Below are 113,620 nucleotides of genomic sequence, written 5' to 3'. Positions count from 1 at the left end.
CGGCAGCGAAGGCACCCAACTGCACGGCAAGCCGCTGCAGCTGGTGGTGAGCACCGGCGGTAACGCGCAGGCTTATACGGCGCAAGGGTATAACCGTTATCCGGTGCAGGATCTGCTGCTGCCGTTCCACGCCATGGCCAACCTGACCGGCATGGATTATCTGCCGCCGCATCTGGTGCAGGGCGTGAGCGACATGAGCGATGAGCAGTTGGCGCAAGAGGCCGCCGGCGTGGCGGCGCTGCTGGGGAAATGGTAGGGCGCAGCGTTCGCCGCGCCCTGCGGGGTCAGTCTTCGAGCAGCCACCACACCGCTTCGAACGGCCGCAGCGTCAGCGCCTGCGGCTGGTCCGCCGAATCGGCGTAGTTGCTCATCAGCGGGCGCCATTGCGCGGAAGCTTCCACGCCTTCCGCCGCCCAGGCCAGCGGTTCGCGGCTCAGGTTGGCCGCCACCAGCAGGCGCTGGCCGTTCCAGCTGCGCTGATAGCACCACAGCGCCGGGTGTTCCGGCGCCAGATCCTGATAGTCGCCGTGGGTCAGCAGCGGATACTGCTTGCGCAGGGTGATCAGCTGGCGATAGGCGTAAAACACCGAGTCGAGATCGGCCAGCGCCGCGTCGGCGTTGATCTGCGGGTAGTTCTCGGCGCAGCCGATCCACGGCGTGCCGGTGGTGAAACCGGCGTGCGGTGCGGCGCTCCACTGCATCGGCGTGCGGCCGTTGTCGCGCGATTTGTCGGCCAGGATCGCCAGCAGCTCGGCGTCGCCGCGGCCCTGGGCGCGCAGTTCGGCGTACATGTTCAGGCTTTCCACGTCGCGATACTGCTCGATGGCGCGGAAGCCGGGGTTGGTCATGCCGAGTTCTTCGCCCTGATAGATATAAGGCGTGCCCTGCATGCCGTGCAGCACCATCGCCAGCATTTTGGCGGCCGGCACCCGCAGTGCGCCTTCATCGCCGAAGCGCGACACGATGCGTGGCTGATCGTGGTTACACCAGAACAGCGCGTTCCAGGCGCGGTTATGCATCCCTTGTTGCCAGTGGCGGAAGATCTGCTTCAGTTCCACGTAATCCGGCGCCGCCCGCGTCCATTTTTCACCGCCGGCGTAGTCCACCTTCAGGTGATGGAAGTTGAAGGTCATCGACAGCTCTTCGCCGCTCTGCGCCGCGTAGCGCTGGCAATGCTCAAGCGTGGTGGAGGACATCTCGCCCACCGTCATCAGGCCGCGCGGCTGAAACACGTCGCGGCTCATCTCCTGCAGGAACTCGTGGATGCGCGGGCCGTCGGTGTAGAAGCGGCGGCCGTCGCCCTGGCTGTCGGATGGGAAGTCCTGCTGTTTGGACACCAGGTTGATCACGTCGAGACGCAGCCCGTCGACGCCTTTGTCCGCCCAGAACTGACACACTTTCTTCAGCTCTTCGCGCACCGGCGGGTGCTCCCAGTTGAGATCCGCCTGCTCGGCGGCGAACAGGTGCAGGTAGTACTGGCCGCTGTCGGCGTGCCACAGCCAGGCGTTGCCGCCGAACTTGGAGCGCCAGTTGTTCGGCGGCGTTTCACCCTCGCCGTCGCGCCAGACGTAGAACTGACGATACGGGCTGTGGCGATCCTGCGCGGCCTTGAACCACGGGTGCTCGGTCGAGGTGTGGTTGAACACCATGTCCATCACGATGCGGATGCCGCGCTGGTGGGCGGCGGCGACCAACTGCTCGAAGTCTGCCATCGTGCCGTAAGCCGGATCGATGGCGCAGTAGTCCGCCACGTCATAGCCGTTATCCACCTGCGGCGACACGTAGACCGGCGTCAGCCAGATCGCGTCCACGCCCAGCTCCTGCAGATAGTCCAGCCGCCGGGTCACGCCGGCCAAATCGCCGTAGCCGTTGCCGGTGCTGTCCTGAAAACTCTTCGGATAAATTTGGTAGATGACGCCGTTCTGCCACCAGGGGGTTGGGTTGCTCATAGATCAATACCTTTGAATCGTGACCACGGGCCTGCGCAAGCAGGCCCCTACATTCATCTTGCGTCAATTAAACCGGCAGCTCGCCGCGGGCGGCCTTGCGTTTGTAGACCATGATGGTCAGCACCAGCGGGATGACGATCGCCACCAGAATCGCCAGCGAGTAAATCAGCCAGAACTGCGGCTTGATAGACAGGATGCCCGGCAGGCCACCGACGCCGATGCCGTTGGCCATCACGCCGTCCAGCCCGCAGATAAGGCCGGCGATCGCGGAGCCGATCATCGCGCACAGCATCGGGAAGCGGTATTTGAGGTTGATGCCGTACATCGCCGGTTCGGTCACGCCGAGGTAGGCGGAGATCGCCGCCGGCACCGAAATTTCACGCTCGTTGGCCTTGCGGCTGATGATGATGATGCCGAGCACCGCCGAGGCCTGCGCGATGTTGGACAGCGCAATCAGCGGCCACACCGGGGTGCCGCCCATGCTCTGGATCATCTGCATGTCGATAGCCAGCGTGGTCTGGTGCACGCCGGTGATCACCAGCGGCGCATACAGGAAGCCGAACAGCGCGGCGCCCACTGGCGCGAAACTGCCGGTCATCACCGATTTCACCGCCCAGGCGACGCCGTCGCCGATCATGCGGCCGAACGGCCCGATCAGCGCGTGCGCCAGGAACACCGCCAGCAGCAGCGAGACCACCGGCACTACCACCAGATAGAGATAGTCGGGAACGATCTTTTTCAGCCGGGTTTCGATCCAGCCCAGCGCCATGCCCGCCAGGATCGACGGGATCACCTGCGCCTGATAGCCCACTTTCTGGATCACGAACCAGCCGAAGTTCCACACTTCCGGCGTTTGCTGGCCGAGCAGGTAGGAGTTCATCAGCTGCGGCGACACCAGGGTGACGCCCAGCACGATGCCGAGTACCGGGGTACCGCCCATCTTTTTCACCGTCGACCAGCAGATGGCCACCGGCAGGAACATGAAAATCGCTTCACCGAGCAGCCACAGGAAGTCGTAAACGGTTTTCCACGCCGGGTGCATCTGCGCCAGCGTTTGGCCGCCGGACATCGGGATGTCGCCGATCACGTTGCGGAAGCCGAGGATCAGACCGCCGCTGATCAGCGCCGGCAGCAGCGGGAAGAAGATCTCGGCGAAGTGGGAGATGGTGCGCTCGGTCCAGGTCATGTTCTGGCGTGCGGCCACCTTGGCCTGTTCCTTGTCGGCCTCGTTGACGCCGGTGCTGGCGATCAGCGCCTGATAGTAGTCGCCGACGTCGGTGCCGATCACCACCTGGAACTGCCCGGCGTTGGTGAAGCAACCCTTGACCATCGGCAGCTCTTCGATCTCTTTCGGTTTCGCCTTGTTGGGATCGTTGAGGACGAAACGCAGCCGGGTAATGCAATGGCTGACGGTGGCGATGTTCTCGCGGCCGCCGACCAAAACAATCAGGCGATCAATATCCTGCTGTTTTACTTTGCTCATTATGGGATACCTGCAGAGGTGTTGACTGAGTAATGATCAAAGCTTAGCCACTCGGCATTTTGAATGAAATGGGAACGTTCCCGGTTTGGGGCGAGGATCACAAAATGACGAAAAATGGTCAACTTCCGATCAGGAAAGTTTGCTGGGCACCACCAGGCGGCGGATCCCCTGTTCGCCGCTGAGCTGCGCCAGCAGCTGCTGCGCGGCCAGCAGGCCGGCGCTGCCGTAGCCGAACTCCACCGACAGGGTGTCGGGGAACAGGAAGCTGAGCAGCGGGGTGTTGCCGATGGCGCATACCTGGATGGCGCGCGTCGGCTGTTGTTGCAGGTATTTGATCGCCCCCAGGGCGATGCTGTCGGAGGCGCAAATCAGCGCGCTGGTGTGCGCGTCAATCACTTCGGCGGCGTGCTGGAAACCGCTCTGGTAGCTCAGTTCGCCCAGCGTAGCGCGCGGCGTGAGCGTGAGGCGTTCACAGGCGTCGAGATAGGCCTGATAGCGGCGCTGGCCGGTGGTGGCGTCGCTGAGCTGCACCCCCAGATAGCCGATATGCCGATGTCCTTGCTGATACAGGCGATCCATCAACAGGTTCACCGCGCCGGCGTCGTCGTAGCAGACGGACGAGAAGCCGTCGTATTCGCGCACCATCACCACCATTTTTTCCTGCCACGGCTTGAGCATCGCCGCGGTCAGGCCGGTGAAGCCGAACAGGATCACGCCGTCGACGTTGCGCTGATGCAGTACGTGCAGATGCTCCTGCACCAGGCGGGTTTCGAACTGGCTCTCCATCACGATCGGATCGAAGCCTTGCTGATACAGCAGCGGCAGCATGGTGCGCACCGCCTGGTTTTCCGACGGCGAGTCGAGACGGGAAACGATGATGCCCACCACTTTGTCGCTTTGGCCGCGCATGGCGCGCGCCGACTTGGAGGGCGTAAACCCTTGCTGACGGATCACCGCTTCCACCCGTTCACGGGTTTGCGGGCTCACGCTGCCTTCATTGTTCAGCACGCGTGAGACGGTGGATTTGCCTACGCCGCTCAGGCGCGCGATGTCCTTGATGGTCAGCCGGTTTTGCATGGTTTACTTTTCGTTGAGGTGGACAGGCGTAACATAAAGGCCTGTAAAACAATGCCCGTCAGCATAGCTCATTTTCCGACGCGGATCTTGATGCAAAACGGGATTGTGACATTGCGATGAACGGCCGCTCCTGCCGCTCTGTTTTTCCCTTTACAGGAGGTTATTCCCCATATGGACCCCGACCCGACTGCTTTAGACACTCACTCGGTTCTCCGGTAAAACCTCTCCGCCTGGCGCTGCTGTTTTACCGGTGAAGTACATCACGGTAACCGGTAGCGCGCGCTTCGTCGTTCGCTCCTGCTGCTGAAAAAAAGAATAAGGATCTGCGTTGGCAGAGGCTTTTTGGCGCACCCGCCATTCGCCCGGCCGATGACGATCCCCGTTTACCCGCTGCCGTGAGGCACCGGGCGACGAGGTGCGAACCATGAAACTGAAAAAACTCCCCCGTCAGCTGCTGGGCCTGTTCGCCCGCGGCCTCCCGCGCCGTTTGGTGCGCCGCGACAGCCTGCTGGACAGCGTCGGCGGCGCTGCGCGCGACATGCCGGCCGGCCTGGCGCAGCAGCGGCTGGAATGCGCCGCCGCAGAGACGATGCAGCTGTTTGAGCGTTTTCACAGCCACCCGGAAGGCATCACCGCCCATGAGGCGGAACAGGTGCGCCAGCGCTGCGGTGAGAACGTCATCGACGATCAGCAGAAAGAGGCCTGGTGGCAACACCTCTGGCACTGCTACCGCAACCCGTTCAACCTGCTGCTGACCGCGCTCGGCATGATCTCTTACGCCACCGAGGATCTCACCGGCGCCTTGGTGATCGCGCTGATGGTGCTGATCTCCACGCTGCTGAACTTCATCCAGGAGGCGCGATCCAATCGGGCGGCCGACGCGCTGAAGGCCATGGTGAGCAACACCGCCACGGTGATCCGCAGCGATGCGCTCACCGGCAAGAGTGAGCACGTGGAGCTGCCGATCGCGCAGCTGGTGCCGGGCGATATCATCAAACTGGCGGCCGGCGACATGATCCCGGCGGATCTGCGCGTGCTGTCGGCCAAGGATCTGTTCATCAGCCAGGCGGCGCTGACCGGCGAATCGCTGCCGGTGGAAAAATCCGCCGCGCCGCAGTTGCCGGCGGCCGATCCGCTCGACTGCCAGAACCTGTGCTTCATGGGCACCAACGTGGTCAGCGGCACCGCGCTGGCGATGGTGATCGGCACCGGCGGCGGCACCTATTTCGGCCAGCTGGCGCAGCGCGTCACCAGCCAGGATGAGCAGCCGAACGCCTTCCAGAGCGGCATCAGCAAGGTCAGCTGGCTGCTGATCCGTTTTATGCTGGTGATGACGCCGATCGTGCTGCTGATCAACGGCTACACCAAGGGCGACTGGTGGGAGGCGGCGCTGTTCGCGCTGTCGGTGGCGGTCGGGCTGACGCCGGAGATGCTGCCGATGATCGTCACCTCGACGCTGGCCAAAGGGGCGGTGAAGCTGTCGCGCCAGAAGGTGATCGTCAAACGGCTGGACGCCATCCAGAACTTCGGCGCGATGGACATTCTGTGCACCGACAAGACCGGCACCCTGACCCAGGACAAGATCGTGCTGGAGCGCCATACCGACGTGTTCGGCGCCAGCAGCGAGCGGGTGCTGCGCTACGCCTGGCTGAACAGCTTCTACCAGACCGGGCTGAAAAACCTGCTCGACGTGGCGGTGCTGAGCTGCGCGGAGCAAAATCAGCAGCCGCAGGCGCTGCAAAACTACCGCAAGGTGGATGAGATCCCGTTCGACTTCGTGCGCCGCCGCATGTCGGTGGTGGTGGCCAAAGACAACGAGTATCACGAGCTGGTGTGCAAGGGCGCGCTGGAAGAGATGCTGGCGATTTGCAGCCACGTGCGCCACGAAGACGAGGTGATCCCACTCAGCGAGGCGCTGCTGGCGAGGATCCGCCGCATCACCGACGATCTCAACCAGCAGGGGCTGCGGGTGGTGGCGGTGGCCAACAAGATCCTGCCGGCGCAAACCCATGAATACGGCGTGGCGGACGAGTCGGATCTGATCCTCGAAGGCTACGTCGCCTTCCTCGATCCGCCGAAGGAAAGCACCGCGCCGGCGCTGTCGGCGCTGAAACAGAACGGCGTCACGGTGAAGATCCTCACCGGCGACAACGAGCTGGTGGCCGCCAAAGTGTGCCGGGACGTCGGGCTCGAGGCCGATCATCTGCTGCGCGGCAGCGAGATCGAGCAGATGGACGACGAGCAGCTGGCGCAGGCGGCGGCGCGCACCACGGTGTTCGCCAAGCTGACGCCGCTGCACAAGGAGCGGATCGTCAAACTGCTGCGCCGCCAGGGGCACGTGGTGGGCTTTATGGGCGACGGCATCAATGACGCGCCGGCGCTGCGCGCGGCCGATATCGGCATCTCCGTCGATTCGGCGGTGGACATCGCCAAGGAAGCGGCGGACATCATCCTGCTGGAAAAAAGCCTGATGGTGCTGGAGCAGGGGGTGATCGAAGGGCGCCGCACCTTCGCCAACATGCTGAAATACATCAAGATGACCGCCAGCTCCAACTTCGGCAACGTGTTCAGCGTGCTGATCGCCAGCGCCTTCCTGCCGTTTCTGCCGATGTTGCCGCTGCACCTGTTGATTCAGAACCTGATGTACGACATCTCGCAGATCGCCATCCCGTTCGATAACGTCGACGACGATCAGATAACCCAGCCGCAGCGCTGGAACTCCGCCGATCTGGGGCGGTTTATGGTGTTCTTTGGGCCGATCAGTTCTATCTTCGACGTGCTGACCTTCAGCCTGATGTGGTGGGTATTCAAGGCCAACACGCCGGAAATGCAGACGCTGTTCCAGTCCGGCTGGTTCGTGGAAGGGCTGCTGTCGCAAACGCTGATCGTGCACATGATCCGCACGCGCAAAATTCCGTTTATCCAGAGCCGCCCGTCCTGGCCGCTGTGCATCATGACGCTGGCGGTGATCGCCACCGGCATCGGCCTGGTGTTCTCGCCGCTGGCTGGCTTCCTGCAGCTGCAGGCGCTGCCGCTCGGTTACTTCCCGTGGCTGGTGCTGATCCTCGCCGGTTACATGGTGCTGACCCAGTGCGTGAAAGGCTGGTTCGTGCGCCGCTACGGCTGGCAATAACCCGTTCGCCCCCTCCGGCCGGGAGGGGGCAACTGTGATCCCGTCCGCTTTTTCACCGCAACGGTTGGACATCTGTTCTGTGCTAAGTCTTTATCTACAGCGTTGGCTGTTTTCCCCTGCGCCTTTCAAACCAACGCGTTGTTGTTTATCGCCTAGCGGTGGTTTGAAATTCATTGGGGATATTTTGTTTTTTTCCTCTGAGGAATTTCCGATGCACAGACCTTTCCGTTATACGCTACTGGCTTCATCGTTATGGTTTTCTTGCGGCGCGCTGGCGCAGCCGGCGGGTGATTTGCCGCTGATGCCCTGGCCGCAGCAGGTGGAAGTGACGCAACCGGCGGGCAAACTGATTTTGGATCACCGGCTGTCGTTAAGCCTCCAGGGCGATGATTTGGGCGACGCGCTGCCGCGCTGGCGCCAGCGCATCGAGTTGCAGACCGGCTGGACGCTGGCGCCGAGGGAAGAAGCAAACGGCGCGGCGATCAAGGTGGTGATCAAGGATCGGGTGGCGGCGCAGCCGCTGCCGGGCAGCGATGAGAGTTACCGGCTGGCGGTCACGCCGCAGGGCGCCACGCTGACCGCCAACACCCGCTTTGGCGCGCTGCGCGGCATGGAGACCCTGCTGCAACTGCTGCAGACCGATGGGCAAAACACTTTCCTGCCATTGGTGGATATTCGCGACGTGCCGCGTTTTCCGTGGCGCGGCGTGCTGCTGGATTCGGCGCGCCATTTCCTGCCGCTGCCGGACATTTTGCGCCAACTCGACGGCATGGCGGCGGCCAAGCTCAACGTATTCCACTGGCACCTGACCGACGATCAGGGCTGGCGCTTCGCCTCCGAGCATTACCCCAAATTGCAGCAGCAGGCCAGCGACGGCCAGTTCTACACCCGTGAGCAAATGCAGCAGGTGGTGGCTTACGCCACGGCGCGCGGCATTCGCGTGGTGCCGGAGATCGACATGCCGGGGCATGCCTCCAGCATCGCGGTGGCCTATCCCGACCTGATGAGCGCGCCGGGGCCGTATCGCATGGAGCGCGAGTGGGGCGTGCATAAGCCGACGCTCGATCCGACCCGCGACGAGGTGTATCAGTTTGTCGATACGATCGTCGGCGAGCTGGCGGCGATCTTCCCCGATCCTTATCTGCACATCGGCGGCGACGAAGTGGACGCCAGCCAGTGGCGGGCGTCGCCGTCGATTCAGGCGTTTATGCAGCAGAACGGGCTGGCGGATACCCATGCGCTGCAGGCCTACTTCAACCAGAAGCTGGAAAAGGTTCTCGAGAAGCACCAGCGGCAGATGGTCGGCTGGGACGAGATCTATCATCCGTCGCTGCCGCGTTCGATCGTCATTCAGTCCTGGCAGGGGCAAGACTCGCTGGGCGCCAGCGCGCAGGATGGCTATCAGGGCATTCTCTCCACCGGTTTCTATCTCGATCAGCCGCAAAGCACCGCCTATCACTACCGCAATGAAATTCTGCCGCAGCCGCTGGGGATCGAAACGGCGGTGCAACCCGGCGAGCAGGCGCAAAGCTGGCGTTTCAGCATGCCGCGCCTGAAGGGCAGCGCGGTGGAGGGCCGTTTCACGTTGATCGAGGGCAAGCAGGGCTGGCGCGGCTTTATCGATTTCAACGGCAAATCGCGCCGCGCGGTGCACGATATCGTCTGGCGCACGCCGCAGCAGGTGACGTTCCGCGTCGATACCTGGATGGGCGACACGCGGCCGGTGTTTACGCTGCAACAGGACAAGCTCAGCGGCTATACGTTGGTCGGCAACGTGCGTTACCCCACCCAGGGCGAGAAACTGGCGGCGGCGCCGGCGGGCAAGATGCCGGTGGTGCCGGATGAGAAGGGGCAGGCCAAGATCCTCGGCGGGGAAGCGGCGCTGTGGGCGGAAAACGTGCGCGCGCCGCTGATCGATCTCAAGCTGTGGCCGCGCGCCTTTGCGGTGGCGGAGCGGCTGTGGTCGGCGCAGGACGTCACCGATGAGAACAACATGTACCGGCGGCTGGCGGCGATCGACGCCTGGTCGGTGGTGTCGGTCGGCCTGCAGCAGCACGCGGAAACGGCGCGCGAATTCACCCGGCTGAGCAACAGCGTGCAGATCATGCCGCTGCAGATCCTGGCCGAGGCGGTGGAGCCGGCGCAGTATTACACCCGCCAGCACCTGAAGTTCCAGGCCGGCAACTATCATCAGTTCGAACCGCTGAACCGCTTTGCCGATGCGCTGCCGCCGGAGAGCGAGGCGGTGCGCGCCATGCATGCGCAGGTCGCGGCTCTGCTGAAGGATAAGCGCGATAAGGCGACGGCGCAGGCGCTGCGCGAACGGCTGCAGCGCTGGCAGGCGAACGGCGCGGCGTTGCAGACGGCGATCGCGGGCAACCGCACGCTGCGGGAGCTGGCGCCGGTGGCGCAGGACGTCGATGCCCTGGCCGCATTGGGGTTAACGCTGCTGGAGCGCTATCAGCAGGATAAACCGCTGAGCCGAGCAGAGGCAGAACAAGCGCAGCGCCGGCTGGATGCGGCGGCGCAGACGCGCGACGAAGTGGTGATTGCGGCGGTGTACCCGCTGGAGGCGTTGCTGCGGGGGTTACAAACGGCTCCGTAAGGAGAGGTGGCGAATAAACTGCGGGGCGTATTCCATATCTCGACATTGCGATGTGGTTGAAAGAGCAGAAACGACGGGCTGGTTGTAAAATCCAGCCCGATTTGTTCATTCAATACGGTTTACGCATTCAAAGGATTGATAATGCCGCAGGTTTTTAATGTCCGATTGATTGGAGAACGCGCACTGGCTGCAACCAATGACCTCTTTGCTGAGGCCGGGTATGGCGTCCGGGTGCAAATGATGAAGGCTGAAGATTTTGAGTGGTGCGTTGCGTTGGCTCGCCAACAACCTGAAGAGCGCCGTATTCCCTGGGCGTTGAATGGCGCCGCGTTGGACGATCCTGACGGTTTTACGTTTAGTTTTAAGATACAGGGCATCGATGACCGGCCGGCAGGCGCCTGTATCTGCCGATTTTGTCCGGCGGCTGGCGAGCAACTGGCGATGTTAAATATTGAGATGCTGCAAAACTTTCGGATTAGAGACTCGAGCCTTGATGGCAATACGCTGCGTTTTGCGCTCTATGTCGCCGTGCTCTTTATGGTGGATACGGCATGCGCAGGTTTGCGTTTAATATCGCCGATTAATACGGAGTTGGCTGATTATTATATAAATTATCATCAATTTGTTGACCTCACCGGGGGGCTCAAACAGATACTTTATCGAGATGCTGAGGCGCTTTTCCTGTGGTTCCAGGAAGGTTTTTTGCCGCCGGCCTCATAATTGAAGGTGGATGAAATTTGCGCAATAATGACGAAATGCCGGTGGGGTCACAGGAGGTTCGCATGGTGATAAAGTCAACAAAACGTCAGGTAACACAACCTGCCTCTTATGAGCTGAAGGTGTATAAATTCGGCATGGAAGGTGTAGATGCAGTGAACACCTATACATCTGAACAGATTGACCGCATAACGCCTCGCGGCAAACCGATTACGGCTTCGCGAGAAGAGGTTATCGCCGTTTTAAAACAGGCGGTAAAACAGGTTAACGCTTCATCCTCTCCAGCAGCGGAAACTCTGGGTTGTGTCCGTCGGCGCCCAGCATTCAAGTAATGTAAAAACGGCCAGTCTGCACTGGCCGTGATGCGCGTGACCGTCGATTAACGACGCACGGCGATGGCTTCGATTTCGATCTTCACGTCTTTCGGCAGACGCGCCACTTCCACGCAGGAACGGGCCGGGAACGGCGCGCTGTGCTCGGTGAAGAAGGCTTCGTACGCGGCGTTGACGGTGGCGAAGTCGTTCAGGTCTTTCACGAACACGGTGGTTTTCACGATGTCGGCAACGATCAGGCCGGCGGCTTCGACGATCGCTTTGACGTTTTCCAGTGACTGGCGCGCCTGAGCGGCGACGTCGTCGGCGACGGCGCCGGTTTTCGGATCAACCGGGATCTGGCCGGAAGTGATGATCATGCTGCCCAGATCAACGCCCTGCACGTAAGGACCAATGGCTGCCGGGGCGAGTTCAGTGCTGATGTTACGTGACATGTTTTCTCCTGATAAACCCGTTGTCTTTCACGCCGCCGCGCGGTCGGCCGCAGCGTAAAATTCGGTGGGTAGCAACGTGGGTAGAGTGATTTTCAGAGGACCCATTATAGGGCGTCACCGGGAGAATAACAGCGCCATCTCCCGGCGCCCATGCCGGGATTAGTCCGCCTGCAGCACCACCTGATGCTCGAACTCTTTTTCGCAGTAGCGGCACTTCAGGTGTACTTCACCGTCGCGCGATTTGACGCTGAAGCTCGACGCCACCGGCTCGCTGCGGCTGATGCAGTTGCCGTTCGGGCAGGTCAGCACGCCGTCGATGTGGTCCGGCAGGCTGAGGGTCAGCTTGCGCACCACTTCATAGTTGTCGATGCGGTTTACCGTGGCCTTCGGCGCGTACATCGCCAACTGGTTGGCCTGCTGCTCGGTCAGGAAGGTGTTCTCGATCTTGATCAGATCCTTGCGGCCCAGCTCGTTGGAGGGCAGGTTCAGGCCGATGGTGATGCGCTGGTCGGTGGCGGTCAGCTTGAACAGCGTCAGCAGTTTGAAACCAATCTGCGCCGGAATGTGGTCGATCACCGTGCCGCATTTGATCGCTTCAACCTGCAGTTTATTGTCGTGAGTCATGGCGGTTCCCCCTTAAAGAGCCAAATCTGCGTTGAGCACCAGCGCCAGCAGCGCCTGACGGGCGAAGATGCCGTTGCCCGCCTGCTGGAAGTAGTAAGCGTGCGGCGTTTTATCCACGTCGGTGGCGATCTCGTCGATGCGCGGCAGCGGGTGCAGCACCTTGAGGTTGGCGCGCGCGCCGGCCAGATCCGCGGCGCGCAGCACGAACTGCGCCTTCACGTTGGCGTACTCGGACGGATCGAGGCGCTCTTTCTGCACCCGGGTCATGTAGAGAATATCCAGCTCCGGCACCACTTCTTCAATGCTGCCGTGCAGGCTGTACTCGATGCCTTTCTCTTCCAGCATTTTCAGGATGTAGGCCGGCATCGCCAGCGCGTCCGGGGCGATGAAGTAGAAGCGGTTGCCTTCGAATTTGGCCAGCGCCTGGGTGAGCGAGTGCACGGTGCGGCCGTACTTCAGGTCGCCGACCATGGCGATGCTGAGGTTGTTCAGGCGGCCCTGGGTTTCCTGGATGGTGAACAGATCCAGCAGGGTCTGGGTCGGGTGCTGGTTGGCGCCGTCGCCGGCGTTGAGCACCGGCACGTTGCCGGAGAACTCCGAGGCCATGCGCGCCGCGCCTTCCTGCGGATGGCGCATCACGATGGCGTCCACGTAGGTGCTGATCACCGAGATGGTGTCGGCCAGGGTTTCGCCTTTTTTGCCGAGCGAGGTGTTGCTGCCGTCGGCGAAACCGACCACCGAGGCGCCGAGGCGGTGCATCGAGGTTTCGAACGACAGGCGGGTACGGGTCGAGGCTTCAAAGAAGCAGCTGGCGATCACCTTGTGTTTCAACAGTTCCGGCTGCGGGTTGGCTTTCAGACCGGCGGCGGTGCGCAGCACCAGCTCCAGATCCTCGCGGCTGAGATCGTTAATAGAGATGATGTGTTTGTGATACAGCGGGTTGGCCATTTTTCACTCCTCCTCGACGCGTGCCCGTGGCGCGGGACTTTTTAAGGCAAAAAAAAGCCCCTCAATGAGGGGCTTGAAACGATCGGTTTAGCAACAGGAGAAACAACGGCAGCTGGCCGCCGATAGGCAGTCGGTTTTGTCGATTGCGGCTAACAAAACAAACGTCGTTTTTCATGCTTTCTCCTGGCAAATTGTGGCGCATTATACTCGCGCTTTTCGCCACTGCAAGCGTTAAAACGCCGTTTTTTGCCGCCCCGCAATCGATTGGCCGGCGATGGCCGCCTGCGGGCTATTTGCTGACGCGATCGTAGTAGACCATGTCGGCGTTCAGCCCCTGCTGGTAGCCTTTGACGTTGTCGCGCAGCACCACTTCGGTTTTGGCCTGATCGATAAACACGTACGGCGAACTGCGCTGCAGCTCCTGCTGCATGGCGGTGTACAGCGCGCGGCGCTTGGCCGGATCGGCTTCGGCCAGTGCCGCCAGCGTCTGCTTATTCAACTGCGGGATCTGCCAGCCGTTCAGCCCGGCCACCGTGCTGCTCTTGCCGTCGTTGTAGGCAAAGGCGCTGGCGTTGGAGTGGGCGTCGAAGTAATCCGGGATCCACAGGCGGATCGCCGCCTGATGCTGCCTGGCGCGCACGCGGGAGTAAACCTGGCTGCCCGCGGCCGGCAGCAGCTCGACCTTCACGCCGGCAGCGGCGAAGCTACCCTGCAGCGCCTGCGCGATGGTGATGAACGGCGGTTTGTTCTCTACGTCCAGCGTAAAGGCGGCGTGGGTGATGCCCGCCTTGGCCAGAATGGCTTTCGCCTTGGCCGGATCGTAGCGGAACGGGTTGGTCTCCAGCGCGCCCGGCAGCCCGACCGGCAGGAAGCTCTGATGCACGAAGTATTGGCCCTTCAGCAGATCCTGGGTGATGCCCTGATAATCCACCAGGTAGCGCGCCGCTTCCCAGAAGGCCGGGTTGTTCAGCAGCGGATTGGCGCCGTTGCCGGTGTTGAACACCAGGTAGTTTTGTTCGGCGGACGGGATCTCCAGCACCTTAACCCCCGGCTGGTTCTTCAGCGTGTCGGTCTGGTCGGCGCCCAGTTCGCGGGCGATATCGGCGTCGCCCTGCTGGACCAGCAGGCGGCGGGTGGCCGGATCCGGCACGTTCTTGATGATGATGTTTTTCAGCTGCGGCTTGTCGCCCGGCGTCGTGGGGTTGGCGTCCAGCACGATCGCCTGATGCGGCTGATAGACGCGCATCTTGAACGGGCCGCTGCCGGCGGAGTGCATTTTCAGCCAGGCGTTGCCGAAGTCGCCGTCTTTGACGTTGGCCAGCGCCGCCTTGCTGTCGACGATCGAGGCGATCGGCGTCGAGAGGATATTCAGCGCCACCGCCGGGCTGACGTCCGCCGTCCAGCGCAGCTGCACGGTATGGTCGTCGATCTTCTTCAACTGCGCGTCGATGTTGTCCGGCTGCCAGCCGAGCACGTTGAGGATGAACGCCGGCGACTTGTTCATTTTCACCGCGCGGCTGTAGGAGAAGATCACGTCGTCGGCGGTCAGCGGGTTGCCGGAGGCGAACGCCGCCTGCGGCCGCAGTTTTACCGTCAGCGTTTTGGCCGCCGCATCGCTCTGCCAGCTTTCTGCCAGCACCGGTGCCACCTTGGCCGGATCGTCGCGATCCGCCTGCACCAAGCGCTGGTACAGGCTGGGCACCGTCTGGATGCTGGAGAGTTCGTTGGCTTCCGCCGGATCGAGGCTGACGATGTCATCCAGCGATTGCACCACCACCAGCGTATTCGGCGGCGTGGCGGCTAACGCGGCGGCGGGCAGGGCGGCGAGCAGGAACAGCGGCAAGAGTTTGGTTTTCATCGGTGTGTATCCCCTGAAGGCGCCGCAAGGCGGCGCTGAGAACGGTTTGTTATCGTTGGTTTTTACGGCGCGGGCGCCGTCGGCCTGTCACGGTAGAACCTTTGTCCGCGGCGGGCAAAGGCCAATGCGCTATTTGATATTCCAGGAATATATTAGCCGCCCTGGCCGGGGGCGCCAGGGCGGAGGGAGAGGCGTGTCAGAGCGTTGCGCTCAGCGTGGCGACCAGCACCGCCTTGATGGTATGCAACCGGTTTTCCGCCTGATCGAACACCACGCTGTGCGCCGACTCGAACACCTCGTCGGTCACTTCCATACCGCCGTGCAGATCGTACTGCTGCGCCATCTGCTTGCCGAGCGTGGTTTGATCGTCGTGGAACGCCGGCAGGCAGTGCAGGAACTTCACGTTCGGGTTGCCGGTCAGTTTCAGCATCGCCATGTTGACCTGATACGGCCGCAGCAGCGCGATACGCTCCTGCCAGGTCTCTTTCGGTTCGCCCATCGACACCCACACGTCGGTGTAGAGGAAATCGGCGTCTTGCACCCCTTCGGCGATGTCTTCGGTCAGGGTGAGTTTCGCGCCGGTTTGCTGCGCCAGCGCCTGGCATTCGGCCACCAGCTCCGGCTGTGGCCAACAGGCCTTCGGCGCCACCAGCCGCAGATCCATGCCCGCCAGCGCGGCGGCTTCCAGCAGCGTGTTGCCCATGTTGTTGCGCGCGTCGCCGACGTACGCCAGTTTCACTTCACTCAGCGCCTTGCCCGGCAGGTGTTCCTGCACGGTGAGCAGATCCGCCAGCAATTGGGTGGGGTGGAACTCGTCGGTCAGGCCGTTCCATACCGGCACGCCGGCGTATTCCGCCAGGGTTTCCACCAGCGCCTGGCCGTAGCCGCGATACTGAATACCGTCGTACAGGCGGCCCAGCACCCGGGCGGTGTCTTTCATCGACTCTTTATGGCCGATCTGGCTGCCGCTCGGGCCGAGGTACGTGACCTGCGCGCCCTGATCGAATGCGGCAACTTCGAAAGAGCATCGCGTGCGGGTTGAGTCTTTTTCGAAGATGAGCGCAATGTTTTTGCCCTGCAGCCGGCGCTGTTCCTGCCCCTGCTTCTTGGCCTGCTTCAGATCGGCCGAAAGCTGCAGCAGCGCCTGCAGCTCGGCGGGGGTGAAATCCATTAACCTCAGAAAGTGACGTTGGTAGAACGTATTGCCGGTGCTCATAGTCCGATTCCCTGATTGCTCAATTGAATTAAAATTCACTTTATATGTATGAATATTCAATTTCAACCCCGGCGAGGAAATCTTTCATGTTTATCGTGGAAGCAATGTCGGCGGTGTGTGAAAATAGAAGGAATGAAGGCCATTTGACTTGAGGATATAGGCATGGCAAACCGCGAATTGCTGGAAGAACAACGTGAAGAGACCCGCCTGATCATCGAAGAGCTGCTGGAAGACGGCAGCGATCCGGACGCGCTCTACACCATCGAGCACCATCTGTCCGCCGAGAAATTTGAGGTTCTGGAGCAGGCCGCCGTTGAAGCCTTCAAGCTGGGCTACGAAGTGACCGACGCCGAAGAGCTGGAAGTGGAAGACGGTTCGATGGTGATGTGCTGCGACGTGATCAGCGAAGTCGGCCTGAACGCCGAGCTGATCGACGCTCAGGTCGAGCAGCTGGTGGCGCTGGCGGAGCGCTGCGGCGTCAACTACGACGGCTGGGGCACCTACTTCGAAGATCCGAACGGTGAAGACGGTGAGGATGACGAAGACGGCGACTACATCGACGAAGACGACGACGGCAAACGCCACTAATTAACCCCGCTTATTCACATGGGCCGGCTCTCGCCGGCCCCTGATAAACGCTATGACATACCAATCCCTGTTAGCCCCGATTTTAAGCTTCCTGCACTGTGAAACTCCCGACGCCTGGATCGACGCCGCGCGCCGTCCGGAAAACCTGCAGCTGTTGCTGACCGACCACCTGGTGTGTGAGCTGAAAGCCGCACAGACCGGCATGTGGTTGATCCGCCGCTACGTGGCGGACAAAGAGAGCGGCGACGCGCTGTTGGCGCTGCTGCGGCCCTACGAGGCGTTTCTGCACGAAGCGCAGGGCGCGCCCGACACATTGTTCCGCCAGGGCCAGTTCACCCGCAAGATCCTGCCGAAAAACGGCTCGGCCTACGGCCAGGATCTGGCGGATCGCATGGTGCTGTTGATCAAGGAAGAGCTGCATCACTTCTCGCAGGTGCTGGAGATCATGCAGGCGCGCGGGATCCCGTATCGCAAGATCACCGCCAGCCGCTACGCCAAGGGCATGATCCGCGAGATCCGCACCCACGATCCGGCGACGCTGATCGACAAACTGATCTGCGGCGCCTACATCGAAGCGCGATCCTGCGAACGCTTCGCCAAACTGGCGCCGCACCTGGACGATGAGCTGAACCGCTTTTACGTCTCGCTGCTGCGATCCGAAGCGCGTCACTATCAGGACTACCTGACATTGGCCGAGCAGATCGCCGGCGACGACATCAGCGAACGGGTGGCGCATTTCGGCCGCCTCGAAGCTGAACTGATCCTGTCGCCGGACAGCGAGCTGCGTTTCCACAGCGGCGTGCCCGCCGCCGCCTGACGTTGAGGCGCGTCCTTACTGCGGCGCGCCCAGCAACAAATCCACCGCCTTTTCCGCCAGCATGATGGTCGGCGCATTGGTGTTGCCGCTGGTGAGCTGCGGCATCACCGAGCAGTCGATCACCCGCAACTGTTCAAAACCGTGCACCCGCAGCTGCGGATCGGTCACCGCGTCCTGCGGCGACGGCCCCATGCGGCAACTGCCCACCGGGTGATACACCGTCTTGCAGAAGTTGCGTACAAAGGCTTCCAGCTGTGCGTCGTCGCGCGTCCACTCCGGCTGCGGCATCAGCAGATCTTTGATCAGCGGTTTCAGCGCCGCGGTTTGCAGGAAGCCCAGGCCGAACTTCACCGCGCGCACGCTACCGGCCAGATCGTCCGGGTGGCCGAGGTAGTTAGCGTGCAGCTTGACCGGATCGCGCGGGTTGCTGCTGCGCAGCAGCACTTCGCCGCGCGCCTTCGGTTGCAGATAGCCGACCTTGAGCGTGAAGCCGTGAATGTTCGGCAGCGGCTCGCCGGGCACGTCGTCCCAGCTGTCCAGCAGCGGCAGAAAGTGGATCTGCACGTCCGGCCGGCCGTCGCCCTGGCTGTCGGTGAAGGCGGCGCCTTCCAGCACGTTGGATGAGAGCACCCCGCTGCGAAACGCCAGCCACTGCGCGCCGTGGCTCAGCGCCTGCAGGCCGCGATCGGCGCCGAACAGGCTGATCGGCTCGCGGGTGCTGACGTTGATCGACATGTGCAGATGGTCGTGGAAGTTTTTGCCCACCGGCAGATCCGCCCGCACCTCGATGCCCAGCTGCTGCAGGTGGGCGCGCGGGCCGATGCCGGACAGCATCAGCAGCTTCGGCGAACCGACCGCGCCGGCGCTGACGATCACTTCTTTGGTGGCCCGCGCGGTCACTTCGGCGCCGCCGTTCTGGCTGTAGACCACGCCGGTGGCGACGTTGCCCTCGAAGGTCAGCCGGTGCGCCAGGGCGTTCAGTTTCACCACCAGCCGCCGTTCGTCGCGCACCGCCTTCAGGTAGGTGCGGGCGGTGCTGGCGCGCTCGCCGTTGCGGGTGGTGGTTTGGTAGAAACCGACGCCGTGCTGGCTGTCGCCGTTGAAGTCGTTGCGATAGGGCAGGTTCAGTTCCTGGCCAGCGCGGATAAACGCCATGCTCAGCGGATGGCGATAGCGGTTTTCGCTGACCGGCAGCAGCCCGTCGGCGCCGTGGTAGTCGTCGGACAGGCTTTCGTTGGCCTCGGCGCGTTTGAAGTAGGGCAGCACCTCCCGGTAGCTCCAGCCGGCGCAGCCATAGCGCTCGGCCCAGTCGTCGTAATCTTGCGGCTGGCCGCGCAGGTAGATCATGCCGTTGACCGAACTGCTGCCGCCCAGCACCTTGCCCTGCGCGATTTGCATGCGGCGGTTGTTGGCGTGCGGTTCCGGTTCCGTTTCGTAGGGCCAGCTCTTTTTGGCGATGATCTTGGCCACGCCGGCCGGCATTTTGATAAACAGGTTATTGTCGTCGCCGCCGGCTTCCAGCAGCAGCACCCGCGCCTGGGTGCGGCGGATCAGCTGCGCCGCCAGCACGCAGCCGGCGGAACCGGCGCCGACGATAATGTAATCAAAGGTGTTTTCCGACATGACAGCTCTCCGTGCGCGATTGGGATACTGGCAGAGTAGCGCGGGGGAGCAAGCGGTCAATTTACGATCGTTAATTTATTAACGAACTTCACATTAAATTTACATCGCGGTTTTTAACGTCAGTTTATCTGCTTGAAAAACGGCGTTATAGCGAGTTTTACTGATTGATTGTGATGTTAATAAAAAAGGCGCAGCAAGCTGCGCCCTGATGAAGAGGCGGGACGATTACAGCGTTTTCAGCATGGTGACTTCGCAATCGACGTGGCCGGTGGCGCCCATCGCGTGGTCGATGTGTTCAAAGCCCAGGTGTTCGTACAGCGCAACGGCCTGCGTCAGGCTGGCGGTGGTCTCGAGGTAACAACAGCGGAAGCCGTGCCGGCGGGCGAAATCCAGCGCCTGCAGCGCCAGGCGTTTCGCCAATCCCTTGCCGCGCAGCACCGGCAGGAAATACATCTTCTGCAATTCGCAAATATCGTCTGCGCCGCCCTGCAGCGGCGCGATGCCGCCGCCGCCGGCGACCTGGCCGTCCACCTCGATCACCCAGTAAGCGCTGCGCGGCAGGCTGTAGAGCTGATACAGGGCATCCAGATTGGGATCGGAGACGGTATAGCCTTTATCCGCCGTCAGGCCGTGCTCGGCGGAGACTTCGCGAATGACGTGAGCAATGGCGGCATTGTCTTCCGCCGTAATGGGGCGCACCAGCAGGCGCGCCGGGGTTGCTGTTGTCATGTTTACACTCGCCATTGAAAGAGACCACGTTCGTTTTTCGTTTTTATCGCAGCACGAAACGCGCCGGGGATTATTTCCCGGCGGCGTCCCTGCAGCAGTAATATCTTGTAATAACATCTAACCCGGCCCGGATGCAACGGCGATAAAAAAAACAGCGGGGAAGACCCCGCTGTTTTTCAGGCGTTGGCGTGAGCCGGTGGATTACAGCGCGGCGATGGTCGCCTGCTGTTCCTGCAGCTTCACTTTGCCTTCTTTGCAGGCCGCCAGGCGATCGCGTTCTTTGGCGACCACCGCTTCCGGCGCGCGCGCCACGAAGCCTTCGTTCGCCAGCTTGCCTTCGATCGAAGCGATTTCCGCATCCAGTTTGCCCATCTCTTTGGCCAGACGCGCGATCTCGGCGTCCTTGTCGATGAAACCGGCCATCGGGATCAGCAGCTCGGCGCCGTCCACCAGCTTGGTGACGGAGACCGGGCCTTTCTCTCCGGCCGGCAACAGCGCGATGGATTCCAGGCGCGCCAGACGGGCGATAAAGCTTTGGTTCTCCTGCACGCGGCGCTGGGCGTCGGCGCTGCAGTTGCGCAGCAGCACGTCGAGCGCTTTGCTTGGCGCGATGTTCATCTCGGCGCGGATGTTGCGCACGGCGATGATGGTTTGCTTGATCCACTCCAGATCGTTCAGCGCCTGCTCGTCTTCCAGCGCGGCGTCGTAGGCCGGGAACGGCTGCAGCATGATGGTGTCTGCAGTCGTGCCGGTCAGCGGCTTCACGCGCTGCCAGATGGTTTCGGTGATGAATGGGATGATCGGGTGCGCCAGGCGCAGCAGCGCTTCCAGCACGGTGATCAGCGTGTGGCGGGTGCCGCGCTGTTCCGCTTCGCTGCCGTTGCTCACCACCGGCTTGGTCAGCTCCAGATACCAGTCGCAGAACTGGTTCCAGGTGAATTCGTACAGGATGTTGGCCGCCAGATCGAAGCGGTAGGTGTCCAGCGCTTCGCGGTAGGCTTTCACCGTGCGGTTGAATTCGGCCAGGATCCAGCGATCCGCCAGCGACAGCACTTTCTCGCCGCCGTTAAAGCCGCAGTCGTGCGCTTCGGTGTTCATCAGCACGAAGCGGCTGGCGTTCCACAGCTTGTTACAGAAGTTGCGGTAGCCTTCCAGGCGCTTCATGTCCCAGTTGATGTCGCGGCCGGTCGAGGCCAGCGCCGCCAGGGTGAAGCGCAGGGCGTCGGTGCCGTGCGGCTCGATGCCGTTCGGGAACTGTTTCTCGGTGCGCTTGCGGATTTTCTCCGCCAGCTGCGGCTGCATCATGTTGCCGGTGCGTTTTTCCAGCAGATCTTCTAGCGAGATGCCGTCGACCATGTCCAGCGGATCGATCACGTTGCCTTTCGACTTGGACATCTTCTGGCCTTCGTCGTCGCGGATAAGGCCAGTCATGTAGACGGTCTTGAACGGCACCTGCGGCTTGCCGTTTTCATCCTTGATGAAGTGCATGGTCAGCATGATCATGCGCGCGATCCAGAAGAAGATGATGTCGAAGCCGCTGACCATCACGCTGGTCGGGTGGAAGGTTTTCAGCGCCTCGGTCTGCTCCGGCCAGCCCAGGGTAGAGAAGGTCCACAGGCCGGACGAGAACCAGGTGTCCAGCACGTCTTCGTCCTGGGTCAGCACCACGTCGGCGCCCAGGTTGTTCTCGCTGCGCACTTCTTCTTCGCTGCGGCCCACGTAGACTTTGCCGTTCACGTCGTACCAGGCCGGGATGCGGTGGCCCCACCACAGCTGACGCGAGATGCACCAGTCCTGGATGTCGCGCATCCAGCTGAAGTACATGTTTTCGTACTGCTTCGGCACGAACTGGATGTCGCCCTGTTCGACCGCTTCCACCGCCACTTTGGCCAGCGGCGCGGTGCGCACGTACCATTGGTCGGTCAGCATCGGCTCGATCACCACGCCGCCGCGGTCGCCGTAAGGCACCGTCAGGTCGTGCGGTTTGATCTCGTCCAGCAGGCCCAGATTATCGAAGGCAGCAACCACCGCTTTTCGCGCCGCGAAGCGCTCCAGGCCGCGGAACTCGGCCGGGATCTCGTTGCAGTAGTCGGTGCAGACTTCGCCCAGGGTGTTGAACACTTCCGCTTCCTGACGGATGTCGCCGTCGAAGGTCAGAATGTTGATCATCGGCAGGCCGTGGCGTTTGCCGACTTCGTAGTCGTTGAAATCGTGCGCCGGGGTGATCTTCACGCAGCCGGTGCCTTTTTCCATATCGGCGTGTTCGTCGCCGACGATGCGGATGCGGCGGCCGACCAGCGGCAGAATGATCTCTTTGCCGATCAGGTCTTTATAGCGCGGATCTTCCGGGTTGACCGCCACGCCGGTATCGCCCAGCACGGTTTCCGGACGGGTGGTGGCGACCACCAGGTAGTCTTTGCCCTCGGCGGTTTTCGCGCCGTCGGCCAGCGGGTAGCGCAGGTGCCACATGGAGCCTTTGGATTCGCGGTTTTCCACTTCCAGATCGGAGATGGCGGTGCGCAGCTTCGGATCCCAGTTCACCAGGCGCTTGCCGCGGTAGATCAGGTCTTCTTTGTGCAGACGGACAAACACTTCGCGCACCGCGTTCGACAGGCCTTCGTCCATGGTGAAGCGCTCGCGCTCCCAGTCCACGGAGTTGCCCAGACGGCGCATCTGGCGGGTGATGGTGCCGCCGGATTCCGCCTTCCACTGCCAGATTTTGTCGATGAACGCGTCACGGCCGTAGTCGTGGCGGGTTTTGCCTTCTTCCGCGGCGATCTTGCGCTCCACCACCATCTGGGTGGCGATGCCGGCGTGGTCGGTGCCCGCCTGCCACAGGGTGTTTTTACCCTGCATGCGCTGATAGCGAATCATGGTGTCCATGATGGTCTGCTGGAACGCGTGGCCCATGTGCAGGCTGCCGGTGACGTTCGGCGGCGGGATCATGATGCAGAAGCTTTCCTGGCTGGTGTCGCCGTTCGGCTTGAAGTAACCCTGACTCTCCCAGTGATCGTACAGCTTCTGTTCGATCTGTTTTGGGTCGTATGCGGTGTCGAGCTGACTGTTTGTCTTTTCCATTCTTTATCGTATTCAGTGAGTTGGCGGCGTAGCCGTGGTCAAATGGAAGCCGACGCTGCGATAGGCCTTGTAACGGTCGCGCGCCAACTGTTTCAGAGTGTCTTCGTAAGGAACGAAGTCTACCACTTCATGGAAAGCGGTAGCAAAATCGGCAAACTGCGGTAGCAGGGCGATCAGCAGATCGCGCGGGGCATTGCCGCGCTTGCCGGGCCAGCACAGTTCCACCGGCGCGCCGTAGTGCGGCCCTTCGCCGGCCAGGTTGTGCGGCACGAATTCATGCGGCTCGCGCTGCCACAGCGCTTCGTCCAGCCGCTGGGCCTGCTCCTGGCTCTCGCAGGCGATCAGCACCCGCTTGCCGGCGCGGAAGCCGTTGGCGGCAACGGCGCAGGCCACGGCCTCATGGGCGCTGAGCGCGCCTGACGGTTCCGCGTTGTCGAGCAAATAAAACGTCGCCTGTTTCATTAAGGATCCACCGCTGCCGATAAAAAAATGTAGGGGCACAGCATGCTGTGCCCCTTGGGATTATACCTGAATTACCGCTCAGATTTAATCGTCGCCGTTCAGGCCTGCGCGGTTCAATAGGAACTGCGACAGCAGCGCCACCGGGCGGCCGGTCGCGCCCTTGGCTTTACCGGAGCGCCAGGCGGTGCCGGCGATATCCAGGTGCGCCCAGGTGTACTTGCGGGTGAAGCGCGACAGGAAGCAGGCGGCGGTGATGGCGCCGCCAGGGCGGCCACCGATGTTCGCCATGTCGGCGAAGTTGGAGTCCAGCTGCTCGTAGTACTCGTCGGCCATCGGCAAACGCCAGGCGCGGTCGCCGGCCTGCTCGGAAGCGCCCAGCAGCTCGTGCGCCAGCGGGTTGTGGTTCGACATCAGGCCGGTGATGTGGTGGCCCAGGGCGATCACGCAGGCGCCGGTCAGGGTGGCGATGTCGATCACCAGCTCCGGCTCGAAGCGCTCGACGTAGGTCAGGGTATCGCACAGCACCAGACGGCCTTCGGCGTCGGTGTTGAGCACCTCGACGGTCTGGCCGGACATGGTGGTCAGCACGTCGCCCGGACGATACGCCCGGCCGCCCGGCATGTTTTCACAGCCGGCCAGCACGCCGATCACGTTCAGCGGCAGGTTCAGCTCCGCCACCACGCGCATCACGCCGTACACGGTCGCCGCGCCGCACATGTCGTATTTCATCTCGTCCATGCCGTCGGCCGGTTTGATCGAGATGCCGCCGGAGTCGAAGGTCAGCCCTTTGCCTACCAGCACGATCGGCTTAGCGTCCGGATTTGGGTTGCCCTTATATTCCATCACCGACATCAATGATTCGTTCTGCGAACCGGCGCCAACCGCCAGATAGGCGTTCATGCCCAGCTCTTTCATCTGCTGTTCGCCGATGACGCGGGTGGTGATGTTAGTGCTGAAGGCGTCCGCCAGTTGGCGGGCCTGCGAGGCCAGGTAGCCGGCGTTACAGATGTTCGGCGGCATGTTGCCGAGATCTTTGGCCGCCTTGATGCCGGAAGCCACCGCCAGGCCATGCTGGATGGCGCGCTCGCCGCTGGTGAGCTCACGGCGGGTCGGCACGTTGAACACCATTTTGCGCAGCGGACGACGCGGCTCCACCTTGTTGCTTTTCAGCTGATCGAAGGTGTAGAGCGTCTCTTTGGCGGTTTCCACCGCCTGACGCACTTTCCAGTACGTGTTGCGGCCTTTCACGTGCAGCTCGGTCAGGAAGCAGACCGCTTCCATCGAGCCGGTGTCGTTGAGGGTATTGATGGTTTTCTGGATCACCTGCTTGTATTGGCGCTCATCGAGCTCGCGCTCTTTGCCGCAGCCGATCAGCAGGATGCGCTCGGAGAGAATGTTGGGCACATGGTGCAGTAGCAGCGTCTGCCCGACCTTGCCTTCCAGTTCGCCACGGCGCAGCAATGCGCTGATATAACCATCACTGATTTTGTCGAGTTGTTCTGCGATAGGGGACAGGCGGCGCGGTTCGAAAACGCCGACTACAATACAGGCACTGCGCTGTTTTTCCGGGCTACCGCTTTTTACACTGAACTCCATGCACTCTCCTGAATCTTAAAGACAAAGGCGGACGCTACGGCTAGAATAACCGACTCCGTAACGATCTCCTGCCATTTGAGTTAACGGATTATGTTAACCTGAACGGCATAAATTGCTCTGTTTTGGCGACTATAAGCAAGTTCCTATAGGACACCCAAACGGCTTGATGTTGTAATACTATTTTAGCTGTGAAGGTTGCCATATGATGAGAATAAATGGCGGATTAACGATGAAATTATCGATTTTCCTGCAAAAAGACAAGTTTTCACAGGCGTAATAAGCGTGATCATCATAAGATATCTGGTACGGGAAACGCTCAAGAGCCAAATCGCCATCCTGTTCATCCTGCTTCTGATCTTCTTTTGTCAGAATTTGGTCAGGGTGTTGGGCGACGCGGTGGACGGCAATATCCCGACAAACTTAGTACTCTCTCTGCTCGCGTTGGGCGTGCCGAAAATGGCGCAGCTCATCCTGCCTTTGAGCCTGTTTCTCGGCTTGCTGATGACGCTTGGGCGGTTGTATACCGAGAGCGAAATCACCGTCATGCACGCCTGCGGGCTGGGTAAACGCACCCTGATTATCGCCGCCATGATCCTGGCGCTGCTCACCTCTGCGATCGCGGCGGTGAACGTATTTTGGGCCGGCCCCTGGGCCTCGCGCTATCAGGACGTGGTGGTGAACGAAGCCAAGGCCAACCCGAGCATCGCCGGGCTGGCGGAAGGGCAGTTCAAACCCTCGCAGGACGGCAACGCGGTGCTGTTTATCGGCAACGTGAAGGGCAGCACCTTCAACGACGTGTTCCTGGCGCAGCTGCGGCCGAACGGCAACCAACGCCCGTCGGTGGTGGTGGCCGAGCACGGCAACATCGTGCAGCAGAAAGACGGCTCGCAGGTGGTGACGCTCGACAAGGGCACCCGCTTTGAAGGCACCGCGCTGCTGCGCGACTTCCGCATTACCGACTTCACCGACTACAAGGCGGTGATTGGCCACCGCACCGTGGCGGCGGATAACACCGAATCCGAACAGATGTCGATGCAGACGCTGTGGGAATCCGACGATCCGGACGCGCGCGCCGAATTCCACTGGCGCCTGACGCTGGTGGTGTCGGTGGCGCTGATGGCGCTGCTGGTGGTGCCGCTCAGCGTGGTGAACCCGCGCCAGGGCCGCGTGCTGAGCATGCTGCCGGCCATCCTGCTGTACCTGATCTTCTTCCTGCTGCAGACCTCGCTGCGCTCCAACGCCGGCAAGGGCAAGCTGGATCCGATGCTGTGGCTGTGGCTGGTTAACGGCGTTTACTTCGCGCTGGCGCTGGCGCTGAACCTGTGGGATACCGTGCCGATGCGCAAGCTGCGCGCACGCCTGAGAGGAGCGGCCTGATGTTTGGCGTATTAGACCGTTATATCGGTAAAACGATTTTCAACACCATCATCATGACGCTGTTCATGCTGGTGTCGCTGTCAGGCATTATCAAGTTCGTCGATCAGCTGCGCAAGGTCGGCCAGGGCGAATACACCGCGCTGAGCGCCGGCATGTACACCCTGCTGAGCGTGCCGAAAGACATCGAGACTTTCTTCCCGATGGCGGCGCTGCTCGGTGCGCTGCTCGGCCTGGGCCAACTGGCGACGCGCAGCGAACTGGTGGTGATGCAGGCTTCCGGCTTCACCCGCCTGCAGATCGCCGGCTCGGTGATGAAAACCGCCATTCCGCTGGTGCTGCTGACCATGGCGATCGGCGAGTGGGTGGCGCCGCAGGGCGAGCAGATGGCGCGCAACTACCGCGCCCAGCAGATGTACGGCGGCTCGCTGCTCTCCACCAAGAGCGGGCTGTGGGCGAAGGACGGCAACGACTTCATCTACATCGAGCGCGTCTCCGGCGATAAAGAACTCTCCGGCGTCAACATCTACCACTTCAACGATCAGCGTCGCCTGGAGACGGTGCGCTATGCCGCCACCGCCAGCTTCGAGAACGGCCTGTGGCAGCTTTCGCAGGTGGACACCTCGGATCTGACCAACCCGAAACAGGTGACCGGCACCCAGACGCTGACCGGCGAATGGAAAACCAACCTGACCCCGGACAAGCTGGGCGTGGTGGCGCTGGATTCGGATTCGCTCTCCATCAGCGGGCTGCACAACTACGTGAAGTACCTGAAGCAGAGCGGCCAGGAATCGAACAAATACCAGCTCAACATGTGGCGAAAAATCTTCTCGCCGCTGTCGGTGGCGGTGATGATGCTGATGGCGCTGTCGTTCATCTTCGGCCCGCTGCGCAGCGTGCCGATGGGCATCCGCGTGGTGACCGGCATCAGCTTCGGCTTCCTGTTCTACGTGCTGGATCAGATCTTCGGCCCGCTGAGCATGGTTTACAGCATGCCGCCGGTACTGGGGGCGCTGCTGCCGAGCATGCTGTTCCTGCTGATCAGCGTGTATATGCTGCTCAAACGCAAGTAGCGGAGCGAGCGGTATGGGAAAAGGCGTGGCCGCGGGGCCGCGCCTTTTTTGTGGGTGCTGTATGCCCCCGGTGAACCACTCCCCCGACCTGTCGCTTTTCGTCGTGCTATAGTCAACCCTGCGGCATGCGGATAGAGGGAGCGGGCAGTCAATGGAAGACGAATACAATCTCAGCAATATCATCGGCAAGCGCCTGGAAGCGGCGTTGGGGGAGTTGGGCGAGCTCCTGTGGGCGTATGTGGTGTTATCCAAAAAAGACATTTCCTGTATTTTTGGCGTCACCAACTACCCGACTGAATGGGTCAACAAGTATCAAGAGCAGGGGTTGCAGTACATTGATCCGGTGGTGATTACCGCCCGCAACCGCCTGACCCCCTTTGCCTGGGACGAGCAAATCATGGCCGACTCAGGGCTGCATTTTCCCGAACTGTTCGAGCAGGCCCGCGAGTTTGGCGTGACGCACGGCTATACCTTCGTATTGCACGATTACAACAACAATCTCGTCACGCTTTCCTTTGCCTTCAGCGCAGAACAGAAAGCGGAAATCATCCCGGCGCTCATCGAACGTAAAGGTGAAATCTCGGTATTGCTGGCCTCAATCCATGAGTCGTATTTGGCGCTGGCCCCGCCGTCAGATAAAAACGCCGCAGCGCTGGAAGGCAACGCCCGCTTTACCGACAGGGAAAACGAAATCCTCTATTGGGCCAGCGTGGGTAAAACCTACCAGGAAACGGCGATGATCCTGGGCATAAAGACCGGCACCATCAAGTACCATATGTCCAACGTCGTCAAAAAGTTGGGGGTAACGAATGCCCGACATGCCGTGCGCCTGGGGATGGAGCTGCGGCTGATTAAACCAGTGGATGGATAGGCTGCTCGCTCACGGCGGCTTTCGAACCGGGAAATGACGGGCGTTAATCGGTATTGAGTGGGCAGCGTGGCGGCTCACGAGAGGGAAGTAATACAGCACCGGCCCCGATTTCTACGATGTGAAATAATAACCTGCATGAACTGATAAAGGTCTAGTAAGGGACTGTACTTTAGTCTAACTAGTTTCTCACCCCTTAAGGCGATACACTTTCCCGGTAATGTTTTGATAAAAAATATAAAAAAAAACCTGACCGCGTAGGTCAGGCTGCCAATATTGGCCAACACCAGGGAAAATTTTCTTACATCATCTTAAAGCTATTAACTCTGCAGAGGCAAGTGTTCTCTGCTGGTTTTTACGCCTTGAGTTGCTATTTTGTTACGTATGTACGCTATTTTCTGGTGATTTTAGATAACCCCCCATCTAACCGAAATAGCGTCTCTCCCCTGAAGGCAGCATTCCGCTTCTTTATTTCCCCATCTGATATTCATTAATGAAAAAATAGTGTTCTCGGAATGTTGCGCAACCTCATTCTTTATTCGCTGACACATTGGCGTGCAATTATTTGCAGCATTGCCATTACGGTTGGGGATTATTTTGTTTTTGCCAGGCGCAGGGTGAGACAGTGGCGATGGGGAGGCGGGTTGCGACCTGCTGCGTGGCGGGTTCCTGAACGTATCTCGCTAACGCGGTGAGCGGTTCTGGCTCGTGGGAGTGAATGACGTTCGGCACAGGAGCTATCATTGTGCTGTGCAACGATGCTAGAACCTGGAATCGGATGGTATTGCGTGAGTGTGGCGCCTTATCCTGGATGCTCGTTGCAATGCAGTATGCTCATCATCAACGTGGTTGGGAGGGCGCACAGCGAGAGGATGGGGCGGGCAAACGCGCGTGGCGGCGGTTTTTTCGACACTTAACTCATTGAACAACGGATAAGTGTTGCGTGCTGGTCGCGGGAAGGTATAATTCACCCGTTTTCCGCATACTACTTCAGTGCCGAAGTGGCGAAATCGGTAGACGCAGTTGATTCAAAATCAACCGTAGAGATACGTGCCGGTTCGAGTCCGGCCTTCGGCACCATCGGAACATCAATAGACGTCAACGGACGTCTTTTTTTGTGCCTGAAATCCAGTATCCGCAAGGCTTTCCTCGCTTTTTCACTCTACCTAAGTCAACCTGATTCAATCTACATCAACTTACTGATGCGGGTACAACTGCGGGTATATCCCGGTTCGATAATGTTTGTACCCACACAGAACCCTTGAAAGGATACTCATCATGGCTCTGAGTGATGTGAAGGTTCGTTCGGCTAAGTCTGAAGCAAAAGCCTATAAACTGACTGACGGCGACGGTATGGTTTTGCTGGTTCACCCTAACGGTTCCAAATATTGGCGGCTTCGCTATCGCTTCGGCGGCAAAGAGAAAATGCTGGCGCTGGGGAAATACCCTGAAGTGTCATTGGCAGATGCCAGAGCTCGCAGGGATGAGGCCCGTAAGCTATTAGCGAATGGCGTCGATCCCAGTGAGAACAAGAAAGCTGTTAAGGTAGAACAAGAGCAAGAAGCGATAACGTTTGAAGTGGTCGCCAGAGACTGGCACGCCAGCAATCAAAAGTGGTCTGAGTCGCACAGTGCTCGTGTATTGAAAAGCCTGGAAGATAATCTCTTTTCAGCCATAGGTAAGCGGAACATTGCTGAATTGAAGACACGGGATCTGCTTGTCCCCATCAAGCCGTCGAGTCATCCGGGCGGCTCGAAGTTGCCGCCCGTTTACAGCAGCGTACTACCGCGATTATGCGCTTTGCCGTTCAGAGTGGTTTAATCGACTACAATCCTGCGCAAGAGATTGCCGGTGCGGTTGCTACTGCGAAAAGACAGCATCGTGCGGCTCTGGAGCTTAACCGTATACCTGAATTACTTCACCGCATTGATCACTATTCTGGTAGGCCGTTAACTCGACTGGCGGTTGAACTCACATTGTTAGTTTTCATCCGTTCAAGCGAGCTGCGTTTTGCCCGCTGGACAGAAGTGGATTTTGAAACGGCCATGTGGACGATTCCCGGTGAACGTGAACCGCTGGAGGGTGTGAAGCATTCTCAGCGTGGTTCAAAGATGCGAACTCCTCATCTTGTGCCTTTGTCGCGGCAAGCTCTCGCTATCTTGGAAAAGATTAAAAGCATGAATGGGAACCGAGAGCTGATTTTCGTGGGCGATCACGATCCGCGTAAGCCGATGAGTGAGAACACGGTGAACAAGGCGCTGAGAGTTATGGGTTATGACACAAAAACGGAAGTCTGTGGACATGGCTTCAGGACCATGGCGTGTAGTTCTTTGATTGAAGGTCAAGGGATGCAGTAGAGCGTCAGATGAGTCACCAGAAACGTAACTCTGTGCGTGCGGCCTACATTCACAAGGCAGAGCATCTGGGGGAGAGAAGGTTGATGCTGCAGTGGTGGGCTGATTATCTGGATGCTAATCGGGAGAAAGGGGTTAGTCCGTTTGATTTTGCTAAAAAATAATTGAAATGTGCTGAGATACTTTTATGTAAAATCTCAGTGCATCTTCTTTAACTGTTTGATTATTATTAACTATAACATATTTTCTTTCATGTGAAGATGTTCTGCTTATGCAAATGTGATGAAGGTTACAGATGTTTACTATCGACTTCTTTAGTCTTAGTGCTGTGAATAATAGCGAATATATCCAAACTTGGATTTTTTAGGAGTAAACAATTAAATGGAAATAATGAGTTTTGAGGAAGTAATTGCTTATTTACATAAGAAATCTCGGCCATACTCTCTACTTATGGGGAATGGTTTTAGTATGGCATATGATAATGAAATATTCTCATATAATGCCCTGTATAATTTTTTAACATCAAGGGATGATCAATTAATAAATAAACTTTTTGATGTGATAAAAACTAAAAATTTTGAATTAGTAATGCAGCAATTAGATACGACATTGGCCTTGTTAAAGGCTTTTGGCTCGGATGATAAATTACAGGCTGATATTATTTTAGCAAATAAAAAGTTGAAAGACGGTTTGCTAAGCTCGATACATCAACTTCATCCAGAGCATGTGTATAAAATTCCAGAGAAAAAGATAATTGCTTGTGCTGAATTCTTAAATTTATTTATTAAAAGCGGTGGGCATGTTTTTTCTACGAATTATGATATGTTACTATATTGGACTCTTATGCGGAATCATGTTGAAAATGCTATCGATGGCTTTGGTCGAGAGATAGAAAATCTTGATGAAGTGCTCCGTGGAGAAACTCCAGAATACTCTGACCTTGTGTGGGGGCCCAATGTAGAGAATCAAAATGTTCATTATTTACATGGTGCTTTGCATATTTTTGACTCAGGGGTTGACATTGAAAAGGAACAGTATGATCAAAGTAATTTTTTATTAGAAAAAATTAAAAAAAGACTCGATAGAGGAAGTTATCCAATCTTTGTAACAGCCGGAAATGGAGATGAGAAACTTAGCCATATTAGGCATAATAGATATTTATCACATTGCTTTGATAAGTTATCATCATTAGATGGCTCTTTGATTACTTTTGGTTTTAATTTTGGTGAGTATGATGAACATATCATTGAAGCGATCAACAAAGCCACCCACGCTCAAAATAAAATACCTCCAAAACTATGGAGTGTTTATATTGGGGTTTATTCTGACAGTGACGCGGAACATATTCGTTCAATACAATCAAAATTCCACGCGAAAGTGAAAATTTTTGATGCAAAAACAGTTAATGTTTGGGGCATTTAATTTAAATACCGTAACGATTTTCTTATGGCATGAATTAAGTTGAGGTTTATTAACCTCAACTCTTCTTCAATTCTAATGTTTTCGCTGACCTCAGCAACAAATACGGCATTATATCTTGGGAAGTTCCAATTTACTCACCGATCATTCGTTGCATGCTTTGCGTCCAGGATGCTTTGAATGCCGAGTCTCCTGCGAACAGCTTATAAAGCTCCAGCTCATCCTTACGTCGTTGCAACATAATCTCTTTGAGCATCTTTTCAAAAGCCAAGCTTCTGTTATGTGGATCAGGATTATTTTTATACTTAGTCTCAAAATCAGGGTGATTACGAATACTCTCGGCAATGTTTATAAACTTCACTTTCTGCTCTTCAGGCGTAGCACTCCACCCCTGGAACCACCTCTCATTGAAGCTGCGAATTATTTCGTCTAATGGATCTTTTTCCTTTTCACTGCTATGTGCTCCACGTGGATTTGGGTTTTGAGGATCAAGCTCGGCTTCCTCATCGCTCAACTTGATTGTATGATTGAGCTTCACACGCTGCAGCCCATAGGAACTCAAATCAACAGAATCTAAAAGCTCGTCAATGGCATCTGCATCAGGGTCTTCAACTTTCAGCTTAGGTATGAGGAATTTCAAGAACCAGAACAATTTCTCCCAAGTCACCATCTCATAAGGCATGATAGAGGCCATTTGCCCATAGATTTTCACGAATTGTTTGGCTTTAATTTTGAAATCAACTTTAGCTTCAGGTTCGAGTTCTAACTCATAGTCAAAACGAGCTGCTGCAACATCGATAATCGGGCTAAGAGTTTGGGCATCCTCATTATTAAAATAACGAATTACAAACTCTTCAACTTCATGCCACTCATAAACCCCCACATCATCCATTTCATCTTTTAACTCATGCAGCACGTTGATATCGGTGGCTTGCGACAAAGATGTGGCTGTATAAAACGGATCAAATGCTAACTGAATGTCTTCGACAGAATTGAAGAAATCCAGTACAAACAAATCTTCTGTTTTCTTTCCAAACTTGGGTGCACTACGGTTGAGTCGCGACAATGCTTGCACACACAAGACGCTCGCTAGCTTTTTATCCACATACATCGCGCAAAGCTTTGGCTGGTCGAATCCAGTGAGATATTTGTTGGCGACAACTAAAAGTCGATATTCATCAGTATCAAACATATCTTTAGTATCAGTTTCGGCAAAGCCATTGATATCGGCTTCAGTGTACTCAATTCCATCAACTTCTTTCGTACCCGAGAATGCGATCAGAATTTTAAATGGGTTGCTTTGTTCTTCAAGTATACGTTTGATGGCTTTGTAGTAACGAATGGCAGTCTCAATGTTTTGAGTTACGACCATCCCTTTCCCTTTGCCTTTGAGCTTTTTCGCATTTACCACGTGAGGCACAAAATGCTCCAACATGATCTCTGCCTTCGTATCAATAGTCTGCTGACTGCGCTCAACATAGGCTCTAAGTTTTTTCTGGGCTTTTTTAGTATCGAACTCTGGGTTGTCAGCTATCGATTTTTCAATCTCATAATAGCTCTTGTAAGTCGTATAATTGGCAAGCACGTCCAGAATAAAACCTTCTTCTATAGCTTGTTTCATCGAGTAAAGATGGAAGGGTTTAAACGTACCATCTTCCTGGCGCTCTCCAAATTTTTCTAGCGTGCTGTTTTTCGGCGTTGCCGTAAACGCCAGATACGATGCATTACCTCGCATTTTACGCGACTTCATTGCCTGAAGAATTTTATCCTGAGCATCTTCAGCCTCTTCAACTCCAGCCTTACCCATTGCTCGGTTCATGTTGTCATGTGCTGAACCTGACTGAGAACTGTGTGCCTCATCGATGATCACGGCGAAACGCTTATCACTCAGATCGGCAATACCATCAATGATAAACGGGAATTTTTGAATCGTCGTAATTATGATTTTCTTGCCGTTTTCAAGTGCTTGCTTAAGCTCAGATGATTTGTGCGCAGGGGCAATAATATTTTTTACCTCTGAAAACTCTTTAATATTATCCCGCAATTGCTTATCCAACAGACGTCTGTCAGTCACGACAATCACAGAGTCGAATAAAGGTTGCTCCAGGCTTTTACCACCTGCCGCAGCTTCGCTAGTAGGATAGGTCTCAATAAGCTGGTAGGCCGCCCAGGTAATTGAATTAGACTTACCAGAACCAGCCGAGTGTTGAATTAAATATGTCTGACCAACGCCATGAGTAGCAGCATGAACGACCAATTTTCTGACAACATCTAACTGGTGGTATCGAGGGAAAAATAAGGTTCGCTTCGGTAATGGCTCTTTGATTGTGCCATCCAGACGTACGAAGTGTTGAATGATGTTGGCAAGGCTTTCTTTGGTGAATATTTCTTGCCATAGATACGCCGTTTTGTGGCCAGTTGGGTTAGGGGGATTACCTTGGCCAAGATTGTGTCCTTTATTGAATGGCAAGAAAAATGTATTGTTGCCCGCCAACTTCGTCGTCATATAAACTTCGTCTGTGTCCACTGCCATATGCACCAAACAACGGCCAAAGGTCAGTAATGGCTGGGTAGCATCACGATCGTCACGATATTGCTTTTGCCCATGGTAGCGAGCTGTTTGTCCCGTCCAGGCATTCTTTATTTCTAGAGTGATTAAGGGTACGCCGTTGATGAACAATACCATATCAATTTCTTGTAAAGGATTTGCTAACGAGTAACGTAGTTGCCTAGTACAACTAAAAACGTTACCAGCAAAGTTTCGCTTTACCTTCTCACTACTGCTCGCCAGTGGTGCTGGGTAGAGCAAAATGAAATGGGCATCATCTACACTCAGGCCTTTCTTGAGTACGTGCAAAATACCGTGCTTTTTGATGAGCCGATCAAACCGTTCCAATAACTTGCGTTGCCAATCTGCTGGATTATTTTTTTGTAATTTAGTCAGTTCAGCTTCCTGTGTCTTTTCTAGAAATTGCCAGAAAAAACGCTCATCAATGGCATATTGCATATTAAAGTCACTAGAAGCACCAATGACATACCCTGCACCGGAGTACTGGGGGCTTAGGCCACCTTTGAGCTCCTCAGTACTGATACCTACCAAACATCTTTCAATGGTTGACTCTAATGCTTGTTCATTGGTTTGACTAACCATGGTTATAAGATCCCTTATTCAAAACATCTCTATCGAGTGCCAATATATCTAAATGTTCACGGGCATCACCAAAACCATCTTTCTTTAGTGCCATCTGCAATTATTTGCTTAGTGTTTCAGGTCTGCCGCCGTCCGTTTCCTAAGATTTTTGCGTGCGCTAGAGCTCCGAAAGCCACGTTCGTTGAACTTCTTGGCCTTGACCGAGCTGGTTTGATAATTCACCGTGAACATATTGCAGTGTCCTATTGTTCAACCATCTCTAGTGTAATTTTTAATTTGCCTGTCACAGCACTGTTGATCAGCGTGGTTTTGTACTCTTTGAGTTTCTCAATTTGTGCCAACAACAACTCGATACCCTCATCAGAAGATGTCATAAATGAGCTGACGTAATTCGCAATCTCACGCTGCTCACGGATTGGAGGAATAAACAAATCTACTTGTGAAAAATTATCGAAATTCAAATCCTGCCCATCTCGAATAAAGCTCGCGGTTTGTTGCAAGGCAGCAATGTAGGAGGGGAGTTTTAATAGATACCCATAAAATCCAGGGTCAATTTCCTCTAATGCTTTAAGAACAACATAGGATGATCGAATACAGCCTTGCGACCAGGCTCGCTCTAAGCCGCCTTGGAAGCTTCTCATGCTAATTACAAAATCATCCTTTTCGACATGCTTTCTTTTATCCAAATGGAGTTGAATTTTAACGACTCGCTTACCTGTTAATGCTTCGTACTGCTCTTGTGGGATTACACCATAAGCCTGTGTTGCTGAAAGCTGAACATCATCTTTCCATGCCCGTTCTTTCCTTTGTGCAAATAGAAACTTACTTCTACGGATTTCCCAATGCTCTGGGATCTTACCGATCCAATCGACACCGGAGTCCTTTAGCTTGATGTTTGGATCAATCCCTTGCGTGACTGCCTTTTGAATGATGATTTGCTTACGCTCTTTCAGCAGATTGATTTCCTGCTCTTTTATCGCAATCGCTTGGTCAATTTGTGTTGTTTTTTTGTCAAGAAAATTGGAGATTAATACTTGTTCCTCGAAAGTAGGTAGAAATATTAAGGCTCTCTTTAATTGTGGCCAGTACAGATTGCGCTGGATTGTTCCCACCCCTTTAGAGTTAATTAAGTAATTGGCTACCATTGAACCATCTCTAAACAAGTAGTTAGCGTATTGAGGATATAAATCCTTCGATAACTCCAATACTAAATAGGCTGGGCTAACAATACCTCGTAACGATGATACTCCGACTGAACCTCTCCATGCTTGTTGGTTATTTAATACAAAGTCACTTGGTTCTACTAATTGATATTTACTGAGATCAGTGCTTGTCGCATTTGTTCTCTTGGCGTCGACGTCATCAAAGCGAATAACTCCCTTATCCAAGTAAACTGATAATAATTGCTCATGTGGCTGATTTACAATGGATTTTAATTTTGATATAGAACATAATGGTACCTTGTTCCAATGAGAAGGAACAAAACCAAGCCACTCAATTCTTGAATTTCGATATGCCTTGTATTTAGGCATTGAAGCTAAGTTGCCCATCATTTATCCCTCTGTACTTCTGCTACTTTCGTGCCCAAAATCTGCGCAATCAACCCGTCTGCTTTTTGTTCCAAATTAATGATATCTCTTGCTACTACGTCCAAGCTTCGTAGCGGTTTATGACGATAGAAATACTTGTTAAAGCTGATTTCATAACCAATTTTCACGGAGTCTAGGTTAATCCAGGCTTCATCGACATGCGGTTTTATTTCGTCGAGAAAGTACTGATAAATGCTTTGATTCAATGGAATAGACTCATTGTCCCGGAGATCAGAGTTTGTTTCGTAAGTAATGTATTCACCTTTTTTTTCGGTTGGGTAGTAGCCAAAATCAGATAAATCGTCCACTCCGCATTCATAGCAAGCAAGCATGTTATCTAATTTATCACCACTTAACTTAACGACTTTTTTAACCACTTTTTTTGCCGATTCGTCATACCAACTAACGGCATTCAAGATGGCATTTTTCTCAGATGCAGATAACCTCACACCACTCACTTTAAGTGATTTATCAACAAGGCTCGTAAACTCATTAAAATCATCAAATTCATTATCGCCAATGTCAGACATCAATTTTTGAGCGGTTTCCAGAACGGTTCTAAGTGCCAACCAATTCTTGACATCAAGTAGTTTGGTTCTGGCTTTTGCATTTAAGCTGATTTCGTTCTCTTCACACCAGGCGAAGATTTCCTTCTCAATGGATTTCAGAAAACTCTTTTTCTGATCACTGCCGAAACCTGTGTTTTTATAAACATCATCACCATATTCGGCATATAAGTGCGTCATGACGTCGCTAAACTGCTTATCAAAACGCAATGCTGCAATAGCGTCCTGAGTAAAGCGTGCTTTACGTCGGTCTGGACGTTCAATTGTGACTTTATAGTAACCAAAGTCGTTGTTGCTAAATACCTTGCTAGCAATACCAATAGGGTCATTGTTTATGTCTAACTGCCTTTCAACATCCACGCAGGAAAGGTAGGTATTGGTGATCTCAGTGATATGTTCAGGTGCAAATTCGCAGTTTTTATTGCCTAAATTTTTGCGCAGTTTGCGATAGAGCAAACTGGCATCAATCAACTGCACTTTGCCTTTTCGAGAAGTGGGCTTATTGTTGTTGAGAATCCAAATGTAGGTAGTAATACCTGTGTTATAGAACAGGTTATTAGGTAATTGTACGATAGCATCCAGCATATCGTTTTCGATAATAAACCGACGGATATTACTCTCACCAGAACTCGCATCCCCTGTAAATAAGGATGAGCCGTTATGAACAGATGCGATCCTGCTACCGAGCGGACTGATGCTGGGGTCTTTCATCTTGTTGACCATTTCCATTAAGAACAGTAACTGGCCATCACTCGAGCGTGGCGTGGCATCAACCACTTCTACGTTGCCCCAATAATCTTTCAGGCTTACTTTAAAGCGAGGATCAATTACATCATTACCATCTTTGATGTATTTTTGCTCTGATGCCCAACTCTTCCCGTAAGGTGGATTAGACAACATAAAGTCAAACCGAGAGGACGCAAATGCGTCCGTAGATAATGTAGAGCCTACTTTGATGTTTTCAGGGTTATTACCCTTAATCATCATGTCTGATTTGCAGATCGCGTAGGTTTCGTCGTTAATCTCTTTGCCGTATAGATAGATGTCCCGGCTGTCATCAGGATATTTCTCTTCAATGAAACTCTGAGATTCAGTCAACATGCCGCCGCTTCCACAAGCTGGGTCGTAAACCGTCATAGTGAGTGGAAGTTGGCCCTTCACCGGGTCAAAAACCAAATGCGTCATCAACTCGATCACTTCTCTGGGGGTAAAGTGTTCACCGGCTTCTTCGTTATTTTCTTCATTGAACTTGCGGATTAGCTCTTCGAACACATAGCCCATACCCAAGTTGGTGAGTGGCGGCATCTTGTAGCCATCGGGATCTTCAACGACTACTGGCGTTAAATTGATGTAAGGAGAGACAAATTTTTCAACCACATCCAGCAGAACTTGCTTCGAGGCCATGTGGCGAATTTGTGACTTAAGTTTAAAGCATTCAATGATTTCTTTAACGTTATCGCTAAAGCCGAGTAAGTACTCTTCAAAGTTTGCCAGGAGTATTTGCTGGTTGTTCGTTGCGGCGTTAAACAGTGACTTCAATGTCCATTTTGACGTGTTATAAAACACATAGCCACTGGCTGACTTTAAGGGCTCATCATCTAGCTCTGTAGCTTGCATCTCTTCTTTTTGGAACTTAACTTCCGCTAACACAGCTTCCTTGGTTGGCTCTAACAAAGTATCCAAACGTCGCAAAACCACCATAGGTAAAATCACATCGCGGTACTTACCGCGAACGTACACATCGCGTAAGCAATCGTCGGCAATGTTCCAAATAAAAGAGATAAGCTTGTTGTGTACACTATGATCCATTTTTCTTCCTAATCACTGCTCATTTTTACATCTGAATGAAGAACTAAACTTGGCCTGCATGACTGTTGGTAAGTTCACACAAAGGTACAAGCAGCCAAAGATAGTTTCGAATCGTCCCAGTTTAACCAAGTACGCTCCTGAGTCCAGCCCTAAGCTAGTATGGAAAGATGGTGTTAACGAACAGCTTAAGATTCATGCATGTACAACATGGCAGATGGCTTGGACTGACCCCACGATAGCTATTTAAAATTGACCTCTTTCAACTCCAACTTCACCATCAGCTCCTTGTTCACCTCTTTCCCATCCACTCCGCTATGAATCCGTCGATGGCAAGTTGGGCAGATGGCACCTACCCACTGCGGGTGATCGGGGCCTTCGTCGGCTAGGCGTTTAGTGTGATGGGGTTCGAGGTAGGGATCACCATTTCTTTTCTTGAACGGTGCAGGCTGATCGCAGGCTTCGCAGATGCCATTGGCGCGCTTGAGCACGTATTTTTTTACGTCTTCGCTACGTTTGAACCAGGATTTTTTGCTGTCACTCTGTTGGCGCTGGCCTGATATCTCTGAAGACTTTATAGCCTTTGCGCGCAACTGTTCTAAACTCTCCTCCTTCTGGCCTACTTCTGATGAGATAATCTCATGAGCAGAATCTTGGGCAGAAGATACACGGAATAGATTGAAAATTATCCCTTGCCTCATGTTTTCTTGAGTATCTTTACATTCAGCGTAGTTCCATGAATCACACTCAAATAGCCCAGCAAATTTCACGCCCGTACGTTTTTTGTTATATTCAAATAAAAGTATATCCTTACCATTCTCTTTATGGTCGCGGATATCTTTATTGCCTTTGGTAAACTGCATGTTACCTTTCTGGCCTTCTCCCGTGTAGGAGAAGTGGTCGTTGTTAGACCATCCATCTTTGTACCCATGAGTTTCGCCAGTCTCGCCGGTGAAAATGAAGATCACGGGGAATTCTTTAGGTGTCGATATTCCGCCCTGTTCTTGCCCTCCATAGAGGTCGTGGAGGTGTTTACGTTTATAAACTTCGTCTTTTTCCAGTATCTCAAAAGGATGCGGTGTTTCGGCGATCTCAAAACCGAGATCTTTGAGAAACTGGATGGCTTTTTCCGTTCCGCTATCGGCGTTGATTCCCTTAAACGGATAACCATTCTGCTCACTGTATGCTCTAGCGGCAATGCCTCGGATATCGTACTTCTCGCCATTATAAAGAAGGGTGTATTTTTTAAATCGCTTTATTTTATGTTGTTTTAAGAATTCATCTCGGCCAAGCTTTTTATATTCTTCGATGGCTTTTAAAACGGATTCTTTTGAAGATAACGCCTCTTTTGAAGATAACGCCTCTATTGAAGTTGCCAAAACCACTCCCTCACATTACCGAGTTGGCTCTGAGCAATGTGCTTGCTAACGAGAGCAGTATGCATCAATACCCAGCAGTTAACTCATCGATTTACCGAATGCGTTAACTATGCCAGGTAGGGGAGGAAATGCCTACCTTGATGAATGATTTTGTTGTGATATGTCAGTCAGATCTATTGGAAATCGTGGGTGGGAAGGGCGACGAGTGCAGGCATCGCCCTGATTGTCATTTACGTTAGCCGCAGGCTTCCATCTCCCGCAGTGCCCGCCCATAAAGATTACACAACGCAGGAACCAGATGCGCCGTGGCGTTGAGGTAGCGATTCATCTGCTCCCAGCCTTCGGCATCCAACTGTGGGTGCTTTTGCAGTAAATGGCCGAACAGCATCAGGCCGTGGCACAGCCCTTCCGCCTGTTCGGCAGAGAGGGCTGCCAGGTCTAAGAGTTCTGAAGGGTTAAAAGCGCTGAGATCGAGGTGGTTAAACAGTTGGCGATAAAGGGTGAGGGTACTTGTGGTGTTTTCAGTGATGGCGACATTTTCCATGTGTCTTTATCCTTAGTGTGTAGTATGCGTACTACCACATGAGACGCTAAACCCATGGTGGTAGCCCAAGCGGAGTTAGCGTTACCGGACACTAAGGAAACCGGCGCTTCTTGCGAAGCCCCCACTTGGGCCACCATAATTCTGGATGTTTAAAGCCCCAACATTATATACATAATGCTGCCTTGTGTAAGTGTTCGGAACGCTAACTCCGGCTGCGGATTTTGCCGCAGCGGGAAAACTATAGCGTTATCAGTAAAAGGAAAAAATAAGCTGTATGGAATTACAGGCCATTTCATCTCTAATATGGAATATGAATCGCAGTTAATGAGTTGTAAGATTCAACTATTTATTCTATGAATGCTCATCTTCTTTATATTCTCTTTTTCTCAATATCTTTATTTGAATTTTATTTTGATGGCTTAAGTTAATATATTCACAAGATGAATTTATCATGAGGTTTTCCGTTATTTTATAAATAAGTAAATATAATCTAGACTGGCTGAGAAGTAGTCGCTAAGATTTCGATTTCAAATGGTCATAGGGAATTTGACTCATGCTTACGAAAGAACAGAAAGGCCAACAAGTGAAAGAGGGAGCATTACGACTTATGACGTTGGGTGAAATAGCCATGGCTCGACGTGTTTTCGGTAAGTCGATCGTCTACAACCGTGTATGGATTCATTGCGATAGTTACTTACTCTTTGGTTTACAAGGTAAGCATGTTGGTATGTCGCCCAACGGCGAGATATATTTCCGAGAGGAGGAATGCCTGGCTGATTTCTCTAAGGTAAATAATTACGCAAAACAACATTTCTTTATTCATGAGCTTGCCCATGTTTGGCAGCATCAGCATGGGCAGTGGGTCCGCCTCAGAGGTGCCTTTAGTTGGGCAGCTAATTACACTTATAAGTTAGACGCTAATAAGACGCTCACAAAGTACTCTTTGGAACAACAAGCCTGTATCGTTGCCGATTATTGGTTGTTAATACAATATGGCTATGATGCTTGGGCATATGGTATTGGGCGTTTTGTGAATTACACGGGTCCCCAAAACAATAGAATTCGTTTACAGTACGAGCAGGTTTTAGCCGAGTTTTTACGTCAGAGGTAGTCATGAAACGGATCTTCCCCCTCGCATTCCCCTTCCTGCTCGCAGGCTGTCCGTCGATAGGCGATCGTATCCCCGTAGACTATCCCGCTACCGCCAGCCTGCGTGAGGGCAAAGTATGCATCACCGTTCAGCCGCAGGGAGACGAAAAGCTCGCGGGTATCTCGATTTACCGATTGGATGAGGCGCAGAGTCGCACGTTCAAATTCTTCGAGCCGCTGCGGGATATCGCCCCCAATCAGTGCGTCCCTGAAGAGGGCTACGTATTTACGCCGGGGCAGCAATACCATTTCTCCGCGAAGCTGGTCTCCCTCAATAAACAGCAGGCGGGCGAGTTTCTCTCTGCGCGTGAATTCGTCGCCGAATTCGTTGTGCAGCAGGAAGGCGATCAACTTAGGTTGGAAGCCCTCCGCACCCCACGCTAACCCCACCGCCCAAACCTACCCCAAATCCCCCCCATTGCTGGCGATCACCTTTTTATACCACCAGAACGATTTCTTGCGGGTGCGGGCGAGGGTGCCGTTGCCCTGGTCGTCGCGGTCGACGTAGACAAAGCCGTAGCGCTTGCTCATTTCGCCGGTCGAGGCGGCCACCAGGTCGATGCAGCCCCAGGTGGTGTAACCCAGCACCGGCACGCCGTCGGCGATGGCGTCGGCCATGGCGCGGATGTGTTCGCGCAGGTAGCTGATGCGGTAGTCGTCCTCAATCTCGCCTGCTGCATTGAACTCGTCGTGCGCGCCCAGGCCGTTTTCCACCAGGAACAGCGGCTTTTGGTAGCGGTCGTACATCATGTTCATGGTGATGCGCAGCCCCAGCGGGTCGATGCCCCAGCCCCAGTCGCTGCGCGGCAGGTGCGGGTTCGCCAGCGATTTCACCACGTTGGCGGCGCTGCTGTTGTTGTCGTTCATGTCGGCGGAGGCGCAGCGCGAGGCGTAGTAGCTGAAGGAGACGAAGTCGACGGTGTGCTTCAGGATGTCGGCGTCTTCCGGTTCCATGACGATGCTGACGCCTTTCTCGCGGAAGACGCGGGCGGCGTAGGAGGGGTAAGCGCCGCGCGCCTGCACGTCGATAAAGAACAGGTTCTCGCGGTCTTTCTCCAGCGCGGCCCACACGTCTTCCGGCTTGCTGGACCACGGGTAGAAGTTGCCGCCGGCCAGCATGCAGCCCACCTGGTTGGCGGGGTTCACTTCGTGGGCGATGCGCGTCGCCAGCGCGCTGGCCACCAGTTCGTGGTGCGCGGCCTGGTATTTCACCTGTTCGGGGTTTTCGCCCGCTTCAAACACCAGCCCCGCGCCGGAGAACGGGCTGTGCAGCAGGATGTTGATCTCGTTGAAAGTCAGCCAGTATTTCACCAGCCCGTCGAAGGCTTCGAAGCAGGTGCGGGCGTAGCGGGTGAAGAACTCCACCATCCTGCGGCTGCGCCAGGAGCCGTATTCGGTCACCAGATGCATCGGCACGTCGAAATGGCACAGGGTCACCAGCGGCTCGATGCCGTATTGGCGGCACTCTTCGAACAGGCTGCGGTAGAAGGCGATGCCTTCGGCGTTGGGCGTCAGCTCGTCGCCGTTGGGGTAGATGCGGCTCCAGGCGATGGAGGTGCGGAACACGGTAAAGCCCATCTCCGCCATCAGCGCGATGTCGTCGCGGTAGCGGTGGTAGAAATCGATGGCGTCGTGGCTGGGGTAAAACTCGTCGTCGCGCAGGCTAAAGCGCTTCTCCAGCCCGAGTTTGACCGCCATGCGGTTGGCGCCGTGCGGGATCATATCGACGGTGGTCAGCCCTTTGCCGCCCTCGCGATAGCCGCCTTCCGCCTGGTTGGCGGCTAAAGCGCCGCCCCATAAAAATCCTTTAGGGAATGTTGAATCGGACATGCAATCCTCTGGTGTCTCAATGCGTTGCGCCGGCGGCGTTCGCCGCCGGTGCGGTTTGGCCGGGCGCGGCGGCGTTTTCCGGCAGATCCTCGAAGCCCAGCATCAGCGTGAGCGCGAACGACAGCACCACCGAGAGCGCCATCACCGCCACCACCCACACGATGCTCATCGGGTTGGCCGGATCGAAGAACTGCACGCTGGTGAACAGCCCGGGCGAGGCCATCGAATGGCTGGCCAACCCGCCGATGCCGGCGACCGCGCCGCAGACAAAGCCGCTGATCAGGCTGGCGACCAGCGGCCGTTTCAGGCGCACCGCCACGCCGTACAGCGCCGGTTCGGAAATCCCTGCCACGATGGCGGAGGCGGCGGCGGCCAGCGCGGTCTGGCGCAGCTCGCGGTTCTTGGTTTTCAGCGCCACCGCCAGCGAAGCGCCGCCCAGCGACAGGTTGGCGCCGATCTCCGAAGGCATCACCATGCCCTCTTTGCCGGTCTCGGCGATGGTCTGGATGATGGTCGGGGTGAACACCCGATGCATGCCGGTGATCACCAGCAGCGGCCAAATCGCTCCCATGATGGCCACGGAAAGCCAGCCCAGGTAGCCGTGCACGGTGTAGACCAGCGCCGAAATGCCGCTGCCGATCCAGATGCCGAGCGGGCCGATAAGCAGAATGGCGATCGGCGCGGCGATCAGCACGATCAGCATCGGCTTGAGGAAGTTCTTGGTCACCGCCGGGGTGATGCGATCCACCCCGCGTTCGATGTGCGACAGGATCCAGGTCATCACCAGCGCCGGGATCACCGTGTAGGTGTATTTCACCGCCGTCACCGGGATGAAGGCGAATTCCACCGCCTGGCCCTGCGCCGCCTTGGCCATCAGATCGATAAAGTTGGGATGCACCAGCACCCCGGCAATGGCGATCGCCAATGACATGTTGGTTTTGAACTTCAGCGCCGCCGAGGCGGCGACCATCACCGGCAGGAAGAAGAACGCGCCGTCGCCGATCACGTTGAGGATGACGAGGGTCGAGGAGCCTTTCTCGAATACCCCGGCCATATCCAGGATCATCGCCAGCAGCTTCACCATCGAGCCGCCGATGATGGCGGGGATCAGGGGCGACATGGTGCCCACCAGCGCGTCGAGAATGCCAGCGCCGATGCCCTTCAGGGTGAGCTTGCGTTTCACCGGGGCGGCGGGGGCCGCCGCGCCCGGCATGCCGAGCGCCAGCACCGCCTGATAGGCCTTGGCCACCTCGTTGCCGATGATCACCTGGCACTGCTCGCCGCTGTGCACCACGCCCAGCACGCCGTCGATGGCCTTCAGCGCCGGCGTGTCGATCCGCGCTTTGTCTTTCACCACGAATCTCAGGCGGGTCATGCAGTGGGTCACGGCCTCGATATTGCCCGCGCCGCCCAGGGCGGCCACGATGGTGTGCGAGATCTCTGCGTAGTTCTTCGGCATGGCGTGTCGTCTCTCAGATAGCAATTCGGATAGCCCAAAGGCGAATATTTACTGCCTGGGCGATCCGTCGTTCCATCCGTATGAAACGCCCATAAGAAACCGGTTTCACAAAATCATGTATTGGCTTTTTGTGGTTGGCAAGAACTAGGATTTTTGGCGTTTCGTTTTCGTGATCTGGATCGTTAGAGGTAAGTGCGCACCGGCGCGCAGGGGCGCGAAAGCGTTCCAAACGCCGGGCGTCTTGGGTAGACTGCGCTGAACCCATGGATTTTGGCGGCGCACAGATGGCAACGATACTCGAGGTGGCGAAAAAGGCCGGCGTTTCAAAGGCGACGGTGTCGCGCGTTTTGTCCGGCAGCGGCTATGTCAGCGAGGAGAAACGCGCGTTGGTGGATAAAGCCATCGCGGAAACCGGCTATCGGCCCAACCTGCTGGCGCGCAGCCTGGCGACCAACACCACCCAAACCCTCGGCCTGGTGGTCACCAACACCCTCTACAGCGGCAACTATTTCAGCGAACTGATGGCGCAGTCGGCGCGCATCATGGAGGCGAACGGCCGCCAACTGATCCTGGCGGACGGCAAGCACACCGCCGAAGAGGAGCGGGCCGCCATTCAGTTTTTGCTGGATCTGCGCTGCGACGGGGTGATCATCTATCCGCGTTTTCTGTCGATCGCGGAAATGGACGAGATCGTCTCCCAACACCGCCAGCCGATTCTGGTGATCAACCGGCGGCTGCGGCTGAACGACAGCTACTGCATCTTCAGCGATCAGCACGCCGCCGGCGCGGCGGCGGTGGCGCACCTGATCGCGCGCGGCCATCGAGACATCGCCTTTATCACCGGCTCGCTCGATTCCCCCACCGGGCTGGAGCGGCTTTCCGGCTATAAGTCCGCGCTGGCGCAGCAGGGCATTGCGGTTAACGAGGCGTTGATCGTCGAAGGAAAATGGAACGCGCAAAGCGGCGTGGCGGCGGTCGATGCGCTGCTGGCCGGCGGGCAGCCGTTCAGCGCCATCGTCGCCGGCAACGACGAAATGGCCATCGGCGCGATGAAGCGGCTGGCGGAGCGCGGCGTGGCGGTGCCGGAGGCGGTATCGGTCATCGGCTTCGACGACATCCCGCTGGCGCCCTATACCGTGCCGTCGCTGTCGAGCATGAAGATGCCGGTCACCGAGATGATCCAGGAGACCATCAACCGATTGCTGTCGATGCTGGACGGCGGCGAGCTCAGCAAGCGCCCCAGCTTCCCGGCCAGCCTGATCGAGCGCGAGTCGGTGGCGGCGGGGCCATATTGGGGAAAGGCATAAGCGCGTACCCGTCTTTTTCAGGCGCTACAACGCTTGAATCCGCCTCTTCGACAAAGCAAAAATCCCCAGCGCGCTGCACAATGCCAGGGCGCTGGCGGCTGCCGTGGATAGCGCGAACTCGCGTGTGTAGGGCAGCAGCAGGCCAACCGCAGAGATGCTGCCCAACAGCAGGCTAAAGAACAGCGCTTTTTTACGATAGGGCGCCTTTAGGTTGAGATAGGCGGCGACGGCGCAGACGATAAGCGTGCCACCGACGACGACCAACAGCGGCAGGATGATGAGCGCCCCGGCGAGGAGATTGGACAGCTCAACGTCCTCCACGCCGGCGTAAGAGACAATAAGAAACATGATGCCGATGGCTAACACCGTGCTCAGTTTGATGACGATATAGGCGCTCGCGCACAGGTTAAGCGCCTTTAATCCTACTATCATCACGTTGTTTGCCATCGTTCATCCTTGAGTTTGCTGGATATAGGCCGTGTTGGCCTGGGGAATGGTTTATCTTACCCCAACCCCCCAATCCGCTCCCGAATCTCCTCCTCCGGCAGATCCACCCCGATAAACACCAGCGTGCTCTTGCGCTCTTCCTCAGGCAGCCATTCCCGATCCCAGTCGGCGTTATACAGCCGCTGCACCCCCTGGAACAGCAGGCGGCGCGGCTCGTCTTCGATAGACAGAATGCCTTTGTAGCGCAGCAGGTTGTCGGCGTATTCCAGCAGCAGGCCTTCCATCACGTCGGAGATTTGCATCAGCGGCAGCGGGCGTTCCAGCGTCACGACAATTGAGCGGATGTCGCTCTGCGGCTGCGGGATGCGGCGGAACAGCGGGGTGGCTGGCGTCAGGTTCAGCTTGTCGTTCAGCGTGAAGCCTTCGATGTCGAACAGCACGTTCAGATCGATATCGCCGTGCGTCACCTTGTAGACCGGCGCGCGGGCGTTCATCCGCTGCAGCCGCTGGATCAGCGCCTCGCAGTCCGGCGCCACGTCGGTTTTGGTCAACAGGATGCGGTCGGCGTAGCCCACCTGCGCCTGGGCGATGCTGAACTGGCTCAGCTGCTGCTCGGCGTGCGCCGCGTCCACCAGGGTGATGATGCCGTCCAGCAGGAAGCGCTCGCACAGGATCTCGTGCGAGAAAAAGGTCTGGGTAATCGGGCCGGGATCGGCCATGCCGGTGCATTCGATGATCAGCCGATCGAACGCCAGCTGGCCGCTGTCGACGCCGTCAAGCAAATCCAGCAGCGCGTCCGCCAGTTCGTTGGACTTGCTGCAGCAGATGCAGCCGTTGCTCAACGTGGTGATGCGACTGGCGCGATCGCCAATCAGCGCGTCGTCGATCGGCACTTCGCCGAACTCGTTCTCGATGACCGCGATCTTATAGCCGTGTTCGGCGTTCAGGATGTGGCGCAGCAGGGTGGTTTTGCCGGCGCCCAAAAAGCCGGTCAGGATGGTGACTGCGATGGGTTTCATACGGATCCTTGTGACTGCGGGTTAACAGCAGCGCATGCCGCCTTTGCCGTCGCCGCCGTAGCGCGCTTGCTGGCGCTCGCGGAAAAATTCTTTATAGGTCATCACCGGCTTGTCCGGGTGGTTGTCTTTCATGTGCTGGACGTAGGTATCGTAGTCAGGCACGCCCACCAACATGCGCGCCGCCTGCCCGAGATACTTCCCCGCCTGGCCGAGATTTCCGAACATAAACCTTCTCCAACTTTACCCTGCATCACTACAGCGCTTGCTTAAGCCTGATATTAGGGGAAGCCGGGGGATGGGGTTCCCGCAGGGATGCCCCACCTCCGGGTCGCCCCGGGTATCTCGATTGCATCGCGCCGCACGCCTGGCATCTTGCGATACGCAGGCCGTGCGGCTTTGGGTACTACTTAACGTTTATTATGCAGGGTATCCGTTAAATCACATCAATGCTGGGTCGAAACTTTGACCTCCCCCTCAGTTACGCCGTCGGCGGGCGCGGCCTGCGGCACCGGCACGTAAGGCGTTTCCTGATCGGTGCGTTTCGGGTTCTTGTGCGCCGCCATCGCGGTTTTCACCCCGTAGAAGATGATGCTGTACACCACCAGCAGGAACAGAATGCTCAGCCCGGCGTTGGTGTAGTTGTTCACCACGATGTGGTTCATGTTGGCGATCTGCTGGGCGCTCAGCTCGGCGCCGCCCTCGGCGATTTTGCGTTTGTATTCGCCGGCCAGGAAGAAGAAGCCTTCCAGCTGCGGGTTATCGCTGAACAGCTTCAGGCCCAGCGCGTAGGTGGTGCAGATTAGCAGCCACACCGCCGGCAGCACGGTCACCCAGATGTATTGGGTGCGCTTCATCTTAATCAGCACCACGGTGCCCAGCACCAGCGCCACGGCGGCCAGCATCTGGTTGGATATGCCGAATAGCGGCCACAGGCTCTTCACGCCGCCGAGCGGATCCACCACGCCCTGATACAGCAGGTAGCCCCACAGCCCGACGCAGCCGGCGGTGCCGATGATGCCGGCCACCAGCGAGTCGGTTTTCTTCAGGAACGGCACGAAGTTGCCCAGCAGATCCTGCAGCATAAAGCGGCCGGAACGGGTGCCGGCGTCCAGCGCGGTCAGGATGAACAGCGCCTCGAACAGAATGCCGAAGTGATACCAGAAGCCCATGTTGGCGCCCGGAATGATCTGGTGGAACACGTGGGCGATGCCCACCGCCAGCGTTGGCGCGCCGCCGGCGCGGTTCAGCACCGAAGGTTCGCCGATGTCGGTGGCGGTCTGCAGGATCTGTTCCGGGCTGATGACGAAGCCCCAGGAGCTGACCGCCGCCGCCGCGTGCACGGTCACGTCCTTCAGCGAAGCCATGATCATCGGCGCGTCTTCGGTGCCCAGGCGGTGCAGATCCGGCATGGTGATGCCCAGCGCCGCCGGCGGGGTGTTCATGGCGAAGTACAGGCCCGGCTCGATGATGGAAGCCGCCACCAGCGCCATGATGGCGACGAAGGACTCCATCAGCATCGCGCCGTAGCCGATAAAGCGCGCGTCGGTCTCATTGGCCAGCAGCTTCGGCGTGGTGCCGGAAGCGATCAGCGCGTGGAAGCCGGAGACCGCGCCGCAGGCGATGGTGATGAACAGGAACGGGAACAAGGTGCCTTTCCACACCGGGCCGGTGCCGTCGACGAACTGGGTCACCGCCGGCATTTTCAGCTCGGGGTTGAGGATCACGATGCCGATCGCCAGCCCGACGATCACCCCGATTTTCAGGAAGGTGGCCAGGTAGTCGCGCGGCGCCAGGATCAGCCACACCGGCAGCAGAGCGGAGACGAACGCGTAGCCGATCAGCGTGAAGGTGATGGTGGTGTCTTTAAAGGTCAGCGCCGGGCCCCAGTACGGGTCGTGCGCCACCACGCCGCCGAACCAGATGGCGGCCACCAGCAGCACGATGCCGATGATTGACACTTCACCCACGCGGCCGGGGCGCAGGTAGCGCATGTAGATGCCCATAAACAGCGCGATCGGCACGGTGGAGCAGACGGTGAACACGCCCCACGGGCTTTCCGCCAGCGCTTTCACCACGATCAGCGCCAGCACCGCCAGGATGATGATCATGATCAGGAAGCAGCCGAACAGCGCGATGGTGCCCGGTATCGGCCCCATCTCTTTTTTGATGATCTCACCGAGCGAGGCGCCGTTGCGGCGCGAGGAGATGAACAGCACCATAAAGTCCTGCACCGCCCCCGCCAGCACTACGCCGCCCAGCAGCCAGAGCGTGCCGGGCAGGTAGCCGACCTGCGCGGCCAGCACCGGCCCCACCAGCGGCCCGGCGCCGGCGATGGCGGCGAAGTGGTGGCCGAACAGCACGTTCTTGTTGGTCGGCACGTAGTTGAGGCCGTCGTTGTTGACCACCGCCGGGGTGGCACGGCCGGCGTCCAGCTTCATCACCCTGGTGGCGATGTACAGGCTGTAGTAGCGGTAGGCCACCAGATACACCGCCACCGAAGCGACGACGATCCACAGCGCGCTGATGTGTTCGCCGCGGCGCAGCGCCACCACGCCGAGGCAGGCTGCGCCGAGTATCCCCAGCAGCATCCACGGAATGTGCTTTAAAATCCCCTCTCGTTTCATGAGGTATCCTTAATTCCAGTCTGCAAAATATGAATGAACTCATCCGCTTGTAAGAGATGTCAGAGTGGCGCGGTGAGCCGTAGCGTCTTTCCCGAGGTAAGGCGGGTTTAGGAACAGCTCATCATCGCCGGGGGTTAGGGGGGAAGACAGGCGTATTTCGGTCAGCGGTCAGATCCGCCGGGTGAACGGTTGGATTGGCGGGGTGAGCGGTTTGTTGCATAACCAACAGCCGCCCGTCAGCCGCTGTTGCCAATGCAGCACCCGCCCGCACCCGTCGGCTTTAAACGCCCGGTTTTTCAGCCAGATGCCTTAACGTGGCGATTGGCACGCATCCTGCTATCGGTTTTATAACCAAAACAAGGTTTTCAATATTTGGAAATCAATAATGGTTATATGCGCGCCGCATAACGGCGCCGACGGTCAGAGGGAGAGAAGCATGTCAGCAGCAAACCACTCGCAGCAGCCGATTCAGTTCGCCTACTGGGTGCCGAACGTTTCCGGCGGCCTGGTGATCAGCAATATCCCGCAGCGCACCGGTTGGGACATCGGTTATAACCGCAAGCTGGCGCAGATCGCCGAGCGCGCCGGTTTCGACTACGCGCTTACCCAGATCCGCTTCACCGCCGGTTACGGCGCGGAGAACCAGCACGAGTCGGTGTCGTTCTCACAGGCCCTGCTGGACGCCACCGAAAAGCTGAAAGTGATCGCCGCACTGCTGCCGGGGCCGTGGAACCCCACGCTGGCGGCCAAACAGATCGCCACCATCAGCCATCTTTCCAACGCGCGCATCGCGGTGAACATTGTCAGCGGCTGGTTCCGCGGCGAGTTCAAGGCCATCGGCGAGCCGTGGCTGGATCATGAGGAGCGCTACCTGCGCTCGGAAGAGTTTATCCGCTGCCTGCGCGGCATCTGGACTGAGCCCAGTTTCACCTTCGCCGGCGATTTCTACCGTTTCCGCGACTACTCGCTGAAGCCGAAGCCGCTGGCGCCGTTGCCGGAAATTTTCCAGGGCGGCAGCTCACGCGCGGCGCGCGACATGGCGGCGCGGGTCTCGGACTGGTATTTCACCAACGGCAACAGCGTGGAGGGCATTCGCCGGCAGGTGGAGGACATCCAGAGCAAGGCGCAGGCCAATCACCATCGGGTGAAGGTGGGGGTGAACGGTTTTGTCATCGCCCGCGAGAGCGAACAGGCGGCGCAGGCGGTGCTGCAGGAGATCATCGATCACGCCAACCCGGAGGCGGTGCAGGGCTTCGGGCACGAGGTGAAGAACGCCGGGGCGGCCTCGCCCGAGGGCGAGGGCAACTGGGCCAAGTCCACCTTCGAAGACTTGGTGCAGTATAACGACGGCTTTAAAACCAACCTGATCGGCACGCCGCAGCAGATCGCCGAGCGCATCATCGCGTTGAAAGACGCCGGGGTGGATCTGCTGTTGCTGGCGTTTCTGCACTTCCAGGAAGAGGTGGAGTACTTCGGCCGTGAAGTGATCCCGCTGGTGCGCGAACTGGAGCGCCAGCGGGCGGCGGCCTGAGCGTTCAACCCGTTTGCAGGGTTTGCAGCAGGTGGATAAAGGCGGCGCTGAGCGGCGGCGTGGCCGGCTCATGGCGGGTAAAGACATAAAAGCGCGCGCTGATGTCGATCCCCTGCGTCGGGATTTTCTGCAGGTGCAGCTGCGGGGCGTAGTGCGCGACGACCCGATCGCTCAGCAGCGCGATATAGCCCTGCTGCCTGACCAGGCACCAGGTCGCCAGAAAGGAGTCGGTCTCGACGATCTGGCCGTGCGGCGTGTAACGCTCGGCGATCTCGCGGATGGCGGCGTGCCCCACCGAGCAGGAGCGCGGCACCACCCATTTGGCTTCGGCCGGCGGCTGCCCGGCGGCGGTCAGGTCGCCCCCTTGATAGAGCGAGAAGCGCTCGCTCTTCAGCGCCTGCATGGCCAGATCGGCGCCGCCCGCCGCGCCGTTCAGGCTGCTGACCGCCAAATCCAGCTCGCAGTTTCTCAGCCGGGCGAGCAGGCCTTCCGGGCCGTCTTCCACCACCGTCACCCGGGTATGCGGGTAGCGGCGGTTGAAGCCTTCGAGCACCTGGGGCAGGTAGCACAGCAGCGGATCGACGCTCATTCCCACCCGCAGGCGCTTCTCGCCGCCGGCGCTCATGCCGCGCAGCTCGTCAAACGCGCTGAGCAACTGATTGGTGGCGGCGTCTATCCGCCGGTAAAACAGCTCGCCGACCGCCGTCAGGCGCACGCCGCGGTTGCTGCGCTCCAGCAACCGCGCGCCGATGGACATTTCCAGCTCTTTGAGCACCCGGCTGAGCGTGGGTTGCGAGACGGCCAGTTTTTTCGCGGCATCGTGCAAACTTCCGCAGTGAACGATGTCTTTGAACATCGTCAGATGAGCCAGTTTTGGCATGGTTTTCATGGTGGATCTCCCTGGAAGTGAAAGGCATTAGCCGGAGCCGGCGATGCGGCTGTAATAGGCCTGTTTCATCATGCTGTCGTTCAGCAGTTTATTGATGGTCTGGTCGAGCACCGGCGTGGTGACGGAGGCCGGCATCAGCGTGGCGGTGATCTCCACGTCGTCGTCGCCAAAGGGTTCGATATCCAGATGCGAGATAAAGCAGTTTTCTCCTTGCAGCACCTGTTTGAATTTGGCCAGCGCTTCACGCTGCTCATGCTCGAAGGCAATGACGCAAATCTGGTAGGTGGATTCGCCGTTAACGTCATTGAAGGGCTGTTTGTTGACCATATTGACCAGAGGGCGCAGCAGGGTGTTGGCGGCGAGCACGAACAGCGTGGCGGCCAGCGCATCGCCGTACAGGCCGCAGCCGGCGCAGGCGCCGACCGCCGCGGAGCCCCAGAGCGTGGCGGCGGTGTTCAGGCCGCGGATGTTCATCCCTTCTTTCATGATGGCCCCGGCGCCGAGAAAGCCGACGCCGGAGACCACGTAGGAGATGACGCGCACCGCGCCGCCGCTGCCGTCGATGGTCATGGCCAGGTGGACGAAGATCGCCGCGCTGGTGGCCACCAGCGTATTGGTACGCAGCCCGGCGGTGCGCTGGCGGAATTGTCTTTCATAGCCGATGGCGGCGCCCAGGACGGACGCGGTCAGCAGCGTCAGCAGTGTATGAATGAAATGCATGATAATAACTCGATGTATTATCCGCTTATCATGAGCCACCCGTGGCGGGGTGACTCTTGATAAACAGGTAGTTAAGTTGGCGGGATCCGTCCCGCCAGGCCAGGGCGGCGCTCAGTGCGCGGCGGCGATCTGCCGGCTGAGCGTCTCGCTGATTTTGTCCGTCAGCGGCTGCATCCCCTCGCGGGTGCGCGTCTCGCGGCGCTGCGCGATGTGATAGCAGCCGTCGAGGGTGCCGGCGCCCAGCAGGAGGATGCGATCAGACATCATCACCGCTTCCTCTACGCTGTGGGTCACCAGCACGATGGAGCGGGTTTTGATCTGGCGCGTGCTCCAGATGCGCAGCAGATCGCTGCGCAGGTGTTCGCCGGTATAGACGTCCAGCGCGGAAAACGGCTCATCCAGCAACAGCAGCATCGGTTCTACCGCCAGCGCGCGCGCAAAGCCGACCCGCTGGCGCATGCCGCCGGAAAGCTCGCGCGGGTAGGCGTCGCGGTAGGGCGCGAGCCCGACCAGATTGAGCATTTTCTGCGTCTGGGTTTCGACCACCTGCGGCGGCAGATCCTGCGCCTGCAGCCCGAAGGCGATATTTTGGTAGACGTTCAGCCACGGGAAAATGGCGAAGGTCTGGAACACCATGTTGATCTGCGGATTCGGCCCCGAGACTTTTTTATCCCCCAGCATCACGGTGCCCAGATCCGGCGCGATCAGGCCGGAAAGTATGCGCAGCAGGGTGGACTTGCCCGAGCCGGACTGCCCCAAAATGCTGACGACCTCGTTGTCGTAAAGGCGCACGTTGATTTCATTCAGCACCAGGCGTTTTTCTTTACCGGTAGGCTGAACGCTTTTGCTGACGTTATTAACCGTCAGTAGCGTGGTTTTTTTTACCATCATGATGTTTCTCCACTCAATTAAAAATATGAGCATGGAAAAATGGCCGATAGTTATCGCCGCGCAGGGGTAAAATAAATGCGAGCGCAAATAAGCCTGAGCGTTATCGGACTGTTAATAAGCGTATGCTGGAAGGATTAGCCTGTCAGGCGCGCCGGAGCGGCGTGCGCGGAGGCCATGCGCTGAAGGGGTAAAGCGAAGGGATGTGGTAACTGACGCATATCCTGACACTTTCAGGATGCAATGGGATGACTATTGCTCCTGTGACCTCAGCGATTCCAACAATAAAATAAACAACCAACTGTCGCCGTCCATATCATTTCCCCGTTATTTTTCGTGTGGCCATAATACGCGTGATATTGCCTGTGATTCAATGTGGTTAGGCGGAATTATCGCGGCAAAATGTAATTTAATATGAATGCGGGAAAGTTTTTCTTTATTTATTAAACGGGGCGTCAACGAAAATCATGAGAATGAATATAGGCGCTATTTTATAGAAATATAAACCTGAATTAAACGAGAGAATAACAGGGCGGGCGCGAGACAAATAATGAACCGGCCGCAGCGCGCTGCGGCCGGTATCGGGTCAGAACTGATACATGATGCCGGTTTCGACAATGTCGTCGGCGCCGGCGCCGACGGCGTTCTGCCGTTGCAGCAGGTTGAGCTTGTACTCCACGTAGGTCGACATATTGGCGTTGAAGCTGTAGTTCAGCGCCAGATCCAGGTATTTGACCAGATCGGCGTCGCCAATGCCGGGCAGGTTACGGCCGCGCGTTTGCAGGTAGGCCACCGAGGGCGTGACGCCGGAATCGAAGTGATACTGCGCGACCGCCTCGACGGCGTCCGCGCGGGGGGCGAAGCCGGCGTAGCGATCGCCGTCGACATAGGTCATGTTTTCGGTGCGCGCATAGCTGGCCGCCAGGTAGAGGTTGTCCAGATCGTATTTCAGCCCCAGCGTCCAGGCCCGGGCGCGATCGCCGTCGGCCAGGCCGAAGCGCTGCTGCGCCAGGGTGCGCGCAGAGTTGGCGTAGGCGGCGCCAAAGTTTAGCCCCGCGCCGGTGTCGTAGGTGGCGGAAAAGGCGTAGCCATCGCCGTTTTGCGTCTGAATATCCTTCGCCCGCAGAGCGTCGTCCCCCCGATTCTTCCCCTGATATTGCAGGCCGAGATCCAGACCGTCCAACAGCCCGCCCAGGCTGCGGTTGTGGTAGGTCAGCAGGCCGTTGGCGCGGCCGGTCATAAAGTTGTCGGCCGCTTCGTAGCTGTCGTTGCCGAATTCGGGCAGCACGTCCGTCCAGCCGGCCACGTCATACAGCAGACCGTAGTTGCGGCCGTAGTCCAGGCTGCCCCAGCGGCCGAACGTCAGCCCGGCGAAGCCCAGCCGGGTATAGCTATTGCCCGGCCCGGCGCTTTCCGGCTGATCGAGCCCCGCCTGATATTCCCATTGGCCATACCCTGTCAGCCCGTCGGCGATCTGCGTCTCGCCTTTGAAACCGAAACGGGTGTAGGAGCGATCGCCGTTATTGTCGGCATCGCTGCTGAAGTAATGCACCCCGTTCAGTTGGCCGTAGAGATCCAGTTTATTGCCGTCTTTGTTGACGATTTCTGCCCCGGCGGCGGCTGCCGGTATCAGGATGACCAGCGCCATCAGTAAGCTTTTATGTTTCATTTCACGACCCTGAGTTAACGAAAATGCGGCCTTATCCGGCCGGTTGCGCCTGCGCGATTTTTTTGTACAGGCAGCTGCGGATCCGATCGGTGAGGTGCCGCAGGCTGTCCCGGTTGCGCGCCGCGCGGGGAATATTGATGCTGAATTCGTCATCGATCCGTTTGCTGGTCGCGTCCAGGATCAGCACCCGATCGGACATCAGCACCGCCTCTTCGACGTCGTGCGTTACCATCACCATGGCGCGCGTGCGCAGCCGGTTGTCTCCCCACAGCGCCAGCAGATCGCTGCGCAGTTTTTGCGCGGTAAAGATATCGAGGGCGGAGAAGGGCTCGTCCAGCAGCAAGACATCGGGCTCTACCGCCAACGCCCGGGCGAAGCCCACCCGTTGGCGCATGCCGCCCGACAGCTCGCGCGGCCAGGCGTGCTCATAGCCGCTCAGCCCCACCAGGCGCAGCAGCGCCTCCAGCCGTTCGGCGATCGTCTGCGGCGGCAGCTTTTGCGCCAGCAGGCCGAAGGCGATGTTGTCGTACACCGTCAGCCAGGGGTAGAGCGCGTAGGATTGAAACACCATGCCGGCGTTGGCGCTCGGGCCGCAGACCGGTTTGCCCGCCAGGGTGAGCGTGCCGCTGTCCGGCGGGATCAGCCCGGCCAGCATGCGCAGCAGCGTGGACTTGCCCGAACCGGATTGCCCCAGAATGGTGACGAACTCGCCGGCGTGCACGGTCAGCGACACGTCGCGCAGCACGGGGGTGGGGCGCTTGTTTTCGCCGATAAACGTTTTGTTCAACCGACGGGCGCTGATAATCACGTCTTGAGTCAGCATGTTGTTCCCCCTTGATCAGTCATATTTGAATTTGGTTTCCGCGATGCGATACAGCGGTTGCCAGACGAAGATGATGCACAGCGCCACCAGCGCGCACATCGCGGCGCAGCCCAGTGCGGACTCCGGGTTCTTGCCGGCGTCGGTGACGACGGAAATGAACGCGCCCAGCCCGGTGGCGCTGAGGGTGGTGCTGCCCCACTGGATCACTTCGGCGGCGATGGCGCTGTTCCAGGCGCCGCCGGCGGCGGAGATGATGCCAGTCACGATGTAGGGGAAGATCGCCGGCAGCATGTAGTAGCGCCACCAGCGGAAACGGCGCAGCCCGAAGGTTTCGCTGACTTCGGTGATCTGCGTCGGAATGGCGGAAACGCCGGCGATCACGTTGAACAACACGTACCACTGGGTGCCCAGCATGATCATCGGAATGGCCCACCAGCCGAGATCCTGATGATAAATGGCGATGAAGGCGGCGATCAGCGGGTAGAAAATGTTGGGCGGAATGGCCGCCAGGATCTGGATGATCGGCTGGAAGATCTTCACCAGGCGCGGATTCAGGCCGATCCACACCCCCAGCGGCGTGAAGATCGCCACGCTGAGCAGCATGGCCGCGGCCACGCGCGCGGTGGTGAGCAGCATCCACTCCGGCAGCATGGCGAAGTACTGTTTGGGGAAGTATTCCCACAGCCGGTAACCGAACCAGACGCAGGCCAGCACCACGCCGAGATACCACAGGCTGCGCCACAGCCAATTGCCTTTGGCGGCGAGGCGAAACAGGCGGTGCAGGCCGAGGGCGTACCACAGCCGCGGCAGCTTGAACAGCCACAGATCAGCCAGCGCGCGCAGCGTGCGGCCGAGCGCCGCGCCGACGTGCGAAAAGGCCAGACTGTTGTAGAACCACGGATTGCCGAGCGCCCGATTGGCGGTAACGTCTTCGTATTTGAAGCGGGCGGTGTAACGCACCAGCGGGCGGAAAACCAGCTGATCGAGCAGCACGATGTTGGCGGCCAGCGCGACGATCGCATACAGGATCGCCGGCACGTTCTGCTGCGCCAGCGCTTCGGCGATATAGGAGCCGACGCCGGGCAGTTCGACCGAGCGATCGCCGACCGGAATGGCTTCGGAGGCCACCAGGGCGAACCAGGCGGCGGATTGCGACACCATGGCGTTCCACAGCAGGCCCGGCACCGAATAGATGAATTCCAGCCGCCAGAAGCGTTGCCACGGGTTGTAATTGAAGCTGCGGGCGGCTTCGTCCAGCTCCTTGGGCACGATGCGCAGCGTCTGATACAGCGTCAGCATCATGTTCCAGGCCTGGCCGGTAAACACCGCGAAGATGGCGGTGCACTCCAGCCCCATCACGCTGTGCGGGTAGAGGTTGAGAAAGTACACGGTCGTGAAGGTCAGGAACCCCACCAGCGGCACCGACTCCATAAAGTTGACGAAGGGCAGGATCACCCGGCGCAGCGGCGCATAGCGCGCGGCCAGCACGGCGAACACCACAGAAAACAGCAGCGACCAGGCCATGCCGAGGAGAAAGCGCATGCTGGTTCTGAGCGAATAATAAAGCAGGTTCCAGGCATCGAGACTAATGGCAGAGACATTTTGTTCATTGAAGTCGCCGTGCATGTCGCCCCACGCGCGAATAAAAAAGGCAATGAAGAAAACGCCGATGGCGATAACGATAAAGTCATTTAAATAAGACTTTCTGAAAACAGATGTACCCCGGTTATTTTGCATAACGCAATACCTTATTTTTCCCATAAGAAATCCGTCGGCGCTCGGGTAATAGGCCCGGCGACATCAGATAAATACCGCCACAGCGGTTGAGACAAACGTTATTTTCGCAGCGAGGCGATGGGTGGGCAGGCAGAGCGGGAAAGGCCGTCAGAAGGGGAGCGGTTGCCGCATTCCGTGTCTTTCAGAATGCAACGTGGATGGCATTACTGAAAGGTGCCCAATAGCATTAGCGTAAAACTAAAACTTTCATCGCCCATAGGGCCCTCCTCGGTTTAAATATGGCACGGAGAGGGTAATGTGTTTTGCTAATAAAAAGCAATTGGCGGCGCGCGGTTTTTACGGTTGATATGTAACAGGATGAATATTCATTTTTTAATCGCTATATTCAGAAAATAAAATAACCTATTTTGATGGCGGTAAATGCGGTGAAAATAAATCGCGGCGAAATAAAACGGCGCGCCTGAATACCGCGCGCCGTAACATTAATAAACCTGCCTGCCGTTGATGCCGGCGGGGAAAATGCCGGTGGCGAAGAGATGCCCGTTGGCCTGGATCTGGTCGTCGGGCAGCATCTCCAGCGGAAACTCGGCCGCCAGGCAGTTGAGAAAGGCGTTGCGATCGTCGGTGGTGGTAAAGCCGATCAGATCGTAGAACAGCAGCGAAGCGATCAGCTGGCGATGTTCCGGGATGCGCCGCAGCAGCGCCGCCGACGGGAACGGCAGATGGAAAAAGAACGCGCAGTCGTTCAGCAGCCCCTGTTCCTTCAGCGCCTGGGCGCAGGGCAGCAGTTGGTAATCGTCGATGCAGACGATGTCGCCCGGGCACAGGTGTTCGCAGGCGATATCGGCGAAACGGCGATTCAGCTGCCGGTAGGCGCGGTAGTTTTCCGGCGTGAAGTGCGCCTTCTCCGGCTGGTTGTGGAACACCGGCCACAGGCCGTCGTGGTAGTAGCCCTGATAGTGGCGGCGGAACTCTTCGATCGACAGCGGGAAGGTCACCTGATCGTAACCGGCGTCTTGACGGCAGTGGATCGGGCGCTGCGCGAAATTCTGCACGTCGCCGTTCCAGCCGAGCCACAGCCCCGGTTTGGCATCGGCCGCCAGCGTCCGGCCGGCGCAGGCCAGATCCTTACCATCGCACTGCTTGTTGGAAATCAGCACTAAACGAGACATGGGGGTCTCCTTATCAGTGAAGGGCGCGCGGGGCGTGCGCCGCGCAGTCGGCGCGCCAGGGCGCTTGCAGCGCGGGCAGCGTGACGCGCAGGCCGCGCAACGCCGGATGCGCCAGGCAGCAGCGCGTCAGCCAGCTTCCCAGCCCGACGCCGCGGTATTCGGCGCTGACGAACAGTTCGCTCACCGAGGCGAAGGTGGCGTAATCGGTCACCATGCGGGCGAAGCCGAGCTGGTGGCGTTTGCGATACAGGCCAAAGCACAGGCCGTGGCGCGCCAGGCGCTCCGCCGCCGCTCGATCCTGCAGGCTGAGAAAACGCTGGATCGCGTCGATATCCAACAACTGCCGATCGGTGCTGATATGAAAAACGCCTTTGCGCCAGCAGAGCAGCGGCTGTGCGGGCGCCCGTTGCGGTTGCATATTCATGATTATCCTTAGGTTAACGAATCAGTGGGCGGTTACAGCATCCAGCCGAGTTCGGCGGCGGTGACCTGTTCCTCGAAGCGGCGCAGTTCGGCGCTTTTGCAGGTGTGCCACAGGGTGCAGAACGCCGGGCCGAGCAGTTCGCGCAGCGGATCGCTGTGGCGGAACAGCGCCAGCGCCTCCTGCTGGCCGAGCGGCAAGGGCGCGGCGTTGTCGCTCTCGCAGCCGTTGGCGGCGGGCGGCAGCGGCAGCGGGTGTTCCAGCCCGTGCAGCAGGCCGCCGAGCATCACCGCCAGCGCCAGATAGGGGTTGGCATCGGCGCCGGCCAGGCGGTATTCGATGCGCTGGTTGGCGCTGTCGGCGCAGGGCAGGCGCAGCGCCACCGTGCGATTGTTGTGGCCCCAGGAGGCGCGCAGCGGCACGTGCATGCCGGGTCGGAAGCGGCGAAAGGCGTTGATGTTGGGCGCCAGGATCGCCATCGACGCCGGCATCAGCGCCAGCATGCCCGCCATCGCCTGCTGCATGTTGTCGCTCAGTTCGCCCGGCGCGCCGGTCAGCAGGTTCTCGCCGTGCTCGTTCTGCAGGCTGATGTGAAAATGCAGCCCGCTGCCGGCGGCATGGGCGCAGGGCTTGGCCATAAAGCAGGCGTGCTGGTGATGTTGCTCGGCAATCTGCCGCGTCAGGCGCTTCAGCGCCATGATCTGGTCGCAGGCTTCCAGCACGCGCCGGCTGTGATGCAGGTTCAGCTCGTACTGGCCGGAAGCGGCTTCGGCCACCACGCCGGTCAGCGGCAGGCTTTGCAGCCGCGAGTGCCGTTCGATGTCGCTCAGCAGCGCATGGTGGCGCTCGGGCGCATCCACCGCGAAGCTCTGCGTCGGGCAGGCTTCCGCCTCGGCGGGGCGCTGCGGATCCTGCAGGTAGAACTCCAGTTCGGCCGCCACCACCGGGAAGCAGTTGCGCTCGTGCAGGCGCTTCAGCACCCGTTGCAGCACCACACGCGGCTCCAGCTCGCAGGCGTCGCCGTCGGCGTTTTGCATCGTCAGCAGCAGCTGGGCGTGGCGTTCGGGATCGCGCGCGCAGGGGCGCAGCGTGCCGGGCACCGGCAGGCACAGCCGATCCGGCTCGCCCGCCCGTTGCCCCAGCCCGCTTTCTTCAATCACCCGGCCGTGCAGATCCAGGGCGTAGATCGACAGCGGGAAGTAGCAGCCTTTTTCCAGGCCAAAGGCTTCGGCGATCGGCAGGCGCTTGCCGCGCAGCTGGCCGTTCAGATCGTGCAGATAAATATCCAGCTGTTCGGTATCCGGATAGCGCTGCAGGTAGTGTTCCAGCTCTTTGCGAAAGGTGCGCGTCGGCGATGCGGGCAGCTCCGCCAGCAGAGGATTGAACCCGATAATATTAGAATGCATGGCGCGCTCCAGAACGAAGACCGGTCACGGCCAGAGGCAGGGATAAACGCATGAGACAACTCTCTTGTGAGGCCATAGCGGCGATGTGGAAAGGGTATCTGCGGCGGCAAAAACTGTCTGTAAAAACGCCGTAACGTTAACGGGGCGCGGAATAAAAATGCCGTAAAGAGCGCGGCGGGTTGGCCGGGCGGCACGGTCTATACTGGCGAGACGGGCCGTAGAAGGAGAGATAACAATGAAGAGAATAGGGCTGCTTATCGCCGCGCTGGCCGCGTTCCACGCCACCGCGTCTTCCCCACAGGCGTGGGCCGAGAGCGAACGGGCGATGCGCGCCGCCTGCCTGAAAGCCAGCGGGCTAAAAAACGCCAGGGTGGAAGGGGAGATTATTCACTACGGTGATGACGTCGGCTATTCGGCGCTGTTTATCGGTGGGCGCTACCCGCAGCCGTTTATGAAAAACCAGCCGGGCAGGGAGCTGTGCTTATATCAGCGCGCCACGCAGAAGGTGGCGGTGCAGGCGGTGGAGGGGGATTAGACCGACTTCAGGAGATAGCTCAGGAGACACATGATGATTAAGAGTGCTCCTTGTAGCATTAATAGTCTGAAATCATTACGGATCCAACTTTGTAGCCTTGGTGATGAAGCAGTTCGAACGAAGTCGTAGGTTTTGGGGCTTAACCAAACGTTGCGAGTCAGTTTTAATTTCCGGTTGTTCAAAATCCAACGAAACCACTGGGCTTTTAGTGAAACACCGATGAAGTTAAGGTTGTCCGCTATCACGACAAAAAGTGGAACAGGGTGTTTACTCACCACATAGTGTTGATAAAAGAGATCAAACTCTTTTTTATGAAGTCGATAGTAAATAAATTGGATAATAGCGATAAGAAGGCAAAGAAAGAATAGTAATACCACTAAGAGTTTTATCTCTTTTATGAAAGGCTCAATATAATTGATCATTTTTATACGTTGATTTTGATGAGATAAATAAAAATACAGCCCACGGTGGTAATAATGGCCTCTACGAGCAAAAGTATAAAATCCATCGCCAGCCACTTCTGTAGCTCAGGAGAGGCGGTTTTTTGCACGAAATCGTAGGTTTTCGCATCGAGCCAAACTTGATCCTTTATTTTTATTTTTTTCCTTTTCAGAATCCAAAGAAACCACTGTGCTTTCAATGAGGTTCCAAGCATGCCGAGGCTATCGGCAAAGGCGACGTAGGGCGGAATAAAATGTCCGCTGCCGGCGTAACGTTGATAGAAAGCGTCAAACTCTTTTTTATGGCGACGGTAACCAATGAACTGGATGAAGGCGCTTAAAACCAGCAATATCAAACACGATATGACGATAAATTTCATCATTCACCTACCACTAACGTCGTCAAATAATCGGAACCCATGCCACCCAGTGTGGATCCTGCTGCGCCTCCTATAGCGGCTCCAGCGATACCACAAACGATCACACCTGTTCCTGCTGTTGCTGCACCTAACACAATTGAACAGGCTGCAATCGCAAGACCTGCACCTGCATTCCCTACCCAAATCCCCGCCACAGTACTTGCCGCAAAATGACTGTACCCCTTCACCGCGATCTTGGCGCACTCCTGTTCGCGGCCGGTGGTGCAGGCGTTGTAGACGTCGTTGGTGGTATTCAGCCCGCTCAATCCGATGCCGATCCAGCCGCCGGCTTTCATAAACTTGGCCGCACGGCTGGCGCTGTCGACGTAGTTCGAATAGCCCTTGATGGCGCCGACGCCGGCGGTACTCCATTCATGCACCAGCGATTTACTGGAGAGCCCCAGCGCGTGTTTGATTTGCGCATACTCTTTCATATTGAGTTGAGCACGAGTAAGGCGATTCAGTAACGGTTTTAATGTACCGAACAGCCGCGCTCGTTCCACCTGAAACTGAGTGCCAATCAAAGCGCCACTCGTGCGGAACTGATTTTGGTAGGTTGTTTCAATTTCGACCAGGATATTTTTGATCTGACTGAAGTAGCGTTCTCCGGCATCCGAAGCCAGCCCGACGACCGTTTCCCCATAGCTGGTGAAGGCGGCGATAGCGGCGTAATTGCGGTGCAAGAAGGCAGAGAAATCGCTGTCACCGGCTTTCACCGCTTTGCTGGTGCGGCTCTTGGCCTGCATTAGGGCGGCGATCTGCGTAGATTGATGATGATTGCGCGGATCGGCGACGATCAGCATTTGCCCCGGTTGAACCAGCGGCGTATCGGCATTGAGCTGCATAAAAAAGCGTGCCGCTTCGGATGGCTTGCCACCGAACAGGTAGTTAGCGTGGAAGGCGAGCGGGCCGGTTTGTTGGGCGATGCAATAGCCCGGTGCGATGTTGCTGGACTTCTGTTCCATGTCGAAAAGCCTCCTTATTTTTAGGAAACTTAACATTTTCTATAGGGTGGTAACAGGTTCTGGCTCACGCTCTCGATCGGAGAATCATCTGAAAATACAACGATGGGTAGCTTAATGATTGCTACGTAATAGTGTCTTTCCATTATGCTCGATGCTCAAAGTAAAGGTTCTCATGTATTTACGCCTTTCCGTGTCGTTATTCATCGAGACACCAAGCAAGACGGAGTATTCTCCCGCAGCCCAGTTTACCTGCGGATAAGTGACGCATTGCCCTGGTTTCAGTTCAGGCAACGGAGTGACTTCTGGTGAGGTCCAGACGATAAGCCATTGCCGTTGTTCCTGTCGTGAGACGATCACTCCCCGGTTTTGCAGGCTGTCGCCGCTGCGAACACTGTTGATAGGCACTGCAAAGCAAGGTTGGTTGTCTTTTAGCGAGACATCCAACGGACGGTACCAGGGTTGAGTGGATTGACAGCCGTTCAGTAGCAGTGCGCACAGTAACGAGAGATAAAGTCTTATCATGACAAGGTGTTCCGGTTCTTTGGATTGTTCAGGAAAGCTCGCAATACCCATTCATAGCGTTTTTTGATGTCTGGCCCAATAATGCCGCTGTAGTTGGTGATTACTTGAAAGCCATTGCGTCCGAATTTAGTTAGGTAGAAATAGTCTGCAATGATACTTGCTTGTGCCTCCATTCCATAATCGGATAGAAGATGATAATTGGGCAAGGAATACTGATAGGAAACCGCCCAACTAGCCAACCCGCGCAGGCGTACGTTCATGCCTAATTGATATTGCCAGACATGCGCCATTTCATGGATAAACCAATGCTGATCGTAGGCGTTTGCCGTGGCAAAGTCTTCTTTGAAGTGTTTGGGCATAAAATAGAGCGTGCCATTTGGTGTTACGGCCGTATCTTCATGCTGTAAGCCGAAGGGGAAATAGCTGCCGTTATGGACGCGAACGCGCGAGTAATCGACAGCATCTTTGTAGAGCAGTCTGGCCAATGTGATTTCACCGGCCGTAAGTTTTCTGGCGTTTCCTTGAGTTGTGGCCATGGTCTTAATCCGTTAAAACATGAAAAAATACCATAACGAAAGTTCAGACATGATTAACCCACTTTGTCACAATCTTTTGCGTTCGCTCAAAAGACTGAAAGGCAAAGGAGTATTTGGTGTAATTGATTGATATGGAGAATGATTCTATTATTTTGATATTCATTCATAAATAGAAAACCGGGTTGCGTGCTTTATTACCTCGCCAAACCCGTATGTTTTCTTCTCTGGCCGATACTGATGCCGCTGTTCCCGTATCTCGTCGCATCCCCTGTTCAAGCCGCAAGGCAATAACCACCTTCTTTTTCGAGCTGCCGGGCGGCAAGCACGTCGGGTTTACGGTTTAAGCGCAGGCTGCCCGCCACTCCCCGCCATCTCCCGTTCGATCACCGTCGCCAGCGCCTGCGCGGCGGAAGAGAGTTGGTGCTGCGCCAGGCGGATCAGGCCCACGCGCCGTTCGATAATCGGGCCGATCAGCGGCACGCAGACCGCCCCCAGCTCATCCATCTGTTGCTCGCACAGCGCCGGCACCGCGCTGGCGCCGAGGCCGTTGGCCACCATGCGCCCGACCGTCACCAACTGGTGGCTCTCAAACGCCACCTCCAGCGTTCGCCCGCTGCGGGCCAGTTCCTGCTCCAGCAGCAGCCGCACCGCCGATGGCCGCTGGAGGGTGATGAAATCCAGCGTCAGCAGCTCCTTCCAGCTCACCTGCGCCTTGCGCGCCAGCGCCGAATCCTTCGGCACCACAGCCAGAAAGCGATCGCGGCACAGCGGGGTGAAGTGCAGGGTGTCGCTCGGCTCCGGCTCGAAGGCGATGCCCATCTCCACCCGGCCTTCGCGGATCATTTCAAACACCTGTTCGTTGATGACGTCGTGCACCGCCACGTTGATGCCGGCATAGCGATCGCGAAACGCCTTGAGGATCGGCGGCAGCGGGTTGCCGGCGAACGACGGCATGGCGGCGATCGCCACCTTGCCCATCTGCAGGGTGAAGCGCTGACGCATCGCCTCTTCCGCGTTATCCCAATCCGCCAGCAGCTGGCGCGCCATCGGGAAGAAGGTTTCTCCTTCCGGCGTCAGCGTCACCCGGCGGGTGGTGCGCAGCAACAGCGGCCCGCCCAGCGCGTCTTCCAGCCCACGGATCGCCAGGCTGAGCGCCGGCTGAGAAATATTCAGCCGCTCGCTGGCCTGGGCGAAATTCAGAGTGTGAGCTACCGCTAAAAACGCGCGTAACTGTTTGATGCTCATTTTCATTTTGGTTGGCGTTAACTCTTTGTTAATTTTCGGTTAACGGTTGATTAATAAAAATTCTAAATGAATGCGGCATAAAAACAAAATTAACAAATCATTTTTGTGACCTGAAGATGCCCTCACGCAAGCCAGGGCATTTCGCCCTGCGCCGCAACATGCAGGGGCAACGATATGGCAGGGCTCGACAAACGCGTCGGCAGCTACCAGGAAGCGCTGGCAGGCCTGACGGACAACATGACGGTGCTGGCGGGCGGCTTTGGCCTGTGCGGCATCCCGGAGAATCTGATCGAAGAGATCCGCCGGCGTGGCGTGCGCGGGTTGACGGTGGTTTCCAACAACTGCGGCGTCGACGGGTTCGGCCTCGGGCGGCTGCTGGAAACCCATCAGATCCGCAAGGTGGTGGGATCTTACGTCGGCGAAAACGCGCTGTTCGAACAGCAGGCGCTCAGCGGCGAGCTGGAGGTGGATCTCACGCCGCAGGGCACGCTGGCGGAGAAGATCCGCGCCGGCGGCGCCGGCATCCCGGCATTCTTCACTGCCACCGGTTACGGCACGCCGATCGCCGAAGGCAAAGAGGTGCGCGAGTTCAACGGCCGCCCCTACATCATGGAAACCGCCATCACCGGCGATTTCGCCATCGTGAAAGGCTGGAAGGCCGATCACTTCGGCAACGTCATCTACCGCCACACCGCGCAGAACTTCAATCCGCTGATGGCGACCGCCGGGCGCATCACGGTGGTGGAAGTGGAAGAGATCGTCGCGCCGGGCGAGCTGGATCCGGCGGCGATCCACACCCCCGGCATCTATGTCGATCGGCTGATCCAGGGCACATTCGAAAAGCGTATCGAACAACGCACCCTGCGGGCATAAGGAGAATTCGCATGCTTACCCGTGAACAAATGGCGCAGCGCGTGGCGCAAGAGCTGAGGGACGGTTACTACGTCAATCTGGGCATCGGCATCCCGACGTTGGTGGCCAACTACGTGCCGGCGGGCATGGACGTGATGCTGCAGTCGGAAAACGGCCTGCTGGGGATGGGCGAGTTCCCGACCGAGCAACAGCTGGACGCCGACATGATCAACGCCGGCAAGCAGACGGTCACCGCGCGCCTCGGCGCGTCGATCTTCGATTCGGCGCAGTCGTTCGCCATGATCCGCGGCGGCCATGTCGATCTGACCGTGCTGGGGGCGTTTGAAGTGGACGTCGAGGGCAACATCGCCTCGTGGATGATCCCCGGCAAGATGGTCAAGGGCATGGGCGGCGCGATGGATCTGGTGGCGGGGGCGGAGAACATCATCGTGGTGATGACCCACGCAGCGAAGGGCGGCGAGTCCAAGCTGCTGCCGCGCTGCACGCTGCCGCTGACCGGCGCCAACTGCATCCGCAAGGTATTGACCGATCTGGCCTATCTGGAAATTGAAGACGGCGCCTTCGTGCTGCGCGAACGCGCGCCGGGCGTCAGCGTGGCGGAGATTATCGCCAAAACCGCCGGCCGGCTGATCGTGCCGGAGCAAGTGCCGGAAATGCGTTTCTGAAACGGGAGGTGAATGTGCAACAACGTGAAGTGGTGATCGTGGCGGCGACGCGCACGCCGGTCGGCAGTTTTCACGGCGCGCTGGCGCCGCTGACGGCGGTGGAACTGGGCACGGCGGCGGTGCAGGGGCTGCTGGCGCAAAGCGGCGTGGCGCCGCAGCAGATCGATGAAGTGATCCTCGGCCAGGTGCTGACCGCCGGCTGCGGGCAGAATCCGGCGCGCCAGACCGCGCTGAACGCCGGGCTGCCGTTTACGACGCCGGCGCTGACCATCAACAAAGTGTGCGGCTCCGGGTTGAAGGCGGTGCATCTGGCGGTGCAGGCGATCCGCAGCGGTGACGCCGACGCGGTGATCGCCGGCGGCCAGGAGAGCATGAGCCGGTCGCCTTACCTGATGGCCGGCGCGCGCGCCGGTCTGCGCCTCGGTCACGCGCAGATGGTGGACAGCGTGATCCACGATGGCCTGTGGGACGCGTTCAACGACTATCACATGGGCATCACCGCCGAGAACCTGGCGGAGAAATACGCCATCAGCAGAGAAGAACAAGACAGGTTCGCGCTGCGTTCGCAGCAGAAGGCGCTGGCGGCGCAGCAGGCCGGGCGTTTCGCGCAGGAGATCACGCCGGTGACGGTGCCGCAGCCGAAGGGCGAAGCGCTTCGGGTAGAGCGCGACGAACAGCCGCGCGACACCAGCCTGGAGGCGCTGGCGCGGCTGCGCCCGGCGTTTCGCAAAGAGGGCACGGTGACCGCCGGCAACGCCTCGTCGCTCAACGACGGCGCCGCCGTGGTGCTGCTGATGAGCGCGGAAAAAGCCGCCGCGCTGCGTTTGCCGGTGCTGGCGCGCATCGCCGGTTACGCCTCGTCGGGCGTCGATCCGGCGATCATGGGCATCGCCCCGGCGCCGGCCGCGCGCCGCTGCCTGGAAAAAGCCGGTTGGCGGCTGGAGGAGGTCGATCTGATCGAAGCCAACGAAGCCTTCGCCGCGCAGGCGCTGGCGGTGGGCAAAGAACTGGGCTGGGAGGCGGAGCGGGTGAACGTCAACGGCGGAGCGATCGCGCTGGGGCATCCGATCGGCGCGTCCGGCTGCCGCATTTTGGTGTCGCTGCTGTACGAAATGCAGCGCCGCGAGGTGAACAAGGGGCTGGCGATGCTGTGCATCGGCGGCGGGCAGGGCGTGGCGCTGGCGGTAGAGCGCCCGTAAACAACCGAGGAAGGCACGATGCAGTCATCTGACTATGCGGTACTGGGCGCCGGGCTGATGGGGGTGGGCATCGCCACCCACTTTATTCGCCACGGCCATGAGGTGCTGCTGTATGAACCGGATCCGCAGCGCCGGGCGGAAGCGCCGGCAGTGGCGAGCGGTATTCTGGCCGAGCTGAGCGACGTCGGGCAGTTTGATCGCGGCGAACGCGAAGCGGCGCTGGCGCGGCTGCGCGTGACCGGCGATCTGAACGCGGTAGCGCGCGCCCGGCTGCTTATCGAGGCGATCCCGGAACGGCTCGAGCTGAAGCACGCGCTGTATGAGCAGTTGGAAGGGCTGATCGCTGACGACGCGGTGATTGCCAGCAACACCAGCGGCTTGCCGCCGGACGAGCTGGCGGCGCGCATGACCCATCCGCAGCGGCTGCTGATCGCCCACTTTTGGCACCCGCCGCACCTGATCCCGCTGGTGGAGATCGTGCCCGGCAGCGCCACCGAGCCGCGCCATCTGGCGGCGGTGCAGGCGCTGCTGGGCGAGATGGCGCTGGAGGCGGTGCTGCTGGAACGCGCCGCGCCGGGGTTTGTCGGCAATCGGCTGCAGTTTGCGGTGCTGCGTGAGGCGCTGCACATCGTCCACAGCGGCATCGCCAGCGCTGAGGTGGTGGATCAGGTGATGCGCGCCTCGCTGGGGCGGCGCTACGCCATGGTCGGCCCGCTGGAGGCCGCCGACATGACCGGGCTCCCGACGGTGGCGGACATCGCCCGCCACCTGTTCCCGGAACTGGCGACCGGTGAAGAGATGATGGCGCTGGTGGAACAGCGGCTGCAGCGCGGCGATACCGGCCAGCGCAGCGGCCGGGGATTTTATCTTTGGGATGAAGCGCGCAGGGAACGCATTCAACGGCGACGGGCGCATCAGCTGCGCTTTGCGCTGAAACCGTAATTTCGCACGCCGTACCTGACAATAACAACGATAGCGAGGTGCCTGATGAGCGTTTTGATTGCCCTGGCAGCACTGGGATTACTGATGCTGGCCGCCTACCGCGGCTACAGCGTGATTTTGTTCGCCCCGATCGCCGCGCTGGGTGCGGTGCTGTTGACCGACCCCGGCGCGGTGGCGCCGACCTTCACCGGGCTGTTTATGGAGAAGATGGTCGGCTTCGTGAAGCTCTACTTCCCGGTGTTCCTGCTGGGGGCGGTATTCGGCAAGCTGATCGAGCTGTCCGGCTTCTCCCGTTCGATCGTCGCGGCGGCGATCCGCATTCTCGGCCGACGCCACGCCATTCCGGTGATCGTGCTGGTGTGCGCGCTGCTGACCTACGGCGGGGTGTCGCTGTTCGTGGTGGCGTTCGCGGTTTATCCGTTCGCCGCCGAGCTGTTCCGCCAGAGCGGCATCCCCAAGCGGTTGATCCCGGCCACCGTGGCGCTCGGCGCCTTTTCCTTCACCATGGACGCCTTGCCCGGCACGCCGCAGATCCAAAACATCATCCCGACCAGCTTCTTCGGCACCAACGCCTGGGCCGCGCCCTGGCTGGGGCTGATCGGCTCGCTGTTCATCATCGCGGTCGGTTTGCTGTATCTTGAACGCCAGCGGCGCAGGGCGCAGCTGAAGGGGGAGGGGTACGGCATCGATCTGCTGAACGAGCCGGAAACCCCGGACGACATCAACCTGCCGAACCCGCTGATCGCCATCCTGCCGCTGATTTTGGTCGGGGTATTCAACCTTGGCTTCACCCATTGGATCCCGCAGTGGTACGGCACCAGCCACGAGCTGACGCTGCCGGGGCTGGCCAAGCCCATCACCACCGATGTGGCGAAGATCACCGCCATTTGGGCGGTGGAAGCGGCGCTGGTGTCGGGTATTCTGCTGGTGGTGGCGTTCGGCTTTCGCAATATTCGCGGCCGCTTGGCGGAAGGCAGCAAGACGGCGGTCGGCGGCGCAATTCTGGCGGCGATGAACACCGCCTCCGAATACGGCTTCGGCGCGGTGATCGCCGCCCTGCCGGGCTTTTTGGTGCTGTCGCAGGCGCTGTCGGCGATCCCCAATCCGCTGCTGAACGAAGCGATCAGCGTCACCCTGCTGGCCGGCATCACCGGTTCGGCCTCCGGCGGCATGAGCATCGCGCTGGCGGCGATGGCCGATAACTTCGTGGCCGCCGCCCATGCGGCACACATTCCGCTGGAAGTGCTGCACCGGGTGGCCTCGATGGCCAGCGGCGGCATGGACACCTTGCCGCACAACGGCGCGGTGATCACCCTGCTGGCGATCACCGGCCTTAGCCACCGGCAGGCCTATGGCGGCATCTTCGCCATCACCCTGATCAAAAGCGCCGCGGTGCTGTTTGTGATTGGCGTGTTCTACCTGACCGGCATTGTTTAAAGGAGCGATACCATGAGTGTACAAGGCAAAACCGCGCTGGTGACCGGCTCGACCAGCGGCATCGGCCTCGGGATAGCGTCCGTGCTGGCCGCCGCCGGCGTGCGTGTGATCCTCAACGGCTTTGGCGATGTGGAAGCGGCGAAGGCGCAGGTTGCCCGGCTGGGCACCGCGCCGGGGTATCACGGCGCCGATCTCGGCGATGCGGCCCAGATAGCGGACATGATGCACTATGCCGAGCGTGAGTTCGGCGGCGCGGACATTCTGGTGAACAACGCCGGCATTCAGCACGTGGCGCCGCTGGATCAGTTCCCGGTGGAGAAATGGAACGCGATCCTCGCCATCAACCTGTCGGCGGTGTTCCACACCTGCCGATTGGCGCTGCCGGGTATGCGCGAGCGCAACTGGGGGCGCATCATCAACGTGGCGTCGGTGCACGGGCTGGTGGCGTCGAAAGACAAGTCGGCCTATGTGGCGGCCAAGCACGGCGTGGTGGGGCTGACCAAGACGCTGGCGCTGGAAACCGCCCGCACGCCCGTCACCTGCAACGCCATCTGCCCCGGCTGGGTGCTGACGCCGCTGGTGCAGCAGCAGATCGACAAACGCATCGCCGCCGGCATCGATCCGCAGCAGGCGCGCGATGAGCTGTTGGCTGAGAAGCAGCCGTCGCAAGCGTTCGTCACGCCAGAGCAGCTCGGCGAGTTGGCGCTGTTCCTGTGCAGCGATGCGGCGGCGCAGGTGCGCGGCGCCGCCTGGAACATGGACGGCGGTTGGCTGGCGCAGTAGTAAATTCTCTCCCGGGGCGCGCAACGCGCTCCGGCGTTATTTCCCGCCTTTAGTTAATTCCCCTGCGTGACGGTTTACCCGTGGAAATAATATTTATTTGTTATTTGCTATTTTTATTCCCGGATAATCACACTGGGTTATTTTGGATAAAAGATGCGGATTGGTTTATTTCGTGCTGCGGTTATTACATTATTTTTCTCTGCGTTACAGATGAACACGTTTATGCTGAAAATAAAGCCAACCTGGAATAATGGCAGATTATGACGTGAATTTTTATATCTTGCGTGCGCTGTTTACATCGGGTAATTATTTCCGCGTGGCTTAAGACCACCGTGTTTATAACAATAATTTTTCGGGCAGGGGTAATAATGAGAAAAAACACAACGCCAATATTCATTGGCGGCGTCTTGCTGTCGGCGTTATCCGCCGGCGCACAGGCCGAGATCACCATTCTGGATAAAAACCCGCAGAGCAATGTATTGCTGGCGCCGCTCAGTTTAAAAGTAGGCGGCAGCATTCGCCCCGAGTGGATCTTCAATAATGGCCCGGAGCCAGGGTATGACAAAAACGGTCACGACGGCGGCACGCGTTTTCGCTTCAGCGGCGACTATGCGCTGACGCAGAACACCTCGATCATCGGCTATTACGAGTGGGGCGTCGATCTGGCGCACGCGCTCAGCTGGGACGGGCACTACAATGAGGACGGCAAACGCGACTATCAGCGCCAGCTGTACGCCGGTTTCAAGGACGATCGTTACGGCACCCTGACCTATGGCCACCAGTACGGCATCTATTATTCGGTGGTCGGCATCAAAAGCGACGTCTGGGATAACGACGGCCACGCGGGCGGCACCGGCATCGGTATTTCCGGCGATTATGACGGCGGCAATAAACCGAAAAACAGCATCAAATACACCAATGATTTCGGGCCGGTAACGCTGTACGCCAACTATTTATTGCCGGAAGACGATCTGCACACCGCGGATAACCTGATTTACCGCCGCAAGGGCGGTGGCGGGCTGGGCTTCGATTATAAGGTGACGAAGGATTTCACCTTCAGCGCCGCCTACAGTTATACCGACGCGAAGATCAAAGATAATCTGTACAACGAAAAGGATTATCACCAGCAGCTGTCCGGCACCGCGTTGACCTGGCAGCCGAACAACTGGTACATCGTCGGCACCGCCAGCTATTACAAAGACTATGTGCCGAGCACCCGCCAGCGCACGCTGTCGCACTTCTTCGCCGGCGACGGCTACGGGCTGGAAGGCTTCGTCGGTTACACCTTCAATATCGACAAGCCGTTCCTCAAATCCGTTCAGCCTTACGTCGCGGCGGACTCGCTGCGGCTGAAAGGAGACGAGGCGTATCACGCCAACCACGTCTACCTCGGCGCGGGCACCACCATCGGTTACGGTCTGTCGGTGTATGTGGAGCGCACGCTGGCCAACAGCAGCGACAACGAGCCGGATTCCACCTGGATAACGGTGTTCTACGACTTCTGATCCGCCTCTTGCCAGGCCGGCGCGGGTGCCGGCCGTTCACATGCTGATCGCGCCGCCCAGGGGTTGCCCTGAGGCGTTGCGTTCCGCCAGGTAGCGCGCCGGCGGTTTGCCCACCGCCTTTCTGAACATGGTGACGAAGCCGCTGGCGCTCTCGTAACCCAGATCCAGCGCCACCGTCTGTACGCTCTCGCCCTGCGTCAAGCGCTGCAGCGCCAGCATCACGTGCAGCTGACGCCGCCAGTGGCCGAAGCTCATGCCCATCTGCTGTTGCAGCGTGCGGCTGAGGGAGCGCTCGCTCATGCCGATGCGCTGCGCCCACTGGCCGAGGGTGGATTTGTCCGCCGGGCAGCTCAGCATGCCTTCGGTCAACTGCCGTATGCGCGCGTCGTCGGATACCGGCAGATGCAGATTCTCGATCGGTGCGGCCACCAGCTGATCCAGCAACACCGCCGTCAGGCGCCCTTCGGCGCCCTGTTCGTCGTAGAGCGGTTCGAAGGTGGTGGCCTGCAGCAGCAGTTCGCGCAGCAGCGGCGAGACCGACAGCGTGCAGCAGTTCTGCGGCAGACCGGCGGCGGCATGTTGATCGACGAACAGGCAGTAGGCCTCGGTGGAGCCGGCGCCCTGAGCGTTGTGCAACACGTTGCCCGGCATCCACAGCGCGCACTGCGGCGGCACCAGCCACAGCCCGTTTTCCACTTCGCAGCGGATCATGCCGCGTACCGTGTAGATCAGCTGCGCCTTCTGATGGCGGTGCGGCTCGACTTCCCAGTCCTGCTCGAGGGTCGAACCTTGCAGGGCAAACAGCGGGCGCGGCACCTGATCGATATCCAGACAGTGGCGGGGGATCTGTACTTTCATGAGAACAATTCTCAATTTGGCGGAATTGAAAAGTATTATGTCCTGATTGCGCAATGTGGTCTAGCGCCGGTGCCGATAAAGTAAGCGCCAGTCCTAAACCCTTTCGCGAGGAAACTGATTATGTCACTCGATACCGCCGATTTTCCGCTGGTGTGGATGCGCCGAAACGGGCGCGATACCCAGGCCGAGCTGGCTGAATTCAGCGCGCTGCTGGCGCGCGCCGAGCCTTTCGTCCTGATGACCGATCGCAGCGTCGGCGATGAAGGTGAAGAGCACGATCGCGACGCCCGCACTCAGGTGGCGCTGTGGAAGCGCGATAACCGCGCGGCGCTGAAGCGGTGGGCGAAAGGCATGATCATGCTGGAACCGGACGACGCCAAACGCGCGGCGGCGGAAGCATTCGCCGAATACGGCGCCAAATTCTGGGGCTATCCGATACTGGTGGCCGCCGATGAAGCCGCAGGCCGGATGTTGGCGCTGACGTTACTGTTAAAATAAGGGGAATACCATGCACCAGCAACAGGTGATTGAGCAGCTGCTGGCCTGGATCGAGCAGAGCCTGGATCAGCCGCTGACGCTGGACGACATCGCCGCCAGGTCCGGCTATTCCAAGTGGCATTTGCAGCGGATGTTCAAGCAGCACACCGGCCATATCCTCGGCACGTACGCCCGCCGCAGAAGGTTGACCGCCGCCGCGCGCGAACTGCGCCTGACCGGCACCAGCGTGGCCTGTATCGCCGATACGTACCAGTTCGATTCGCAGCAGACCTTCACCCGCTGCTTCCGCAAGCAGTTTGGTCTGCCGCCGGCCAGCTATCGTCGCAGCCAGGATTGGTCGAGCTACGGTCTGCAGCCGCCGCTGCGGCTGACCGAAGCGCCGCTGCCGCAGGCCGACATCGTGACGCTGCCCGCCATGCAGCTGGTGGGCAACACGCAACGCCGCAGCTTTACGCTGGGGCAGTTGGCGGCTTCCAAATGCGAGCTGCGTCGCCATGCCTGGCGGCAACTGCTGCGGCCGCAGACGCTGCCCGAGGTGATGTATGGCCTTACCAGCCTGGAGATCGACCGGCAGCGTCGGGGCTGCCCGCGCATGGCGTATACCGCCGCTTTGCCGGACGAAGGGGCGGTGGGGGAACGGGTGACCATCGAACAGGGGGAATACGCCCGTTTCACCTATCAGGGGCAGGCGGAAGGGTTACAAAACTTTATTGTCCGGCTGTATGACACCGCCATGCCGCAGATGAACGCCATCCGCCGGCCAGGGCAGGATATCGAGCGGTTCTACCCGGCGCAGGAGGGCAGTTGCCCGCTTGGCGGCGCGGCGATCCGCTGTGAATATCTGATCCCCATTCGGCGGGCGGAGGCGCTGGCCGCCGCCAGTTAGGCGGCGGTTCTCGCAGAAAATCGCCTTCGTGGCGCGTCAGGTTACAAAAAATTGCGATATTACATCGGTAATGGTTCACACTTTGATTGATGTGCACATATAATGCGCATCCGGTCAAATCCCCCCTGGTTTTTCAGGCCGCAGCGCCGTTGGCTGCCGGCTGAAATTCAACGGGGCAAAGTGGCCGTAGAAACCAATACCCATAATCGCCAGTGGCCTTGACCAACACGAAGATGAAAATGAGCATTCGCGCGTTATTAACCCTGTTTACGGCACTGGTTGCATTCAGCCAGGCTGCCTTCGCCGTCGTCTACCCGCTGCCGCCAAAAGACAGCCGTTTGGTGGGCGAAAATATCCAAATCACCGTACCGGAAGACAGCAAACTGCCGCTGGAGAGCTTCGCCGCCCAGTATCAGATGGGGCTGAGCAACATGCTGGAGGCCAACCCGGGCGTGGATCCGTTCCTGCCGAAGGCCGGCAGCACCCTGACCATCCCGCAACAGCTGATCCTGCCGGACGCGCCGCGTGAAGGCATCATCATCAACAGCGCCGAAATGCGTCTGTACTACTACCCGAAAGGTTCCAACACCGTCGTGGTGTTGCCGATCGGTATCGGCCAGCTGGGTAAAGACACCCCGCTGAACTGGACCACCACCGTGCAGCGCAAGAAAGACGGCCCAACCTGGACGCCGACCGCCAAAATGCGCGCCGAATACGCGGCAGACGGCGAGATCCTGCCTGCGGTGTTCCCGGCCGGCCCGGATAACCCGATGGGGCTGTATGCGCTGTATGTTGGCCGCCTGTATGCCATTCACGGCACCAACGCCAACTTCGGCATCGGCCTGCGCGTGAGCCACGGCTGCGTACGTCTGCGCGCCGACGACATCAAGTACCTGTTCCAGAACGTGCCGGTCGGCACCCGCGTGCAGTTCATCAACGAACCGATGAAGGCCACCGTCGAACCGGACGGCTCGCGCTACGTGGAAGTGCACAACCCGCTGTCGGCCAACGAAGAGCAGCTGCAATCCAAGGATCCGGTGCCGCTGACCATTTCCGCGCCGGTCGGCAAAGTGCTGATGGACGCCGGCGTCAACCAGAGCGAAGTGGATGCGGCGATCAAGGCTCGTTCCGGTATGCCGGTGAAAGTGAACTGATCGCCTCGGGCTTCAGTGACAATACCAAGAAGACGCCTGCGGGCGTCTTTTTTTATGAGCCGAAGTGCTGTCAGGATATTTGCGCCGGGCGCGTCTCCGGGATTAACGGTTTTTTTATTCCCCGCGCGTCAAAAATAAAATAGCCGCCGCGCCGGCGGCCATTTTATTTCTATTACAGGCTGCCGCCGACCGAGGTCGAGGTGGAGCCGATCGTCTCGCGGAAATGTTTCGCGTAGTCGGCCACTTCCTGCTGCGTATGCGTCAGGCCATAAAGACCCAGCCCCACACCGCCTGCAACGCCGCCGATGAGGGTGCCAACCAATTGGCCGACCGCACCGGCAATAAAGCCGCCTGCGCCTGCGGATTTGCCTGCAATCAGCGCGCCGGTCATGGCGCCGTCCAACAGCCCATCCCAGGCCGCGTTCAGATCGCCACCGCTAACGTACTGTTCTTCATATTGACTAAGTACTTTCATATACAATCCTTATAAATAAAAGGGTGACTTAGTGGGTTTAATTAAATTCTAAAATAACGCTGTAGCGCTATTTCACTTTAAAAATATAACAGCTGATATTTGATTGGCAATATTCTATTCAATGAAGGGTATTATTTGGTTAAATATAGGTGCATTCATTTTTGGCGAGTGTTTTAAAGAGGGGGATTGGGAATGTTCTTGGGAAAAATAGCAGATATCGCTGGAAGGTGAGAGGCAAAGCCGCCGCCGCTTGGCGCAGCTTGTCACTATTTTCACATTTATTGTCTCGTCATCCGCACGGCGTTAGGCCCACATTGCAATTATTCCGATAAAAACTATCGCTAATTAATGGGTTATATAGCCCTTGCCGTCGTTAGCCATTGAAAAAATTCTCGCAAAAAATCCGCACTGTGAAAATAAGATCACACAAGCGTAACAAAAGGTAAACAAACCCCTCCTATATTGGCTGCTTCGCTTTTGTGAGGGAGTGTCATGCGTAACTGGAACGAACCGAAAAAGAACAAAGCGCACATCGAACTGATCCCGATGATCGACGTGATGATGTTTTTATTGGTGTTTTTCGTCTTGATCAGCCTGAACGTCATTCCGGCGCTCGGGTTGAAAACGCAGCTGCCGTCCGCCGGCAGCGCGCAACAGCTGAAACCGCAGAAGAAAGCGATTATCACGCTGGGGGCCGACGAACAGCTGCAGCTGGATGGCCAGCCGATCGCGCTCGACGCGTTGGTCACGACGCTCAAGCAACAGCAGCAGGCCAACCAGACCACCACCATCATCGTCAACAGCGACAAAGGCGTGGCGGTCGAGCGGCTGGTGGCGGTCATGGATAACCTGCGCCAGGGCGGTTTCTTCTCCGTCTCCATCGCGACACGGAAGCTGTGACATGTATCTGCTCTATCGCTCACGTCATCTTTTCAGCTGGTTGCCGGCGCTGATTGTCGCCGGCTGTCTGCTGTTCGCCAGCCAGCAGGCGGCGCTGAAGATCCAGCCGCGCTACGACGAAACCGCCATCGAACTGGCGCTGGTGGAGCCTGAACCGGTGCCTGAACCTCAACCGCAAACGCCGCCGGACCCCCAGCCCGAACCGCCGCCGCCCGAGCCGGAGCCGATCCCCGAACCGGTGGTGCCGGCGCCGGAACCGATCGTGGAAGCCAAGCCGGTGCCGAAACCGCAACCGAAGCCCAAACCCAAGCCGGTGAAAGAGAAAGCCAAACCGGTGGAAAAGCCTAAACCGACGCCGGCGCCCGCCGCGCCGCGCGCGCTGGTCAGTAAACCGGCGGCGCAACCCGCACCGGCCGCCCCGGCGGCGCCGAAGGTGAATGCGCAGGCGATTGAAAACGGCTATCTGCTGGCCTTGCGCCGCGAACTGGAACAGCGCAAGCGCTACCCGACCGGCCGTCAGGCCTCCCTCGAGCGCCCGCAGGGCAACGTCGAGGTATGGCTGGAGGTCGATCGCAGCGGGCGGGTGGTCTCTTCCGGCATCGCCAACAAAGCCGCCAGCATGCTGCTGAATCGCGCGGCGATGAGCAGCCTGCAAAGCATCAGTTCAGTAAAGCCATTCCCGAGCGACGCGTTCGCCGGGCAAACAACCAAAAGATTTACCGCGACGTTCAATTATCAGGCGCCTTAGCGCAAGGGTTAATCGTTTGATTTTTAAGGGATGCACACCATGAAATCGTTCAATCGTTCTGGGATCTATCTGGCGGTGATGTCGGCGATGCTGCCGGGCGCCGCGCTGGCGGCCGACGGCACCGACGTCGGCACCATCAGCGTCAAGGGGCAGTCGCTCGGCGGCGGCATGATGGTGCAGGACGACAGCGCCAAGGCGCGCTCCACCGTCACCAAAGAGGCGATGGATAAAATGCCGTCGGCGGCCAACGCCATCGACAAGCTGAAGTTCACGCCGGGCCTCAACGTCAACAGCAATGACGCCAGCGGCCTGAGCGGCGTGGACTACACCATGCGCGGCATGAACTCGGATCAGATCGGCCTGTCGATGGACGGCATCCCGATCAACGACTCCGGCAACTACGCGGTATACCCGAACCTGCTGGGCGATGCGGAGAACCTGGAAGAGGTGTTCGTCACCCAGGGCTCTTCCGAAGCGGACGGCCCGCATATCGGCTCCAGCGGCGGCAACATCGGCCTGGTAACGCGCCGCCCGGCGAAAGACTTCGGCGGGTTCGTCAAGCAAACGCTGGGCAGCAACAGCCTGAGCAAAACCTTCGCCCGCCTGGACACCGGCGAGTACAACGGCTTCAGCAACTGGCTCTCCTATTCGCACACCGAGGCGAAGAAGTGGCGCGGCGAGGGGCGGCTGTACTCCGACAAGTTCGAGATGAACTCGCTGTACGAAGACGGCAACGGCAACAGCAGCAATCTGGTGATGAAGTACAACCGCCAGAACAACACCAACTACAACACCCTGAGCAAGGCGCAGTTCCAAAACGACGGCCGCGATACCGACTATGCCACCACGCCGGAGTACAACAGCCGCGGACAGTTGAACAAGTATTACAAGCTCGAGCGCAACCCGTTCGAGAACTTCACGCTGTCGTTCACCCAGAAGCTGCAGCTGCGCGACAACCTGTCGCTGACCCTGCAACCGTATTACTACTGGGGCAACGGCGGCAGCTTCAACGGTCAAACCGCGTCGGTATTGTCCAGCACGTCGGACAGGGCAGGGCAGTACGATCTCAGCAACCTGAAATCCAACACCTACTACCGCCCGTCGTGGACACAGACCTGGCGGCCGGGCATCACCACCAAGCTGAAGTGGGACATCAACGATCAGCACAGTCTGGATATCGGTTACTGGTATGAACGCGCGCGCCAGCTGCAGACCCAGCCGTTCATCAGCATCAAGGGCGACGGCAACCCGTCGCAGATTTGGGGGCCGCCGGGCGGTTCCGATCAGGTGAAGGATGCCAACGGCAACACCGTTCAGGGGCGCAACCAGTACACCATCACCCCGGCGCAGAAGGTGTGGCTGCAGGATACCTGGTTCGCCACGCCGGACTGGACCTTCGTCGGCGGCCTGGCCTATCAGTACGTGGAACGTAAAGGGGACAATCGCGGCAGCCTGTACAACGCGCCGGAGAAACGCAAAGCCACCTATCATGAATTCCTGCCGAACTTCAGCGCCAGCTATAAGGTGAACCAGGAAAACCAGGTGTTCTACAACCTGACGCGCAACATGCGCACGCCGCCGAACTATGTGCTGTACAACGTCGGCGATTCGCTCAGCACCAAGCCGGAGCTGAGCTGGAACCACGAGCTGGGCTGGCGCTTCCAACAGGAAGACATGCTGCTGAGCGCCACGCTGTTCTACATGCGCTACAGCGATCGCCAGATCTCCACCACCAACGCGGCCGGCGACTACGAGATGATGAACATCGGCAACGTGGAGAACAAAGGGCTGGAGCTGGAGTGGAGCGGCCAACTGCCGCATAACTTCAACTACTACACCTCCTATACCTATACCCAATCGAAGCAGAAGAGCGACATCGTCAGCAACGGCGGGTTGCCGCTGCCGACCTCCGGCAAAGAGGTGCCGAACGTGCCGAAAAACCTGCTGAACATGACGCTGGGTTATGACGACGGCCTGTACTACGGCAGCGTCAGCGGCAAGTACGTCAGCGCGTTCTATGGCGATCTGACCAACGACGAGAAGATCGGCGGGCGCACGGTGTTCGATCTGGCGGCGGGGGTGCATCTGCCGGTGGACAAGAAAATCGTCAAAAGCGCCGCGCTGCGTTTTGGCATCAGCAACCTGTTTGACAAGGAATACCTGACCTCGGTGCGCACCACCACCTTCAACGCGGCGCCCTACGGCGGCGTGAAGGCCAGCACCCCGTATTACAACGTCGGCGAAGAACGCACCTTCAGCGTCTCGCTGGAAGCCACCTTTTAACTGAATGCCCCGCCGTCTGCCCGGCGGCGGGGAAGAGGAACCCTGTATGGACGCCAATCTGTTGCACGACATTATTTTCTACGTGATGTACGCCGCGCTGGCGATCGCGCTGGTGATCATCATCGAACGTACGCTGTACTTCGCCTATACCCAGCGCCAGGCGCGCAGGCTGGAGCAGGCGCTGACGCCGGACGTGCGCCGCGCCGCCGATCTGCCCGACGCGCTGACGCAGCGCAACAGCCTGCCGATGGCGGTGATCGCGCCGGTATTGGCGCAGAAGCACCGCGCCGGCGACCGTGAGGCGATCGGCGATCTGATCGACGCCCAGTATCTGCTGAGCAAGCCGCCGATGGCGCGCGGCCTGTGGCTGCTGGAAACCGTGGTCACCGCCGCGCCGTTGCTGGGGCTGCTGGGCACGGTGATGGGGATCATCGAAACCTTCAAGGCGCTGGCCGCCTCGGGGGTGTCCGAGCCGAGTCTGGTGTCGGCCGGCATGGGCACCGCGCTGTACGCCACCGGGCTGGGCATCGCCATCGCGCTGCTGTGCCTGGTGGCCAACAATTTCCTGCAGAGCCGTATGGAGCGCATCAACGAACTGCTGAAGGTGCTGCTGATCCGCGCCGGTCAACCGGCCAGCCGTCCGGAAAGCGGCAGCGGCGAACAATGGGTTGACAGCGGAGCGCCGCGCTATGCCTAATGGCCATCCAGTACGGCGGCCGAGATGCCGCCTTTATACGGCATTGTGGAGCGGTTGTTTGTTGATGTTGAGCCAGAGCGCTGCGGCGCGTTTTGCTATTCCCGGTTACGAGCTGGTGTACACCGCGCCGGTGGAAACCGCGCTGCAGGCCGACGACCTGCGCAACACCGCCGAGGTATGGCGCGAGATGTTCGACGCGGCGAAAACCCGCATCGATCTGGGGCAGTTCTACGTGGCGAATCAGGACGGTTCGCTGCTGGACGGCGTGCTGCAGCACCTGAAGTCGGCCGGCGAACGCGGGGTGAAAATCCGCTTTTTGCTGGAAGAGAAGGGCATTCGCCTCTCCACCGCCGAGACGCTGGAACAGCTGAAGGCGATCCCCAATCTGGAGCTGCGCATCATCCCATACCAGAAGCTGAGCGGCGGCATTCTGCATGCCAAGTATCTGCTGGTGGACGGCGAGCAGGCGTTCGTCGGCAGCCAGAACTTCGACTGGCGCGCGCTGGAACACATTCACGAAACCGGGCTGCGCATCAGCGACGCCAGGGTGGTGGGGCAGATCCAGGCGATCTTCGAACAGGATTGGCGGGCGCAGGCGCTGCTGGCGCAGGATAAGCCGGTGCCGGCGCTGCCCGATTCGCCGCCGACGACGCAGCCGCAGGGCAACTATCTGGTGGCCAGCCCGCGCGCCTACAACCCGGCGGGCGTGCTCGATTCGCAGGCCGAGCTGCCGCGTCTGCTGGCCGACGCCAAACGGCGGGTGCGGGTGCAGGTGATGGACTACGCGCCGCTGTCGTTTGGCCCGGAGCGCAGCCGCCCCTTCTACGCGGTGATCGACAACGCGCTGCGCAGCGCGGCGGCGCGCGGGGTGCAGATCGAGCTGATGGTGGCCAACTGGAACACCAAAAAGCCGGATATCGCCTGGCTGAAGAGCCTGGCGCTGGTGCCGAACGTGCAGATCAAGGTGGTGACCATTCCGCCGGCCAGCAGCGGCTTCATCCCGTTTGCCCGCGTGATTCACAGCAAGCTGATGACCATCGACGATGAGATTGCCTGGGTGGGCACCAGCAACTGGACCGGCGGCTATCTGGACAACTCGCGCAATCTGGAGCTGGTGCTGCACAGCACGGCGATGAGCGGGCGGTTGGACAGGCTGTACCAACAGCTGTGGGACAGCGTCTACGCCGAGCCGTTGAAGCTGGATTACGATTACCCGACGCCCAAACCGGGCGGCGAATCCTGACGGTCAGGGCGCGTTAACCCGCGCCCCGCGTTGTTTACCGCCGCCAGCCGGCCTTCTCCAGCGCCGTCACCAGCTGTTCGGCGCTCAACCCTTCCGCCCGATGGCCGTTGCCGCTGACGGTATTGGCCGCCAGCAACGCATTGACGATCGCCTCTTCCACCGCTTCCGCCGCCGCGGCGAACAGCGCCGAAATGTAGTCGTTGTTCACCATGCGCAGCGGCGTGGTGAAATCGCCTTTATTGGCGTAGTCAGCGGGCGGCAGGCCGTCGTTGCCGGTGGCGAAGGCGATAAAGATATCGCCGCTCGAATCCTCGGTGCCGCCGCCGGTGCGGGCGATGCCGATGCTGGCGCGCTGCGCCAGCCGTGCGCACTGGTGCGGCAGCAGCGGCGCGTCGGTCGCCAGCGCCACCACGATGGAGCCCATGCCGGGATGCGGCAACTGCGGCGTGAACGGCGAGGGGATATGCCCCAGGTGGCGGCCCACCGGGTAACCGCCGACCAGCAGCGACTCGCGCTTGCCGTGGTTGGCCTGCACGATGGCGCCCACCGTCCAGCCGCCTTGATCGGCGGGCAAGCGGCGCGATGCGGTGCCGCTGCCGCCCTTGAATTCATGACAGATCATGCCGCTGCCGCCGCCGACCGCGCCTTCCTGCGGCAAGCCGCCTCGGGCCGCCTGCTGCGCCTGGCGTACGTGCTCGGCCTTGACGTGAAAGCCGTTGATGTCGTTGAGCAGGCCATCGAAGGTTTCCATCACCACCGGCATATTCCAGTACACCGCGTTGTCGCTCGCGGGCAGCGTTTCACGCTCCAGCGCGATCAGCGCATCGCGCACTACCCCCACGCTGTGGGTGTTGGTGAAAGCGATCGGGCTGGTCAACAGGCCCGCTTCTCGCACCCATTCCAGGCCGGTGGCGTCGCCGTTGCCGTTCAGCACGTGCACGCCGGCGAAGCAGGGCGCGTGGCGAGCGGAGCCGGGGCGCGGTTCGATCACCGTCACGCCGGTGCGCACGCTGCGCCCGTCCGCCAAGTCGGCATGAAGGCTGGCATGGCCGACGCGCACGCCGGGCACGTCGGTGATGGCGTTCAGCGGGCCGGGCGTGCCCTGGCCGATGGTGATGCCCAGATCCTGAGCGCGCTGCGTCATGGTTATTCTCCTTCTATTGAGGGGGCGGCGAGGGGCGCCGTCTGGCGGCCGCGCAAGTGGTTCAGCGCCAGCCCGAAGCCGATGATGCCGGCAATGATAATAAAGTCTTTCAGGCTGCTGGCGATCAAAATCGTCCACAGCACGTACAGGCAGCACAGCAGCGCCGCCGCCACCGGCAGCGGCCACAGCGGCATCAGGTACGGGTGATGGAAGTGGCGGCGACGGCGGCTGATCAGCGCCGCCACCGCCATGATGATGTACACCAGCAGCAGCAGGATCACGGTGAATGAGGTCAGCGATTCGAGGTCGGAGCAAAACGCCAGCAGCGCCGAGGGGACGCCGAACAGCAGGGTGGCGATCCAGGGGGTGCCGAAGCGCGGGTGGATGATTTTCAGCGCGCGGTTGAACGTCGGCAGCCAGAAGCCGTCGCGCCCGCTGGCGAACATCATGCGGCTGAACTGCGCCACGATGGCGATGATGGCGTTGAATACCGACAGGTAGATCGCGCCGCTCACCACCCGCGCCAGCGTCGGGCCGCCGAGCTGGGTGACCACATAACCGACCGGATCGGCCTGTTTGGCCATCTCCGCCAGCGACGGCGAGCCGATCAGCAGGGCGGTGAACGGCACCAGTTCCACCAGCACCACGATGACCAGCGTCAGCATGATCGCGACCGCCATCGGTTTGCCCTGCTCGCGCATATCTTCCGCCATGTACACCGCCGCGCCGTAGCCGTTGTAGGAGAACAGCGCGACCCCGACCATGGCGACGATCAGCGGCAGCGACACCGGTGCCAGGCTGCCCTGCGCGTCCAGCATCACCGGCGCGGTGAGAATCTCCGCGCTTTGATGCGGATGGCTGAAACCGAGCCAGGCGATCAGCGCCAGCACCGCCACTTCCACCACCAGAAAGGCGCCGGTCAGCAGGGCGTTGGCCTTGATGTTGAAAATGGCGCAGGCGCCGCCGATCAGCACGGTGATCATGCCGGCGGTGGAGGCGTCGAATGAGGTGCCCAGCGCGGTATTCAGATAGGGCACGGCGCCGGTGGCCAGCACCGCCGGCACGAACAGCGCGGCGCTGAGAATAAACAGATAGGTCTGCAACCCGCACAGGGTGCCGAACAGGCGTTTGATGATGCTGTATTCGCCGCCGGCGCTGGGGTGCGCGGCGCCGAGCTCGGCATAGCACAGCGCGATGGTGGCGGCGACGCAGGCGGCGATCAGAAACGACAGAAAGGCGCCGCTGCCGGCGCTGGCGATCGCCAGCGGCGCGATGACGAAGATCGAGCTGGCCGGCGTTACGCCGGAAGCGGTGATCATCACCACGTCGAGGACGCTGAGATTGCCTTTGAAAGTGTGTTCAGGGGCGGACTCTTTCATGGTTAACGACTCCATTAACGTGTGAGTGAGTAATTGTTTTGCTGCACAGGCTGTACGCAGAAATCAAATGGAGCGCGCTAAATGCCGGGGAGCGTTGCTCCCCGGAAGTTTATTGTTCTTATGTGTTACCCCTGCCCCGACGGGAAGCTGAAGCTGGCGCGGCGGGCATCACCGGAGGCCGGCCAGCGCTGGGTAATGGTCTTGCGTTTGGTGTAGAACCTGACCGCGTCCGGGCCGTAGGCGTGCAGATCGCCGAACAGCGAGCGCTTCCAGCCGCCGAACGAGTGGTAGGCCACCGGCACCGGCAGCGCCACGTTGATCCCCACCATGCCGACCTGAATGCGGCTGGAGAAGTAGCGCGCCGCTTCACCGTCACGGGTAAACAGACAGGTGCCGTTGCCGTATTCATGGGCGTCGATCAAGGCCATCGCCTCCTGCAGCGACGCCGCGCGCACCACGCCGAGCACCGGGCCGAAGATCTCCTCCTGATAGATGCGCATGCCGGGCGTCACGCGGTCGAACAGCGTCGGGCCGAGGAAATACCCCTGGCTGGGGCGGCCGTCGGCGTCCGTCACGCGCAGTTCGCGGCCGTCCACCAGCAGCTCGGCGCCTTCGGCCACGCCCTGATCGATATAGCCTTTCACCTTCTGATAATGCTGTTGAGTCACCAGCGGCCCCATGTCGTTGTGGTTGTCGCTGCCGGGGCCGACGCGCATGGCGGCCATCTGTTGCCGCAGCCCGGCGATCAGCGCGTCGGCGGTGCCGTCGCCCACCGCGACCACCAGCGGGATGGCCATGCAGCGCTGGCCGCAGGAGCCGAACGCCGCGCCCATCAGCGCGCCGACCGCGCCGGGGATATCGGCGTCCGGCAGCACCACCGCGTGGTTTTTGGCGCCGCCCAGCGCCTGCACCCGTTTGTTCTGGCCGCAGCCGGTGTGATAGATGTGTTCTGCGACCGGCGTCGAACCGACGAAGCTTATCGCCTTCACGCGTCCGTCATGCAGCAGCGTCTCCACCGCTTCGCGATCGCCGTTGACCACGTTGAGCACCCCCGGCGGCAGCCCGGCCTCCGCCGCCAGCCGCGCGATATACAGCGCGGCGGAAGGGACGCGCTCGGAAGGTTTCAGCACGAAAGTATTGCCGCAGGCGACCGCCATCGGCCACATCCACAGCGGCACCATCGCCGGGAAGTTGAACGGGGTGATGCCCGCCACCACCCCGAGCGGTTGAAACTCGCTCCAGCTGTCGATGCCCGGGCCTGCCTCTTTGCTGTGTTCGCCTTTCAGCAGTTCCGGCACATAGCCGGCGTATTCGATATTCTCGATGCCGCGCTGCAGTTCGCCCAGGGCGTCGCTGAGCACTTTGCCGTGCTCGGCGGTGATCAGTTGGCAGATGGCGTCGGCGTGCTGCTCCAGCAGATCCTTGAGCTTCATCATGATGCGCGCGCGCTTCAGCGGCGGCGTGTCGCGCCAGGCGGGGTAAGCCTGCTCGGCGGCGGCGATGGCGCGCTCCACCGTGGCGCGGTCGGCCAGCAGCACCTCCTGCGCCGATTGGCCGGTGGCCGGGTCGTAAACCGGCTGGCTGCGTTCGCCGCCGGCGGCGGGTTCGCCGTTGATCCAATGGGTAATGGTCATGGTTCGCTCCTTATTCGGTGGCGTTGAGGGCATCGCCGACGGCGTTGATCAGCGCATCGATCTGCGCTTCGCTGCTGATGAACGGCGGCGCCAGTTGCAGGGTATCGCCGCCGTACCGCACGTAAAACCCGCTTTCCCAGCAGCGCATCGCCGCTTCGAAGGGCCGCCGCGCCGGTTCGCCGGGCCGCGCCGCCAGCGTGATGCCGGCCGCCAGGCCGATATTGCGAATGTCGGCGACGTGTTTGGCCCCCTGCAGGCTGTGCACCGCGCGCTCGAAGTAGGGCGCCAGCGCCTGTACGCGCTCCACCATCTGTTCGCGCTGCAGGATGTCCAGCGTCGCCAGCGCCACCGCGCAGCTGACCGGATGGGCGGAGTAGGTGTAACCGTGCGGGAATTCGAGCTGGTAGTCCGGCTCGCCGCCGTTCATGAAGGTTTGGTAGATCTCCGGCCGCACCACCACGGCGCCCATCGGCTGCGCGCCGTTGGTCACCTGTTTGGCGATGTTCATGATGTCCGGCGTGACGCCGAACGCCTCGGCGCCGGTCATCGCGCCGCAGCGGCCGAAGGCGGTGATCACTTCGTCGAAGATCAGCAGAATGTCATGCTGGGTACAGATCTCGCGCAGGCGCTGCAGATAGCCGACCGGCGGCACGATCACCCCGGCGGAGCCGGAGAACGGTTCGACGATCACCGCGGCGATCGTCGAGGCGTCGCGCAGCGCGATGATGCGGTTGAGCTCTTCCGCCAGCTCCGCCCCCTGTTGCGGCATGCCGCGCGAAAAGGCGTTGCCGGCCAGCAGGGTGTGCGGCAGATGGTCCGCCTCGGCGCCGGCGCCGAACGCCTTGCGGTTGCCAGCGATGCCGCCGACCGAGATGCCGCCGAAGTTAACGCCGTGATAGCCCTTTTCCCGGCCGATAAAGCAGGTTTTGCCCGCCTGGCCTTTGGCGCGCCAGTAAGCGCGCGCCATTTTCAGCGAGGTGTCCGCCGCTTCCGAGCCGGAGCCGGTGAAGAACACGTAATCCAGCCCCGCCGGCGTCAGCGCCTTGATTTTGTTGGCCAGCTCGAACGACAGCGGGTGGCCGAACTGAAACGCCGGCGAGTAATCCAGCGTCGCCAACTGGCGCTGGGCGGCGTCGGTGATTTCCTGCCGGCCGTGCCCCAATCCGCAGCACCACAATCCGGACAGGCCGTCGAAAATCTTTCTGCCGTCGTGGCTGGTGTAATACGCCCCTGCGGCCTGAGTAATGATGCGCGGCTGCGCTTTAAAATTGCGGTTGCCGGTAAAAGGCATCCAATGGGCTTCTAACCCTTCGGCATCGAGACGATTAAGCGAATAATTTTCAGCGGCCATGTTTTCCTCCGGGCAGGAAAATAAGTGCGATTAATTAAATAAAATGAGTTGTTAACGAATTGTTGTACGAAATTGACTATGTACCGCTTGTTCTCTACTGTGAATAATCATATGTCGAAACTTACTTAAGGTTTTATGCAAGTAAAAAAGCGCGCGTTGCTGGGACAATTGTCGGATATGGATCTGCGTTTGCTGCGGGTATTCAAGGCCGTGGTCGACTGCGGCGGCATGAGCGCCGCCGAACTGGAGCTGAATATCAGCCTGTCGACCATCAGCAAGCACATCAAGGATCTGGAGCAGCGGCTGGGCCTGACGCTGTGCCAGCGCGGGCGCGAGGGCTTTGCGGTCACCGACGAGGGGCTGATTATCTACCAGGAAACCGTCAACCTGCTGGCGGCCACCGAGGCGTTCCGGCGCGGGGTGGACGAGGTGCACCAGCGCATGGGCGGGCAGCTGCACGTGGCGATATTCGACCATACGGTCAGCAATCCGCAGGCGCAGATCGGCCGGGCCATCGCGTTATTCAGCGAGCGCGCGCCGGAGGTTTCTTTGCAAATGTACGTGGAGCCGATTAATACCATTGAACGTGGCGTTATTGACGGGCAATTTCAGGTTGGCGTTATTCCCATGCACCGCAGCGCGGAAAGTTTATCTTATCATTCGTTATTCAGTGAGAGGATGTTCTTATATTGCGGCGCGCAGCATGAATTATTTTCCGCCCGCCATGAAACATTAAATTGGGATCTGCTGCACAATTATGCTTTCGCCGGATTGGGCTACCATTCGCCGAATATGGAACTGAGCCTGCAGCAACATTTGCATCGCAAGGCGACGGGGTTCGCGCAAGAGTCGATCGCCACGCTGATCCTGTCCGGCAGATACGTCGGCTTTTTGCCGGATCACTACGCGGCGTTTTTTGTGGCGCAGAACCTGATGCGGGCGATCAAACCGGCGCTGTTCCGCTATCACTGCGAGTACTCCAGCGTGCTGCGCCGCTCGCCGGTGCCGCAACGGGTGGTGAAGCTGTTCCATGAGTGCCTGCTGGCGGCCCACGGAACAGCGTGACGCTTACTGCTCTTTCTTCTTGCCGAAGATTCTGATCAGCGCGCCGACCAGGATGCCGACCGCGATGCCGGCGAAGATCCAGCCGATGATGCCCATTTCCTTAACTCCTGCTAGTGCGTTGATCTGATTATATAATCATTCGACGCGAAACGCCTCTTCGATCATCCGTTGCCGCTGCGCCGGCGCATAGTCGATCCAGGAATTCTTGCTGTTGGATTTCTCCAGCGCTACCGCCAGCTCCTGGCCGGAAATCGGCAAATCGTCCTGCCAGAACGGCGCGATGGCGTGGCGGGTGATGAAATCGGTCAGGTAGCTCTCCGGGCTGCCCTGCCAGTGCGGGTACAGTCTGGCGGCCAGCTCGGCCATCAGCGCGCGCTGCTGCGGCTGTTCGCTGCTTTCCAACAGGGCGAGGAACGGCAGCAGTAGGCGACCGCAGACCTGCCCGTGGTGGTAGTCGCGCAGCGCGCCGATCTCGCCGGCGATGCCGTGAATGACCCCCAGCCCGGCGGCGCTCAGCGTCAGCCCGCCGAGGTAGGAAGCCTGCATAATGGCTTCGCGCGCCGCGTCGCTGCGGTTAAGCGCCGGCCAGGCGGCGAGGAAGTGGCGGATGCCGCTCAGCGACATATCGCGCGTCATGGCGCCGGCGGTTTTCGACAGATAGGCCTCGAACAGGTGGGTGAAGGCGTCGATGGCGCAGTAGGCCAGCACCTTGTCCGGGGCGCCCGTCAGCAGCTGCGGGTCGAGAATGGCGGTGTGCGGCACGAAGTTGTTATGGCGCAGCGAGGCTTTCACCTTGCTGACCTGGGTATCGGTGATCACCGCGTTCTGGGTCACCTCGCTGCCGGTGCCGGCGGTGGTGGGAATGGCGATCAGCGGCAGGGTGGCGCCGCTGATTTTGCTGTCGCCCACCTTTTCCATATAGCGCAGCGTTGGCAGCGGGTGCTCAACCAGCGCGGAGAACGCTTTGGCGGCGTCCAGCACGCTGCCGCCGCCGATGGCCACCACGCGCCGCGCCTGGCCGCGCCAGCGCGCCACCCAGGCGTCGATTTCCTGCGGCGACGCCTCGTGGCTGACGATTTCGGTGCCGATGAGCAGCGGCGCCAGCGCTTCGCGCAGGCCGGCGTACACCGGGCCGTTGAGAAAAGAGCGGCAGCTGAATAGCAGCGTCGGCTGCGGGTCGGCAAGCAGCAGCGGCGGCAGCTGCTGGATGCTGCCGCGGCCGAACCAGGTCTGGCGGTTGGCGATGATGTGGCTGACGGACATGAGGTCTCCTTGACGGCGTTGCAGGTCGCGATGCCACAGCATAAGCCAGCGGGCGCGGAGCGGCCACCGCTTTCCCCGCCGCGGCAACCTGTGAGTTGTTTAACATGTAAACGATCTCGCTCTTGCATTTCGGCGCTGCGGATGCTTTTTTTAACAGTACCGGCCGTCGTGCGGCCAACCCCATCCGAAATCGGTAGATTGTTAATGTGTTAATAATGGCGAGGCGGGTATGGAAATTCAGGTTGAACGCTTGTCTGCGGTGATCGATGCGGTGGCCAGCCCACGCTTTTATCCCAGCCTGTTGAACTGGCTGGAAGGGTTTTTCGCCTTCGACAACGCCATCGTCTATGCCTTCGAACGCGGCCGGCCGCCGCGCTGCCTGATTAAAACCGAGCGCGAAAACAGCGACGCGGTCAATCAGCTCTACCAGCAGGGCGCCTACCTGCAGGATCCGTTTTACCGCGCGCTGAACGACGGCGGCGAAGGCGAGGTGCTCACGCTGCGCCAGCTGGCGCCCTGCGGGTTTTATCACAGCGACTATTACCGTAATTTTTATCACAAGACCGGCTGGCACGACGAGGCCGGCGTGCTGCTGCAACTGACGCCGGAGCGCGGGCTGGGCGTCTTTTTCGGTTCGGCGCGCCGCACGGTGGCGGTGCGCTACCCGCAGTGGGCGGATCTGCGCAGCGCGCTGACGCTGGTGAAAAGCGTGGCGCGGCTGCACGGCGAAGTGGTGGTGGCGCCGGCCGAGGCCGCGACGGTGAACGATGACGGCGCCCAGGCGCGCTATCTGCTGACGCCGCGCGAGCGTGAGATTGTCGATCTGATCCTCGCCGGCTGCGGTTCGCAGCAGATCGCCGACCGGCTGTTCATCAGCCTCGGCACGGTAAAAAACCACCGCAAGAACATCTACGGCAAGCTGAACATCGGTTCGCAGGCCGAACTGTTCAGCCTGCTGCTGGCCGCCCCGCAGCGACGCAGCGCGTGAATGTATCGATCTATCCCCTATAGCTTTCAAGCTACAGCTAGGCGGCCAGGACGAGCGTCCCCAGGAGCTTACTTAGGTAAGTGACTGGGGTGAACGTCAGCAGCCAACAACGCTGTAGTTTGAAAGATGAAGGGGACGAATGTCCCTAAGGGGACATAGCGGCACGGCTGCTGCCTCCCGATAATCCGATGTCATGGCATAGGCAATCGGGAGTGCGGCAGTGAACAACGAAATCGAGTCCTTAACCTACTACGCGGCGACCAAAAAATACGATCTGCGCTTCCCGACGCTGGAAGAGGATCTGGACGTTGACGTGGTGATCATCGGCGGCGGCTTCTCCGGCATCAACACCGCGCTGGAGCTGGCGGAGAAGGGCATCACCAACATCGCCATTCTCGAGGGCCGCTATCTGGGCTACGGCGGCACCGGGCGCAACGGCGGCCAGGTGATGGCCGGCATCGGCCACGATCTGGAGAAGATCAAACGCCACGTCGGCCCGTCCGGGCTGGAAACCATCTTCAAGATCAGCAACCTCGGCGCCGGCATTATCCGCGAGCGCATCAAGAAATATGACATCGACGCCGACTTCTGCTTCGGCTACGGCTATCTCGGCAGCAACGCGCGCCAGGAGAAGACCCTGCGCGGCTGGCTGAAGGAGTTCAGGGCGGTAGCGCCGCAGGAGGAGATTGAACTCTACACCGGGGCGGAGGTGAAGCAGGTGGTGGGCTCCGATGCCTACACCTGCGCGCTGAAACACATGGGTGGCGGCCACGTGCATTCGCTCAACCTGTTGCTGGGCGAGGCCAAGGCGCTGAGCGGCTACGGGGTGAAAATTTTCGAGAACAGCAGCGTGCTCAACGTGGAGTATGGCCCGCGCATCACGGTGCGCACCGCCATGGGCTCGGTGCGCGCTAACAAGATGCTGTGGGCCTGCAACGGCTTCCTCAACGGCATGGAGCCGCAGATCTACCGCAAGACCATCAATACCTACGCCTTCCAGCTGGCCACCGAGCCGCTGTCTGACGAACTGATCCGTCAGATCAGCCCGATCCGCGGCGCCTACAGCGACATCCGCCCGGTGATCGACTATTACCGGGTGACCAACGAGAACCGGCTGCTGTTCGGCAGCGCCACCCGCCTGATCGAATACTTCCCGTCGGATCTCAAGGCCTGGAACCGTAACCTGATGCTGAAGGTGTTCCCGTACCTGAAAGACGTGAAGATCGATCTGGCCTGGGGTGGCCCGCTGTGCTGCAGCGCCAACCTGTTCCCGCAGATCGGCACGCTGCCGGATCGCGACAACGTGTTTTACGTGCAGGGCTACTCCGGCTTCGGTGTGACGCCGAGCCACATCGTGTGCAAGGTGCTGGCAGAGGGCATGAGCGAAGGATCCGATCGCTACGATCTGATGAGCTCGATCCCGCACGTCAACATCTTCGGCAAGGACAAGCTGCGGCGGGTGATGACCACCGCCGGTAAGGTTTGGCACCAGACATCCGGCTACTGGAAAGGCCGCCGTTAACCCTCAGAGGAGAATCACATGAAACCGTTACTGCTTAAACAACCGCTGCCTGAACTGCTGGAGATCGGCAGCGTCAGCAACCTGGGCGCCACGGTGATCGCCGGCACGCCAAACGTCGGCGTGGCCAGCATCTTCGGCGAACCGACCGACAACCTGAACTGCGGCGTGTTCAGCTGCACCCGCGGCAGCTTCGTGATGGAGTATCCGTTCGCCGAGCACGCCACGGTGTGGGAAGGCAGCGCCACCCTGACCAACGAACGCACCGGCGAATCGGTGCAGTATCAGGCCGGCGACTCCTGGTTCGTCGAGAAGGGCACTCCGGTGCGTTGGGACATCACCTCGGATCGCTTCGTCAAACACTACCTCGCCATCGTCGAGGGCTGACGCTTTTATGCCCCCTCAGCATGCTGAGGGGGAACGCCTTAGCCCAGCGCCCGCGCAATAAAATCGGTCACCCGCTTGAGGATCTGATCCTTATTGGTTTCGTTAAAGCTCTCGTGCCGCCCGCCTGCATTGATCAGCTGTTCGAAGTCGTCGCCCTGCAGACGATCGAGCGCGGTTTGCGTTTCGCTCATCAGCACCAGCCGATCGTCATCGCCGTGGATCCACAGCGTGGGCAGCGCGCCGAAGCCCGGCCCGGCGTTGATGGCGGCGAGCATCCGCTGCATGGCGCGCAGGGTGGGGCGCTTGAACGGCCCGTGCCACACCAGCGGATCCTCCTGATAGGCCGCGCCGACCGCCGGATCGCGCGCCAGGGTGGCGGTATCCAGCGGCGAGTCGGGGATCGTCGGCAGTTCGGCCAGATCGGAAATCGCCGTTCTGTCGCCGAGCAGCGGGCCGGACAGCACCAGCGCGCGCACTTCCTCGCCATGGCGCTGCACGTAGCGGGTGGCAATCATGCCGCCCATCGAGTGGCCGATCACCACCAGCGGCAAGGTGGGATATTGCTGCCGGAAATGGCTGACCACGCGCTGCACGTCGTCGACCACGGCGTCATAATCTTCGATCAGCACGCGTTCGCCCTGTGACAGGCCGTGGCCGAGATGGTCGGGGCCGAACACCCGCGCGCCCTGCGCCTGCAGCGTGCGCGCCACGTATTGATAGCGGCCGAGGTGCTCGCCGTAGCCGTGCACCAGCAACGCCAGATAGCGCGGCTTGTCGTTTCCCCAGTCGTGCACGGCGATATCGCCGTGACGGCCTTTGATAAAGCTGACGGTTTGTTCGGACATGTTATTGTTCTCATGGTGGTAGGGTTGCCCTTCAGCGTAGCGGCTGGCGGCGAGGTTGTCAGGGGCGCCGGGTGCGGCGCCCGCAGAGAGGGGGGTTACAGGCCGAACTGGCGCGCCAACGCGTCGAGCGCTTCGCGCTGGAAGCGGTTGAACGCGTCGCGCGGCTGCTGTTGCTGGATGAACGCCAGCAGCGGATCCTGCACTTCCGTGCGCACGCCGCTCAGCTGTTCCATCACCGCCAGCCCGCAGAACGGCACGTAGGATTCGGCGTAGCCGCCTTCATGCACCATCACCAGTTTGCCGCCGCACAGCCGATCGGCGGCCTCCTGCACCAGCGCGGTCATGGCGCGGAAGCTGTCGCTGTGCAGCTGCATGCGCGCCAGCGGATCGAGCGCGTTGGCGTCGTAACCGCAGGCGACGATGATCATTTCCGGCTCGAATTTTTCCAGCGCCGGGATGATGATGCGCCGCATGGCGTGCAGGTAGCCGTCGTCGCCGGCGCCGGCCAGCATCGGCACGTTGACGTTGCAGCCCGCCCCGGCGCCTTCACCGCGATCCTGTTCGCCGGAATAGCCCGCCGGGAAGCAGCCGTCCTGATGCAGCGACAGCGTCAGCACGTCGCCGCGCCGCCAATAGATGTGCTGGGTGCCGTTGCCGTGGTGCACGTCCCAGTCGAGCACCGCCACTTTTCCGAGGCCGTAACGGGCCTTGGCGCGCTCGATGGCGATGGGAATATTGGCCAGGAAGCAGAAGCCCATCGATTGATCCGGCAGGCAGTGGTGGCCCGGCGGGCGCGACAGCGCATAGGCATTATCCAGTTCGCCCTGCAGCACCGCCTCCACCGCCGCACAGGCCAGCCCGGCGGAGAGTTTGGCGATTTCATAGCTGCCCGGCCCCAGCGGCGCTTCCTCCCCCAGCAGGCCGCCGCCGCTGTCGCTCACCTGTTTGAAACGCTGCAGGTAGTGGGCGGGGTGAATGCGCAGCAGATCTTCTTCCGTTGCCGGTTCGGCGCTCAGCAGGGTGAGCTGGCGCGACAGGCCGGACACGTCCATCAGGTTCTTCATGCGCCGTTTGGTTTCCGGCGACTCGGCGTGGCCGGCGCCCGAAGGCGGTTGCACCCAACCGCCGACCGGCAGGGTAGTGGCGTGCAGGCCGGTGCTGTGCCAGAAACAGCGTTCATCAAACAAGAAACCGGTTGTTCTTTTCACCTTTCTCCTCCTGTTATACGGCGCGGTGCGCGCGGTGAAGCCAGCGAAATCAACAGCAGCGACAGCAGCGCGCAGCCCAGCGCGCCGAACAGCAAGGCGTTGAAACCGCCGGAAGATTCGATCAGATAGCCGGCCAGCGTCGGGCCGATGGCCATGCCGCCGCCGATCACCAGGTTGATGCCGTTCATCAGCTTGCCGTCGTTATCCAGCCCGGCGACCCGTGCCAGAATGAATGGCAGCACGAAGGTCCAGGTGAATTTGAACAGCAGGGCGGCCAGGGCGAAGCGCAGGAGCAGGGGCTGGCCCGTCAGCAGCGCCACGCTGGCCAGCAGCAGGGCGTACCCCAGCACGATCAGGCGTCCGCCGCCGAAGCGCGCGCCGATCAGCGCCGCGGCGCCGGCGCCGACGATGCCGAGCAAGGTGGCGACGGCCAGCACCTGGCCGCTGTGGGCCGGCGACAGCCCGGCGCCGGCGGCGATGCCGCCGATAAAGGTCCAGACGGCACTCAGGCTGATGTAAAAGGTCAGCACCGCCAGCACGGCGCACAGCTTGCGCGCCAGTGAGGCGGCGGGGCCGCTGCGGGCGGCGCGGGCGGCGGTGAAACCGTTGGGAAACGCCGGGATGAGCGGCAGGCAGCACAGCATGATGGCGGCCAAAATCAGGTAGACCGCCATCAGGCCAAAGTGCGCGAACAGCGGTGGCAGCACCAGCAGCCCGACCGCGCCCAGCACCAGCTGGCCGAGCACCCAGAAGGCATAGACGCGGCTGGGATTGGCGGTGCCGGCGGCGCAGGTGATGCACAGGATCATCAGGGTGCCGCCCGCCAGCGAGGCGATGAAGCGCAGCGGCAGCAGCAAGGTAAAATCTTGCACCAGCGCCGAAGCCAGGTTGCCGGCGATAAACACCAGCGCCGACAGCGTAGCGACCCGCCGCCAGTTGATGCGCCCGATCCACCACCACGCCGGCAGCGTAGCCAGGCTCATGGCGCCGAGTTCGGTGGAGAACAGGTGGCCAATTTGCGCCGGGCCGAGCTGCCACTGCGCGGCGAGCTGAGCGGCCACGGCGGGGGCGGTCATCAGAATGCCCGGCGCAATGGCGGCGAAGACGATAATGGCGGTCAACAGCCGCGGCGGGCAGGGGAGCGCCGTGCCGACGGCGGGCGCGGAAACCGAATCACTGGACATAAACCTTTTCCCCGAGCGTTGAGTGACGATGAAATATCCCGCCCGGCCCGATTGCGGGCAGGGGGAGGCCGCGCCATAAATGGCGAATACGTTTTGGCGTTATTTTCCGGCCGTCGGCAGCGGCGGCCGTTATCGGGCGTTAACCGTGGGCGAGAAAGCCGCCGGCGACCAGTTCGGTGCGGTTCACCACGTCGGTTTTGGCGAAAATGTTGCGCATATGGGTTTTCACCGTGGACAGCGAAATGCCCAGCTTCAGGGCGATGCGCTTATTGCTGGCGCCTTCGCGCACCAGGTTGACGATCTCTTGTTCCTTGGCGGTCAGCAGCTGCGCCTCGCTGTCGGGCAGCAGATCGCGCGTCGCCAGCTCGATCAGCGGCAGCACCGCGCGCAGGCGGCCGCGCTCCACGTCGGTAAACGGCGTATCGCGGATCAACGACACCCCGGCGACGATGCGTTTGCGTTGGCGAATGAAAATTTCCGTCATGTCGCGCATGTCGTTCGGCAGCATAAAGTCGTGGTAATAGCGGCGGTTGCCGGCGATCGCCGCCGGGCTCATGCCGACCATGGTGATGTCCTGGCGATGGAAGTTGGCCGGCTGCAGCGGGTCTATTTGCTGGAAGTGGTTCAAGTATTGCTGATGCGTTTTATCGGGCATGCCGTGCAGGATGTAGTGATCCGGCCGCAGGTCGCGATCGACCAGATAAAACACCCCGGCGGACACCGGGATCAGGTGCGTGATGGTCGCCAAACAACTGTTGATAAAGGCATCGGATGCTGTGCTGTGCATGATTCGTATTCCTCCCTTTATCGTTCAATCTGGAGAATGTTGGCGGTCAATATATGAACGATACAAGCATAGTTGTAGCAATTTGGCAACACAATAAAAACATATTAACAACGTGAGGCCGATTGCAATAAAACACAGAAATAACAAGATGACACTGCAATGGTCAGGGGTTTTCAGGTCGGATTTTCTGCGGTTTTCATTAATAGGTTAATGAAATAATTCACCGCTTTTCCCGCTGAATTTACAGCGCTTTTCACTGCTTGCCTGGGCGAAGCCCTCGCCGCCCAGCGCGTGCTACAACCGGCGCGACCGTCGCCGTCCCTCGTTCTTAAGAACGATAGCCAGGCTTTTCCACCGCTTCCTACACTGCGAATTGAAGATAGCGCCAGGCGGCGCCAAACGTATAAGACGAAAAAATGATGACCTTTCTCGGGCTGAGGCGTCGGGTTGTTCAGTCCGCATGACCATACGGGGAACGAACGATGCAGAAAAAAACGTTGGCGGTGGCGTTGAGCGGCGCCTTATCGGGCCTGGCGCAGGGGGCGGATGCCGATCGCCCCAATGTGCTGATCATTCTGGTGGACGACATGGGCTACTCCGACATCAGCCCGTTCGGCGGCGAGATACCGACGCCCAACCTGCAGGCGCTGGCCGAACGGGGCGTGCGCATGAGCCAGTACTACACCTCGCCGATGTCGGCGCCGGCGCGGTCGATGCTGATGACCGGCAACACCAATCAGCAGGCCGGCATGGGCGGCATGTGGTGGTATGAGAGCACCGCCGCGCAGCCGGGCTATGAAATGCGGCTGACCGACCGCGTGACCACATTGCCGGAGCGTTTTCGCGACGCGGGTTACGCCACCATGATGGCGGGCAAATGGCACCTGGGCTATGTCGACGGCGCCAAACCGACCGATCGCGGCTTCGAGCGCGCCTTCGCCTTTATGGGCGGCGGCACCAGTCATTTCGACGATGCGAAACCGCTGGGCACCGTGGAGGCGTTCCACACCTTCTACACCCTGAACGGCAAACGCGTGTCGTTGCCCAAAGATTTCTACTCCAGCAAGGCCTATGCCGATCAGCTGGAACAGTGGATCCGCGATACGCCGCTGAATAAGCCCGTCTTCGCCTATCTGGCGTTCACTGCGCCGCACGATCCATTGCAGGCGCCGGATGACTGGATCGCCAAATTCGACGGCAAATACGACGCCGGTTACCAGCAGGCCTATCAGCAGCGCATTCAGCGCCTGAAAGCGCTGGGGTTGATTTCCGATCGCACGCCGATGCCGACGCTGGCGCTGGATAAGGCCTGGAACGCGCTGACGCCCGAGCAGCAAAAATACGAAGCCAAGACCATGCAGGTGTACGCGGCGATGATTGCTTACATGGACGATCAGGTCGGCGCGGTGCTGAACACCCTGAAGCAGACCGGCCGCGACCAAAATACGGTGATCGTGTTCGCCACCGACAACGGCGCCAACCCGGCCAGCGGCTTCTACTACGGCTCGAAGCCGGAGTATTGGCGGCAGTTCGACAACAGCTACGCCAACCTCGGCCGCAAGGGATCGTTCATTTCTTACGGGCCGCACTGGGCCAACGTCAGCAATGCGCCGTATGCCAACTACCACAAAACCACCAGCGCACAGGGCGGCATCAATACCGATTTCATCATCTCCGCGCCGCGGCTGAAGGGGCGCGGCGGCATCGACCGCACGCCGATGGCGGTATATGACATCGCCCCGACGCTGTACGACTATGCCGGCATCGACGCCAACAAACCGCTGAAGGCCAAACCGACGCTGCCGATGGTCGGCGTCAGCTTCAAGCGCTATTTCAGCGGCGAGGCCGACGGCGTGCCGCGCGCGACCTACGGCGTGGAGCTGCATAACCAGGCCGCCTATGTGGACGGCGTCTGGAAGCTGCGGCGGTTGGTGAAGGCCGGGCCGACGGCGCAGATGGCGCCGTGGGGGCTGTTCAACCTGCATGACGATCCGCTGGAGACGCGCGATCTGGCCGCCGCCAACCCGGATCAAGTCAAACGGCTGAGCGAGGCGTATCGCCGCTTTGCGCTGCAGGGCATGGTCATTGAAGCGAAAGGCGCAGCGATCGACTACCTCGGCGTAGACGCCAGCACCGGCGACTACATTGGCTTGGATCCGCAGACCCACAAACCGTTACCGCAGGCGGCACCATGAACCTGGCCCAGCTGCGCGCGCAGCAGATCCCGGTAGAGAGCGAACCGCGCGCGGCGGCGCCTTTTCATTTGCTGGTGAAGCCGATCGGCGCCGGCTGCAACCTGGGTTGCCGCTACTGCTACTACCCGCAGCGCCAGCAGGAGCGGACGCGCAAGATGGACGACGACCTGCTGGCGGAATTTATCCGCGGCTACATCGCCGCCCAGCCGCGTTACAGCCGCGAGATCAACTTCGTCTGGCAGGGCGGTGAGCCGCTGCTGGCGGGGATCGGTTTTTACAAGCGGGCGCTGGCGTTGCAGCGCCGCTACGCGCCGCCGGGCGTGCGGATCAGCAACAGCCTGCAGACCAACGGTACCTTGCTGAACGACGCCTGGTGCCGGCTGTTCCGGCAGCATCACTTTATCCTCGGCGTCAGCCTGGACGGCGATCGCGAGGTGCAGGACGCCCACCGGCCGGACAAGCGCGGCGGCGCCAGCTATGACGCCGCGTTGCGCGGCATTGCGTTGTTGCAGCGCCATCAGATCGACTTCAACCTGCTGATGGTGGTGCACGACGGCGTCGCGGATCGCGCCGAGGCGATCTACGATCATGCGGTGGCGATCGGGGCGCGTTATCTGCAGTTTCAGCCGCTGATGCTGGAAGGGGATGCGCCCACCGCCGGTTACGGACTGAGCGCCGCCAACTGGGGGCGCTTCATGCTGGCGGTGTACCGCCGCTGGCGTAGCCGCGGACACGTTGGCCGGGTCTTCGTGATGAACATCGAACAGGTCTACGCGCAGTATTTCACCCATGTCAGCCCCAGCTGCGTGCACGCCGAACGCTGCGGCGGCAATCTGGTGATGGAGCCGGACGGCCGAGTCTACGCCTGCGATCACCTGATCAACGCGCAGCACCTGCTCGGCCATGCCGATCGGCAAACGCCCCTCGCCACCCTGGCGGCCAGTGCGGCGGAGATGCCGTTCGGTAAAAACAAAAGCCTGCGCCGCGAGTGCCAACGCTGCAGCGTGAAAAGCGTCTGCCAGGGCGGCTGCCCGGCGCATGTGGGCGAAGATCGCTACAACCGGCTGTGCGCCGGCTATTACGCCTTCTTTTCCGCGCTGCTGGCGCCGCTGCGTGCCTACCCGCGCAGCCCGCAGGGAGCGAGGCAGTGGCGCGCCGCCGTGAGCGCGGCCGCAGGTTGAAACCGTCTCGTCCTTAAGGACGATAGTCAGCATTTTCCTTTCCTCTCTATAGTGAGATGACCGCCGCTGGCGGTGAAAAACCTGCAAGCACCTGCATGCATCAGGCCAAAACTATAAGAGGAAATAACCATGAACCTGTCGTCGCGGTTGCACGCCCACCTGGCTCGAGGCAAGGTCGGCTTTCCCACCACCCTGGCCAGTTCGGTCGGGGTGATCATGGCCAGCCCGGTGATTCTGACGGTCACCAGCGGCTTCGGCATCGGCGGCGACACCTTCGCGCTGGCGATGCTGATCGCCTTCATCATGATGCAGGCGCAGCTCACCACCTTCTCTGAAGCGGCGTCGCTGCTGCCGACCTCCGGTTCGGTTTACGACTACATCTCCTGCGGCATGGGGCGCTTTTTCGCCATCACCGGCGCGCTGTCGGCCTACCTGATCGTGCACATCTTCGCCGGCACCGCCGAGACCATTCTTTCCGGCATCATGGCGCTGGTGAACTTCGAGCACCTCAACACCCTGATGGAAAGCCACAATGCCTCCTGGATGGTCGGCGTCGGGCTGGTTGTCGTGTTCGGCCTGCTCAACGCGTTCGGCATCGAGGCCTTCGGCAAGGCGGAGATCGTGCTGACCTTCGCCATGTGGAGCACGCTGGTGATTTTCGGCATCGTCGGGCTGCTGTCGCCGCATGCGGTGCCGCTCGAGGGCTGGTTCGGCAGCACGCTGAGCCTGAACGATCCGTTCGCGGTGTTCAGCCTGATCGGCATGGCTATGTTTATGTTCGTTGGCTGTGAGCTGGTGACGCCGATGGCGCCGGAGATCAAACGCTGCGATCGGGTGATCCCGCGCGCGATGGCGCTCGGGCTGTGCGGCGTGGCGGTGTGCATGGCGCTGTATGGCGCGGCACTCAGCCATCAGGTGGAAAACGTGGTGATCGACGCCGCCAGCGGCACGCGCCTGCTGGAAACGCCGATGGCCATCCCGGCGTTCGCCGGCCAGGTGATGGGCCAGTTCGGCAAATACTGGCTGGGCGTTGGCCTGCTGTTGGCGGGCGCGGCGACCATCAACACGCTGATGGCGGCGGTGCCGCGCATTTTGTACGGCATGGCGCTGGACGGCGCGCTGCCGCGCATGTTCGCTTATCTGCACCCGCGCTTTAAAACGCCGGTGGTCGGCATACTGGTGGCGGTGTTGATCCCCTGCGTACACGCCTTCGCCATTCAGGGCAACCTCGACAGGATCATTCCGCTGGTGCTGGCGGCGGTGTGCGCCTGGGGCGTGGCCTACCTGCTGGTGACCTGTTCGGTGGTGCTGCTGCGCGTGCGCCGCCCCGACCTGCCGCGCGCCTATAAATCGCCGTGGTTCCCGCTGCCGCAAATCGTCTCCAGCGTCGGCATCGTGCTGGCCATCGTCTACATCACGCCGCCGGGGATGAACCCGAGCGACATCTACATTCCCTTCGGCTGGATGATCGGCCTGACCGCCGCCTATGCGCTGTTCTGGACGCTGTGCGTGCAGAAAGTGAACCCGTTCAAGCCGGTGCCGGTCGAGCAGGTGCTGGAGAACGCATTTGCCAAGGGTGAAAACGAGGAGGCGCAGTTTGATCGGCTTACTTCCCTCACTTAATCGCGCCTGGCGGCGCGCGCCGTCGGGCTATCGGCCGGGCGCCGCGCTGGATCGTCTGGCGCGCAATCTGGAACCCTACGCGTGCGAACGCCTGGCGCCGGGCCTGCTGCGGCTGACGCTGCCGCAGGGGCCGCAGATCGAGATCGGCGAACAGGTGCAGGGGCTGTTTATGGCGCATATCGTCAGCCACCGCTTTCGGTTGCAGGGCACGTGCGCAGCGCAGCCTCCGCTGACGCTGGACGTGGTGACCGGCGGCTGGCTGCGGCGGCGCGGGGTGCGTTATCTGTTGCGCCAGCGCCATGCGGCCGCGCAGCGGGTGCTGGACGGCCTGCAGCGCTACCCGCAGATCGGTGAGACGCTGGCGCAGCTGGATTTTCGCCGCGTGCGGCTGACGGTGAACGACGGGCGCTGGCAGGTGGATATCGAACATTTTGCCGCGTCGGAGGTGGTCAGCCGTTTACCGGCCGGCCGCCGCTATCTGCGGCTGGATGCCGAACAGCGGCGGCTGCTGTTGAGCAGCCTGCTGATGATCGGCCAACTGATGGAGAAGCTGAATCATGAATAGAGTGGTTGTGATTACCGGCGGCGGTACCGGCGTCGGCGCCGCCTGCGCCCGCCTGCTGGCGGCGCAGGGCGATCGGGTGTTCATCATCGGCCGCCGCCCGGAACCGCTGGCGGCGCTGGCGCAAGAGATCGGCGCGCAGGCGCTGGTGGGCGACGCCGCCAGCGGCGAGAGCTGGAACCACACGCTGCTGCCGGCGATTCTGCGCGACGCCGGACGCATCGACTGTCTGATCGGCAGCGCCGGCGGCATGGGCTTCAAGCGCATCACCGAGATGACCGACGCGCAGTGGCAAGGGGCGATGGACAGCAACCTCAACAGCGCTTTCGCCAGCGCGCGTGCCTGCCTGCCGGAGCTGATTAAAAGCGGCGGCAACCTGCTGTTCGTGGCCTCGATCGCCTCGCTGGCCGCCGGGCCGGAGGTCTGCGGCTACGTTACCGCCAAACATGCGCTGATCGGGCTGATGCGTTCCATCGCCCGCGACTATGGCCCGCTGGGCGTGCGCGCCAACGCGGTGTGCCCGGGCTGGGTGACCACGCCGATGGCGGACGAAGAGATGCAGCTGTTGATGGACGCCCATCAGATTTCGCTGGAGCAGGCTTACCAGATGGTCTGCCGCGACGTGCCGCTGCGCCGGCCGGCCAGCGCCGAGGAGATCGCCCGCGTCTGCCGTTTCCTCTGCTCCAGCGAAGCTTCAATCATTACCGGCGCGACGCTGGTGGCCGACGGCGGCTCCACCATTGTCGATGTGCCGACCCTGGCTTTCACTTCCCTATAAGGAGCATTCCATGAGTTCAGAAGCGGTATTCATTCAGGTTGGCGCGCTGGCGGAAGGCTTTGCGCCGCACAGCAATACGCTGGAACGCCAGCACGGCCTGGCGGGCACCACGCTGACGCTGCGTTTCAGCGACGGCGCGACGCAGCGCTGTCGGTTTACCGATGCGCAGACGCTGGAGTGGGGGGAGCGGCGCGGTATCGCCTATCGCGCCACCAGCATTCGCCCCGGCGTGCTGTTCATCGATTTTCTCGATCCCGCCCGCGCCAACGCCAGCATTACGCTGGTATGCGACCGCAATCAGGGCAACTTCACTGCGGTATACGGCCTGCTGCCGGACGAAGCGCAGGCGCGGCTCGACGCCTTTAGCCGGGTGGAGCAGGGGCTGCCGCTGACCGCGGTCGAGGCCGAATTCCGCTTCGGCACGCTGGATGACGCCGACGTGGCGCCGCCGGGCTTTACCGATGAGCTGATCGGCATGCGCAACATGTACACCTACAGCCCGACCGAACGGTACGAGCACATCTACCTGAACGACAACTTCTACGCCTGGCAGTGTCTGGACGGGGTGGAGAAGGGGCTGGCGGACGTCGATCGCTGCCACTACGTGAAGGTGGCGGAGCAGCTTTATCTGTTCGTCTGGCGCGAGAAGATCATTCCGACGCTGGGCGTGGTGATGATCGATCTGCAGGGCATGCGCACCGACGGCAAGATCCTCGGTTATCAGGGCAGCGATTTCAGCGCGCTGAGCAACTTTGCGGTGGGCGCCCACGCACAGGTGCTCAACACCACGCGCCACCCGCGAGGATAGGCCGATGAGCGCAACCTATGCGGCCGAGGCCTTCGCCGGGCAGGCGGTGCTGGTGACCGGCGGCGCGCAGGGCATTGGGCTGGCGATCGTCAGCGCCTTTGCCCGGCTGGGCGCCGAGGTGACGATCGCGGACGTGCAGCTGCCGCAGGCGCAGGCGGCGGCGCAAACGCTGCGGGGCGAAGGGTGGAACGTACAGGCGCTGGCCTGCGATCTGGCCGAGCCGGGGCAGATTGCCGAGTTGGTGGCGGCGGTGGGCGAGCGGCACCAACGGCTGGACGTGGTGATCCACAACGCCGCCTATTTTCCGCTGACGCCGTTTACCGCCATCGACGCGGCCCTGTTGCAACGCACGCTGAGCGTCAATCTGATGGCGCCGTTCTTTCTGGCGCAGGCGGCGCTGCCGTGGATGCGCCGCGCCGGCGGCGGCAGCCTGCTGGTGACCTCGTCGGTGACCGGCCCGCGGGTGGCGTATCCGGGGCTGGCGCATTACGCCGCCTCCAAGGCCGGGGTAAACGGCTTTATTCGCGCGGCGGCGCTGGAGTTGGCGGCGGAGAACATTCGCGTCAACGGCGTGGAGCCGGGGATGATCCGCACGCCGGCGATGGCCAACCTGGGCGACGCGCAGGTGAATCAGGCGATCGCCGCCGCGGTGCCGCTCGGGCGGCTGGGGGAACCGGAAGACATCGCCGCGGCGATGGTGTTTCTCGCCTCGCCGGCGGCGGCCTACATCACCGGCCAGACGCTGGTGGTGGACGGCGGCGCGCTGTTGCCGGAAACGAATTCTCTGCTTACTTGACGCAGCCACGTACCCCAGTCGCTTACTTGAGTAAGCGACTGGGGATTTACGCCTTGGCCGCCTGGCTGCAACACCAATTAATGTGAGAATTCCGGTTGGTTAAATCACTTCTTGGCGGGATGCGCGGTGACGTTGGCGGGCAGGCTGTCGCCCAGGGTGATCAGCTCGTCCAGCAGCGTCATCAACTGGTCCATTTTCTGTCGCGAGAAAGCGGCTTCAATCTCGGCGTAGCCCTGTTCCACCTGGTGGCGCGCCACTTCATACAGATCCTGGCCCTGCTGGGTCAGCGACACGTACAGCTTGCGCTGATCGTTGACCGGCTTCAGGCGGAAGATCAGCTTGTCACGCTCCATGCGCGACAGAATGCCGGTCAGGCTGGGGCGCAGAATGCAGGTTTCCGCCGCCAGCTCGTGGAATTCGATCGAGCGGCTGTTGGCCAGCACGCGGATGATGCGCCACTGCTGTTCGGTCAGATTGTGGCTTTTCAGGATCGGGCGGAAGAACCCCATGGCGGTTTCACGCGCCTGCAGCAGGGCGATGGTTAACGATTCATGCATAAGTTTGGCCTTAGCTATCAAGGTGTTCGTTGTTACGGCGCTCGTTATGGGGGCGCCTGCCCCGCAAAGCCCGATTTTGTTAATAACTTAATAGTAGCCAAAGTTACCCGTAGGGATAAAGCAAAAATGCAGGGCGCAGCGAAAAATGGCGCGAAAAATGATTAATGCATTGAATAATCACGCTAATGTTCGTTATTTGTGAATATTTTGTTATCACGATCACAAATCACTCCAAGCGCGTTGCGTAAAAGCTGCACAGCGTATAAAAGTAATCATTAATATATTAATGAATGCCGGTTGTCATGTTTTGCCATTGGAGGAGTTCGCATGAAAGGCACCGTATTTTCCGTTGCGCTGAATCACCGCAGCCAACTGGACGCCTGGGATCAGGCGTTTCACCAGCCGCCGTATCAGACCCCGCCCAAAACCCCGGTCTGGTTTATCAAACCGCGCAACACCCACCTCGCCAACGGCGGGGCGATCCCGTTTCCGGCCGGTGAAACCGTGCACAGCGGCGGCACGCTGGCGGTGATCATCGGCGATACCGCGCGCAAGGTGCCGGTGGCGCAGGTGGGCCGTTATCTGGCCGGCTACGCGTTGGCCAACGACGTCAGCCTGCCGGAGAGCAGCTTCTACCGCCCGGCGATCAAGGCTAAATGCCGCGACGGGTTCTGCCCGCTGGGGGAGATGGGGCAGTTGGAGAACGCCGATCGGCTGGAGATCGTCACCGAGATCAACGGCGTAGAGCAGGACCGCTGGTCCACCGCCGATCTGGTGCGCTCGGTGCCGGAGCTGATCGCCGCCATCAGCGACTTCATCACCCTGCAGCCGGGCGATGCGGTGCTGATCGGCACCCCGCACCAGCGGGTGGCGATCAAACCGGTGGATGAGGTGACGGTGCGCGCCGCCGGCCTGCCCACTCTGACCAACCGCGTCACCCAGGCAGGAGCCGCATCATGAAACATGCCCGTATTCGCCATCATGGCCAGGTCTTCAACGTGCAGGTGGATGACCAGCTGCGCGTCACGCTGCCGAACGGCGAGGTGCTGCAGGAGCGCGAAGTGGAATGGCTGCCGCCGGCGCAGGGCACGGTGTTCGCCCTGGGGCTGAACTATGCCGACCACGCCAGCGAGCTGGAATTCAAGGCGCCGGAAGAACCGCTGGTGTTCCTCAAGGCGCCGAACACCCTGACCGGGCACCGTCAGGTGTCGGTGCGTCCGGCCGGCGTGGAGTACATGCATTACGAAGCCGAGCTGGTGGCGGTGATCGGCAAGACCGCGCGCAACGTCAGCCGTGAGCACGCCATGGAGTACGTGGCGGGTTACACCCTGTGCAACGACTACGCCATCCGCGATTACCTGGAGAACTACTACCGGCCAAATCTGCGGGTGAAGAGCCGCGACACCCTGACGCCGATCGGGCCGTATATCGTCGATCGCGACGACGTCGCCGATCCGCACCGGCTGGCGCTCGGCACCTATGTCAACGGCGAGCTGCGCCAGCGCGGCAGCACCGCCGACATGATTTTCGACATTCCGTTCTTGATCGCCTACCTGAGCGAATTCATGACGCTGCAGCCGGGCGACATGATCGCCACCGGCACGCCGAAAGGGCTGGCCGACGTGCAGCCGGGCGATGAAGTGGTGGTGGAAATCGAGGGCATCGGCCGTCTGGTTAACCACATTATCAGTGAAAAAGATTACGAGGAGAGCCTGCGATGAAAACCATCAACCACTGGATCAACGGCAAGAACGTCGCCAGCAAAGAGTATTTCACCACCACCAACCCGGCGAACGGCGAGGTGCTGGCGGAGGTGGCCTCCGGCGGCCAGCTGGAGATAGACCAGGCGGTGGCGGCAGCGAAAGAGGCGTTCCCCAAGTGGGCCAACACGCCGATGAAAGAGCGCGCGCGCCTGATGCGCCGCCTGGGCGAGCTGATCGACCAGAACGTGCCGCAGATCGCCGAACTGGAAACCGCCGACACCGGCCTGCCGATCCACCAGACCAAAAACGTGCTGATCCCGCGCGCTTCGCACAACTTCGAGTTCTTCGCCGAGGTGTGCCAGCAGATGAACGGCAAGACCTACCCGGTGGACGACAAGATGCTCAACTACACGCTGGTGCAGCCGGTGGGGGTGTGTGCGCTGGTGTCGCCGTGGAACGTGCCGTTCATGACCGCCACCTGGAAAACCGCGCCTTGCCTGGCGCTGGGCAACACGGCGGTGCTGAAAATGTCCGAACTGTCGCCGCTGACCGCCGATCGCCTGGGCGAGCTGGCGCTGGAAGCCGGCATTCCGGCCGGGGTGCTGAACGTGGTGCAGGGCTACGGCGCCACCGCCGGCGACGCATTGGTGCGCCATAAAGATGTGCGCGCGGTCTCCTTCACCGGCGGCACCGCCACCGGCCGACGCATCATCGAAAGCGCCGGGCTGAAGAAATTCTCCATGGAGCTCGGCGGCAAGTCGCCGGTGCTGATCTTTGAAGACGCCGACATCGAGCGGGCGCTCGACGCCGCGCTGTTCACCATCTTCTCGATCAACGGCGAACGCTGCACCGCCGGTTCGCGCATCTTCATTCAGGAGAGCATCTACCCGGAATTCGTCAAACGCTTCGCCGAGCGCGCCAACCGTCTGCGCGTGGGCGATCCGCAAGATCCCAACACCCAGGTGGGGGCGCTGATCAGCCCGCAGCACTGGGAAAAAGTCTCCGGCTATATCCGCCTCGGGGTGGAAGAAGGGGCAACCCTGCTGGCCGGCGGCCCGGACAAACCGGCCGGTTTGAGCCACGGCAACTTCCTGCGCCCGACGGTGCTGGCGGATGTCGACAACCGGATGCGCGTGGCGCAGGAGGAGATCTTCGGGCCGGTGGCCTGCCTGTTGCCGTTCAAATCAGAAGAAGACGGCCTGCGCATGGCCAACGACGTGGAGTACGGCCTGGCGTCGTACATCTGGACGCAGGATGTGAGCAAGGTTCTGCGCCTGGCCCGCGGCATTGAAGCGGGCATGGTTTTCGTCAACACCCAAAACGTACGCGATCTGCGCCAACCGTTCGGCGGCGTGAAAGCCTCCGGCACCGGCCGCGAAGGCGGCGAATACAGCTTCGAAGTGTTCGCCGAAATGAAGAACGTGTGCATTTCCATGGGCGACCACCCGATCCCGAAATGGGGCGTTTGAGCCTCAGGCCACAATAATAACGAAAGAGATGAGAACAATGACGACAAAACTGACCACTGATGCTGTCCCTGCTCCCGACGTCGTGCGCTGTGCCTACATGGAAATTCAGGTCACGAACCTTAAAGCCGCACGCGAATTTTACGTCGATATCCTCGGCCTGGTCGTGACCGCCGAAGAGGATAAAACCCTCTACCTGCGTTCGATGGAAGAGTTCATTCACCATAACCTGGTGCTGCGCGAAGGCCCGGTCGCCGCCGTGGCGGCGTTTGCTTTCCGCGTGCGCACGCCGGAAGACGTCGATCGCGCCGAAGCGTATTTCAAGGCGCTTGGCTGCCGTACCGAGCGGCGGGTGAACGGGTTCGCCAAAGGCATCGGCGATGCGGTGCGGGTAGAGGATCCGCTCGGTTTCCCGTATGAGTTTTTCTACGACGTGCAGCACGTCGAGCGCCTGGCCTGGCGCTACGATCTGTATACGCCGGGCGCGCTGGTGCGCCTCGACCACTTTAACCAAATCACCCCTGACGTGCCGCGCGCCGTGGAATACATCCAGGGGCTGGGCTTCCGCGTAACGGAAGACATCCGCGATGAAGACGGCGTGGTTTACGCCGCCTGGATGCGCCGCAAGGCGACGGTGCACGATACCGCGATGACCGGCGGCGCCGGGCCGCGCATGCACCACATCGCCTTCGCCACCCATGAAAAGCACAATATTTTGGCCATCTGCGACAAGCTCGGCGCGCTGCGCAAATCCGATTTGATCGAACGCGGCCCCGGCCGGCACGGCGTCTCCAACGCGTTCTACCTCTACCTGCGCGATCCCGATGGCCACCGCGTGGAAATCTACACGCAGGATTACTACACCGGCGATCCGGACAACCCGACCGTGACCTGGGACGTGCATGACAACCAGCGCCGCGACTGGTGGGGCAATCCAGTGGTGCCGAGCTGGTATACCGAAGGATCGCTGGTGCTGGATCTCGATGGGCAGCCACAGCCGGTCATCGAGCGCAGTGCGCCCAGCGAAATGGCCGTCACCATCGGCGCAGACGGTTTTTCCTATACCCGTGAGGGCGATACGGAAAAAGGTTTCAAGCTTGGCAATACGCTGTAAATGCCGCTGCGCGGGCCGCGCCCGCGCATATTTGCCGTCTGGAGAACGCTATGCCCCATTTTTACGCTGAATGTACCGACAACATCCGCCGCGATGCGGATTTGCCCACCCTGTTCGCCAAAGTCAACGAGGCGCTGGCGGCGACCGGCATCTTTCCGCTGGCCGGCGTGCGCAGCCGCGCCATCTGGCTCGACACCTGGCAGATGGCCGACGGCAAGCAGGACTACGCCTTCGTGCACATGACGCTGAAGATCGGCCACGGCCGCAGTCTGGAAAGCCGGCAGCAGGTGGGCGAGATGCTGTTTGCTCTGATCAAGGAACACTTCGCCGCGCTGATGGCGCAGCGTTACCTGGCGCTCTCTTTCACCATGGAAGAGCTGGATCCGGTGCTGAATTACAAACAGAACAATGTCCACGCGCTGTTCAACAAGGCGTGAATAAGGGGTCGTAAATGCTGGATAAAGAGCAGGTTAACCGCGCCGTACAGCGCCTGCATCAGGCGGAAAAGAGTCGTGAACAGATCCGCGCGCTGTCGCTCGATCATCCCGAGATCACCATCGAAGACGCCTATGCCATTCAGCGGCAGTGGGTGGAGCTGAAGATCGCCGAGGGGCGCACGCTCAAAGGCCACAAGATCGGTCTGACCTCGCGCGCCATGCAGGTGAGCTCGCAGATCACCGAGCCGGACTACGGCGCGCTGCTGGACGACATGTTCTTCAACGACGGCAGCGACATTCCTATCGATCGCTTTATCGTGCCGCGGGTGGAGGTGGAGCTGGCGTTCGTGCTGGCCAAGCCGCTGCGCGGGCCGAACTGCACGCTGTTCGACGTCTACAACGCCACCGACTACGTCATTCCCGCGCTGGAGATCATCGACGCGCGCAGCCACAACGTCGATCCCGAGACTCAACGGCCGCGCAAGGTGTTCGACACCATCTCCGACAACGCCGCCAACGCCGGGGTGGTGATGGGCGGGCGGCCGATCAAGCCGGATGCGCTGGATCTGCGCTGGATCTCCGCGCTGCTGTACCGCAACGGCGTGATTGAAGAATCCGGCGTGGCGGCGGCGGTGCTCAACCACCCGGCCAACGGCGTGGCCTGGCTGGCCAACAAGCTGGCGCCGTATGAGGTGGAGCTGGAAGCGGGGCAGGTGATCCTCGGCGGCTCCTTCACCCGGCCGGTGCCGGCGCGGCGCGGTGATACCTTCCACGTCGACTACGGCCCGATGGGCTGCATCAGCTGCCGCTTCGTCTAAAAAGCAGGCTCGGCGAACCGGGCCGACTAAACCGGGCGGGGGCCATGCGCTACGCCCGCTTGTCAGGGAGAATGCGATGTTAACCAACCACTTCAAGCGAGCGCTGCAGGAAAAACGCCCGCAGATCGGGCTGTGGCTCGGGCTGTGCAGCAGCTACAGCGCCGAACTGTTGGCCGGCGCCGGTTTCGACTGGCTGCTGATCGACGGCGAACATGCGCCCAACAACGTGCAGACGGTGCTGGGGCAGCTGCAGGCGGTCGCCCCTTACCCGAGCCAGCCGGTGGTGCGGCCGCCGTGGAACGATGCGGTGATCATCAAGCAGCTGCTGGATGTCGGCGCGCAAACCTTATTGATCCCGATGATTCAGAACGCCGAACAGGCGCGCGACGCGGTGCGCGCCACGCGCTATCCGCCGCATGGCGTGCGCGGCGTCGGCAGCGCCCTGGCGCGCGCCTCGCGCTGGAACCGGGTGCCCGATTACCTGCAGCAGGCCGACGAGCAGATGTGCGTGCTGGTGCAGATTGAAACCCGCGAGGC

General features: G+C 59.7%; 99 protein-coding genes, 1 tRNA gene and 2 pseudogenes (2 of these 102 only partly in view). 51 read left to right on the top strand and 51 right to left on the bottom strand.

Annotated features, from left to right (window positions below; translation table 11 throughout):
• A protein-coding gene (locus ACJ8M3_RS15655; RefSeq protein ID WP_033641685.1) for an NAD(P)H-dependent oxidoreductase crosses the window boundary here: on the top strand, positions 1-256 show its final stretch. Its footprint begins 269 nt before the window's first position; only the last 256 of its 525 coding nucleotides appear in the window; its start codon lies beyond the left edge, outside the window; its stop codon occupies positions 254-256.
• 28 nt (positions 257-284) lie between these two features.
• Here the strand turns inward: ACJ8M3_RS15655 and treC are convergent, their stop codons facing one another.
• The 3 genes from treC to treR all read right to left on the bottom strand — a co-directional run bounded on the left by treC (position 285) and on the right by treR (position 4,509).
• Positions 285-1,949 (bottom strand): alpha,alpha-phosphotrehalase, encoded by a 1,665-nt coding sequence (gene treC / locus ACJ8M3_RS15650; protein ID WP_089197619.1) that lies wholly within the window; start codon positions 1,947-1,949, stop codon positions 285-287.
• A gap of 67 nt (positions 1,950-2,016) precedes the next feature.
• A complete protein-coding gene (treB, locus tag ACJ8M3_RS15645) occupies positions 2,017-3,432 on the bottom strand; it encodes a PTS trehalose transporter subunit IIBC (protein ID WP_033651452.1) in 1,416 nt (471 codons plus the stop codon).
• 129 nt (positions 3,433-3,561) lie between these two features.
• Complete coding sequence (treR, locus tag ACJ8M3_RS15640) at positions 3,562-4,509, bottom strand: trehalose operon repressor TreR (RefSeq protein WP_042783558.1); 948 nt, start codon at positions 4,507-4,509, stop codon at positions 3,562-3,564.
• A 424-nt stretch (positions 4,510-4,933) separates the two neighbouring features.
• Between treR and mgtA the strand changes: the two genes are divergently transcribed.
• The 4 genes from mgtA (at position 4,934) to ACJ8M3_RS15620 (ending at position 11,296) form a co-directional block, all read left to right on the top strand.
• Complete coding sequence (mgtA, locus tag ACJ8M3_RS15635; protein ID WP_089197620.1) at positions 4,934-7,642, top strand: magnesium-translocating P-type ATPase; 2,709 nt, start codon at positions 4,934-4,936, stop codon at positions 7,640-7,642.
• Positions 7,643-7,853: 211 nt separating this feature from the next.
• Entirely contained in the window at positions 7,854-10,247 is a 2,394-nt protein-coding gene (locus ACJ8M3_RS15630) for a beta-N-acetylhexosaminidase (RefSeq protein ID WP_089197621.1), read from the top strand.
• Positions 10,248-10,388: 141 nt separating this feature from the next.
• Positions 10,389-10,967, top strand: coding sequence for a hypothetical protein (locus tag ACJ8M3_RS15625; protein ID WP_033651448.1), 579 nt, complete (start codon positions 10,389-10,391; stop codon positions 10,965-10,967).
• 62 nt (positions 10,968-11,029) lie between these two features.
• Positions 11,030-11,296 carry a hypothetical protein gene (locus ACJ8M3_RS15620; RefSeq protein WP_046688125.1) on the top strand — a complete coding sequence of 89 codons (267 nt, stop codon included), beginning with the start codon at positions 11,030-11,032 and terminating at the stop codon, positions 11,294-11,296.
• Positions 11,297-11,343: 47 nt separating this feature from the next.
• On the opposite strand, the gene ridA is transcribed toward ACJ8M3_RS15620, so the two are convergent.
• From ridA to argF, 5 genes are all read right to left on the bottom strand, one after another.
• Entirely contained in the window at positions 11,344-11,730 is a 387-nt protein-coding gene (ridA, locus tag ACJ8M3_RS15615) for a 2-iminobutanoate/2-iminopropanoate deaminase (RefSeq protein ID WP_004933379.1), read from the bottom strand.
• Positions 11,731-11,889: 159 nt separating this feature from the next.
• Positions 11,890-12,354 carry an aspartate carbamoyltransferase regulatory subunit gene (pyrI, locus tag ACJ8M3_RS15610; protein ID WP_033641690.1) on the bottom strand — a complete coding sequence of 155 codons (465 nt, stop codon included), beginning with the start codon at positions 12,352-12,354 and terminating at the stop codon, positions 11,890-11,892.
• A 12-nt stretch (positions 12,355-12,366) separates the two neighbouring features.
• A complete protein-coding gene (gene pyrB, locus ACJ8M3_RS15605; RefSeq protein ID WP_033641691.1) occupies positions 12,367-13,302 on the bottom strand; it encodes an aspartate carbamoyltransferase in 936 nt (311 codons plus the stop codon).
• Positions 13,303-13,591: 289 nt separating this feature from the next.
• Complete coding sequence (locus tag ACJ8M3_RS15600) at positions 13,592-15,160, bottom strand: ABC transporter substrate-binding protein (protein ID WP_103101775.1); 1,569 nt, start codon at positions 15,158-15,160, stop codon at positions 13,592-13,594.
• A gap of 196 nt (positions 15,161-15,356) precedes the next feature.
• Positions 15,357-16,376, bottom strand: coding sequence for an ornithine carbamoyltransferase (gene argF, locus ACJ8M3_RS15595; protein ID WP_089197623.1), 1,020 nt, complete (start codon positions 16,374-16,376; stop codon positions 15,357-15,359).
• A 162-nt stretch (positions 16,377-16,538) separates the two neighbouring features.
• Between argF and rraB the strand changes: the two genes are divergently transcribed.
• A complete protein-coding gene (rraB, locus tag ACJ8M3_RS15590; protein WP_025305115.1) occupies positions 16,539-16,964 on the top strand; it encodes a ribonuclease E inhibitor RraB in 426 nt (141 codons plus the stop codon).
• 52 nt (positions 16,965-17,016) lie between these two features.
• On the top strand, positions 17,017-17,781 hold the full coding sequence (miaE, locus tag ACJ8M3_RS15585) for a tRNA isopentenyl-2-thiomethyl-A-37 hydroxylase MiaE (protein WP_046688127.1): 765 nt from the start codon (positions 17,017-17,019) through the stop codon (positions 17,779-17,781).
• Positions 17,782-17,796: 15 nt separating this feature from the next.
• Here miaE and ACJ8M3_RS15580 read toward each other — a convergent pair whose 3' ends face one another.
• The 5 genes from ACJ8M3_RS15580 to pepA all read right to left on the bottom strand — a co-directional run bounded on the left by ACJ8M3_RS15580 (position 17,797) and on the right by pepA (position 25,269).
• The gene (locus ACJ8M3_RS15580) at positions 17,797-19,404 is read right to left on the bottom strand and encodes a GMC family oxidoreductase (RefSeq protein ID WP_089197624.1); all 1,608 of its coding nucleotides are present in this window, start codon (positions 19,402-19,404) and stop codon (positions 17,797-17,799) included.
• A 225-nt stretch (positions 19,405-19,629) separates the two neighbouring features.
• Positions 19,630-20,133, bottom strand: coding sequence for a GNAT family N-acetyltransferase (locus ACJ8M3_RS15575; RefSeq protein ID WP_033636872.1), 504 nt, complete (start codon positions 20,131-20,133; stop codon positions 19,630-19,632).
• Between the two features lie 201 nt (positions 20,134-20,334).
• Positions 20,335-23,211 carry a valine--tRNA ligase gene (locus ACJ8M3_RS15570; RefSeq protein WP_089197625.1) on the bottom strand — a complete coding sequence of 959 codons (2,877 nt, stop codon included), beginning with the start codon at positions 23,209-23,211 and terminating at the stop codon, positions 20,335-20,337.
• Between the two features lie 12 nt (positions 23,212-23,223).
• Positions 23,224-23,673, bottom strand: a complete 450-nt coding sequence (locus ACJ8M3_RS15565) for a DNA polymerase III subunit chi (RefSeq protein ID WP_004933353.1) — start codon at positions 23,671-23,673, stop codon at positions 23,224-23,226.
• A gap of 84 nt (positions 23,674-23,757) precedes the next feature.
• On the bottom strand, positions 23,758-25,269 hold the full coding sequence (pepA, locus tag ACJ8M3_RS15560; protein ID WP_004933352.1) for a leucyl aminopeptidase: 1,512 nt from the start codon (positions 25,267-25,269) through the stop codon (positions 23,758-23,760).
• Between the two features lie 282 nt (positions 25,270-25,551).
• Here pepA and lptF point away from each other — a divergent pair, with 282 nt between their 5' ends.
• From lptF to ACJ8M3_RS15530, 6 genes and pseudogenes are all read left to right on the top strand, one after another.
• Positions 25,552-26,646 (top strand): LPS export ABC transporter permease LptF, encoded by a 1,095-nt coding sequence (lptF, locus tag ACJ8M3_RS15555; protein ID WP_033641697.1) that lies wholly within the window; start codon positions 25,552-25,554, stop codon positions 26,644-26,646.
• Entirely contained in the window at positions 26,646-27,716 is a 1,071-nt protein-coding gene (gene lptG, locus ACJ8M3_RS15550; protein WP_047025123.1) for an LPS export ABC transporter permease LptG, read from the top strand. Before lptF ends, lptG begins: the two co-directional genes overlap by 1 nt.
• A 151-nt stretch (positions 27,717-27,867) precedes the next feature.
• The gene (locus ACJ8M3_RS15545) at positions 27,868-28,587 is read left to right on the top strand and encodes a LuxR family transcriptional regulator (protein ID WP_033641699.1); all 720 of its coding nucleotides are present in this window, start codon (positions 27,868-27,870) and stop codon (positions 28,585-28,587) included.
• Positions 28,588-29,579: 992 nt separating this feature from the next.
• Positions 29,580-29,664: transfer RNA gene (locus ACJ8M3_RS15540), tRNA-Leu, on the top strand.
• Positions 29,665-29,862: 198 nt separating this feature from the next.
• Positions 29,863-31,102 (top strand): annotated as a pseudogene (locus ACJ8M3_RS15535) (tyrosine-type recombinase/integrase).
• A 217-nt stretch (positions 31,103-31,319) separates the two neighbouring features.
• Positions 31,320-32,360, top strand: a complete 1,041-nt coding sequence (locus tag ACJ8M3_RS15530; RefSeq protein WP_089197626.1) for a DUF4917 family protein — start codon at positions 31,320-31,322, stop codon at positions 32,358-32,360.
• Positions 32,361-32,490: 130 nt separating this feature from the next.
• On the opposite strand, the gene ACJ8M3_RS15525 is transcribed toward ACJ8M3_RS15530, so the two are convergent.
• The 6 genes from ACJ8M3_RS15525 to ACJ8M3_RS15500 all read right to left on the bottom strand — a co-directional run bounded on the left by ACJ8M3_RS15525 (position 32,491) and on the right by ACJ8M3_RS15500 (position 41,529).
• The gene (locus ACJ8M3_RS15525) at positions 32,491-35,508 is read right to left on the bottom strand and encodes a type I restriction endonuclease subunit R (protein WP_089197627.1); all 3,018 of its coding nucleotides are present in this window, start codon (positions 35,506-35,508) and stop codon (positions 32,491-32,493) included.
• Between the two features lie 242 nt (positions 35,509-35,750).
• Positions 35,751-37,061, bottom strand: a complete 1,311-nt coding sequence (locus tag ACJ8M3_RS15520) for a restriction endonuclease subunit S (protein WP_230201420.1) — start codon at positions 37,059-37,061, stop codon at positions 35,751-35,753.
• Complete coding sequence (locus ACJ8M3_RS15515) at positions 37,058-39,472, bottom strand: type I restriction-modification system subunit M (RefSeq protein WP_060434051.1); 2,415 nt, start codon at positions 39,470-39,472, stop codon at positions 37,058-37,060. The genes ACJ8M3_RS15520 and ACJ8M3_RS15515 overlap by 4 nt, the downstream gene beginning before the upstream one ends.
• Before the next feature lie 239 nt (positions 39,473-39,711).
• Complete coding sequence (locus ACJ8M3_RS15510; protein ID WP_060434053.1) at positions 39,712-40,848, bottom strand: HNH endonuclease; 1,137 nt, start codon at positions 40,846-40,848, stop codon at positions 39,712-39,714.
• A 235-nt stretch (positions 40,849-41,083) separates the two neighbouring features.
• On the bottom strand, positions 41,084-41,392 hold the full coding sequence (locus ACJ8M3_RS15505) for a hypothetical protein (RefSeq protein WP_060434055.1): 309 nt from the start codon (positions 41,390-41,392) through the stop codon (positions 41,084-41,086).
• The gene (locus tag ACJ8M3_RS15500) at positions 41,287-41,529 is read right to left on the bottom strand and encodes an ash family protein (RefSeq protein WP_089197628.1); all 243 of its coding nucleotides are present in this window, start codon (positions 41,527-41,529) and stop codon (positions 41,287-41,289) included. The genes ACJ8M3_RS15505 and ACJ8M3_RS15500 overlap by 106 nt, the downstream gene beginning before the upstream one ends.
• Positions 41,530-41,945: 416 nt before the next feature.
• Here ACJ8M3_RS15500 and ACJ8M3_RS15495 point away from each other — a divergent pair, with 416 nt between their 5' ends.
• Positions 41,946-42,503: a type IV secretion protein Rhs gene (locus ACJ8M3_RS15495; protein ID WP_089197629.1), complete on the top strand. Its 558-nt coding sequence runs from the start codon at positions 41,946-41,948 to the stop codon at positions 42,501-42,503.
• Between the two features lie 2 nt (positions 42,504-42,505).
• A complete protein-coding gene (locus ACJ8M3_RS15490; protein ID WP_145957742.1) occupies positions 42,506-42,925 on the top strand; it encodes a putative T6SS immunity periplasmic lipoprotein in 420 nt (139 codons plus the stop codon).
• Between the two features lie 15 nt (positions 42,926-42,940).
• On the opposite strand, the gene ACJ8M3_RS15485 is transcribed toward ACJ8M3_RS15490, so the two are convergent.
• Positions 42,941-44,371: a 6-phospho-beta-glucosidase gene (locus ACJ8M3_RS15485; RefSeq protein ID WP_089197631.1), complete on the bottom strand. Its 1,431-nt coding sequence runs from the start codon at positions 44,369-44,371 to the stop codon at positions 42,941-42,943.
• A 16-nt stretch (positions 44,372-44,387) separates the two neighbouring features.
• Positions 44,388-45,830 (bottom strand): PTS cellobiose/arbutin/salicin transporter subunit IIBC, encoded by a 1,443-nt coding sequence (gene ascF / locus ACJ8M3_RS15480; protein ID WP_046688154.1) that lies wholly within the window; start codon positions 45,828-45,830, stop codon positions 44,388-44,390.
• 284 nt (positions 45,831-46,114) lie between these two features.
• On the opposite strand from ascF, the gene ACJ8M3_RS15475 reads away from it, so the two are divergent.
• Positions 46,115-47,137, top strand: a complete 1,023-nt coding sequence (locus ACJ8M3_RS15475; RefSeq protein WP_145957743.1) for a LacI family DNA-binding transcriptional regulator — start codon at positions 46,115-46,117, stop codon at positions 47,135-47,137.
• Between the two features lie 24 nt (positions 47,138-47,161).
• Here ACJ8M3_RS15475 and ACJ8M3_RS15470 read toward each other — a convergent pair whose 3' ends face one another.
• The 4 genes from ACJ8M3_RS15470 to ACJ8M3_RS15455 all read right to left on the bottom strand — a co-directional run bounded on the left by ACJ8M3_RS15470 (position 47,162) and on the right by ACJ8M3_RS15455 (position 51,227).
• Positions 47,162-47,584 (bottom strand): hypothetical protein, encoded by a 423-nt coding sequence (locus ACJ8M3_RS15470; protein WP_033641718.1) that lies wholly within the window; start codon positions 47,582-47,584, stop codon positions 47,162-47,164.
• A gap of 56 nt (positions 47,585-47,640) precedes the next feature.
• Positions 47,641-48,603 (bottom strand): GTPase, encoded by a 963-nt coding sequence (gene yjiA, locus ACJ8M3_RS15465; protein WP_089197633.1) that lies wholly within the window; start codon positions 48,601-48,603, stop codon positions 47,641-47,643.
• Between the two features lie 21 nt (positions 48,604-48,624).
• Positions 48,625-48,828 carry a YbdD/YjiX family protein gene (locus tag ACJ8M3_RS15460; RefSeq protein WP_004953088.1) on the bottom strand — a complete coding sequence of 68 codons (204 nt, stop codon included), beginning with the start codon at positions 48,826-48,828 and terminating at the stop codon, positions 48,625-48,627.
• Positions 48,829-49,046: 218 nt separating this feature from the next.
• Positions 49,047-51,227: a carbon starvation CstA family protein gene (locus ACJ8M3_RS15455; protein ID WP_033631682.1), complete on the bottom strand. Its 2,181-nt coding sequence runs from the start codon at positions 51,225-51,227 to the stop codon at positions 49,047-49,049.
• Between the two features lie 436 nt (positions 51,228-51,663).
• On the opposite strand from ACJ8M3_RS15455, the gene sfnG reads away from it, so the two are divergent.
• Positions 51,664-52,758, top strand: coding sequence for a dimethylsulfone monooxygenase SfnG (gene sfnG, locus ACJ8M3_RS15450; RefSeq protein WP_025305137.1), 1,095 nt, complete (start codon positions 51,664-51,666; stop codon positions 52,756-52,758).
• A 4-nt stretch (positions 52,759-52,762) separates the two neighbouring features.
• Here sfnG and ACJ8M3_RS15445 read toward each other — a convergent pair whose 3' ends face one another.
• The 9 genes from ACJ8M3_RS15445 to ACJ8M3_RS15405 form a co-directional block, all read right to left on the bottom strand.
• On the bottom strand, positions 52,763-53,647 hold the full coding sequence (locus ACJ8M3_RS15445) for a LysR family transcriptional regulator (RefSeq protein ID WP_033641720.1): 885 nt from the start codon (positions 53,645-53,647) through the stop codon (positions 52,763-52,765).
• A 27-nt stretch (positions 53,648-53,674) separates the two neighbouring features.
• Positions 53,675-54,367 carry an MgtC/SapB family protein gene (locus tag ACJ8M3_RS15440; RefSeq protein ID WP_019453282.1) on the bottom strand — a complete coding sequence of 231 codons (693 nt, stop codon included), beginning with the start codon at positions 54,365-54,367 and terminating at the stop codon, positions 53,675-53,677.
• Between the two features lie 111 nt (positions 54,368-54,478).
• Positions 54,479-55,258, bottom strand: coding sequence for an ABC transporter ATP-binding protein (locus ACJ8M3_RS15435; RefSeq protein ID WP_089197634.1), 780 nt, complete (start codon positions 55,256-55,258; stop codon positions 54,479-54,481).
• Positions 55,259-55,841: 583 nt separating this feature from the next.
• Positions 55,842-56,924 carry a porin gene (locus ACJ8M3_RS15430; RefSeq protein WP_089197635.1) on the bottom strand — a complete coding sequence of 361 codons (1,083 nt, stop codon included), beginning with the start codon at positions 56,922-56,924 and terminating at the stop codon, positions 55,842-55,844.
• Positions 56,925-56,955: 31 nt separating this feature from the next.
• Positions 56,956-57,747, bottom strand: a complete 792-nt coding sequence (locus tag ACJ8M3_RS15425) for an ABC transporter ATP-binding protein (RefSeq protein ID WP_033641723.1) — start codon at positions 57,745-57,747, stop codon at positions 56,956-56,958.
• 15 nt (positions 57,748-57,762) lie between these two features.
• Positions 57,763-59,484, bottom strand: a complete 1,722-nt coding sequence (locus tag ACJ8M3_RS15420) for an ABC transporter permease (RefSeq protein ID WP_033641724.1) — start codon at positions 59,482-59,484, stop codon at positions 57,763-57,765.
• Between the two features lie 482 nt (positions 59,485-59,966).
• A complete protein-coding gene (locus tag ACJ8M3_RS15415) occupies positions 59,967-60,656 on the bottom strand; it encodes a trehalose-6-phosphate synthase (protein ID WP_089197636.1) in 690 nt (229 codons plus the stop codon).
• 13 nt (positions 60,657-60,669) lie between these two features.
• A complete protein-coding gene (locus tag ACJ8M3_RS15410; protein ID WP_047025147.1) occupies positions 60,670-61,080 on the bottom strand; it encodes a GNAT family N-acetyltransferase in 411 nt (136 codons plus the stop codon).
• 32 nt (positions 61,081-61,112) lie between these two features.
• Positions 61,113-62,483, bottom strand: a complete 1,371-nt coding sequence (locus ACJ8M3_RS15405; protein WP_069100380.1) for a glutamine synthetase family protein — start codon at positions 62,481-62,483, stop codon at positions 61,113-61,115.
• Positions 62,484-62,718: 235 nt separating this feature from the next.
• Between ACJ8M3_RS15405 and ACJ8M3_RS15400 the strand changes: the two genes are divergently transcribed.
• The gene (locus ACJ8M3_RS15400; protein WP_089197637.1) at positions 62,719-63,018 is read left to right on the top strand and encodes a hypothetical protein; all 300 of its coding nucleotides are present in this window, start codon (positions 62,719-62,721) and stop codon (positions 63,016-63,018) included.
• Positions 63,019-63,442: 424 nt separating this feature from the next.
• On the opposite strand, the gene ACJ8M3_RS15395 is transcribed toward ACJ8M3_RS15400, so the two are convergent.
• The 5 genes from ACJ8M3_RS15395 to ACJ8M3_RS15375 form a co-directional block, all read right to left on the bottom strand.
• On the bottom strand, positions 63,443-63,841 hold the full coding sequence (locus ACJ8M3_RS15395; protein WP_404948163.1) for a hypothetical protein: 399 nt from the start codon (positions 63,839-63,841) through the stop codon (positions 63,443-63,445).
• Positions 63,838-64,842 (bottom strand): hypothetical protein, encoded by a 1,005-nt coding sequence (locus ACJ8M3_RS15390; RefSeq protein WP_089197639.1) that lies wholly within the window; start codon positions 64,840-64,842, stop codon positions 63,838-63,840. The genes ACJ8M3_RS15395 and ACJ8M3_RS15390 overlap by 4 nt, the downstream gene beginning before the upstream one ends.
• Positions 64,843-64,953: 111 nt before the next feature.
• On the bottom strand, positions 64,954-65,364 hold the full coding sequence (locus ACJ8M3_RS15385; protein WP_139120336.1) for a putative T6SS immunity periplasmic lipoprotein: 411 nt from the start codon (positions 65,362-65,364) through the stop codon (positions 64,954-64,956).
• Entirely contained in the window at positions 65,361-65,900 is a 540-nt protein-coding gene (locus ACJ8M3_RS15380) for a hypothetical protein (RefSeq protein WP_069100377.1), read from the bottom strand. Before ACJ8M3_RS15380 ends, ACJ8M3_RS15385 begins: the two co-directional genes overlap by 4 nt.
• Before the next feature lie 333 nt (positions 65,901-66,233).
• Positions 66,234-67,151: a LysR family transcriptional regulator gene (locus ACJ8M3_RS15375; protein ID WP_047572821.1), complete on the bottom strand. Its 918-nt coding sequence runs from the start codon at positions 67,149-67,151 to the stop codon at positions 66,234-66,236.
• Positions 67,152-67,319: 168 nt separating this feature from the next.
• On the opposite strand from ACJ8M3_RS15375, the gene ACJ8M3_RS15370 reads away from it, so the two are divergent.
• The 7 genes from ACJ8M3_RS15370 to ACJ8M3_RS15340 all read left to right on the top strand — a co-directional run bounded on the left by ACJ8M3_RS15370 (position 67,320) and on the right by ACJ8M3_RS15340 (position 74,549).
• A complete protein-coding gene (locus tag ACJ8M3_RS15370) occupies positions 67,320-68,018 on the top strand; it encodes a CoA transferase subunit A (RefSeq protein ID WP_004933280.1) in 699 nt (232 codons plus the stop codon).
• A gap of 11 nt (positions 68,019-68,029) precedes the next feature.
• The gene (locus tag ACJ8M3_RS15365; protein ID WP_089197641.1) at positions 68,030-68,683 is read left to right on the top strand and encodes a CoA transferase subunit B; all 654 of its coding nucleotides are present in this window, start codon (positions 68,030-68,032) and stop codon (positions 68,681-68,683) included.
• Positions 68,684-68,697: 14 nt separating this feature from the next.
• Complete coding sequence (locus ACJ8M3_RS15360; protein WP_089197733.1) at positions 68,698-69,882, top strand: acetyl-CoA C-acetyltransferase; 1,185 nt, start codon at positions 68,698-68,700, stop codon at positions 69,880-69,882.
• An 18-nt stretch (positions 69,883-69,900) separates the two neighbouring features.
• Positions 69,901-70,824, top strand: coding sequence for a 3-hydroxyacyl-CoA dehydrogenase family protein (locus ACJ8M3_RS15355; RefSeq protein ID WP_089197642.1), 924 nt, complete (start codon positions 69,901-69,903; stop codon positions 70,822-70,824).
• Positions 70,825-70,866: 42 nt separating this feature from the next.
• Complete coding sequence (locus ACJ8M3_RS15350) at positions 70,867-72,261, top strand: GntP family permease (protein ID WP_199560489.1); 1,395 nt, start codon at positions 70,867-70,869, stop codon at positions 72,259-72,261.
• A 12-nt stretch (positions 72,262-72,273) separates the two neighbouring features.
• Complete coding sequence (locus ACJ8M3_RS15345) at positions 72,274-73,044, top strand: 3-hydroxybutyrate dehydrogenase (RefSeq protein ID WP_089197643.1); 771 nt, start codon at positions 72,274-72,276, stop codon at positions 73,042-73,044.
• 368 nt (positions 73,045-73,412) lie between these two features.
• Complete coding sequence (locus ACJ8M3_RS15340; RefSeq protein ID WP_033651390.1) at positions 73,413-74,549, top strand: porin; 1,137 nt, start codon at positions 73,413-73,415, stop codon at positions 74,547-74,549.
• 36 nt (positions 74,550-74,585) lie between these two features.
• On the opposite strand, the gene ACJ8M3_RS15335 is transcribed toward ACJ8M3_RS15340, so the two are convergent.
• Positions 74,586-75,407, bottom strand: coding sequence for an AraC family transcriptional regulator (locus ACJ8M3_RS15335; protein ID WP_089197644.1), 822 nt, complete (start codon positions 75,405-75,407; stop codon positions 74,586-74,588).
• Between the two features lie 120 nt (positions 75,408-75,527).
• Between ACJ8M3_RS15335 and ACJ8M3_RS15330 the strand changes: the two genes are divergently transcribed.
• The 3 genes and pseudogenes from ACJ8M3_RS15330 to ACJ8M3_RS15320 form a co-directional block, all read left to right on the top strand.
• Positions 75,528-75,905, top strand: coding sequence for a hypothetical protein (locus ACJ8M3_RS15330; RefSeq protein ID WP_089197645.1), 378 nt, complete (start codon positions 75,528-75,530; stop codon positions 75,903-75,905).
• A 10-nt stretch (positions 75,906-75,915) separates the two neighbouring features.
• Positions 75,916-76,791 carry a helix-turn-helix domain-containing protein gene (locus tag ACJ8M3_RS15325; RefSeq protein ID WP_033641740.1) on the top strand — a complete coding sequence of 292 codons (876 nt, stop codon included), beginning with the start codon at positions 75,916-75,918 and terminating at the stop codon, positions 76,789-76,791.
• Between the two features lie 233 nt (positions 76,792-77,024).
• Positions 77,025-77,942: pseudogene (locus ACJ8M3_RS15320) on the top strand (L,D-transpeptidase family protein); the annotation flags it as partial.
• Between the two features lie 175 nt (positions 77,943-78,117).
• Here ACJ8M3_RS15320 and ACJ8M3_RS15315 read toward each other — a convergent pair.
• Positions 78,118-78,420: a DUF5862 family protein gene (locus ACJ8M3_RS15315; protein WP_033651388.1), complete on the bottom strand. Its 303-nt coding sequence runs from the start codon at positions 78,418-78,420 to the stop codon at positions 78,118-78,120.
• Between the two features lie 492 nt (positions 78,421-78,912).
• Between ACJ8M3_RS15315 and ACJ8M3_RS15310 the strand changes: the two genes are divergently transcribed.
• From ACJ8M3_RS15310 to ACJ8M3_RS15290, 5 genes are read left to right on the top strand one after another with little or no spacing between them, the layout of a single operon-like run.
• Complete coding sequence (locus tag ACJ8M3_RS15310) at positions 78,913-79,320, top strand: ExbD/TolR family protein (protein ID WP_021504179.1); 408 nt, start codon at positions 78,913-78,915, stop codon at positions 79,318-79,320.
• Between the two features lies 1 nt (position 79,321).
• Positions 79,322-80,068: an energy transducer TonB gene (locus ACJ8M3_RS15305; protein WP_089195430.1), complete on the top strand. Its 747-nt coding sequence runs from the start codon at positions 79,322-79,324 to the stop codon at positions 80,066-80,068.
• Between the two features lie 39 nt (positions 80,069-80,107).
• Positions 80,108-82,351, top strand: a complete 2,244-nt coding sequence (locus tag ACJ8M3_RS15300) for a TonB-dependent receptor family protein (RefSeq protein WP_033651386.1) — start codon at positions 80,108-80,110, stop codon at positions 82,349-82,351.
• 46 nt (positions 82,352-82,397) lie between these two features.
• Positions 82,398-83,048 carry a MotA/TolQ/ExbB proton channel family protein gene (locus ACJ8M3_RS15295; RefSeq protein WP_044029766.1) on the top strand — a complete coding sequence of 217 codons (651 nt, stop codon included), beginning with the start codon at positions 82,398-82,400 and terminating at the stop codon, positions 83,046-83,048.
• Complete coding sequence (locus ACJ8M3_RS15290; protein ID WP_442514705.1) at positions 83,041-84,291, top strand: phospholipase D-like domain-containing protein; 1,251 nt, start codon at positions 83,041-83,043, stop codon at positions 84,289-84,291. The genes ACJ8M3_RS15295 and ACJ8M3_RS15290 overlap by 8 nt, the downstream gene beginning before the upstream one ends.
• Before the next feature lie 34 nt (positions 84,292-84,325).
• Here ACJ8M3_RS15290 and ACJ8M3_RS15285 read toward each other — a convergent pair whose 3' ends face one another.
• The 4 genes from ACJ8M3_RS15285 to ACJ8M3_RS15270 all read right to left on the bottom strand — a co-directional run bounded on the left by ACJ8M3_RS15285 (position 84,326) and on the right by ACJ8M3_RS15270 (position 89,799).
• Positions 84,326-85,435, bottom strand: coding sequence for a DmpA family aminopeptidase (locus ACJ8M3_RS15285; protein ID WP_047025158.1), 1,110 nt, complete (start codon positions 85,433-85,435; stop codon positions 84,326-84,328).
• Positions 85,436-85,437: 2 nt separating this feature from the next.
• Positions 85,438-86,814 (bottom strand): APC family permease, encoded by a 1,377-nt coding sequence (locus ACJ8M3_RS15280; RefSeq protein WP_047025159.1) that lies wholly within the window; start codon positions 86,812-86,814, stop codon positions 85,438-85,440.
• Positions 86,815-86,939: 125 nt separating this feature from the next.
• A complete protein-coding gene (locus ACJ8M3_RS15275; protein ID WP_197771530.1) occupies positions 86,940-88,448 on the bottom strand; it encodes a CoA-acylating methylmalonate-semialdehyde dehydrogenase in 1,509 nt (502 codons plus the stop codon).
• A 10-nt stretch (positions 88,449-88,458) separates the two neighbouring features.
• Positions 88,459-89,799 carry an aspartate aminotransferase family protein gene (locus ACJ8M3_RS15270; RefSeq protein WP_033641748.1) on the bottom strand — a complete coding sequence of 447 codons (1,341 nt, stop codon included), beginning with the start codon at positions 89,797-89,799 and terminating at the stop codon, positions 88,459-88,461.
• A 135-nt stretch (positions 89,800-89,934) separates the two neighbouring features.
• On the opposite strand from ACJ8M3_RS15270, the gene ACJ8M3_RS15265 reads away from it, so the two are divergent.
• The gene (locus ACJ8M3_RS15265; protein ID WP_033641749.1) at positions 89,935-90,864 is read left to right on the top strand and encodes a LysR family transcriptional regulator; all 930 of its coding nucleotides are present in this window, start codon (positions 89,935-89,937) and stop codon (positions 90,862-90,864) included.
• A gap of 135 nt (positions 90,865-90,999) precedes the next feature.
• Here the strand turns inward: ACJ8M3_RS15265 and ACJ8M3_RS15260 are convergent, their stop codons facing one another.
• Positions 91,000-92,127, bottom strand: a complete 1,128-nt coding sequence (locus tag ACJ8M3_RS15260; protein WP_197666611.1) for an iron-containing alcohol dehydrogenase — start codon at positions 92,125-92,127, stop codon at positions 91,000-91,002.
• A 229-nt stretch (positions 92,128-92,356) separates the two neighbouring features.
• Here ACJ8M3_RS15260 and ACJ8M3_RS15255 point away from each other — a divergent pair, with 229 nt between their 5' ends.
• From ACJ8M3_RS15255 to ACJ8M3_RS15245, 3 genes are all read left to right on the top strand, one after another.
• The gene (locus tag ACJ8M3_RS15255) at positions 92,357-93,115 is read left to right on the top strand and encodes a helix-turn-helix transcriptional regulator (protein ID WP_089195434.1); all 759 of its coding nucleotides are present in this window, start codon (positions 92,357-92,359) and stop codon (positions 93,113-93,115) included.
• Between the two features lie 220 nt (positions 93,116-93,335).
• Positions 93,336-94,637, top strand: coding sequence for an NAD(P)/FAD-dependent oxidoreductase (locus tag ACJ8M3_RS15250; RefSeq protein ID WP_060659993.1), 1,302 nt, complete (start codon positions 93,336-93,338; stop codon positions 94,635-94,637).
• 18 nt (positions 94,638-94,655) lie between these two features.
• Positions 94,656-95,021, top strand: coding sequence for a cupin domain-containing protein (locus ACJ8M3_RS15245; RefSeq protein ID WP_015376517.1), 366 nt, complete (start codon positions 94,656-94,658; stop codon positions 95,019-95,021).
• 38 nt (positions 95,022-95,059) lie between these two features.
• Here ACJ8M3_RS15245 and ACJ8M3_RS15240 read toward each other — a convergent pair whose 3' ends face one another.
• The 4 genes from ACJ8M3_RS15240 to ACJ8M3_RS15225 all read right to left on the bottom strand — a co-directional run bounded on the left by ACJ8M3_RS15240 (position 95,060) and on the right by ACJ8M3_RS15225 (position 99,045).
• Positions 95,060-95,866, bottom strand: a complete 807-nt coding sequence (locus ACJ8M3_RS15240) for an alpha/beta hydrolase (RefSeq protein WP_033641754.1) — start codon at positions 95,864-95,866, stop codon at positions 95,060-95,062.
• Between the two features lie 95 nt (positions 95,867-95,961).
• Entirely contained in the window at positions 95,962-97,074 is a 1,113-nt protein-coding gene (locus ACJ8M3_RS15235; RefSeq protein ID WP_033641755.1) for a class II histone deacetylase, read from the bottom strand.
• Positions 97,071-98,258 carry an MFS transporter gene (locus tag ACJ8M3_RS15230; RefSeq protein ID WP_089197650.1) on the bottom strand — a complete coding sequence of 396 codons (1,188 nt, stop codon included), beginning with the start codon at positions 98,256-98,258 and terminating at the stop codon, positions 97,071-97,073. The genes ACJ8M3_RS15235 and ACJ8M3_RS15230 overlap by 4 nt, the downstream gene beginning before the upstream one ends.
• Positions 98,259-98,397: 139 nt before the next feature.
• Complete coding sequence (locus ACJ8M3_RS15225; RefSeq protein WP_047572782.1) at positions 98,398-99,045, bottom strand: helix-turn-helix transcriptional regulator; 648 nt, start codon at positions 99,043-99,045, stop codon at positions 98,398-98,400.
• A 482-nt stretch (positions 99,046-99,527) separates the two neighbouring features.
• On the opposite strand from ACJ8M3_RS15225, the gene ACJ8M3_RS15220 reads away from it, so the two are divergent.
• The 7 genes from ACJ8M3_RS15220 to ACJ8M3_RS15190 all read left to right on the top strand — a co-directional run bounded on the left by ACJ8M3_RS15220 (position 99,528) and on the right by ACJ8M3_RS15190 (position 106,988).
• Positions 99,528-101,240: an arylsulfatase gene (locus ACJ8M3_RS15220; RefSeq protein WP_089197651.1), complete on the top strand. Its 1,713-nt coding sequence runs from the start codon at positions 99,528-99,530 to the stop codon at positions 101,238-101,240.
• Entirely contained in the window at positions 101,237-102,421 is a 1,185-nt protein-coding gene (locus tag ACJ8M3_RS15215) for an anaerobic sulfatase maturase (protein WP_047572777.1), read from the top strand. Before ACJ8M3_RS15220 ends, ACJ8M3_RS15215 begins: the two co-directional genes overlap by 4 nt.
• A 129-nt stretch (positions 102,422-102,550) precedes the next feature.
• Positions 102,551-104,044 (top strand): APC family permease, encoded by a 1,494-nt coding sequence (locus ACJ8M3_RS15210; protein WP_089197652.1) that lies wholly within the window; start codon positions 102,551-102,553, stop codon positions 104,042-104,044.
• Positions 104,019-104,609, top strand: a complete 591-nt coding sequence (locus ACJ8M3_RS15205) for a DUF3156 family protein (RefSeq protein ID WP_089197653.1) — start codon at positions 104,019-104,021, stop codon at positions 104,607-104,609. The genes ACJ8M3_RS15210 and ACJ8M3_RS15205 overlap by 26 nt, the downstream gene beginning before the upstream one ends.
• On the top strand, positions 104,602-105,384 hold the full coding sequence (locus tag ACJ8M3_RS15200) for an SDR family NAD(P)-dependent oxidoreductase (RefSeq protein ID WP_089197654.1): 783 nt from the start codon (positions 104,602-104,604) through the stop codon (positions 105,382-105,384). The genes ACJ8M3_RS15205 and ACJ8M3_RS15200 overlap by 8 nt, the downstream gene beginning before the upstream one ends.
• Positions 105,385-105,394: 10 nt before the next feature.
• Positions 105,395-106,192, top strand: a complete 798-nt coding sequence (locus ACJ8M3_RS15195; RefSeq protein ID WP_089197655.1) for a molybdenum cofactor biosynthesis F family protein — start codon at positions 105,395-105,397, stop codon at positions 106,190-106,192.
• A 4-nt stretch (positions 106,193-106,196) separates the two neighbouring features.
• Positions 106,197-106,988, top strand: coding sequence for an SDR family oxidoreductase (locus tag ACJ8M3_RS15190; RefSeq protein ID WP_420067367.1), 792 nt, complete (start codon positions 106,197-106,199; stop codon positions 106,986-106,988).
• A 104-nt stretch (positions 106,989-107,092) separates the two neighbouring features.
• On the opposite strand, the gene hpaR is transcribed toward ACJ8M3_RS15190, so the two are convergent.
• Positions 107,093-107,545 carry a homoprotocatechuate degradation operon regulator HpaR gene (hpaR, locus tag ACJ8M3_RS15185; protein ID WP_015376534.1) on the bottom strand — a complete coding sequence of 151 codons (453 nt, stop codon included), beginning with the start codon at positions 107,543-107,545 and terminating at the stop codon, positions 107,093-107,095.
• 327 nt (positions 107,546-107,872) lie between these two features.
• Here hpaR and ACJ8M3_RS15180 point away from each other — a divergent pair, with 327 nt between their 5' ends.
• From ACJ8M3_RS15180 to hpaI, 7 genes are all read left to right on the top strand, one after another.
• On the top strand, positions 107,873-108,505 hold the full coding sequence (locus tag ACJ8M3_RS15180) for a fumarylacetoacetate hydrolase family protein (protein WP_442514704.1): 633 nt from the start codon (positions 107,873-107,875) through the stop codon (positions 108,503-108,505).
• Positions 108,502-109,266 (top strand): fumarylacetoacetate hydrolase family protein, encoded by a 765-nt coding sequence (locus tag ACJ8M3_RS15175; RefSeq protein WP_033641766.1) that lies wholly within the window; start codon positions 108,502-108,504, stop codon positions 109,264-109,266. Before ACJ8M3_RS15180 ends, ACJ8M3_RS15175 begins: the two co-directional genes overlap by 4 nt.
• Positions 109,263-110,717: a 5-carboxymethyl-2-hydroxymuconate semialdehyde dehydrogenase gene (gene hpaE / locus ACJ8M3_RS15170; protein ID WP_033636981.1), complete on the top strand. Its 1,455-nt coding sequence runs from the start codon at positions 109,263-109,265 to the stop codon at positions 110,715-110,717. Before ACJ8M3_RS15175 ends, hpaE begins: the two co-directional genes overlap by 4 nt.
• A gap of 37 nt (positions 110,718-110,754) precedes the next feature.
• On the top strand, positions 110,755-111,828 hold the full coding sequence (hpaD, locus tag ACJ8M3_RS15165) for a 3,4-dihydroxyphenylacetate 2,3-dioxygenase (protein WP_089180517.1): 1,074 nt from the start codon (positions 110,755-110,757) through the stop codon (positions 111,826-111,828).
• 50 nt (positions 111,829-111,878) lie between these two features.
• Complete coding sequence (locus ACJ8M3_RS15160; RefSeq protein WP_089197657.1) at positions 111,879-112,265, top strand: 5-carboxymethyl-2-hydroxymuconate Delta-isomerase; 387 nt, start codon at positions 111,879-111,881, stop codon at positions 112,263-112,265.
• Positions 112,266-112,279: 14 nt separating this feature from the next.
• On the top strand, positions 112,280-113,083 hold the full coding sequence (hpaH, locus tag ACJ8M3_RS15155; protein ID WP_004933170.1) for a 2-oxo-hept-4-ene-1,7-dioate hydratase: 804 nt from the start codon (positions 112,280-112,282) through the stop codon (positions 113,081-113,083).
• Between the two features lie 76 nt (positions 113,084-113,159).
• Positions 113,160-113,620, top strand: partial view of a 4-hydroxy-2-oxoheptanedioate aldolase gene (hpaI, locus tag ACJ8M3_RS15150; RefSeq protein WP_033641769.1) — the 5' portion only. The gene runs 334 nt beyond the window's last position; 461 of the gene's 795 nt are visible here — the first part of the coding sequence; the start codon lies at positions 113,160-113,162; the stop codon falls past the right edge of the window.

Source organism: Serratia sp. CY55921 (assembly GCF_052167655.1).
Lineage (GTDB): Bacteria > Pseudomonadota > Gammaproteobacteria > Enterobacterales > Enterobacteriaceae > Serratia > Serratia ureilytica.
This window is presented reverse-complemented; position numbering and strand designations above follow the sequence as displayed.

Bases quoted from the DNA above. Each gene is read 5' to 3' on its own strand.
- treC (WP_089197619.1), bottom strand. From the start codon at position 1,949: ATGAGCAACCCAACCCCCTGGTGGCAGAACGGCGTCATCTACCAAATT.
- treB (WP_033651452.1), bottom strand. From the start codon at position 3,432: ATGAGCAAAGTAAAACAGCAGGATATTGATCGCCTGATTGTTTTGGTC.
- treR (WP_042783558.1), bottom strand. From the start codon at position 4,509: ATGCAAAACCGGCTGACCATCAAGGACATCGCGCGCCTGAGCGGCGTA.
- mgtA (WP_089197620.1), top strand. From the start codon at position 4,934: ATGAAACTGAAAAAACTCCCCCGTCAGCTGCTGGGCCTGTTCGCCCGC.
- ACJ8M3_RS15630 (WP_089197621.1), top strand. From the start codon at position 7,854: ATGCACAGACCTTTCCGTTATACGCTACTGGCTTCATCGTTATGGTTT.
- ACJ8M3_RS15625 (WP_033651448.1), top strand. From the start codon at position 10,389: ATGCCGCAGGTTTTTAATGTCCGATTGATTGGAGAACGCGCACTGGCT.
- ACJ8M3_RS15620 (WP_046688125.1), top strand. From the start codon at position 11,030: ATGGTGATAAAGTCAACAAAACGTCAGGTAACACAACCTGCCTCTTAT.
- ridA (WP_004933379.1), bottom strand. From the start codon at position 11,730: ATGTCACGTAACATCAGCACTGAACTCGCCCCGGCAGCCATTGGTCCT.
- pyrI (WP_033641690.1), bottom strand. From the start codon at position 12,354: ATGACTCACGACAATAAACTGCAGGTTGAAGCGATCAAATGCGGCACG.
- pyrB (WP_033641691.1), bottom strand. From the start codon at position 13,302: ATGGCCAACCCGCTGTATCACAAACACATCATCTCTATTAACGATCTC.
- ACJ8M3_RS15600 (WP_103101775.1), bottom strand. From the start codon at position 15,160: ATGAAAACCAAACTCTTGCCGCTGTTCCTGCTCGCCGCCCTGCCCGCC.
- argF (WP_089197623.1), bottom strand. From the start codon at position 16,376: ATGAGCACCGGCAATACGTTCTACCAACGTCACTTTCTGAGGTTAATG.
- rraB (WP_025305115.1), top strand. From the start codon at position 16,539: ATGGCAAACCGCGAATTGCTGGAAGAACAACGTGAAGAGACCCGCCTG.
- miaE (WP_046688127.1), top strand. From the start codon at position 17,017: ATGACATACCAATCCCTGTTAGCCCCGATTTTAAGCTTCCTGCACTGT.
- ACJ8M3_RS15580 (WP_089197624.1), bottom strand. From the start codon at position 19,404: ATGTCGGAAAACACCTTTGATTACATTATCGTCGGCGCCGGTTCCGCC.
- ACJ8M3_RS15575 (WP_033636872.1), bottom strand. From the start codon at position 20,133: ATGACAACAGCAACCCCGGCGCGCCTGCTGGTGCGCCCCATTACGGCG.
- ACJ8M3_RS15570 (WP_089197625.1), bottom strand. From the start codon at position 23,211: ATGGAAAAGACAAACAGTCAGCTCGACACCGCATACGACCCAAAACAG.
- ACJ8M3_RS15565 (WP_004933353.1), bottom strand. From the start codon at position 23,673: ATGAAACAGGCGACGTTTTATTTGCTCGACAACGCGGAACCGTCAGGC.
- pepA (WP_004933352.1), bottom strand. From the start codon at position 25,269: ATGGAGTTCAGTGTAAAAAGCGGTAGCCCGGAAAAACAGCGCAGTGCC.
- lptG (WP_047025123.1), top strand. From the start codon at position 26,646: ATGTTTGGCGTATTAGACCGTTATATCGGTAAAACGATTTTCAACACC.
- ACJ8M3_RS15545 (WP_033641699.1), top strand. From the start codon at position 27,868: ATGGAAGACGAATACAATCTCAGCAATATCATCGGCAAGCGCCTGGAA.
- ACJ8M3_RS15530 (WP_089197626.1), top strand. From the start codon at position 31,320: ATGGAAATAATGAGTTTTGAGGAAGTAATTGCTTATTTACATAAGAAA.
- ACJ8M3_RS15525 (WP_089197627.1), bottom strand. From the start codon at position 35,508: ATGGTTAGTCAAACCAATGAACAAGCATTAGAGTCAACCATTGAAAGA.
- ACJ8M3_RS15520 (WP_230201420.1), bottom strand. From the start codon at position 37,061: ATGATGGGCAACTTAGCTTCAATGCCTAAATACAAGGCATATCGAAAT.
- ACJ8M3_RS15515 (WP_060434051.1), bottom strand. From the start codon at position 39,472: ATGGATCATAGTGTACACAACAAGCTTATCTCTTTTATTTGGAACATT.
- ACJ8M3_RS15505 (WP_060434055.1), bottom strand. From the start codon at position 41,392: ATGGAAAATGTCGCCATCACTGAAAACACCACAAGTACCCTCACCCTT.
- ACJ8M3_RS15500 (WP_089197628.1), bottom strand. From the start codon at position 41,529: ATGGTGGCCCAAGTGGGGGCTTCGCAAGAAGCGCCGGTTTCCTTAGTG.
- ACJ8M3_RS15495 (WP_089197629.1), top strand. From the start codon at position 41,946: ATGCTTACGAAAGAACAGAAAGGCCAACAAGTGAAAGAGGGAGCATTA.
- ACJ8M3_RS15490 (WP_145957742.1), top strand. From the start codon at position 42,506: ATGAAACGGATCTTCCCCCTCGCATTCCCCTTCCTGCTCGCAGGCTGT.
- ACJ8M3_RS15485 (WP_089197631.1), bottom strand. From the start codon at position 44,371: ATGTCCGATTCAACATTCCCTAAAGGATTTTTATGGGGCGGCGCTTTA.
- ascF (WP_046688154.1), bottom strand. From the start codon at position 45,830: ATGCCGAAGAACTACGCAGAGATCTCGCACACCATCGTGGCCGCCCTG.
- ACJ8M3_RS15475 (WP_145957743.1), top strand. From the start codon at position 46,115: ATGGCAACGATACTCGAGGTGGCGAAAAAGGCCGGCGTTTCAAAGGCG.
- ACJ8M3_RS15470 (WP_033641718.1), bottom strand. From the start codon at position 47,584: ATGGCAAACAACGTGATGATAGTAGGATTAAAGGCGCTTAACCTGTGC.
- yjiA (WP_089197633.1), bottom strand. From the start codon at position 48,603: ATGAAACCCATCGCAGTCACCATCCTGACCGGCTTTTTGGGCGCCGGC.
- ACJ8M3_RS15460 (WP_004953088.1), bottom strand. From the start codon at position 48,828: ATGTTCGGAAATCTCGGCCAGGCGGGGAAGTATCTCGGGCAGGCGGCG.
- ACJ8M3_RS15455 (WP_033631682.1), bottom strand. From the start codon at position 51,227: ATGAAACGAGAGGGGATTTTAAAGCACATTCCGTGGATGCTGCTGGGG.
- sfnG (WP_025305137.1), top strand. From the start codon at position 51,664: ATGTCAGCAGCAAACCACTCGCAGCAGCCGATTCAGTTCGCCTACTGG.
- ACJ8M3_RS15445 (WP_033641720.1), bottom strand. From the start codon at position 53,647: ATGAAAACCATGCCAAAACTGGCTCATCTGACGATGTTCAAAGACATC.
- ACJ8M3_RS15440 (WP_019453282.1), bottom strand. From the start codon at position 54,367: ATGCATTTCATTCATACACTGCTGACGCTGCTGACCGCGTCCGTCCTG.
- ACJ8M3_RS15435 (WP_089197634.1), bottom strand. From the start codon at position 55,258: ATGATGGTAAAAAAAACCACGCTACTGACGGTTAATAACGTCAGCAAA.
- ACJ8M3_RS15430 (WP_089197635.1), bottom strand. From the start codon at position 56,924: ATGAAACATAAAAGCTTACTGATGGCGCTGGTCATCCTGATACCGGCA.
- ACJ8M3_RS15425 (WP_033641723.1), bottom strand. From the start codon at position 57,747: ATGCTGACTCAAGACGTGATTATCAGCGCCCGTCGGTTGAACAAAACG.
- ACJ8M3_RS15420 (WP_033641724.1), bottom strand. From the start codon at position 59,484: ATGCAAAATAACCGGGGTACATCTGTTTTCAGAAAGTCTTATTTAAAT.
- ACJ8M3_RS15415 (WP_089197636.1), bottom strand. From the start codon at position 60,656: ATGTCTCGTTTAGTGCTGATTTCCAACAAGCAGTGCGATGGTAAGGAT.
- ACJ8M3_RS15410 (WP_047025147.1), bottom strand. From the start codon at position 61,080: ATGAATATGCAACCGCAACGGGCGCCCGCACAGCCGCTGCTCTGCTGG.
- ACJ8M3_RS15405 (WP_069100380.1), bottom strand. From the start codon at position 62,483: ATGCATTCTAATATTATCGGGTTCAATCCTCTGCTGGCGGAGCTGCCC.
- ACJ8M3_RS15400 (WP_089197637.1), top strand. From the start codon at position 62,719: ATGAAGAGAATAGGGCTGCTTATCGCCGCGCTGGCCGCGTTCCACGCC.
- ACJ8M3_RS15395 (WP_404948163.1), bottom strand. From the start codon at position 63,841: ATGATGAAATTTATCGTCATATCGTGTTTGATATTGCTGGTTTTAAGC.
- ACJ8M3_RS15390 (WP_089197639.1), bottom strand. From the start codon at position 64,842: ATGGAACAGAAGTCCAGCAACATCGCACCGGGCTATTGCATCGCCCAA.
- ACJ8M3_RS15385 (WP_139120336.1), bottom strand. From the start codon at position 65,364: ATGATAAGACTTTATCTCTCGTTACTGTGCGCACTGCTACTGAACGGC.
- ACJ8M3_RS15380 (WP_069100377.1), bottom strand. From the start codon at position 65,900: ATGGCCACAACTCAAGGAAACGCCAGAAAACTTACGGCCGGTGAAATC.
- ACJ8M3_RS15375 (WP_047572821.1), bottom strand. From the start codon at position 67,151: ATGAAAATGAGCATCAAACAGTTACGCGCGTTTTTAGCGGTAGCTCAC.
- ACJ8M3_RS15370 (WP_004933280.1), top strand. From the start codon at position 67,320: ATGGCAGGGCTCGACAAACGCGTCGGCAGCTACCAGGAAGCGCTGGCA.
- ACJ8M3_RS15365 (WP_089197641.1), top strand. From the start codon at position 68,030: ATGCTTACCCGTGAACAAATGGCGCAGCGCGTGGCGCAAGAGCTGAGG.
- ACJ8M3_RS15355 (WP_089197642.1), top strand. From the start codon at position 69,901: ATGCAGTCATCTGACTATGCGGTACTGGGCGCCGGGCTGATGGGGGTG.
- ACJ8M3_RS15345 (WP_089197643.1), top strand. From the start codon at position 72,274: ATGAGTGTACAAGGCAAAACCGCGCTGGTGACCGGCTCGACCAGCGGC.
- ACJ8M3_RS15340 (WP_033651390.1), top strand. From the start codon at position 73,413: ATGAGAAAAAACACAACGCCAATATTCATTGGCGGCGTCTTGCTGTCG.
- ACJ8M3_RS15335 (WP_089197644.1), bottom strand. From the start codon at position 75,407: ATGAAAGTACAGATCCCCCGCCACTGTCTGGATATCGATCAGGTGCCG.
- ACJ8M3_RS15330 (WP_089197645.1), top strand. From the start codon at position 75,528: ATGTCACTCGATACCGCCGATTTTCCGCTGGTGTGGATGCGCCGAAAC.
- ACJ8M3_RS15325 (WP_033641740.1), top strand. From the start codon at position 75,916: ATGCACCAGCAACAGGTGATTGAGCAGCTGCTGGCCTGGATCGAGCAG.
- ACJ8M3_RS15315 (WP_033651388.1), bottom strand. From the start codon at position 78,420: ATGAAAGTACTTAGTCAATATGAAGAACAGTACGTTAGCGGTGGCGAT.
- ACJ8M3_RS15310 (WP_021504179.1), top strand. From the start codon at position 78,913: ATGCGTAACTGGAACGAACCGAAAAAGAACAAAGCGCACATCGAACTG.
- ACJ8M3_RS15305 (WP_089195430.1), top strand. From the start codon at position 79,322: ATGTATCTGCTCTATCGCTCACGTCATCTTTTCAGCTGGTTGCCGGCG.
- ACJ8M3_RS15300 (WP_033651386.1), top strand. From the start codon at position 80,108: ATGAAATCGTTCAATCGTTCTGGGATCTATCTGGCGGTGATGTCGGCG.
- ACJ8M3_RS15295 (WP_044029766.1), top strand. From the start codon at position 82,398: ATGGACGCCAATCTGTTGCACGACATTATTTTCTACGTGATGTACGCC.
- ACJ8M3_RS15290 (WP_442514705.1), top strand. From the start codon at position 83,041: ATGCCTAATGGCCATCCAGTACGGCGGCCGAGATGCCGCCTTTATACG.
- ACJ8M3_RS15285 (WP_047025158.1), bottom strand. From the start codon at position 85,435: ATGACGCAGCGCGCTCAGGATCTGGGCATCACCATCGGCCAGGGCACG.
- ACJ8M3_RS15280 (WP_047025159.1), bottom strand. From the start codon at position 86,814: ATGAAAGAGTCCGCCCCTGAACACACTTTCAAAGGCAATCTCAGCGTC.
- ACJ8M3_RS15275 (WP_197771530.1), bottom strand. From the start codon at position 88,448: ATGACCATTACCCATTGGATCAACGGCGAACCCGCCGCCGGCGGCGAA.
- ACJ8M3_RS15270 (WP_033641748.1), bottom strand. From the start codon at position 89,799: ATGGCCGCTGAAAATTATTCGCTTAATCGTCTCGATGCCGAAGGGTTA.
- ACJ8M3_RS15265 (WP_033641749.1), top strand. From the start codon at position 89,935: ATGCAAGTAAAAAAGCGCGCGTTGCTGGGACAATTGTCGGATATGGAT.
- ACJ8M3_RS15260 (WP_197666611.1), bottom strand. From the start codon at position 92,127: ATGTCCGTCAGCCACATCATCGCCAACCGCCAGACCTGGTTCGGCCGC.
- ACJ8M3_RS15255 (WP_089195434.1), top strand. From the start codon at position 92,357: ATGGAAATTCAGGTTGAACGCTTGTCTGCGGTGATCGATGCGGTGGCC.
- ACJ8M3_RS15245 (WP_015376517.1), top strand. From the start codon at position 94,656: ATGAAACCGTTACTGCTTAAACAACCGCTGCCTGAACTGCTGGAGATC.
- ACJ8M3_RS15240 (WP_033641754.1), bottom strand. From the start codon at position 95,866: ATGTCCGAACAAACCGTCAGCTTTATCAAAGGCCGTCACGGCGATATC.
- ACJ8M3_RS15230 (WP_089197650.1), bottom strand. From the start codon at position 98,258: ATGTCCAGTGATTCGGTTTCCGCGCCCGCCGTCGGCACGGCGCTCCCC.
- ACJ8M3_RS15225 (WP_047572782.1), bottom strand. From the start codon at position 99,045: ATGCACAGCACAGCATCCGATGCCTTTATCAACAGTTGTTTGGCGACC.
- ACJ8M3_RS15220 (WP_089197651.1), top strand. From the start codon at position 99,528: ATGCAGAAAAAAACGTTGGCGGTGGCGTTGAGCGGCGCCTTATCGGGC.
- ACJ8M3_RS15215 (WP_047572777.1), top strand. From the start codon at position 101,237: ATGAACCTGGCCCAGCTGCGCGCGCAGCAGATCCCGGTAGAGAGCGAA.
- ACJ8M3_RS15210 (WP_089197652.1), top strand. From the start codon at position 102,551: ATGAACCTGTCGTCGCGGTTGCACGCCCACCTGGCTCGAGGCAAGGTC.
- ACJ8M3_RS15200 (WP_089197654.1), top strand. From the start codon at position 104,602: ATGAATAGAGTGGTTGTGATTACCGGCGGCGGTACCGGCGTCGGCGCC.
- ACJ8M3_RS15195 (WP_089197655.1), top strand. From the start codon at position 105,395: ATGAGTTCAGAAGCGGTATTCATTCAGGTTGGCGCGCTGGCGGAAGGC.
- ACJ8M3_RS15190 (WP_420067367.1), top strand. From the start codon at position 106,197: ATGAGCGCAACCTATGCGGCCGAGGCCTTCGCCGGGCAGGCGGTGCTG.
- hpaR (WP_015376534.1), bottom strand. From the start codon at position 107,545: ATGCATGAATCGTTAACCATCGCCCTGCTGCAGGCGCGTGAAACCGCC.
- ACJ8M3_RS15180 (WP_442514704.1), top strand. From the start codon at position 107,873: ATGAAAGGCACCGTATTTTCCGTTGCGCTGAATCACCGCAGCCAACTG.
- ACJ8M3_RS15175 (WP_033641766.1), top strand. From the start codon at position 108,502: ATGAAACATGCCCGTATTCGCCATCATGGCCAGGTCTTCAACGTGCAG.
- hpaE (WP_033636981.1), top strand. From the start codon at position 109,263: ATGAAAACCATCAACCACTGGATCAACGGCAAGAACGTCGCCAGCAAA.
- hpaD (WP_089180517.1), top strand. From the start codon at position 110,755: ATGACGACAAAACTGACCACTGATGCTGTCCCTGCTCCCGACGTCGTG.
- ACJ8M3_RS15160 (WP_089197657.1), top strand. From the start codon at position 111,879: ATGCCCCATTTTTACGCTGAATGTACCGACAACATCCGCCGCGATGCG.
- hpaH (WP_004933170.1), top strand. From the start codon at position 112,280: ATGCTGGATAAAGAGCAGGTTAACCGCGCCGTACAGCGCCTGCATCAG.